Below are 115,343 nucleotides of genomic sequence, written 5' to 3'. Positions count from 1 at the left end.
ATTTTCTAAAAAGACTCATATTCTTTTAATCTACTTTATTTATTATTTGAAAACGTCCAAAGATAAAAAAATCTTAATTCAAAAGAGGTTTTTGAATTAAGATTTTAAAAATAATTAAATAATATGTGTTTTTTATGAGACTACTTCATCAAGATTTTTGTCAAAAGTTCTTTTTCCAAAAATAGCTTCTAAATCATCTTTAAATATAACTTCTTTTTCAATTAGAATATCTGCAAGCTGATTCAGTTTATCTTTATTTTCTTCTAGTATTTCTATTGCTCTTTGGTATTGGCTTTCAATTAGTAATGAAATTTCTTCATCAATAACTCTAGCCGTTTCCTCAGAATACGGTTTTGAAAAACTATATTCACTTTGTCCAGTTGAATCATAATAGGTAACATTACCAATTTTTTCATTCAAACCATAAATAGTGACCATGGCACGAGCTTGTTTAGTTACTTTTTCTAAATCGCTTAATGCACCAGTAGAAATTCTGTTAAAAGTTACTTTTTCAGCTGCTCTACCACCCATAGTTGCGCACATTTCGTCTAGCATTTGATCTGGACGAACAATTAATCGCTCTTCTGGTAAGTACCATGCTGCACCTAAACTTTGTCCTCTAGGTACAATAGTTACTTTAATTAACGGTGCTGCGTGTTCAAGCATCCAACTTACTGTAGCGTGACCTGCTTCATGGATAGCAATTGCTTTCTTTTCTTCTGGAGTCACAATCTTATTTTTCTTCTCAAGACCACCTACAATTCTATCAACGGCATCTAGGAAATCTTGCTTGTCAACTGCAGTTTTGTTATTTCTTGCAGCAATTAATGCAGCTTCATTACAAACATTAGCAATATCTGCACCTGAAAAACCAGGAGTTTGTTTGGCTAAAAAGTCAGTATCTAATCCTTCTATTTTTTTCAAAGGAGCTAAGTGTACTTTGAAAATCTCGGCACGCTCACGAATATCTGGTAAGTCTACAAAAATTTGTCTGTCAAAACGACCTGCACGCATCAACGCTTTGTCAAGGACATCAGCTCTATTTGTCGCAGCCAATACAATTACATTTGAATTGGTTCCAAAACCATCCATTTCAGTTAGTAATTGATTCAATGTATTTTCGCGTTCGTCATTACCACCAGACATATTGCTTTTTCCTCTGGCTCTACCTACTGCATCAATTTCGTCAATAAAAATGATTGCTGGAGATTTTTCTTTGGCTTGTTTGAACAAATCACGTACTCTTGAAGCACCTACACCAACAAACATTTCCACAAAATCAGAACCTGACAAAGAGAAAAAAGGAACTTGAGCTTCACCAGCAACGGCTTTTGCTAACAATGTTTTTCCTGTTCCGGGAGGTCCTACTAGTAAAGCTCCTTTAGGGATCTTACCCCCAAGATTGGTGTATTTTTCTGGATTTTTCAAGAATTCTACAATTTCTTGTATTTCTTCTTTTGCACCTTCAAGGCCAGCCACATCTTTAAATGTAGTTTTTATATCTGTTTTTTCATCAAAAAGCTTGGCTTTAGATTTTCCAATATTGAAAATTTGTCCGCCACCGCCACCTCCGCCGCCTGACATTTTTCTCATGATAAAAATCCAAACCCCAATAATGATGATGATTGGCAATAAGCTGATTAAGATATCAGACCAATTGTTTTTTGGCAAGAAATTAAAATCTTTTAATTTTCCTTCAACAACCGCTTTTTCAAGTTTAGTTTGAAATATTTGATCATTACCAATGTCAAATGAATAATGAGGACCTTTGTTAGGCCTGTCAAAAACATCTTTGGCAACTTTTTTGTTTGCAGGATCTTTTAAAGCTGCTGCGTTAAGGTATACTTCAGCTTCAGTTTTATTGTAAACGATAACCTTTTCAATTTGACCTTTTTCTAAATAATTATTAAATTTAGAAGAAGTTAATTGTGCGGGTTCATTTAGACTAGAACCTCCAGTTATAAAGCTAATAAACAAGAAAATTAAAAGGATTGCTGTATAAATTAACCAAGGACTTATTTTAAATTTATTCGAATTTGGATTATTATCTTTAGCCATTAGAAGTGTGTTTCTTTAGTATTTGTTTTCAATTGTAGTGATTTTTGCATCACCCCAAAGACTCTCAATGTTGTAATATTCTCGTATGTGTTTTTGGAAAACATGAACCACAATATTTACATAATCCATAAGAACCCATTCTGCATTATCAGTCCCTTCAACATGCCAAGGCTTGTCTTTTAATTCTTTCGAAACTGTTTTTTGGATGGAGTTTACTATGGCGTTAACTTGTGTGTTTGAGTTTCCATTACAGATAATGAAATAGTCGCAAACTGCAGTGTCTATTTCTCTTAAATCAAGAATATCGATATCATTTCCTTTTACTTCTTCTATTCCTTTAATGATGTTCGCTAATAGCACGTCATTATTTATAGTCTTTTTCGCCATGAATTATTTTTATATATAAGTTTGTAAAGTTACCATTTTTTGTGATTATTTTTGAACCTTAACATAATATTAAATTCTGTTTCACAAAAAAACGTATATGAAAGTAATCAAACTCGATGCCATAGATTCAACAAACGAATTCCTTAAAGGGTTATCGAATAAACAGGAACTAGAAAACTTTACTGTTGTTACTGCTGAAAGCCAAACTAAAGGGAAGGGACAAATGGGTGCCGTTTGGGCTTCTGAAACTAGTAAAAACTTAATAATGAGTGTTTTAATTAAGGATTTTTTGTCAGATATTTGTGAGATTTATAATCTAAATATTACAGTTTCTTTAGCTGTTATTGAAGTTTTAGAATCCTATAATATTCCAGATCTAAGCATAAAATGGCCAAACGACATAATGTCATACAATAAAAAAATAGGTGGCATTTTGATAGAAAACAGCATCAAAAGTGACGGAAGTATTGTTTCTATTGTTGGTTTAGGGCTAAATGTAAATCAAACTAATTTTGAAAATTTGCCCAAAGCATCTTCCTTAGCGGTTGTTTGCAACAAACAATTTGATAAAGAGGAGTTACTTTTTTCTATTATGGATAAAATTGAATCCAATATAAAATTATGGAGACAAAACGCTGAAATGTTATGGTCTGATTATACCAATAAATTATTTAAAAAAAGTGTACCGATGCCTTTTTCAGACCAGAATAATCAAAATTTTATGGGAATTATCCAAGGTGTTTCTCCGGTTGGAAAACTTCAGGTTCTTCTGGAAGATGATAGCATTTCTGAATTTGATATCAAGGAAATTCAAATGCTGTATTAATTTTTGAAGTATAAAAGAATAGCCTTCAAAGTATTAAACAAAAGAACCTTTCAGTTTGCACTAAAAGGTTCTTGATTTATTTAAAAAAAAATAGTTTTTTATAATTTTGTCATGTTAGTGGCCAATGTTTCGATAAATTTTCCAATAGGGCCTTTTATCATCATGGCCATCATAGGATTAAAATCCCCTTCAAAATCAAGTTGTACATCACTTGAATTGTCAGCAACTGAATCAATATTTGCGATTAAAGTAAATGGAAGTTTATCACTTGCAGCACCCAAAACAATTTTGTTTGGTGCTACTTTTTCTTTCATTTTCAATTTTATTTCCGGCATCCCTTTCAATCCAAATAGGAATGCATCATCACCGATAACTTCAAATTTAGCAATAGTTTCCGGCATTAATTTTTCGAAATTTTTCACATCACTCAATAGATCAAATAATTCTTGAGCTGATTTAGGAACAGTAACTTTTGGACTTTGTAAGTTCATAGTTTAGCGGATTGTGTTTTTAAATTTTTTAAACTTCAATATTCCAAGTTGACGGACTCACGTTCCACTCTCTCAAGGTTTGCTCTTCTTCCTCGGTAATGTATTTTTTGGCTACAGCCAAATTCAATAAATTCGTATAATTACTAAGGGTAAACAAATCAATATTTGCATCTTTGAAATTCTGGTCAGCAACATCAAAACCATAGGTAAATATGGCTGCCATTCCTTTTATGTTAGCTCCTGCTGCACGCAAAGCTTCAACGGCAAGTAAACTACTGTTTCCAGTACTGATCAAGTCTTCTACAACGACTACATTTTGTCCTTTTTGTAAAAAACCTTCCACTTGGTTTAATCTTCCGTGTTTTTTTGCTTCTGGGCGAACATACACAAATGGTAGCCCTAAACTCTCTGCAACGAGCATTCCAATTCCTATTGCTCCTGTGGCAACTCCGGCAATAACATCAGGTTTGCCAAATTGTTTTTCAATATTTTTGGCAAACTCATCCCGAACATAATTTCTTATGGCTGGAAATGAGAGTATTAATCGGTTATCACAGTAAATAGGAGATTTCCATCCGGAAGCCCATGTAAAAGGATTTCCTGGATTCAATTTAATTGCATTTATTTGCAAAAGCAATTCGGCTGTTTTTTCGGCTGTATCTTTATTAAAAATCATAGTACAAATGTATAAAGTTTTTGTTAACGACAAACCACTTTTTTTGACAAATCACATCTCTAAGGAGACTGATTTTCAACTTTTTTTATTAGAAAGTATTGACATAGAGCAACTTATAGTAAAAATATTTCAAAATAAAATTCAAAAAGCCTACTTATATCACCCTGATGAAAAGGAGATTATGAAGACTTTGAAAGCAAAAATCCCTGTAAACAAAGCGGGAGGAGGCTTAGTATACAATAAAAAAGGGGAAGTTTTATTCATTTTCAGAAACGGAAAATGGGATTTACCTAAAGGCGGAATCGAAAAAGGAGAAGAAATTGAAGCCACAGCCATGCGAGAAGTAGAGGAGGAGACTGGCGTAAATGGTCTAACAATATCTCACAAACTTCAAAAAACCTACCACGTTTTTAAAAGAAATGGAAAATATAAACTGAAAATCACACATTGGTTCGAAATGCAATCTGATTTTGAAGGTACTCCTCAAGGACAATTAGAAGAAGGAATCGAAAAAGTGGCTTGGATGAATCCGGAACAAATTAAGGAAGCATTAAAAAATTCCTACGAGAACATTAAGTTATTGTTTGAAGAAGAAAAAAGTCTTCATTCATAAATTAATGTTATTTTGGGCGTGCCACCAGTAAAAAAAGGGGCTAATCATATAATGTTGATTAGCCCCTTTTTTTACTGCTGTCAGGCTATCCGCAGCACTTGGTGCTTAGCTGCTATCCTTCACGCGAGAGCAGTGTTCAGATGACAGTTTACAGTCCCGACGCTTCGGAATCATTTTGTAGCTGTAATCTACAAAGTACTTTATGTTATAAATTATGTTTTTTCGTTTTACTTCTTTATCAAATTACTATCATAAAACCGCTTCTGAAACTCTGGAAGTCACTTTTACCAAACTGTTCACTGACAACTGAATACTAAAAACTGAATATTTTTCACTTTAGTACGGACAGTTCGCGAACTGTCCCTTCATTTTTTAATTACCTTTGCAAAATGAATAAGAAACACCATTCCAACAATATACTTTTGAATTTAGGCATCGAAAGCCTGAATGAAATGCAGGAAGTAGCACAAGATGCTATCCTGAATGATAATAATGTTTTATTGCTTTCTCCAACAGGTTCTGGGAAAACCCTAGCTTTTTTGTTGCCTGTTTTAGAAATGTTACAACCCGAAATTCAATCCGTTCAATGTTTAATTCTGGTTCCATCTCGTGAATTAGGGTTGCAAATTGAACAAGTTTGGAAAAAAATGGGAACTGATTATAAAGTAAATGTATGCTACGGCGGACATTCCATTGATACTGAAATTAAGAATTTAAGTAATCCACCAGCAGTTTTAATAGGAACTCCCGGAAGAATTGCAGATCATATCGACAGAGGAACTTTTCGATTGGATAAAATCCAAACGTTGATTTTGGATGAATTTGATAAATCGTTACAATTGGGTTTCCATGAGCAAATGTCATTTATTATTGGAAAATTAACTAAACTGAACAAACGTGTTTTAGTTTCGGCAACTTCCGATATTGAGATTCCAAGATATACAAGAGTGGTAAACCCAACAATTTTGGATTTCATTCCAGAAAACGTAGAAGAAACGAATCTTTCCATGAAAATGGTCATTTCTAAAGAGAAAGACAAAATAGGAAGTTTGTTTAATCTGATTTGTTCGTTGAAATCGCAATCAGCAATTGTTTTTTGTAACCATCGTGATGCTGCAGAACGCCTTAGCGACACGTTGAACGAAAAAGGAATTTATGCCACGTATTATCATGGCGGAATGGATCAGGATGAAAGAGAGCGCGCTTTAATCCAGTTTAGAAACGGAAGTGTGAGTTATCTTATCACAACTGATTTGGCCGCTCGTGGACTTGATATTCCCGAAATGAATCACGTAATTCATTATCATTTGCCTTCAAAAGAAGACGAATTCACCCACAGAAACGGTCGTACAGCACGTATGTTGGCTTCTGGAACAGCGTATATCATTGCTCACGAAAGTGAGAAAAAAATGGATTATATCGATTATGGTATGAAAGTTTTGAAGGTTGAAAATTCGACTTCATTGCCAAAACCACCAGAATTTCAGACCATATACATCAGCGGTGGGAAGAAAAATAAATTGAATAAAATTGATATCGTAGGTTTCTTTTCTCAAAAAGGAAAATTAGAAAAAGGGGATTTAGGATTAATCGAAGTTAAAGATTTTATCTCTTTTGCGGCAGTGAAATTCAATAAAGTAAAAGATTTATTGCACGCCATTAAAGACGAAAAAATGAAAGGCAAGAAATTTAAAATTGAAGTAGCCCGAAAAGTGATTAAGAAAGAAGAGGAGTAGTTTCAGATTTCAGATTTCAGATTAAGAGTGTTAAGCATCTCTCACTCTAAATGTATAAAAAAACGTCTTGATTATCAAGACGTTTTTTTATGCAAACTTCAAACTAATGACTATATTTTCTTCACGTACTGTGTAATAATTACAATCTGTTGACCATCAACTTTTCCTTCTATATATTCCGCATTTTCATGGTCCAGTCTAATGTTACGAACTGCAGTTCCTTGTTTAGCCACCATGCTTGAACCTTTTACTTTTAAATCTTTGATTAAAACAACTGAATCGCCATGTTCCAAGATTACTCCGTTGCTATCACGGTGAATCACTTTATTTTCATCATCTTCACCTTCTCCTGTTGCTTGAGCCCAAACTAAAGTATCCTCGTCTAAATACATTTGGTCCAATAATTCTTGAGGCCAACCTGCCGAACGAAGACGACTTAACATTCTCCATGCTACAACTTGTACTGGAGTATGCTCACTCCACATGCTATCATTTAAACATCTCCAATGGTTTAAATCTACATTATCTGGATTTTCAATTTGATCAATACAGGTGTTACACGCTAAAATACTTTCATCAACTCCACCTTTTTTGGTAGGCAACACTTGATATACTTTTAAGTTTTCAGTTGCACCACAAAGTTCACATTTAGATCCGCTGCGTTTATTTAATTCTCTTTCTATACTCATGTCTAATGGCTTTTATTTTTGGCGAAAATAAGGCTAAATAGCGCTTTTTACAAATTTATATTTTTTACTTCAGTACCTAGCTATTTAACTCGAACTGCATCAGGAACAAGCATTTCATATTGACCTCCATTGCGGATTACATCTCTCACAATACTGGAACTGATGTACGAAGTACGAGCAGCAGTCAATAAAAATACGGTTTCTATTTTAGACAAGCGTCTGTTCGTGTGTGCGATGGCTTTTTCAAATTCGAAATCAGCGGGATTGCGCAAACCACGAAGGATAAAATCGGCTTTTATTTTATGGCACAAATCAATCGTTAAACCTTCATAGGTAATCACCGAAACTTTAGGTTCGTTCTTGAATGTTTCTTCGATAAATCGTTTTCTTTCTTCGAGTGTAAACATGTATTTTTTTTCAGCATTGACACCAATGGCAATTACGATTTCATCAAATAACGAAATACTTCTTTTGATGATGTCTTCATGACCTAATGTGATGGGATCGAATGAACCTGGGAATATAGCTTTTCTCATTTTTTTATTTTTAAACTAAAGCCAATTCTATTGCATTGGTAAACAAATCTTCCAATGAAATTCCGGCTGCTTTGGCTTGTTGCGGAATCAAACTTTCGGTGGTTAGACCTGGAATCGTGTTCATTTCCAGCATATGTGGCTCTCCGTTTACAATAATAAATTCGCTTCGCGAGAAGCCTTTCATTTTTAGGACTTCGTAAGCACGCTTTGCTATTTCGTTTACTTTTTGAGTCATTTCATCTGAGATTCTTGCCGGCGTAATTTCTTGGGATTTACCCAAATATTTGGCTTCATAATCGAAGAAATCGTTGTCAGAAACGATTTCAGTTATTGGTAAAACAATTACTTTTCCTTTGTAATTGATGACTCCTACAGAAACTTCGGTTCCGTCAAGGAAACTTTCTATAATGATTTCGTTATCTTCTTTGTATGCCATTTCGATTGCGATTGGCAATTCGGCGGTAGTTTTTACTTTGGAAATTCCAAAACTGGATCCGGCTTTATTGGGTTTTACAAAACAAGGCAATCCTACTTTAGTTACAATTTCTTCGGTATTGATAATATCCCCTTTGTTTAAGTAATAGGAAATGGCCGTTTTTATTCCGTATGGTTTTAAAACCGACAATAAATCACGTTTGTTGAACGTTAATGCTGCTTGGTAATAATCACAAGATGTTTGTGGAATTTGCAATAATTCGAAATAGGCTTGCATTAATCCATCTTCGCCCGGAGTTCCGTGGATGGCATTGAAAACACAATCGAAAGTGATTTTAGTTCCGTTTACAGTTACTGAAAAATCATTTTTATCGATAGGGAATTCGGCATCATTGGCATCAACATAAACCCATTTTTCTTTGAAAATATGGATTCGGAATCCGTTGTATTTAGTTTTATCAAGAAATTGATATACGACGTTTCCGCTGATAAGTGAGATTTTATACTCGCTGGAATATCCGCCCATGATGATGGCAATGTTTTTCATTTTATCCTATTTTTGGTCTTAGTTGTTCAAATTAATAAAGTTGTTTTTAGTACTAATCTCTAGCCCCGATAGCAGTGGAAATCCTTTTTATTTTTTATTTAAAAATAAAAAGATTGCAACGTATAGCGGGAAATAGCTCCTGAAATTCATCAGGATTAATCCTAAAAACGATTAAACAAAATTATCATTTTTTTTGAAACGAAATAGCTTTATCTTTGCGACATATAAAAATAAATTTATGAGTTTACGTAAGTATCTTACTAGCCGTGTCTTTTTTCTACAAGTAGTATCTGCTCTTGCCATTATTGCCGTTTTGGGCTATTTATTTATGCATTGGTTGACCTTTACAACAGACCATGGTCATGAAATTTCAGTACCGGACTTGCGCAAGCTGACAGAGGAACAGGTGGAAGATAAACTGGATGAGTTGGATTTAGATTATGTGCTTTTGGACAGTGTGGATTTTAGAGGGGATTACCCAAAATTTAGTGTGGTGGAGCAAGATCCATTGCCTGGTACGAAAGTAAAAGTAGGCAGAAAAGTATATATTAAAATTAATGCTTCGGGGTTTTCATCCGTAAAAATTCCTGATTTAATTGAAAAAACATATCGTGAAGCGGTGCCTACATTGAAAGCTTTAGGACTTGAGGAAGGAACTGTTACTTATATTCCTAATCTTGGAAAAGATATGGTTCTGGAAATGCGTTACAAAGGAAGAAACCTGAAAGTAGGGGACAGAGTATTGAAATCATCCAAAATTGATTTGGTTCTGGGAGACGGAAAAGCCAGTTATGTAGATGAGAGCACAGTAGTAGATAGTTTAGCGACACCAGAAGCAGCAACACCAGCAAATGAACAATAATATAGATACAATAGATTTAGAAGAAGAGTTATTTGAACATTTCAGATTTGAAGTTCCTAAAGGGCAAGCGCCTTTGCGAATTGATAAATATCTGATGGGGTTAATTCAAAATGCAACTCGGAATAAAATACAAACCGCTGCAACCGAAGGGAATATTTTTGTAAACGACGCCACAGTGAAGTCGAATTACAAAGTGAAAGCCAATGATGTGGTTCGCGTTATGCTTACGCATCCGCCTTATGAAAACCATATTATTGCGGAGAATATTCCGCTTGATATTGTTTATGAAGATGATGCGTTGTTATTGATAAACAAATTGCCAGGAATGGTGGTGCATCCCGGTCATGGGAATTACACGGGAACTTTGGTGCATGCTTTGGCGTATCATTTTGATAATTTGCCAATGAACAGCAGCGAACGTCCAGGATTAGTGCATAGAATTGACAAAGACACTTCAGGTTTATTGGTTATTGCCAAAACCGAAGCGGCTATGACACATCTTGCCAAACAATTTGAAGCCAAAACTTCTGAAAGAGAATATATAGCTTTAGTTTGGGGAAATGTGGTTGAAGAGCAAGGGACAATTGAAGGAAACTTAGCGCGTCACCTGAAAGATCGCATGCAAATGGCGGTTTTTGCTGATCCAGAAATAGGGAAACCTGCTGTGACACATTATAAAGTGTTGGAGCGTTTTGGTTACGTAACGTTGATTTCGTGCCAACTGGAAACAGGAAGAACACACCAAATTAGAGCGCATTTAAAACACATAGGACATCCACTTTTTAATGACGAGCGTTATGGCGGTCATTTGATTCTAAAAGGAACTACGTTCACCAAATACAAGCAATTTATAGAAAACTGTTTCAAAGCGTTACCAAGACAGGCTTTACATGCCAAAACTTTGGGCTTTGTTCATCCTACCACTGGAGAGATGATGCGTTTTGATACGGAACTCCCGCAGGATTTTCAGGATTGTATTGAAAAATGGAGAGGCTATTCAAAATCCCATAGCACGGAAGAAGAAGAAAACTAAAAATACGAAAAGCCCCAGATTTGGGGCTTTTTTTGTGGGTTGACTCTATTGTTGCACTATTAGTACTGTTTTCCAGTTTAGAAATTTGTACTTTTTTTACGCCAACAAGTCCTCCCAATTGTTCTTGAGTCTGATTTTAATATTTATTGCGTCTGGTTTATTAGATTCCGATTTGCGTTTTCAATCAATATTTCATGCAAATCGCTCCCTGTCTCAAAAAAACGTTTTGAAGCCTGATTATATTCAATATCTTCCCTGCTTTGATTTAAGTGACCTTCGGGATAATAATTTTTCAGAATGTCAGCCTGTTTCAGTTTTTCATAACCAAGAGAATGAGCCATTTCAGAAAGTAATTCAGTACGAAGTAAACTCCAAGTTTCATCCTGGTTGGATAGATTTTTTTGGTGTAGTGAGTCATAATACTTTCCCCATGCTATTAAAACTTTTGGCTGATCTTGAAATACAATGTCAATCTGATTTAAAGCGTTTACAAAAGTGTGTGCCACTGGGCTACCTCGTAAAGAAAAAAGAGTCAAGAATAAATCGCTTTTTACTTTCTGTTGGTTTTGTTCATCGTTTAGTTTCCTTCCTATTTCCACGGCTTTTAAAGGAGCAAAATAAACCGCTAAAGCCGTTACGCATAATATCAATAAACTAACAATCCAAAATACAATCTCAAAATAATCTTTTGCTGTCATCACTGCTTCTACTGCTTTTGTCATATAAATTTCTGTTTTTAAGTTTCGTTTTGGTTAAGGTTGCGCACAACTTGTATATATGTATGATAGCATCTGACTTATTCACACTAAATTGGGCTGCTATGTCTGACAAACATCAGTATTCATTTCTCAAATATAGCCAAATTTATGTTTTGGAAATCTATTTATATTTTGGAAACTCAAAAACATAACTTTTCCCAATTAGGAACAGTAATCCATGAATAAAGGACTCCGGAAGAAATTTTAATGTGTCTAAACAAGAGTCATACGTTTTGTTGCAATAATTGGTGATTACAAAAGGCGAAGAATTTGAAGTTAAATATAAGGCAGTTATTCTTTTACTGTCCATCGTATTTTTTTCGTTAAAACTCGAAAAATAGATTTCCTTGTTTTCCTTTTTTGATTGGATCAAATCAAAAACTGACAATGGAACTGTTGGATTTATAGGATGAAAAAGTATTGATTTAGCGACATCTATTAAGATCCATTTTTGAAATTCTTTGGAATAAATTTCATTAAAAGCATGTCCACCTTTGATGCAGGGATCATTTGACTGTATTTTCAATCCCCATTCTTTAACTTTTAAATCATTTATGACACAAAAATTATTGAATACTTGCGAAAAATCACTGCAAACACCTCCTTCGCCGCCAATCATTTTTTTTAATACCAATGTGGATGATTTTCCCAATCCCGGCCCGCCTTTGCAATTATTTCTGAGCCAAATAGCTATTTGTTTTGCCTTGTCAAGATCACTTAATGCGACTTTAGTTTTTTCAAAAATGAATGGGTTTAACTCAAAATAGATTTGAGGAATATCGGCAGTTTTATTGATGTGATTGTAACAAAAACTTTCAATCCGATTCTTAGATGCGTTTTTAGATAGCAATCTAAATCGGATTTTATATAGTAGAGGGTGTCTCCTTAAATACCAAATTAAAGATTTATTCATGTGCAATAATTTATCCTGTTAATAAACAATTTAAATCAAGAAATGCTAATGTATAAATGATTTTTAAGGGCGTAACGATTTAATAATTAAGTAGGTAGTGTCAAATATATTAAAATTAAAAATTAGAAGTTTTATTATTTTTGAAAAACCGTTTAACTGCAATAAAAAAGCCCCAAATGGGACTTTTATATTAATTTATTTTAAAAAATATTTTCAACGTGTTCGAATGGTTATTTTTTTAGAGGATAATTTGCTTCGAAAGTTTTGAATCGAGAGTCGAGATTTTTAAGCAATTGTTTTTTTACGGAAATATCTTTTATAAAACTATAATTGATGCTATTGTAAACAAACTGTTTAATGTCAGCGTAAGTTATATCTTTGTATCTTTTGGCTAATAGTACATATTGCTCAGTCATATTGGTTCTTAATATTCCAGCATCATCTGTACTGATGACAATAGGAACGCCAAATTCTTTGTACAATGTCAACGGATGGCGGTTTTCTTTTACTTTTAAAATGAACTCATTACTGACTAAATTTATTTCGATTGGAATTGTTTTTTTAGCCATATAGCGTAATAAATCATATGAATTTTGCTCATATGCCATGTCCACACCATGACCAATACGATTTGCTCCAGCAATATTTACTGCAGCATTAATATGCCAAGTCAAGTCTTCCGGTTGCACTAATCCCAGCGTAAGTTCACCGGCATGGAGCGTGTATTTTACATTTGGATAACGGGAATGGCAATATTTGAACATGACCATGTGCAACCAATAATCTTTCATGGATGTTTCGCCATCTTCAGGAGAAACAATGTTTACGCCCGCCATAAGTGGACTGCTATCAGCCGAAATAAATGCAATTACCAGATTTTTAAATAAATCTACAGGTTCCATGAAACGCAATACAAAATTTTGATAGCGCATCGTGAAACGGGCATCATCAATTTTAAGGTCATTGTGAAGTTTGGCTATAAAATTTGTATTGAAATCAGTGGCGTAAGATGTAGCATCCTTTTGTAATAATGCATTGTAAACAGAATCCAGTGATTTTATAATTGCTTTTTCATCTTTTACTTTTGCCAATTGTCGCAATCGAGTATTGAATTGTGTCAAATTATCCGTGTTCATAGCACAAGGAATCGTAGATAATTGTGTTTCAATATAACTGACATTCTCAGTAATGGCTCTGTTTTTTAGTTCCAATATTCCTTGTCCAAAATTACCTCTGATTGCTGGTTCAAACTTCATAAACGATTCAAAAAACAACTTGTCCGAAGGATAATCCACATGATTGTAATCTTTTACAGACCATTTTTGCATAATTTTTTGCTTGAATACATCTAATTCTCCACGGTTTTTTAACGTTGAAAATTGTTCCCAGTTTCCAGTAGACGGTTTTTCTTTCTGTACTTGCATGGTTTCAGTATTCAGATAAAAATCTTCGGAAATAGCATGTTCCAATAAAGGTTCCGCATAAATCGATCCGGAGTAGTGGTGGTGTAAATCGCCTCCTTTTGGCATTTGAGAAAAGAAAGCGGTTAATTCAGCTTCATTATTTCTAATTTTTTCTAAATATTCATTGGTTGATTGTGCGTAACCAACATTCAATAGTATTGAAAAAAGAAAAGTAAAAAATAATTTCATAGTGTAATTTTTTATCGAAATAAAAACAGGTTTTAGGTGTTTTTTTGCCAAATTTAAGCAATTCCATTTTCTGTTTTGTGCAACGCCTAAAAAGTTTTACTTTTACTGCTCTTATTAAAAAGGGAATTATTGCCTCTTTTTCTATTATTTTTAAATCTTAATTTTTCCAATTGCGTATTGTTTTATTGACTTCTTTTCGAATTTTCTACTCTTTCGAAGCGTTGTTGTTTTTCAAATAGCTACATAAAAAAGATGAAACAGTATTTTAATTTTTTCGATTTCACGCAAAAAGTCAATTATAAAACAGAAATTTTAGCAGGATTAACAGTCGCTATGACCATGATTCCTGAGTCACTTTCTTTTGCTATACTGGCAGGTTTTCCGCCTTTGACCGGTTTATATGCCGCTTTTATTATGGGTTTGATTACTGCGATATTTGGTGGAAGACCTGGAATGGTTTCCGGAGGAGCAGGTGCAACGGTGATTGTTTTAATTGCTCTGATGAAATCAAATGGCTTAGAATATGTTTTTGCAGCAGTTGCCTTGGCTGGGATTTTGCAAATTTTTGTTGGTATTTTTAAACTCGGTAAATTTATCCGTTTGGTACCACAACCAGTAATGTTTGGTTTTGTCAATGGATTGGCGATAGTCATTTTTATGTCACAAATGGAACAATTTAAAACTATTGTCAATGGGCAAAGTGAGTGGCTTTCTGGTAGTCCCATGTTTATTATGCTGGGTTTGGTTGCTTTGACAATTGCAATTGTACTGTTTTTCCCTAAAGTTACTAAAGCTGTTCCTGCTTCATTAGTAGCGATTATAGTTGTTTTTTCTTTGGTTTTTTTCTTTGCTATCGAAACCAAAACAGTCAAAGATATTGCTTCAGTAAGCGGTGGTTTTCCACCCTTTCACATTCCGAAAATCCCAGTGAATTTAGCAACTTTGCAAATTATATTTCCGTATGCTTTAATTATGGCTTCCGTTGGATTAACCGAAGGTTTATTGACTTTGAATTTAGTCGATGAAATCACGGAAACAAAAGGGAACGGAAATAGAGAATGCATTGCACAAGGAAGTGCCAATATTTTAAATGGTTTTTTCTTCGGAATGGGTGGTTGTCCTATGATTGCACAAACGTTGGTGAACCTTTCGGCAGGCTCCAGAGCCCGTTTATCAGGTATCATTGCTGCGTTGACAATACTGATGATTATTTTATTTGGAGCTCCAATAATTGAGCAATTACCTATAGCAGCTTTGGTTGGCGTTATGATTATGGTAGCTATTGGAACGTTTGAATGGGCTAGTTTCCGCATCATCAATAAAATGCCCAAACACGATATTTTTGTTGGCGTGGTAGTCGCATTAATTACCATTTTGCTGCACAATTTGGCTTTGGCCGTTTTAATCGGAGTCATTATTTCTGCCTTGGTTTTTGCTTGGGAAAGTGCCAAAAGAATTCGTGCCAAAAAATATATTGACGAAAAAGGGGTGAAGCATTATGAAATATATGGGCCTTTATTTTTTGGATCAACAACGGCATTTGCTGAAAAATTTGATGTTTCAAATGATCCAAAAGAAATAATCATTGATTTTAGAGAAAGCAAAATTACGGATATGAGTGCAATTGATGCCGTAAATAAAATCACTGAACGGTATGCTAAACTCAATAAAACAGTTCATTTGCAACATTTAAGCGCTGATTGTAGAACATTGCTAAAAAATGCAGATAAGATTATAGACGTCAATATTCTGGAAGATCCAACCTATAAAATAGCGATTGACTAAGGTTTTTTGGATTTGCTTAAATTGTCATTCATTCTTGCTTCAATAATTTTTTTTAAAAGTGCATCAGGAATTGGTTTTTCTGGTGTAAAACGTATGGTTCCTTTTGATACACTAAAATCTTTTAATTCTTCTTTGAATTGTTCAACTGTTTTTGAGTTCCAAGGAAAAAAACTGCAATGATTTTTAAAAGCTGCAAAACCCACTAACATTCCGTGGTATTTATAAGCAGGCATTTGGTAACTAATTACTTCTTGGGCTTCGGGAACAATTTCTTTTATGGTTTGTCTTAGTTTTTTAAGTACAATTCTCTGCTCATTCGGAAGTGATTCCAAGTATTTGTCAATAGCAATGCTGTTAGTATCAGTAGATTTACTCATACGATTTTATCATTAAATTAAAGAAAAATCAATTAGTGTGAAAATTAGTATTTGCTGTTTTAATTTGGTTCCGAATGAAATTTTATTTTACCAATAGATCCTGTTGCCGTTGGGATTAATTCAAAAACAGAAGTAGGGGCGAGCATCGGTTCTATTCGATGGGAAACATATATGATAGTCATTTTAGTTTCTTGCATTAATACATTGATGAGTTGTATTACCAAGGCTACATTTTCATCATCTAAACCCTCCACAGGTTCGTCTAGAATGACTAATGGCGGGTGTTTGAGAACTGCACGAACAATCATTGCTACTCTTTGTTGACCAATAGAAAGTTGATGGAACGTTTTCTTTTTTAGATGGCCCATCTGTATTACTTCAAGCCATTGGGCTACAATTTGTTTTTGTAATGTAGTTGGTTCAGTATATAATCCGATAGAATCAAAAAATCCAGATAGAATCATTTGCTCTAAACTATGATTCTTTTTGAATAGATTCGTCATTGCCGTGGAGAAAATACCAATTTGTTTCTTAATTTCCCATATACTTTCGCCACTTCCTTTTTTTCTTCCAAAAAGGTATAATTCTTGTCCGTATCCTTTTGGATTATCTCCTGTAATCATGGATAAGAGCGTACTTTTTCCAGAACCGTTTGGACCAATAAGTTGCCAAAATTCGCCTTGTTTGATGGTCCATGAAATAGTGTCTACAATTTTTCTTTCGTCATAGCTTACGGAAACCCCATTCATTTTTATCAGGATACTTTCTTTGTAATCAAAAGATTCTAAAGGTTTTGGAATTAAAGTAGGTGTGTCTTTTTTTAGATAGGCTTCAGTGGTGTTAATGTTGTTTAAAACAAAAGAATTATCAATTATCTGGGCTTTGTTTCGAATAAAAGGAAGTAAATCAGCAGTACGATTGACCAGTTGAATGATGCGAACCGAAGCTGATAATTTTTCGAGTGAATCGAGTAAAGTCACTCGTGAGGATTGGTCTAAATGATCAAAGGGATTGTCAAAAATGATATAATCCGGATTTTGATTGATGCAATAGCGTAAAAACTCCTTTTTTTGTTCGCCAGATGAAAAAGTGCGTAATTTTCGGTTTGATTCTGGAGCCGCTTCAACAGTATCGTATTGGTATTCTTTTTCGATGAATTTTTCAATAGCAATATCAGAAAAAAGCATTCCCTTCAGTTCATTAAAAACAGTTAATTCTCCCTTGGCTTCTCCTGAAATCAAGGTTTCAATAAAGTCTTTTTTGTTTACCTGATTGGATAACAGAATATCCCAATGTGTGTTTTTAAGCATTTTAAAATATGTAATTTGATGTGCTAAGCTGCATTAGCAAAAATAAACGTATACTTTTTTAAACACAAGTTTTACAGCTTTTATATACTGCCACTTTCAGTATAATTCAAATCAGTTTGATTTTTTTTAAATTTTAGAAGAACTAAAATTGAAGTTACGGCTCATTACTATTCTTTATTTATTACAAATTGCATCAATAAGTCGGTTTGTTGTTCATTTCCTAATGTGAAAACATGTTTGTCAAATTCAACAAACCCATTTTTAGTATAGAATCTAAGCGCTCTGTGATTTTCTTCCCAGACACCAAGCCAAATGTAATCTACACCAGTTTGTAATGCCATTTTTTTTACTTCATCAATCAATAATTGGCCTACATTTTTTCCGTGAAAAGCTTGTGAAACATAAATTCGATGCACTTCCAAAGCATTTTTATTTATCATTTCAGTTTGGGCATCGCCAAAATTTATTTTCAAATAACCAAGGATTTCGTTGTCAGAAGTAGCCAGATAAAACTGGGAATTCACATTGTTTAATTCAGCAGTTAATTGTTGTGAATTAAAACTATCTTTTACATAATTAGCAATATTTTCAGGAGTGTTTACAGCGGCAAAAGTTTCTATAAAAGTTTGGGTGCTTATCTTTTGTATTGCTTCAAGATCAGATAGTGTGGCTTTTCTAATTTCTATTGGATTCATAATAGTAAATGGTCTTTTAGGTTCTTTTAAAACTCAAAAATAACAAATAATTTTGGTAACAATTTTCATTTTCTATTATACTATTCAAGAAATCAATTCATAGATTCTAACTTTGTTGTTTTCAATTTGTACTTTTGAAACAATTAATAAAAGAACTTGAAAGAGTATAGTATATGAAAATTGTTATATCGCCTGCAAAATCCTTAAATTTTGAAAAAGAGTTACCTACTCCGCTTCACACGGAACCCCATTTTTTAAAAGAATCGAGACAAGTTCATAAAGTTTTAAAAGAAAAAAAACCTGCCCAGTTGTCCGATTTAATGAGTATTTCGGATAAACTCGCTGATTTAAACTGGAAACGCAACCAAGAATGGAAAACACCTTTTACAACTGGAAATGCACGTCCTGCAGTTTTTACTTTTGACGGAGATGTATATACCGGATTAGATGCCTATTCGATTCCAATAGAAAAATTAGAAACGTTGCAAGATAGTTTGAGAATATTATCTGGTTTGTATGGCTTATTGAAACCATTGGATTTAATGCAAGCCTATCGATTGGAAATGGGAACAAAATTACCCATTGGCGAAAGCAAAAATTTATATGAATTTTGGAAAGCAACGGTTACAAAAGCATTGAATAAAGAGCTTAAAAAAGGTGAATTGTTTATCAATTTAGCCAGTACCGAATACTTTTCAGTGATTGATGTCAAAGCGTTAAAAGTTCCTGTAATCACACCAGAATTCAAAGATTATAAAAATGGAAAACTTAAAATTATCAGTTTCTTTGCCAAGAAAGCGAGAGGAATGATGGTGCGTTATATCATTGATACCAATGCAAAAACAATTGATGATTTAAAAGGATTCAATTATGAAGGCTATCAATTTGATGCTAATTTATCAAAAGGAAATCATTTGGTTTTCACTCGATAAAATGATTTCAGATTGTTGATTAACGATTTTTGATTGCAGAAGTTTTAAACCTCTTAAAGTAGATATCTCGTATTTATCAACACGAAATCTAAAATCTAAAATCGTTAATCTGCAATCAAAAATCTAATGCATCGCATCTGCAGGATTAATTTTGTTTTTTCCTTTTTTAATTAAAAAGATTATAGGAATACAACATAAAAACATGATTCCGAGGTAAAGAAAAATATCCATATAAGATAAAACGGTACTTTGTTTCATGACTGAATAATCAATCACTTGGTATGCTTTTTTCAGAGATTCATTACTGGTAAATCCCTTTGACATAAAACCCTTCTGCAACATCATTACGCGTTGTTGTACTTCTAATCTGCTTCCGTCTAAATGCGAAACTAAATTTACTCTATGTTCTTGACTGAATCTAGTGATGAAAGTAGTAATAATGGCAATTCCAAAAGAACCTCCCAATTGTCGCATCATTCCGGTAAAGGCAGCTCCTTCACCAATATTTTTCCCTTTCAAGGTTGAAAGCGATAAAGTTGTTATAGGTACAAAAAGCAATCCCAATCCGATTCCTCTTAAAATCAAGCCCCAATAAAGATGTTCCACTCCAGTATTTGGTGTCATGCTATTGTGCATCATCAGCGTAAAGAAAAAGAAAATCAAAAATCCTATACCCACCATATAACCTTGGGGAACACCTCTTTGAATTAATTTACCAATAATTGGCATCATAATAGCGGTGGTGATGGAACCAGGAATAAGTAATAAACCAGCATCAGTAGCAGTCCATCCTAAAATGGATTGTGTGTAAATTGGGATGATTAGAGTTGAACCATAAAGTCCAAACCCTAAAATGAAACACATTAAGGTTCCAATTCGTAGATTTCCGTCTTTTAAAACGCTCAAGTTTACAATAGGATGTTTATAGGTTAACTCTCTCCATATAAACAAAATCAAGCCAAAAACGGATACAACACTCAAAAATATAATTACTTTATCATTGAACCAGTCATCTTGTTGCCCATGTTCTAAAACAAATTGTAATGAACCAATGAAAGCGGTCAAAAGGAAAATTCCCAACCAATCGACCTGTTTTGCTTTTAGTTTTTCACCAAATTTAGGGCTTCTTACAAAGCTCAATGCTAGAATAGTAGCAATAATACCAAGTGGAATATTGATGTAAAATATATAAGGCCAAGAAAAATTATCAACTAGATAACCTCCTAATGGCGGGCCCAAAGTAGGTCCTACAATTACGCCCATTCCATAAATAGCCTGAGCCATTCCACGTTTTGCAACAGGATAACTCTCGGTTATAATAGTTTGTGCTGTAACTAATAATGCACCACCACCAAGTCCTTGAATAAACCGAAAAATGATAAGTTCCCATATATTATTAGCATTACCACACAAAAAGGAGGAAACTGTAAAAATAATAATAGAAACCACAAAGTAATTTCGTCTTCCAAATTGTTGGGAAAGCCAGCTCGTCATTGGTATTACAATAACATTTGCGATAGCATAAGCAGTAATAACCCAAGCGACATCATTTAATGTTGCTCCAAGACTACCTCTCATGTTCGTTAATGCTACATTGACAATTGTAGTGTCTACAATTTCAAGCAGTGCACATAGTACTGCTGTAATCGTAATCAGAACGCGCCTGTAACCATATTCTACTAAATCATCTTCTACTCTTGCTTGTGCCATTTTAGTTTACATGTACGTCAACATCAACATTCATTCCTGGTCGTAATAATTTTATTTTTTCAACATCATTAGAGGTGTTCAAACTGATTTTAACAGGTAATCTTTGAATGGTTTTTACAAAGTTACCAGTAGCATTATCCGGAGGTAGTATAGAAAAACGAGAGCCGGTTGCAGGAGAAAATGAAGTTAATGTACCTTCAAAATCATAATCGGGATAAGCATCTACTTTGATAGTTACTTTTTGTCCAATAATCATTTTGTTCAATTGTGTTTCTTTGAAATTAGCAATTACCCAAGCATTAGAATTATTGATAATATAAAACAAGGATTGTCCCGGTTGAACCAATTGTCCCGGTTGAATATCAATTTTTGAAACCTGACCATCTATAGCTGCAGTTATTACAGTGTACGATAAATTCAGATTTGCAGCATCCAGCATCGCTTTTGCTCTTTTGATATTGGCAGCAGCCACTTCAGTTTGTTTATCGGAAACTTTTGACTTAGCTACAATAACTGATTTTTGATACGAACTTGCTTTTTCTTGTTGTTGCAAAATACGAATTTGACTTTCCGCTTCTTGTTTTGCTGCTAAAGCTTGCTCATATTGTTGTTTAGTAATCGAATGATTTTTATATAAATTTTCATAACGATTGTAATCACTGGTGATTCTGCCTAATCTAATTTTTGCAGTTTCGATATTTCCTCCTGCTGATTGTACATTAGCATCAGAAACAGAAATGTTTGCCAAAGCACTTCCAATATCTGCTTTTGAAACTTCAAAATTTCCTTCTGCAGCCAGTAACGCAGCACTTGCTTCATCAATTTTTAATTGGTAATCTCTCTTGTCGATTGTAAAAAGTGTATCGCCTTTTTTTACAAAATCATTGTCTTTAATGTATACTTTATCTACATATCCAGAAACTTTAGGGATAATTGGATTCATATTTTTCTCGATTTGAGCATCATCAGTCTGCTCATGTGATAACGAGTGCATGTATTTATAAGTTCCATAAGTTCCGCCTAATACGATCAAAGCCACTAGGATAATAATAAATTTTTTATTTGTTTTTTTCTTTTCCATGTGATTGCTGATTATATTTTTGAAAGATTGAAAGATTGTGATAATTGTCCGGTAACAGAAAGTAATTCGTAGTATTTCTGTATAATATTTGCTTTAGCTAATGCTTTATTAATTTTTGATCCCAATTGTTCTACATCGGCTTCAAGTAAATCATTAGTATCCGAAAGTCCGTTGTCGTACTTGTCTTTTATGATTCTGTAATTTTCTGTAGATTGTTCTACAGCTTGAACATAAACTTCATTTTGTTTTAATGCTAATTCGTAGTCTTCTATTGCTTTTTGAACTTGCATTTTGATATAATCAGTAAGTACGGCTTGCGAATTTTGTACTTCTAATGATCTGCTCTCGGCTAGTTTTACCATAGTCCCGTTTTTAAGGATAGAGCTGATGTCATAAGAAATTCCAACACCAAAATTCATTGCGTTTTGAACTGTCACTACATTTTTTAAGTCTAATGCCGTATAACCGCCAATAAGGGAAATAGCCGGATAATAGGCGCTTTTTGCCATTTTGATATTAGCCTTGCTTGCTTTTTCCTGAAATCGAATCGCTTCTAAATCTTTACGATTTTGTAATGCGGGCTCATCATTAGTTGGGATGTTGTCCATTTGAAAATTAGCAAAATCACTTTCTCTAATTTCTAATTTAGTTTCAACCGGTAATTTTAAAAGTGTAACCAAATAAAAATTTACAATATTCAAATTGTTATTTTCTTCGTCTATTGACAATTGAATTTTTGAAACTTGTAATTGTGATTTTAGTAAATCATTTCTAGGAATTACGCCATTTTTCTCCAAATCGCTAAAATCAACGACACGTTGTTGTGCACTTTTTTGATTTTCTTTGAGCAGTTCAATAGTTTTCTGCGATTTGTATAAATTAGCATAGCTATTGATTACTTTCATTGCAATTTCTTCCTTTGTTTGCGAAGCTGTTGCATTTTCAGCCTGATACAAATTCTCAGAAACTTTTATACTGTTTTGAATTTTAAAACCTGCAAAAACCGGTACGTTTGCATTTACCTGACCAATCATCAATTGATCTACAACTGGCATCGGCTCAGAGCTGCTACTTTTATTTACTTTTAGGTTTATAGAAGCTTTTGCCAATCTTTGATATTGTCCTGAAACTTTTAAATCAGGATATTGACTGTTCTTTACCGATTGTAATTCGTATTTTTTAGTAGCCACTTTGGTATTGGCTAAACTAATTTCATTACTTTTTAACCAAGCCATATGAATGGCTTCATCGAGAGTAAGACTCGTTTTTTCTTGAGCTTCTACTGAAGAAATTCCTATAAAGAAAATCCCAAAGAGCATTAATTGACTAACTTTCATATATTAGAAGGGCTTTTATAGTTTGTTGAATGTGCTTTGTCAAATTGGTTTTTATGTAATTATTATATAAGTCTTCGGTTTTCAAATTTAGTAAATTTTCAAAGAACGGTTTGTTCATGTGAAAATGAAAAAAAGTACCAAGAATTGTTGGAGTTATCAGCGGAATGATAATGTCTTTTCTAAAAACGCCCTTTGATTGACCTTCTTCGATTATAGCTTCAAGGGATTTTAGATTTCCTTTTTTTAATTCAGTAAAGGATTGAAAATTCAAATCTCGTTTGTTTGTGGCAAATTCAAAATGTAATATTCTATAAATTCCTTTATTACAATTGATTCTATTAATATACAGCTCGATTAACTTATTAATTTTCTCAATAGGTTCGAGCTTTTCTTGCATTAATGTATCTAATTGGGTTTTTAAATCGGAAGTTCTGTATAAAATTAATGATTCCAATAAACGCTCTTTGGATCCAAAATAATAGGAAACCATTGCGATATTTATTTTTGCTTCTTTTGAGATGTTTCTGATTGAGGTACCATCAAAACCTTTTTCAGCAAACAGCGTTTCGGCCACCTGAAGAATTTTGATTTGTTTCTCGTTAAAATCAGTATTTGATCCCATACATTTTAAATATTGAACAAAATTAAACAAGTGTTTAATTTAAACAGTTGTTTAATTTTATTTTAACATAATTTTAACATAATAAAATTGATTGTATTATGTTAAAAATGCGTCGAAAAAGAAATTTTAATGAAATGAGAACTTAATAAAAAAATCAATATTGCACTCCTTTCAAAATTGTGAATATCTATTTTAGGAATGATGATTTTTTTTACCTCTAAAATCTATCTTTGACATCCTTAAAAAAAAGAGATGAGCACAATTTGGTATGAATGCAAAGTAAAATATAGAAAAACAGATGAAACTGGCGGACAAAAGATTACGACAGAACCGTACTTGGTAGACGCGTTATCCTACACAGAAGCAGAAAGCAGAATTAATGAAGAGATGTCGGCGTATATCAGTGAAGAATTCAAAATCACGAATATAAAAGTAGCCAATTATGCTGAGATTCATCCTTTTGAAAATGCAGATCGTTGGTTTAGATCTAAAGTTTCCTTATTGGCGTATGACGAAGAAAGCGGTAAGGAACGCAAAACCAATATGTATTTATTGGTGCAAGCCAATGATGTAAAAGAGGCGTATGATAACACCACCAGCGTAATGAAAGGCACTATGGGCGACTATACCATACCAGCAATTTCGGAATCTCCTATTATGGATGTTTTTCCTTATTTCAGTGGGGAAGAAGGAGAACTGGAACAATTAGAACGATTCAATGCGCTGAAAGGTTCTAAACCGGAAGCGGCAGTGGAAATAGTGGATCATATGGAATTTGAAACAGCTCCAGAAGAAGAAGCTGCAGTTTAAAATAAGTTATTTTAAAAAAATTCACCGCAAATTCGCAAAGTATCGAAACAGTTGCTAGCTGTTTTTATTTGCGAATTTGCGGTTTTTTAATTTTAACCCAAGTTTTTTATAATCTCAATTAGTCCTGTTTAGCTAAGACTTTTTCATATGCTTTTCTGGAACTTCCTCTAAAATATACTTCGCCACAGTACGTATAACCCGAACTTTCAAAAATTTTCATCATGGCGATGTTGTCAAAATTGGTGTCTGCTTTTATGCTGTAGATGTTATTGCTTAGCGCAAAATCTTCTATGTATTTGAGAATCATTTTGGCCAAGCCTTTACCCAAATACTTTTCAGAAATGGCTACTCGGTGCAATACTACAAAATCACCATTCGTTAGCCACTTTCCTTCAATTTTCTCATAGGCAGGTTCGTCATTGATTAGTACCGCACTATAACCGATGATAGTTTCTCCATCAACCAAAACAAATCCTTCCCCTTTTTCAATATCTTTTTGTACGACTTCTGGATTTGGATAACCGTCTTGCCATTGATTGCTCCCGTCTTCTTTTCTTCGTAGGATAGCTTGTTGTAAAATTTCCCATATTGGAGCTATTTCAGATAGTTCCGCTTTTCTAAAGTGATAATTCATTCTTGTAATTTAAATTTTTTCGATTAACGAATAGGCTTTAAAAGTACAAAACATACTTTAAATTTTGAACAATCCGTATTGTGGAATGTATTTATTTTTTAGAAGAATATGTTGCTGAGTAGAAGTGTTTGTTGTTTATGCTGTTATTGCTAGCGCGAGTGTCCCGCTCGTGAACACTAACAAAAATAACTATAAATTTGTAATAGGCACGAGCGGAACGCTAGCGCTAGCAGGGGGGGAGTGTTTTTTAGAGACTTATATATTCATTATTAATTTGATATGTTATGAATATGCAATATATTATTAATGAAACCAAATAACTATTAAGGTCTTTAATTTTTTTTTCTTTTTTTAATTTGTAAATTTTATATAAATTAAAAATTATAGGCGGTAGAATAAAGATAATGGTTGCTATTTTTTCTGATGTAATTGCAATTTGACTTTCAGAACCAGCTCCAGAACCAAAATATAGAAAGAAATGGAGAATCAAAGCAAAACGCATTACATAAAAGTAAAGAATTTCTAGAGTTAAAATAATTGCTAAAAGTTTAAAGTTTATTTTCACGTTTGTTTTTTGACAATTATTTTTCAATGGATTTTAGCATTTGATTTATTCTTCTTTCTGCTTCTTCCTTTGTAATTCCATTATGATAATCTTTTACGAATTGATGTTCAAAATCATTATTTGGAATTATTTCAGCTCTGGAATTTCCTTTTCTCGTATAAATTGTTGTGGGAATATTTGTTGTGTTTTCATAATCTGGCGGATAGTTACTTAACCAACCAAAATATTTTGTTTCATGATTCTCATTATTAAAGTTTTCTGAATAATCTTCAAAACTTTTGTCACTTAATGAAACCCAAAGTCCATATTCCAAATTTTCACAATGGTCAATTACTTTTTGTGTTAAAGTACAACGAATAAATTTGTCAGTTTGGTCAGCATAATTTATTACACAAAAGTCAGAAGTTAATTCTGCAATTGTTTGTTTTTCTTCTTCTGTTAAATTATTATAGTGAGTAGGTGAGGAATACGCCAAAGAAGGCCATTCTTCGTGTTCTTCTCCACAACATTCACATATGTATTTAATATTTTTGGACATATTTAGTTCTTATTTTCTCCAATTTAGTGTAACATTATCACCAATTTTTATATATGTCTGACAAAATCAGACCTATCACCCCAAATTTTGGTGCTTTGTATGACAAATGTCATTTTTTTCTTTTGCTAATATATGAATAATTACTTACAAATAATTTAGTGTTTTATAAAATATGAGCATAAAAAAACGGCGTTTAAATCAATTTTAAACGCCGTTTGATATTATATAAAATAAGTTGTTTATCGAATCGCTTTTACAAATTCTGAAATTTTTCCTGTTCCGTTTTCGGTTAAATGCGTAATGAAAGCACTTCCTATAATTGCTCCTTTGGCAAATTGCGTAGCTTGATTAAAGGTTTCTGCATTGTTGATTCCAAAGCCAATTACTTGAGGATTTTTTAGATTCATTCCTGCAATGCGTTTGAAATACTCTTCTTGAACGCTTCCAAAACCAGATTGCGAACCCGTAACACTTGCCGAACTTACCATATAAATAAATCCATCAGAAACGCTGTCAATAAAACGAATGCGCTCGTCAGAAGTTTGTGGCGTAATCAAGAATATATTCTTCAATCCGTATTTTTCGAAAGTAGCTTTGTATTCATCGGCATAGACATCAACCGGAAGATCAGGAATAATTAATCCGTCGATGCCAATCTCCGCACATTTCTTGCAGAAGTTCTCCACACCGTATTGCAACATTGGGTTGAAATAGCCCATAATCACTAAAGGAATAGAAACTGATTTACGAATGTCTTTTAGTTGGTCAAACAAAACTTGAGTTGTCATTCCGTTATGCAACGCTTGAGTGGAACTAGCTTGAATCGTAGGACCATCGGCCAATGGATCGCTAAACGGCAATCCGATTTCAATCATATCGATACCGCTTTTTTCTAAATCCTGAATGATTTGTACGGTATCATTTAAGTTAGGATATCCCGCAGAGAAATAAATGGAAAGTATCTTTTTGTCTTCTTGTAATTTTTGATTTATTCTGTTCATTGTTTTATTTTTTGTCCTAATAGGTTTTCAAAACCTTGTAGGTGCATGTTTTTATATTTACAATTATTAATTTTGCAGATAAATCCATGCAACTATTCCGGATTTCAATGTTATTTGAACTCTTTTATACGCATTAGATTCGAATTGATCTGCTTTAGTCAGATCTTCACTGGAAACAGTAAAAACAATACCATTTATTTCATCCGAAGGATTTTCGCTTGGTATTGCTACAAAATAATCTGCCATTCCAAATTCTTCTTCTATTTTTAGATCTTTTAGTTTATAGCCTTTGAGTTGGTCTAGTGTTCCAGTCAATAGCTTGTTAAAAACCTGTATTTGAATTTCTTTAGACTGTAATGTTCCGTAAGAGAATATATGTTCCATAATACTATTTTTTCTCGTTATTTATTTGCGTTAGGGATAGGAACGGCATCCTTTTTTGTGGTTTTTTCTACCACAAAAAAGATATAGTGTACAGCCCGACCCGACTTTTTTTGGGAGGGTAACGCCCAAATTATTCTTCTGTTATAATTTAAAATAATCGATATACGTATTCAAATCTTTGTCACCGCGACCGGAAAGATTGATGACTACGATGTCCTCTGGCTTGAATTTCATTTCGTCCAGAACGGCAAAGGCATGCGCACTTTCGATAGCAGGAATAAGTCCTTCCATTTTAGATAGTTTTAATCCCCATTGCATGGCTTGGTCATCCGTAATGGAGATGAATTGTGCTCTGCCAGTAGCGAATAAATTAGCGTGCATAGGACCTACACCCGGATAATCCAGTCCTGCCGAAATGGAATACGGCTCGGTGATTTGACCATCAGGAGTTTGCATCAACAGGGTTTTACTGCCGTGAATAACGCCTACTTTCCCTAATGCCGATGTAGCGGCACTTTCGCCTGAATCGACTCCTAAACCCGCTGCTTCGACCGCAATAATATTCACGTCTTCATTATCCAGAAAATGATAATAGGCTCCGGCAGCATTGCTACCGCCGCCTACACAGGCAATCACATAATCAGGATTTTCACGGCCTTCTTTTTCTAATAATTGTTCTTTGATTTCCTTAGAAATAACACTTTGGAAACGTGCCACCATATCCGGATAAGGATGTGGACCCACGACAGATCCAATGATATAATATGTGTCTACAGGATTGTTAATCCAGTCGCGAATTGCTTCGTTAGTGGCATCTTTTAACGTTCTTGAACCCGAAAGCGCCGGACGCACTTCGGCACCCAACATTTTCATACGAGCTACATTTGGCGCCTGACGTTTGATGTCGATTTCTCCCATATAAACGATGCATTCCAGTCCCATTAACGCACAAACAGTTGCTGTTGCAACGCCATGCTGACCCGCGCCCGTTTCTGCAATGATTCGTTTTTTACCCAAACGTTTGGCTAATAAAATTTGTCCAATCGTATTGTTCACTTTGTGCGCACCAGTGTGACATAAATCTTCTCTTTTTAAGTAGATTTTAGTGTTGTATTGTTCGGATAGTCGTTTTGCAAAATAAAGAGGCGTAGGGCGACCTACATAATCTTTAAGCAAGGCATCAAATTCAGCCTGAAATTCTGGTTCGGCTGTTATTTTTAAATAATTTTGACGTAATTCTTCCACATTTGGATATAACATTTCAGGAATGAAGGCACCTCCAAATTCTCCGTAATAGCCTTTTTCGTTGACGTTGTATGACATAATTTTATTTTTTTTTATTTTTTGGGTAGAGACGTTGCATTGCAACGTCTCTACATAATTGTATGTTTTTTAATCCGGGTTCTATTTCAAATTTACTGTTTACATCAATGGCGTAAATGGGTAAATTGGTTTTTAAAATTTCATTTACGGCGTCCATTTCATTAATTCCGATTCCTCCACTCAAGAAAAATGGTTTGCTTGAAGGATATTTTTCTAATACTTTCCAATCGAATGTGGTTCCGTTTCCGCCGGGTAATTTTCCTTTGGTATCAAAAAGGAAATAATCACAAACGGCCTCAAAGGGTTTCAGCACATCAAAATCAAAAGAATCATCAACAGAGAATACTTTTATGATTTCAATTGAATTATCCATTTTATTTTTCAAATCTAAACAAAATTCTACCGATTCCTGTCCGTGCAATTGAACGGCTTGCAAATCGTATTTTACTATTTTTTCAAGAATTTCATTTTGTGTGGCATTTACAAAAACGCCCACTTTTTTAATCGATTTTGGTAAATCCGGAATACTATCCTCAAAATACCGAGCTGATTTCTCCCAGAATATAAAGCCCATATAATCGGGCAGGAGCGAACCTACTTCGAGTATATTATCGGGATATTTCATGCCACAGATTTTGATCCCCACCCCAGCCCTCCCCGAAGGGAAGGGAGTCGAAGTATCTTGATTGTCAGTGTCTTTTTTCATCCAGTTTTTTGCCACGAATTTTACAAATTTTCACCAATTGAATTCGTGTTAATTTGTGAAATTCGTGGCTAGTTTTAAATTTTTAATTTTGAAATAAATTCCGTTGCTGCTTTACCTGCATTATCTGTTTTCATAAAGTTTTCTCCAATTAAAAATCCTTTATATCCGTATGGCTTTAATTCATTAATCGCTTCAACGGATGAAATGCCGCTTTCAGAAACTTTTACAAAGTCATCTGGGATTTGAGCTGCTAATTGTTTGCTGAAATCCAGACTTACCTCGAATGTTTTTAAGTTTCTATTGTTCACACCAATCATATCTAATGTTGGCATAATCGATTTTTCCAGTTCTTCCTGATTGTGAACTTCCAATAAAACTTCCAATCCTAAATTTTTAGCAAATTCAGATAATGATTTGATTTCGTCTCTCGTTAAAACCGCAGCAATTAACAAAATTAAATCAGCTCCATATGCTTTGGCTTCTAAGATTTGATATTCATCAACAATGAATTCTTTTCTCAATAATGGAATCTTGACTGTGGCTCTTGCCAAAAGTAAATCATCTAACGAACCACCAAAATATTTTCCATCCGTCAATACTGAAATTCCACAAGCACCAGCATTTTCATATCCTTTGGTTACTTCTTCCACCGTAAAGCTATAATTTATTTCTGCTTTGGAAGGCGAACGACGTTTATGTTCAGCAATAATTCCTGATGTGCTGTTTCTTAAATTATCGCTCAAAGAAATAGTCTTTTTTTCAAAGAAAACGGAAGCTTCCAATTGCGAAACGGGAATGATGGATTTTTTGAGAATGACTTCTCTTTTTTTGTCAACTATAATTTTATCGAGTATGTTCATTTATTTTAATTTAAAGATTGAAAAATTTAAAGATTGAAAAATTCCAATCTGAATAAAATTAGTCTTTGATTTTAGTACTTAAGTATTTAATAAAATTGGATAAGTTTTGAGATATCTCTATACTTATTTTATAGCTTTCTTCAATTTCTGTTTGAGAACAAAAGCCAAGTTCCCGAGATAATATTAACATACTTCTAACTTCTGCGCAACTTCCCTTTGAGATTTTCAAATATCTAATGAGTTGTTTGTTGTTGTTATATTCCGAACCTTCGGCAATATTATTGGTTATTGAAATAACTGCTCTTTTTATTTGATCTTTAAAACCAAATTCTTTTTCAAAGATTTTAGTATTTAATAATTCAAAAATTAATTTTGCTAATACAACCCCTTTTTTATAAACATCAAACTCTTCAAACGATTTTGTCATAATCTTTAAATCTTTAAATGCTTAAATTTTTCAATTTCTTCAAAGCTACAAGTCCTTTACCAGAAAATAAACTTTCTTTTGCTATTTGAAATCCTTCTAAAGGAGAACATTTTGTAACGGTTGCAATTGCCATTGCAGCATTGGCGCAAACCACATTATTCTGAGCTTCGGTTCCTTTTCCAGAAATGATATCAGTAAATATTTGAGCGGATTCTTCGATAGTTTTTCCACCTTCGATTTCGTTTTGCAATAAAAGACGAACACCAAAATCTTCTGGATTTAACATTCCTTCCATTGAACTGGTAATCGTTTTTGTAGGTCCTGTCAATGAAACTTCGTCATAACCGTCAAGCGAATGTAAGATGGTGAAATTCACATCCGTATTTTGATACAAATAGGCATACATTCTGGCCATTTCTAAATTGAAAACACCGACCAATTGATTTTTTGGAAAGGATGGATTAACCATTGGTCCCAACATATTGAAAAAAGTTTTCACAGCTAATTCTTTTCGAATTGGTCCTACATTTTTCATAGCGGGGTGAAATAACGGTGCGTGTAAAACACAAATTCCTGCTTTATCGATGCATTTCTCCAGAAAATCAGTGTCATTACTGAACTTGATTCCCATTTTTTCCATTACATTACTAGAGCCGGAAATAGAAGAAACCCCATAATTCCCGTGTTTTGCCACTTTTATTCCTGCTCCCGCAGCCACAAATGAAGCCAAGGTTGAAATATTGAAGGTGTCTTTTCCATCACCACCCGTTCCGCACAAATCGATGGTATTATAGGCTGATAAATCCACACGGATACACAGTTCCAACAACGCTTCCCGAAAACCGGCAAGCTCTTCTATACTGATGCTTCGCATCATATAAACGGTCAGAAAAGAAGCAATCTGACTGGTGTTATAACTTCCGTTGGAAATATTTACCAATACGTTTTTTGCTTCTTCTTGCGAAAGCATTTCGTGATTGATCAGTCTGTTTAATATATTTTTCATTTTTTTAAGTTGTTTTTGCCACAAAGGCTCAAAGACAATATTTTTTATTTTACTATAACTGATAATGAAGCCCTAAAATTAATGCTCACTTCCTTTATAAATCCACATCGGTTCTGTTTGTCCTGCACGTTCAAAACCATTTTTTTTATAGAAATCGATCGCTTTTCCATCTGCTGTTAGCATTTGCATGTGAAAGCTACTATATTTCTCTTGCATTTTATCAAAAATCATTTTGCCAATTCCTTTTCCTTGATAGTCTGGATGAACTAACAGATGTGGGTAATAAACCACTAAATATCCATCAGAAATAGCATTTCCCAGTCCAACTAATTTTTTATTTTCCCAAGCAGTAATTAAAGTATCCGAATTCAAAAGACCATTAAACAATTGTTCTGGTTTGTCGGCTGAACTCCATTCATTTGCTTTATAAAGCGCTAGTATATCTTCAATTTTTAAATCTTTTGTCTCGGAAATTATAATTGTCATTTTGTTTTTTTTATTGAAAAATACAATTGTGTACAGGCATTGCACTATGTTCAGACGTTGCACTGCAACGTCTCTACGATTTTATCCAATTTTCTAATATCTTTTTCCCGTTTGGAGTCAACACACTTTCCGGATGAAATTGTACACCGCGCACATCGTACGTTTTGTGTCGCAACGACATCACCTGCCCATTTTCATCAAATGAAGTCGCTTCCAGAACATCTGGCAAATTGGCGTCAACCACCCAAGAATGATAACGTCCTACTTCAAATTCATTTCCTAATCCTTCGAATAAAAGCTCATCATCCACGACCGTTTTTACCATCGTTGCTACACCATGATATACTTTATCTAAATTTGAAAGCGTTCCTCCATAAACTTCGCCTATTGCTTGTTGTCCTAAGCATACACCAAAGATACTTTTTGTTGGTCCGTATTTTTGAATGACTTCTTTCAATAATCCCGCTTCATCTGGAATCCCGGGTCCGGGAGAAAGTAGAATTTTATCAAAAACTGCAATTTCATCAATATCAAATTCATCGTTTCTATAAACGGTTACTTCGCAATCTAAATCTTCAAGATAATGCACCAAATTATAAGTGAAACTATCGTAATTGTCTATGACTAGTATTTTTTTCATTTTCCTCCCCCAACCCCTCCGAAGGAGGGGAGTACCTATTGGGGTAAATAGGGTTTTTAATTATTATTTTTATTTGCAACTTTATAAGTTGCTAATTTTTTTAGATTTGGCTCCCTTCCCTTTGGGAAGGGTCGGGGAGGGGATTTAAATTGTTTCCGCTAAATCCAGAGCGGCATTTAATGCTCTTAATTTATTATATACTTCCTGCATTTCGCTTTCTTCATCAGAGCTGGCTATAATTCCCGCTCCGGCCTGGCAATGCAATTGGTGATTTTTACTAAGGAAAGTACGAATCATAATGGCATGATTAAAATTACCTTCAAAATCCATAAAACCGATAGCACCACCATAAAAAGTCCTATTCGTTTTTTCGTAATCTTCGATGAGTTGCATCGCTCGGTGTTTTGGAGCACCGCTTAATGTTCCTGCAGGAAAAGTATCGGCTACGACTTGCATCGTTGTTGCGCTTGGGTGCAAATGTCCTGTCACTTTTGAAACTAAGTGAATAACATGCGAGAAAAACTGTACTTCTCTATATTTTTCAACATTGACATTATGGCCATTTCTGCTTAAATCATTTCTGGCTAAATCCACCAACATGACATGCTCGCTGTTTTCTTTTTTGTCTATTGATAATTCTTTAGCAAGGATGGCATCTTTTTCATCATCACCAGTTCTTTTGAAAGTTCCTGCGATAGGATGAATTTCGGCTTTACGATTTTTTACAATAATTTGGGCTTCTGGTGAAGAACCAAATATTTTAAAATCCCCGTAATCAAAAAAGAATAAATAAGGGGAAGGATTGATGCTTCGCAATGCTCTGTACACATTGAATTCATCGCCTTTAAAGCCTTGGGTAAATCTTCTGGATAAAACTAATTGGAACACATCTCCACGGAAACAATGCTTTTTGGCCAAAGCCACATTATGCTTGAATTCGTCGTCTGTTAAATTTGAAAAACCATCTCCTTCTTTAGAGAATTTATAAGATGCAATATTTCGGGATTGTAATAATTGTTCGATTTCTGAAATGTTATTTTTTCCGTCTAAACTGTGACAGAAAATATAAGCTTCATTTTTAAAATGATTAATAGCAATAATATTTTGGTAGACTGCATAATAAACATCAGGAATAGAAATGCTATTGTCTTTTTTAGCAATCGTTACTTTTTCGAAATAACGAACAGCATCGTATGAAATGTACCCAAACAAACCATTATTGATGAATTTGAAATCATTTTTCTCTGATTTGAACTGACCTGAAAATTCTTGAATTACCTGTGGAATGTCGGTTGTTTTGTCAATGTTAATTTTCTCAAAACTGCCATCAGGAAAGGTCTTGTATATAATTTCATTTTCTATTTTTATAGAAGCAATCGGATTGCAACAGATATAAGAAAAGCTGTTGTCATTTCCATGATAATCACTACTTTCCAGTAGCAAACTATTTGGGAATTTATCACGAATTTTGAGATACACACTTACTGGAGTAATAGTATCTGCAAGGATTTGCTTGTAATTTGTATTTAGTATAAAAGGTTTCAATTTGTATAATTTTTAGAGTTGTGTGATAGTGATAAAATGGGCACAAAAAAAAGGCCTGTCGTGATGACAAGCCTTTCATATTTATAGTTTAATAATACTATAGGAAGCTTAGTTCACGACGATTGACGTAAATTGTTCCACCACCAAGTATTGTTTATTGTTGTTTTCATCATTTTTTTGTTGTGACAAATATATAAATGAATTTCGATTATTCAAAAATAAAAAACCAAAAAAAATATTAAATTTCATTCTTTTTTGTTAAATAAATTTTGCCTAAAACACTAAATCAACATTTAATTCAAATTCATCGTAAATTGTTTTGTCTCCCAAATCATCAAAATAACTGCCAGAACCGTATTTTATGTCATATTTAGTTCGGTCTATTTTCAAAGCGGCAGTTGCTGTATTTCCTTTTACAATTAAATCAAATTTTACAGGATTAGTAACTCCTTTTATAGTTAAATCAGCAGTGACAGCATAAACGTTATTGCCTTTATCGCCAATGGTTTTGAAAACTAAATTTGAAGTGTTATAATTGTCTATTCCAAAAAAATCATCTGATTTTAAATGACCTTCCAGTTTTATTTTTGATTTTCCAGTTTGATCCGTATTTGATAATGATTTCATATCTGCATTAAAATCGCCTCCAACCACTTTATTATTTTTGAAAATAATATACCCATCTTTTAGTCTTATTGTTCCTTCATGCTGACCCGTTATTTTCTTTCCTACCCAATTAATGATACTTTTAGAAACATCAATTTTATTCGTTTGTCCATTTGCCTTTATTACGGTAAAAAGGACTAGTAAAATGAGGCCAATTTTTTTTAGATTTTTCATAATGATTTATTTAAGTTAAAACCCAATGTAGAGTAAATAAATTATTTTAAAATTTAGTTACTTTCAAAGTTACAAAAATCATTTTCAATTTTAGAGTGTTGATGGGCAATATATTAGTTGCGTCTACTGTTAATTTTAGCGTTGAAAATTATTAATAAATGAATTCACACATTCCAATATTTTTTGAAGTTTTACTGTTGATTATCATGAAAAATTCATTTGATTGCAAAAAAAAAACCCAACAATTACTTGTTGGGGTCTGTCATATTATTTTGAAAAAATATTAGAATTTCAAAGCAACAGTTAATTCAAATTCGTCAGAAATAGCTTTGTCTCCTAAATTGTCAAAGAAACTACCTGAACCATATTTAATATCATATTTTGTTCTGTCAATTTTCAATGCAGTTGTAGCTGAATTAGCTGTTGTTGCAAGATCAAAAGTAATAGAATTTGTTTTTCCTTTGATAGTTAAATCACCTGTTACAGTATATACATTTGCAGATTTAGCAACTACTTTTTTGAAAACTAAAGTTGAAGTTGGGAATTTTTCAGTTCCAAAGAAATCTTCTGATTTCAAGTGACCGTTTAATTTTCCAAGGTATTCCCCAGTAAGATCAGTTGAAGTTAATGATGTCATATCAACATTAAAAAGACCACCAGCTAATTTTTTTCCTTTGAAGATTAATTTACCATCTTTAAGGTTTACTGTTCCTTCATGTTGTCCAGTTACTTTTTTACCAACCCAGTGGATTGTACTTTTTGTAGCATCAACTTTTTTAGTTTGTGCTGAAATTGATACTGTAGATAAAACTACTACTAATGCTAATGCAATTGATTTTAAATTTTTCATTTTTTTTAATTTGATTTTGGATTAATATTTAATTTTGAATTAGTAATTATAATGTGATAAATAAGTCTTCTTGTGATTTTCTAACTTTTTTGTAATGCTGTGTAGCGTCTTCCTCGTGTCTATAACCAAGTGTTGCAATCAATGTAGCATTCAGGCCTAATTTATCTAAACCTAATATTTCGTTTACTTGAGCTGGAACAAAACCTTCCATAGGAGTAGCATCAATTTTTAGTTCAGCTGCTGCATTCAATAAATTTCCTAAGGCTAAATAGGTTTGTTTTGCAGTCCAAATGTTTTTAAGTTCAGTTTCTAATGTAGAAATTTTAGATTTCATAAAATCGCCATAACCAGACAAAGCTTCAATTGGAGTGCTTCTTGTCTCACTAATATTTTTCAAATAACTATCAATAGTTGTGTCGTCAACGTTAGTATCATTTGCAAAAATTATTAAGTGAGAAGCTTCAACAATTTGAGATTGTCCCCAAGCAGCTGGTTGAATTTTAGCTCTTAATTCTGGATTTTCAACAATTATTACTTTATAAGGTTGTAATCCATAAGAAGATGAACTCAAACGAATGGCTTCTTTTAAAGTATTTAAATCTTCTGTTGTTATTTTTTTGGAAGCATCAAATTTCTTTGTTGCGTATCTCCAGTTTTGATTTTCTAAAAAAGTATTCATAATTTTAATGTATTTAATTTCTGTATTTTTCTAATAAATAATTTAATTTTTCTAATTCTTCGGCATTTAATTTTTTCGAAAATAATTGCTCGTGTTCTATTACCTTAGGGTCTAATTCGGTTAAAATGTCTAATCCTTTTTGAGTAATAAGAACTTCAATTTTTCTTCGGTTTTCGGGGCAAACATTTCGAGTAACAAAATCTTTTAATAATAATTTATCTACTAATCGAGTAGTATTACTCGTTCTGGCTAACATACGTTCCTGTATTAAACACATATTTGCCGGATTCCCTTTTTGGCCTCTTAATATTCGTAATACATTATATTGTTCTCCGGATATGTCATAAGGCTTCAATATCTCATTAAAATTATCTGTGATAACATTTTGAGTGTATAAAATATTCAGAGTAATTTTTTTTGAAATGTCCAATGCTACTGTACTTTTTATTTCATCTTCAATTTTCATGCCTTTATCTTTCTCATTTGTCGGTACAAATGTAACACTTTTTATATTTGTATATACAAATGTGTGTTATTTTTTTGTTAAAATAATTTTAAGCTATTGTATAAGGATATGAATCAGCTACTTTTAAAATTTACTGATTTAAGTTAAAAACCAAAAGTCATTAAAGAATTTGTAATTGAAACAGCAGTATCTGAAGCTGAAATGCTTGGTAAGAATAACGAATTTGATTGTCAGTAATCTGTTTGTATTAATTTAAAATATTGATTTAGAGGTTTTTATTGGAAGCTTTTTTCCAAATTTTTTTCTTAGAAATACTCAACGTTTCCTGACTGAATCCTAAAGTATGAAAGAAAAGAATTTCTAAGAGTAGTACGTATATTTTCTTCACAATTGTTTTATCTAATTGATGAAGTAAAGATAAATTGCAAAAATGCGCAGTCAGTAACTAATTTCACATTGGATAAAGTGATTGATTTTAATTGTTTTTTATAAAAAGATTTAATGTAAATAGTTGTTAAATAATATATTAATTTGTTAGGGTATTTTTATTACATTTAAGAGTTGTAATAGTATTGATTAATATTTGAATTTTAGGGGTATGAAAGAAGAGAAAGATACATATAACGATCTGCTCAATAAGTTGAAAGAAAAGGAGATAGAGATAGATCAATTACAAAAAAAAGCAGAATCATTAGCTAGTTTTAAGTTTTTTATTGAAGAGTCTGCTGATTTAGTATGTATTGTTGGAATTGATGCTTTTTTCAAAGAGATAAATCCCGCTTTTGTTGCAATTTTAGGATATTCAAAAGAAGAATTACTTAATAATTCGTTACTCCATCTTTTGCACCCTGATGATCTTGAAAGATCATTAAAAGAGATTGAAAAACTTTCTACAGGTATACCTTCAATAAATTATGAGAATAGATTCCTAAAAAAGAATGGTGAATTTGTTACTATTCAATGGACTGCAAATAGCATTTCTTCTGGAAATATTTATGCAATAGGAAAAGATATTTCAGAGATAAGAAATACCCAAGAAAAATTAATTAAAAGCGAAAACTTACTAAATGATGCTCAAAAAAATGCCAAAATGGGCACTTGGGAATTCAATTTTAACACTAAAGAAATACTTTGGTCTAATGAATTGTATGCTATTTTTGAAATTGAAAAAAAGAAAGATCAAGATTTATTCCAAGAATATCTAAATAATTTCTCTAAAGAAGATAAAGCGTTATTTCAAGAAAAAATAGCACAATTAAGAATCGACAAAAAACCTTTTGAAATTGAACAAAAGGCTACTTTTTTTGACAAAAAAGTAAAGTGGTTTAACCAAACTATTTTTCCGTTATTAGATGATAATGGGAATGTATTTGGAATCAGGGCTAATACTCAAGATGTTAGTTTGAAAAAATTAATTGAAGTTGAGATTAAAGCTAAAGAAAAAGCTGAAATTGATTATAAACTAAAAGTAATTGAAGAAGAAAGCAATGCTAAGTTTAAAAATTATATTGAAAGTGCGCCAGATGGAGTTTTTGTATTAGATGAAAATGGACATTATTTGGATGTAAACCCTGCAGCTACACTGTTAACTGGTTATTCTAAAGAGGAACTATTAATGATGAAGTTTGGCGATTTGTCTTCTGTAGAATCTGTAGAGGATTACTTTAAGGAATTCCGAAATCTTTTGAATAATGGAATAGCAAAAAAAGAAATTGAAGCAATTCATAAAAAGGGGGAAACTAGATGGTGGTCAGTGGAAGCTGTGAAACTTTCGGAAAATCGTTTTCTGGGATTTGTTAAAGATATTACCGAGAGTAAAAAAGTTATTGAAACCTTAAGAGTAGAAAGAGATAAGTTTATTAAAATTGCAGCTACTTCCCCGGGTCTAATTTATTCGATGCGTCAAAATAAAAATGGCTCTTTATCTTATCCTTATGCCAGTAATGCTGTTGAAGAAATTTACGGCCTTACTCATGAAGACATTGAATATGATACCAATACCGTTTTTTCATTAATTCATCCGGATGATTTAGATTTTGTAATGAAGAGTATCATTGAAACCAAGTCTAAGTTGGTTCCTCTCAAAGGTAAATACCGTTACATGCACCCCATAAAAGGATTGGTATGGCATGAAATGAACTCTTTGCCAGTAGTTGAACCAGAAGGAACTGTGATTTGTCATGGAATAATTACTGATATCACCGAAAGGGTTGTGGCTGAACAAAAACTTATTAAAGCAAATCGACTTTATTTATTTATAAGCCAGATAAATCAAATGATTGTTCGTACAACTGACGAACTAACTCTTTTTAAAGAGGCCTGTACTATAGCTGTTGACTTAGGAAAGTTTAGAATGGCATGGATTGGAATGATTAATGAAGATACTAAAAATATTACTCCTGTGATGATAGCCGGTGAAGATAGAGCGTATCTTTCGGTTATTAAAACGATTTCAATTAATAATAATATATCAGAAGGAAGAGGGCCCGGTGGTACAGCAATTAGAGAAGACAGATATGTAGTTTGCAATGATATTGAAAACGATTTAATGATGTTACCATGGAGAGAAGAAGCATTAGATAGAGAATATTTGTCTTTAATGGCATTGCCAATAAGAAAATTCGGAAAAGTAATTGGAATTTTTTCTTTTTATGCCAATGAGAAAAACTTTTTTGATGCAGAGGAAATAGCATTGTTAGAAGAGGCAACGGGTGATGTAGCTTTTGCGCTAGAGATTTTTGAAAAGGAAGCTTTACGGAAAAAAGCAGAAGAAGCGGTTATTGAAAGTGAACAACGTTATCATACACTTACTGAAGTTTCACCAGTAGGAATTTTTCGTACGGATCTAAATGGGCTCACCACCTATGTTAACCCCCGTTGGTGTCAAATTTCAGGCTTAACCTATGAGAAGGCGTTAGGGAATGGTTGGCTTGCAGCTGTCCATGATGATGATAAAAAAATATTGTTTAATGGATGGGAAAATGCAACTTATAACCAAGAAATCTCCTTGTCAGAATATCGTTTTGTTCGTCCGGACGGTTCAGTTTCTTGGGTAATGGGGCAAGCTATTCCTGAGAAAAATGTAAAAAATCAGATTGTGGGTTATATAGGCACAATTACTGATATTACAGAACGTAAAATTGCTGGAGATATAATTTTAAAAGAAAAACAACTTTCAGAAACAATAATTAATAATCTTCCGGGTGTTTTTTATCTCTATGATGAATCCGGTAAGTTTGTGAAATGGAACAAAAATTTTGAAGATGTAACGGGTTACAATAAAGAGGAGGTAGCCCAAATGACTCCACTTGATTTCTTTGATAAAAAGGAAAAAGAAAAGGTTAGAATAAGAATAAAGACTGTATTAGAAAATAAATCAAAACGAGTTGAAAATAAATTACCGGGAATTGAAATTGAATTTTACACCAAAATAAAAAATAAAATTCCTTACTATATTAATTCACTTGTCATAGAATATGAAGGTAAAAAATGCATTTTAGGAATGGGCTTAGATTTAACTGATGTCAAAAAAGCTGAGGAACAAATTAAGAGTGCCAATGAACGATTTGAGAGAATTTCGATTGCGACAAATGATGCTATAGCTGAAGTAGATTTATTGACTGGGCAAAGTTGGAATAATAAAGCATTTATTGAGCTTTTTAATTTTGGTAACAGTAGTGAATCAAGTACAATCAATAATAAAGCAATATGGAGGTCTAGACTTCACCCGGATGATAAGGAAAGAGTTATTAATAAGCTTGAAGAAGCCTATGCAGGTACCACTAATATATGGTCAGATGAATTTCGTTTTCAAAAAGGGGATGGAAGTTACGGATACTTTTATGACCGTGCTGTTATCATAAGAGATCAATCAGGAATAGCAAAACGTTTTGTTGGCTCTATGACTGAAATTACTGAATTGAGAAATATTAAAGAACAACTTGTTAATAGTGAAGAAAAATACCGCAGCCTTATAGAGCAAGCCTCAGATGCTATTTTTATTAACGATGTTTCAGGGAATTTACTCGAAGTTAATGAAAGTGCATGTATGATGCTTGGTTATACCAAAGAGGAACTTTGTACAAAAAAATTAACTGATTTATATACCGTTGATGAGCTCACCTTGAGACCCATAATGATAAAAGAATTACTTAGTGGTCAGCAAACTCTTATTGAACGCAATATGCTGCATAAGGATAAATCGTTGATTTTTGTAGAAATTACTGCTAAAATGCTTGTTGATAAACGTATTGTAGCAATAGTGCGAAATGTAAGTGAACGCAAACAAAGCGAAGACGAGTTTAAGAAAATGCACAAAAAATTGGAGGCTGTATTAGAAGCAATTCCTGATTTACTGTTTGAAGTTGATATTGAGGGTAGAATTTATAACTATCATTCCCGTAGAGATGATTTATTAGCATTGCCTGCAGAGCTTTTCCTTGGTAAAACATTTTCGGAAGTATTGCCCTCAGATGCTGCAAATTTGGGGTTGTCAGCAATACGCGAAGCTGCAGAAAAAGGGTTTTCTACTGGGAGACAATATTCTTTAGAATTACCGGATGGCTTACATTGGTTTGAACTTTCAATAGCACCTATGCAAGAAAGCGAAGAGCATGAGATACATTTTATCTGTCTTTCTCGTGATATTACCGGAGCCAAACAATCAGATTATGCACTCCTAAAAAGTGAAGAAAGATACCGTGGTTTAATGCACAATCTTGATGCAGGAATAGTGGTTCATGCTCCAGACACCTCTATTATTGTAAATAATCAAAAAGCATCAGAATTATTAGGATTAACTGATAGTCAAATGAAAGGGAAAACGGTTGTTGATTCGGCTTGGAAATTTTTGAATGAAGATAATTCTGTTATGCCAATTGAAAAATATCCGGTAAACCAAATTGTAACTAATAAACAAGCAATTAAAAATTTCCGTCTTGGTGTAAATAGACCGGAAACGAATGATGTGGTATGGCTCTTAATTAATGGCTTTCCTGAAATTGATTCTAATGGTGAAATATTTGAAATTGTAATTAGTTTCATTGACGTTACAGAACAAAAAATGATGGAAATGGAGTTAGTCAAAGCTAAAGAACAGGCCGAAGCGGCTAATAAAGCCAAGACTGATTTTCTTGCGAATATGAGTCACGAGATTAGGACTCCGTTAAACGGAATAATTGGGTTTACTCATTTGTTAATGAAGTCAGATCTAAAAAAGAATCAGGCAGAGTATATGACTACAGTTAATGAATCAGCAACTTCATTAATGGAAATTGTCAATGATGTATTAGATTTTTCTAAAATAGAATCTGGGAAATTAGAGTTGGATATAGAAGAAATTAACCTTTTCAAATTAACAAATCAGGTTATTGATTTGTTTAAATATCAAGCCAATCAAAAAAAGATAGATCTTACACTTCATATAGATGAAAAAGTCCCGCAATATATTCTTGCGGATTCCGTAAGATTGAAACAAATAATAGTAAATCTATTGAGTAATGCCATAAAGTTTACCAGTTTTGGAGAAATACGTTTGGACATAGATGAAGTTTCTCCTTCTGATAAAAATTGGTCAACTATAAAGTTTTCAGTAAAAGATACAGGGATAGGTATAAAAGGAGATAATAATGAAAAAATATTTAATTCTTTTGTACAAGAAGATAATTCTACGAATCGAAAATTTGGAGGAACGGGATTAGGTTTGGCTATTTCAAATCAACTTTTGGCATTGATGGACAGTAAATTGCAATTAATTAGTAAATATGGTGACGGAAGTGATTTTTTCTTCGTCATTAAATTTAAAAAGTCAATCCATAAAAAACATATAGATTCAGTACTTTCTAATACAATTAACAAGGATTCGATTATTCTCACAGATACTTTAAGCGATAAAAAGATTTTAATTGTTGAGGATAATAAAATTAATATGCTTTTAGCAAAAACCCTAGTGAAAAGGATAGTCTCTAATTGTATTATTTTTGAGGCTAAGGATGGGAATGAGGCTATAGAACAATATATAAAAGAACAACCGGATGTTATTTTAATGGATATTCAAATGCCTAATAAAAATGGATATGAGGCAACTGAGGAAATCAGGAAATTAAAAAATTCTGAAAACATTCCAATAATTGCCATAACCGCAGGAATAATGGTAGGCGATAAAGAAAAATGCCTGGAAGCAGGGATGAATGATTATTTACCAAAGCCAATTATTCAATCGGATTTAGAAAAAATGCTACACAAATGGTTGCATAAAAAATAATTTTATTTTTGAAATTTAAAAAAGTGGTTATTAATTTAATCACTTTTTTTGTTTGTAGGTTTAGTTTGTTTAATGATTTTGAATTTAATTTATTTGTAAAAAAAGTTTATTTTCACTAAATTTAACATTGATTGCGCCTAATTTTAGTTAAATATTTAATTAACAATAGTAAAAAATACTTTTTAGTGTAGATAAATTATTTTGATTAGTACTGGATTAATATCTGTTTTTTGAAAAAGGTTAATCAATTGTTAAATAATGTTGATTTGTTTGATTAAGGCTGCTAATATTTTAATCGTTTTGCTTTTATAAAAAGCTATAAAATCAGTAATAACATATTAATTTAGCCACACAAATATTTCTAAAATATAAGGAGATAATAGGACGAAAGAAATCCGACCCAACAAATAATAAGGTACAGAAAATTCTAATTTCGTGATGATAAACAAAAATCAAATCAGTCTAATAGGGGAAGACAAAGTTTTAGATTTGAAATCAAATTCAATCTTGCCTGAGGCAGATAGTAATGATTTTCCTATTATAGGTATTGGAGCTTCTGCTGGAGGTCTTGAGGCATTAGAATTATTTTTTGAAAAAATGCCAAATAACAGTGGTATGGCATTTGTTGTCATTCAACATCTGGATCCTACACATGTTGGGATAATGCCAGAGTTGCTTCAAAGAATGACACAAATGAAGGTTTTACAAGCAACAGATACACTTAAAGTAAAACCAAATTCAGTTTATGTAATTCCACCTAATAAAAGTTTGTCAATTCTAAAAGGGAAACTGCATTTGTTTGAACCGCTTGAGTCTAGAGGGTTACGATTACCGATTGATGTTTTTTTCCGCTCTTTGGGTTTGGACCGAAAAGAAAAAAGTATTGGAATCATTTTTTCTGGAATGGGATCCGATGGGAGTGACGGATTGAAAGTAATTAAAGAAAATAGTGGATTTGTACTTGTTCAGGAGCCAACTTCGGCAAAATTTGATAGTATGCCACGAAACGCAATTGAAGCTGTAATTCCTGATATTGTAGCTCCTGCAGAAGAATTACCGGCTAAACTGATAGCGTTATTAAAATACTTTCCAAAGATAAATACGGATTCCGAGATATATGTTAAAAGCAAAAGTAGCATCGATAAAATTATAATTTTGCTGCGTGAGCAATCTGGACATGATTTTTCGATGTATAAAAAAAATACATTGATGCGTCGTATTGAAAGAAGAAAAGCCATACATCAAATCGATAATATACAAACGTATGTCCGTTTTTTACAAGAAAATCCAAAAGAGGTTGAATTACTTTTTAAAGAATTATTAATTGGTGTAACCGGTTTTTTTAGAGATACGGCTGTTTGGGAAAAAATCAAAGAGGAAATTATTCCTAATCTGTTGAAAGAAGTACCAAATGGATATACTATTCGAACATGGGTACCAGCCTGTTCAACAGGAGAAGAAGCCTATTCTTTGGCAATAGTTTTTGAAGAAGTTATAGAAAAAATAGGGAGACATAAAAATATTAAACTCCAGATTTTTGCCACTGATTTAGATATAGTTGCTATTGATAAAGCTAGAAAAGGGTTCTTTTTATCTGATATAGAAAAAGTGGTGTCACCGGAGCGAATTAGTAAATTTTTTTATACTGAAAAATCAGGTTATCGTGTGAATACCTCCATTCGGGAAATGATTGTATTCGCCCCTCATAATGTGATAAAAGACCCTCCTTTTACTAAATTAGACCTATTGACTTGCCGAAATATGTTGATATATATGGAGCCGCAATTACAAAATAAATTAATAATGTTATTTAATTATAGTCTGAATCCAGGTGGGATTATGGTACTGGGAACAGCAGAGACAATAGGAAGCAGTATTAAAGGATTTGATGTAATTGATACCAAATTAAAAATTTTTAAACGGACTTCGAAATCGGTAATTCCTGAATTTACTAATTTCCCAAGTTCTTTTTCCCAAATTAAAAGATTAACTACCGACATTATGAAAGAAACTAAGGTTGTTGAAAATATACAAATCCTTGCAGATCAAATTTTGCTTCAGCGTTTTTCACCTGCAAGCATATTAGTTAATAATAAAGGTGATATTATTTATATTACGGGTAGAACGGGAAAATATTTAGAGCCTGTTGCTGGTAAAGCAAATTGGAATATACATGCAATGGCTCGTGAAGGATTAAGAAATGAGTTGCCAACTGCTTTCCGTAAGGCATTGCAAAGCTTCGATCCGGTAAAAATCGAAAATGTAAAAATAGTTGAAAACGGGAGTAAATATTTTGTAAATTTAACACTCCAACAAATTGAAAGTCCGGATGCTTTAAAAGGGATGATTATGTTGGTATTCAATGATGTAACTGGAATTTTTGAGTCAAATGTAAATACTTTAAAAGAAAAAAAACTAAGTGTTTCCGGTAAACAAAAAGAATTAGAAGCTGAGCTGATACGTTGTAAAGAAGATTTGAACAGTACTCGTGAAGAGATGCAAACCTCACAAGAAGAACTGAAATCGACTAATGAAGAATTACAATCGACTAATGAAGAACTACAGTCAACTAATGAAGAACTAACAACATCCAAAGAAGAATTACAAAGTTTAAATGAAGAATTGCAAACAGTTAATGCAGAACTTCAAAGTAAATTAGTTGATTTTGAACAGGCAAATAATGACATGAAAAACCTGCTCAATAGTACTGAAATAGCTACTCTTTTTTTAGATAAGGAATTAAATATACGCAGATTTACGGATCCGGTAACCAAAATATTTAAATTAAGGGCAACGGATACGGGAAGACCTTTCACAGATTTAGTTTGTGATTTGAATTACCCAGATATGGGAAGTAACGCATTAGGAGTAATTAAAACATTATCTTCTATCCAAAAGGAAGTGGCGACTAATGATGGTCGTTATTATTACGTAAGGATAATGCCCTATCGAACTTTGGATGACCGAATTGATGGACTTGTGATTACTTTCACAGATATTACAATAGCAAAACAAGCCGAAGAGTCCCTAAAAATGGAAAACCGGTACCGTCGTCTCTTTGAATCCGCAAAAGATGGAATACTGATTCTTAATTCAGAAACGGGGATGATTATGGATGTGAATCCTTATTTGGTTGAAATGTTAGGCTATACGCATGATCAATTTATTGAAAAATCTATTTGGGAAATTGGTTCTTTGAAAGATATAGTGGCCAATAAAGATAAATTTTTAGAATTGCAAAAGAAGGAATTTGTCCGGTATGAAAATTTACCGCTTGAAACAGCTAAGGGGAAAAAAATAAATGTTGAGTTTGTAAGTAATGTATCCTTAGTAAATAATATAAAAGTGATGCAATGTATTATTCGTGATATTTCTGATCGAGTGATGGTTCAAGACGCATTAGTCTCTTTAGAAAATAGGTTTAGGCATCTTTTTGAATCTGTAAAAGAAGGAATTTTATTTCTGGATTCAGAAACCGGAAGGATAACTGATATAAATCCGTATTCAACTGATTTGTTTGGTCTATCAAAAGAAAAATGTATTGGAAAAGAAATTTGGCAAATTGAATCTTTGAAAAATATTATTCCGAATATAGAGAAATTTAAAGAATTAAATAAAAAGGAATTTAGTCATTATCATGCTATGGAAATTGAAATAGCGGAAACACGAAAAATAAAAATTGATTTTACCAGTACAATTTATCAAGTAGGAAATAAAAAGGTAATTCAATGTTTTATTCACAAAATACCAAGTTTAAACTAAAAGAGAAAAATAAAAAAGTCTACGATTAATAGTTTTCCAATTCTATATAGTACAAATGGCAATATTTAACAATGTTGGAAATTATGAGAAAAACAGAAAGTAAATCAGAAGCCATGGTAATTCTACGGGAAAAAGCAGAGGAATTGCAAAAAAAGAAAGACTTAAAATTAGATTCAAATCTTTCTGAGGCCGATACGTTAAAACTCATTCATGAATTTGAAGTGCATCAGATTGAACTTGAAATGCAGAATGAAGAATTGATACTTGCTAAAGAACAGGCAGAAGTTGCTATTGAAAAATATACAGATTTATACGATTTTGCACCATCGGGCTATTTTACATTAACAAAAACAGGGAAAGTAACAACACTTAACCTAACGGGATCTCAAATGTTAGGCAAAGAAAGGTCTCGATTGATAGGGAGCCAATTTGGATTTTTTGTTTCCAATGATACAAAAACTGTTTTTAATCTTTTTTTAGAGGATGTATTTAGTAGTACAGTTAAAGAATGCTGTGAAATTAAATTATTATTAGGGAATACTTGTATTACGGATGTTTATCTGACAGGAATAGTAACCGAAGACAGGGAACTTGCGCTTATCTCTGTTGTAGATATTACACAACTTAAATTAGCTGAATCAGCACTTAAGGACAGTGAGGAGAGATATCGTGGATTATTAAATAATATTGATGTTGGTATTATTGTTCATGCTGCTGATACTTCTATTATTTTATCTAATCCTAAAGCATCTGAATTGATTGGTTTGAGTACAAATCAAATGAAAGGAAAAGTAGCAATTAATCCGGTATGGAGATTTGTAAATGAAAATTATGAAGCTTTACCAATTGAAAATTATCCTGTAAGCCAAATTATTAGCCAGAAAAAACCAATCAAAAATTTTATTATTGGAATCAAACGACCTGATAATACAAAGACTATATGGCTTTTATTAAACGGTTTTCCTGTTTTTGATAATCTTGGCGATTTAATTGAAGTAGTAACTAGCTTTATTGAAATCACTGAGCTTAAGATGTTAGAAATAGAATTGACAAAAGCAAAAGATCAAGCCGAAGCAGCAAATAAAGCAAAGTCAAATTTCCTGATGAATATGAGTCATGAAATTAGAACACCATTGAATGGAATAATAGGTTTTACTGATTTGTTGATGAAGTCAAACCTTGACGAAAATCAGTTGGAATACATGAATACGGTAAAAGAGTCGGCAACAATATTAGCCGATATAGTAAACAATATTTTAGATTTTTCGAAAATAGAATCAGGAAAATTAGAATTAAATATAGAAGAAATTGATCTCTTTGAACTGACTCATCAAGTTATAGATCTTTTTAAATATCAGGCAACTTTGAAAAATATTGATTTAGTTTTAAATATTGATGAAAATGTGCCTCACTATGTATTTACTGATTCCGTACGATTGAAACAGATATTAGTAAATTTAATTGGCAATGCAGTAAAATTCACAAAAGCAGGGCAAATTCAGTTAGATATTTATAATAAATCCAATGCTATAAAAAACAAAGCAGCCATAAATTTTTCTGTAAAAGATACAGGAATTGGCATAAAACATCAAAATCAAGAAAAAATATTCCAGTCTTTTGTGCAGGAGGATAATTCAATAACACGTCAATTTGGGGGAACGGGTCTTGGATTAACAATCTCAAATCAACTTTTAGGTCTAATGAATAGTAAATTAGAACTAATTAGTAATTATGGGCATGGAAGTGATTTTTTCTTTACGATTGAGCTTGAAAAGTCAAAACACGAAATAGAATTAAGCAATATTGAAAATAATTTAAAAGCAGAAAATGAAATTTCTTCCGGTGAAATTTTGAAAACCACTAAAATATTGATTGTTGAGGATAATAATATTAATTTACTTTTAATAAAAACCCTTCTAAAAAAAATAGTTCCTAATTGTATAATATTTGAAGCTTCTAATGGAATTGAAGGAATAAAATTATTTAAAAAAGAGCAACTGGATCTTATTTTAATGGACATACAAATGCCAATAAAAAATGGATATGAAACAACTGCTGAAATCAGAAAATTAAAAAAAGCAAAAAACATTCCGATAATTGCCCTAACTGCTGGAATGTTATTAGGAGAAAAAGAAAAATGTTTAGAATCTGGAATGAATGATTATATTTCTAAACCAATAGTTAAATCAAATTTAGAATTAATTCTGCACAAATGGTTGGATAAATAATTATTGAGCAGTGGATGAAATAGAGTAGAGAAGAGTTTTAGTGTAAATTTAATTAAGTGTTTTTTATCATTTTCTTCTTTCTCCAAACCACCATTTGGATTTATAAGGTTGTTTCTTTAAACCAAATTGTTTGATTGCATGTTTTTTTATGTGCGCTATTAATTCTTCAACAGAATCAGTCACAAATAAAAGTTTCATATCCTCAGGGCTAATACTTTCGTTTTCGGACATTACTTGGATATGATGAATCAGTTCTTCATGGTATTTTTTATCATAAATTACTATTGGAAAATTATTGATTATTTTATTTTGAATTAGCGTTAATGCTTCAAATAATTCGTCCAAAGTGCCAATTCCTCCAGGCATTACAACAAACGCATAAGAGTATTTTATTAGGATTACTTTCCTAACAAAAAAGTAGGGGATGTAAATCCATTTGTGGAGATAAGGATTGGGTTTTTGCTCTACAGAAAGAACAATATTACAACCTACAGAGTAGCCGCCGGCTTCATAAGCACCTTTATTTGCCGCTTCCATTATTCCGGGACCTCCGCCTGTCATTACTGTAAATCCTAGCTTGGCAAGCTTAGCACCAATTTTTACCGCATCTTTATAATGGTTTGTTTCCGGACCAAAACGAGCAGAGCCAAAAACGGTTACACAAGGTCCGATAAAGTGCATTTTTCGAAATGCATTAATGAAGTTATAAAGGACTTTAAATAAGAAAACTAAGTTTTTAAATCGGGATAATGGTTCTCTTACAAATAAAGATTCGGATTTTGAAAGTCTGTAATATTGAGGGAATTTCTTCATATGCTAAAGTTATATAAAGGAATCGAATTTATTTATTCTTTACAAACATATTCAATAGTAATCCACCCATTAACCCACCGTATAAAGTACTATTTAATGGCTTTGAAGTTATAGCGCATGTTCCTGAAGCGCAACCTATATGGTAATAATAGAGATAACCGGCCAGAGCTCCTGCAACTATCCCTAATCCTGTGACGAGGATTGCTTTTCTAGTCATGCATTACTTTTTTCTATAATAGTTTTAATTATTTCCTCTTTAGTCAATACACCGGATTGTCTCCATAATTGTTTTCCGTTTTGAAATAAAATCATTGTAGGAACACCTCGTACTTGGTATTGAGACGCTATTTGTTGGTTTTTGTCTACATCAATTTTAATGATTGAAACACGATCCCCTAAACTGTCTTTCACTTCTCTCAAAATGGGACTAAGCATTTTGCATGGTCCGCACCATGTTGCAAAAAAGTCTATTAAAACTGGCTTTTCTGATTGGATAATACTGCCGAAATTACTCATCTTTACTGTATTTATTGTTTGAAATAGTACAACCATTAGAACTGCAGCCTAAATTAAATAGTACTTGAATGAAGAAAAATAACCCAAAAGCGATAAACATCCATTCTTGCAATATATAGGCTTGGGCAAATAAAAATAAGGCAAACGCCAGACGAACTAAGCGCATAATATGCCAATTTGTAAATAATAATTCTTTCATTTTCTTTTTTGAAAAAAGTAAACTTGTAATTTAACTTATTTTTTTAATTTGATACTTTTCATCATAAGAAATTGCATTTTGTAATGCTGCGACTGCAATTTCATTTTTACTTACAATTAGTACTTCTGCAAAATCACTGCTCATACTTACATTCACTATTCCGTCTAGTGCAGCAAACTTTTTTGTTACAGATTCCATGCAACCGCTGCAAGTAATCCCTTCAAATTCATAAAGATTAACGTTGACTTTGTTGTTCTTTTTTAATTCGAAAAATAATTCCGAATTCGCTCTTGGTGCAATCGAATTTAGACTTAAATCCTTTTTTAAAAATTCAAAAGCAGCTGCGAAAAGTGCCTCATATTCCTCTTTGCTTCCGCCAAAAGGAGGGCTTACTTCAAATGTTCTATTAAATAATAATCCTGCCAATTTCCCTTCATCAGCCAAAAGTTGATGCATTTTCCAAACGTACTTTTGACGTAGGGTAGGAGGCAAAGCACAGAAAAAAGTCTGTTCAATAATCAAATCATATTTTCCTTGGTGTTCAAAAAAATCACCTAATATGATTTGGATATTGGAATTATTTTTGAATTTCTCTTTTAAAACAGCAACCGGTGTTGGCGCAATATCAATAACGGTAATGTTCGTAAAATCGTGTTCCAAAAGATATTCCGCTTCATAACTGTTCCCACAACCGGGAATCAAAATAGCGATGTTTTTATTTTCTATTGTATCTATATAAGTTTGTAAAGGAGGCGATACTTTACCTAAATCCCAACCAGTGGCTTTGGTTTTGTATTGGGCTTCCCAGTACGTCGCGTCAAGCGGTCTTTCACATGAAGTAACACAACATTTTAGATCTTCCATAATTTCATTTTTTTGAATATCATTACTTTTATTTCAAAACTTTACTTTGGCAAACGAAATCTGTTTTTGGCAAATTTGTTTTTGCAATAGCATTGAAACCGCCTTCAATTTCAGTGAAATTTCTAAAACCACGCGCTTCTAGTATGGAAGCTGCAATCATGCTCCGATATCCGCCGGCACAATGCAAATAAAAATGTTCTTTTGGATTAATGTCTTTGATCCAATCATTTATGGTTGCTAAGGGTTTGCTGTAAGCTTCCTCAACATGTTCAGCACAATATTCACTTTCTTTACGGATATCAATCACTTTGCTTTCGCCAATTTTCACTTCTTTGGCAAATTGTTCAGCTGTAATTCTATTTACGGTGTCAATTTCTTTTCCTGCTTTTGCCCAAGCATCAAAACCGCCATCCAGATGACCGATTAAGTTATCAAAACCCACACGACTCAAGCGCGTAACGGTTTCTTCTTCTTGCCCTTCTTCGGAAACGATTAGAATTGGTTGTTTCACATTGGCAACTAAAGCACCCACCCAAGGAGCAAAATCGCCGTCAATCCCAATATTTATAGATTGAGGAATAAATCCTTTGGCAAAAGCAGTATTTTTCCGAGTGTCTAAAATTAAAGCTCCGGTTTCTTCGGCAGCGGCTTCAAATTCAGTTACAGATAAAGCACGCATTCCCAAGTGTAATACATTCTCAAAACTTTCATATCCTTTTTTATTCATGGCTACGTTCATCCCAAAATAGGCTGGAGGCGGCAACAAACCTTCGGTTACTTCCTGTATAAATTCGGCTTCAGTCATATCCGCTCTCAAAGCATAATTAGTTGCTTTTTGGTTGCCAATGGTTGATACCGTTTCTTTACTCATATTTTTACCGCAGGCACTTCCTGCACCGTGAGCCGGATATACAATAACATCGTCAGGCAAAGTCATCACTTTATCTCTTAATGAATGAAATAAAATAGCAGCTAATTGTTCCTGAGTCATGTGTGCCGCTTTTTGGGCTAAATCCGGTCTTCCTACATCACCAATAAATAAGGTGTCTCCAGAGAAAATAGCATACTCTTTACCGTTTTCATCAATCAATAAAAAGGTCGTACTTTCCATGGTATGTCCGGGCGTGTGTAATGCTTTTATTTTGATGTTTCCAATGGTGAATTCCTGACCATCTGTAGCAGAAACGCATTCAAATTCACATTTTGCATTTGGGCCATAAACAATTGGAGCGCCGGTTTCCCTGCTTAAATCAACATGCCCGGAGACAAAATCAGCATGAAAATGGGTTTCAAAAATGTATTTCAGTTTTACCTGATCGCGTTCTAGTCGGTCTAAGTAAGGTTGAATTTCACGAAGCGGGTCAATTATAGCTGCTTCACCATTTGAAGTAATGTAGTAAGCGCCTTGTGCTAAACAACCCGTATATATTTGTTCAATTTGCATGATTACAATTTTTTTATTTACTGTACAAATGTACTTCTGTTTTTAAGAAAAATTGGTGACTAAAGTTACACAACTTTTTTTAATTTTAAGAAAAAAGACGCCAATAGTATTCGCTGTATTTCTATATTAAAATCTAATAAATTGAGGAGAATAAAGTTGGTTTCTGTAAAAGAAATGTTACTTATAATGGGTAAATTTGCAAAACCTCTGATAAAATATATTTGAATGGAAGAAATGCTTTTTTACGACCGAATGCAATTTGCATTTACAATTACCTTTCACTACTTGTTTCCTCAATTGACAATGGGACTTTCCTTAATTATTATTTATTTCAAATGGAAGTTTTTACGTACCCAAAACGAACAGTACAATCAGGCTACCCATTTTTGGATGAAAATCTTCGCGCTTAATTTTGCGATGGGAGTGGTAACAGGAATTCCGATGGAGTTTCAGTTTGGAACCAATTGGGCCAAGTTTTCTGAATTAACCGGAGGAATCATTGGACAAACTTTGGCCATGGAAGGCATGTTTTCTTTCTTTTTGGAATCGTCTTTTTTAGGTTTGTTTTTATTTGGAGAAAAATTACTCGGGCATAAATGGCATTTTGTCACCGGATTACTCATTTTTATAGGTTCGTGGGCCAGTGGATTTTTGATTATTGCAACGCATTCCTGGATGCAATATCCAGTAGGGTATGAAATTTTAGCCAATGGTAAATTTGTCCTGAATAACTTTGCAGCGCTATTTACAAACCCTTGGTTGTGGCCTTCCTATTTTCACAATCAGGCGGCTTCAATGGTAACCAGTTCTTTTGTTGTTGCAGGGATTGGCGCTTTTTATATTTTGAGTAAAAAGAATGTCTCTTTTGGGAAATTATTCTTGAAAACGGGAGTGATTTTTGGATTGGCTTCAAGCCTTATCGTTGCAGTTCCCACCGGAGATTTATTAGCCAAGAATGTCGTAAAATACCAACCCGTTACTTTTGCTGCGATGGAAGGGATTTTTCACAGTGAAAAAGAGGGTTCCGAAATTGTTTTGATTGGTCAACCTGACGTAAAAGATAAAAAACTGGACAACAAGATTGCCGTACCAAATATTTTGAGTTTTTTGACTTACGGGAACTGGCATAGCGAAATTAAAGGGTTAGATCAATTTAAAGAAGAAAATCATCCTACCAATATTTCCGGATTATATTACGCGTATCATATTATGGTTGGACTCGGAACGGTTTTCATCGGATTGATGGCTTTTGCGGTTTTTCAGCTCATTCGAAAAAAGTTATTCGAAACCAAATGGATTTTGTGGTCGTTGCTTTTTATGCTTCCATTTCCATACATCGCGAATACAACAGGATGGTACACTGCTGAATTAGGAAGACAACCTTGGTTAGTATATAATTTATTGCGCACTGCCGAAGGTGCTTCTCCGACAGTTTCCTCCGGAAATACATTGTTTACCTTGCTTGGATTTATAGGATTGTATCTCTTATTAGGCATGTTGTTTTTACTCTTGGTTGGTAAAATTATAAATAAAGGACCTCAAACAGAAAATAAATAAATTATGGAATTCTTTTGGTATGTAGTTTTAATGGGAATTTTGGCCGTTTATATTGTACTGGATGGCTATGATTTTGGTGCGGGAATTATTCATTTGTTTTTTGCTAAAACAGAGAAAGATAAAAAAGCAATAACCAGTGCTATTGGTCCTTTTTGGGATGCCAATGAAGTATGGTTAATTGCAGCCGGCGGGGTTTTGTTTTTTGCTTTTCCTACATTGTATGCTTCTTCATTCAGTGGTTTTTATTTGCCTTTAATGATGATTTTATGGTTGCTCATTTTTAGAGCCGTAGGTTTAGAATTGCGTGGTCAGATTCATCATCCTATGTGGGAAGTCATTTGGGATAAAGCCTTTGGGATTGCGAGTTTATTATTAGCGATATTTTTTGGTGTGGCTTTGGGAAATATTGTTCGAGGTGTAAATCTGGGAATGGTAGAAAATGGTGTTTCAACACAGGAAGCCCATTTTTTCTTTTTGCCTTTGTGGAATCCAACTTTTAGTCCAAAAGCAGATCAACTGGGAATTATAGATTGGTTTACCTTATTTTTAGGAGTGGTTAGTGCTGTTACGCTGACGATTCATGGTGCCAATTGGATTATTTATAAAACGAATTCTTCTTTGAATCAAAAATTAAAAGAGGTGGTTTTTAAACTCAATTTTGTGTTATTGGGATTGGTCATTATTTCATTATTAATTTGGCACAGAATCGAGCCCAAACCGTTTCACAACTTTATTGAAAATCCATTTCTTTGGATATTTCCATTGATTGCATTTATAGGTATTTTTGGGATGTTTAAAGTCAAATCATTTAAAAAAGACGGACATGGATTCGTGTTTTCAAGTATGTTTCTCGTAGGCGGATTTGCAGCAACAACAGCTTCTATTTTTCCGAATGTCCTGCCTTCGACCAATGCAGTAAATCCGTCATTAACCATTTATAATACTGCTGCTGGAGAATATGGATTATCAGTAGGCGTGTATTGGTTTGTTATCGCTTTAGCATTAGTTATTGCGTACTTCATAATTCAGTACAAAGTTTTTAGCGGTAAAATGGACGATATTGGGTATGGCGAACATTAGCATTATATTCAAATTAAAAAATAAAAAGTATTCCAATTTGGGGTACTTTTTTTGTTTTTAAAAGAAAATCTCTTTAGTAATGATGTAAATTCCCATGACTAATACAAACCAGCCAAAGATTGGTTTTAGTTTAGCGCCATCAATTTTTTTCGAAAGTTTGATTCCTACAATCATTCCTAAAAACGCTACGCCAGTAATCCCTAGTAAAAAAGGATAATTTATAGGTGTGCCAATATATAAATCGCCACCAAAACCAATAGAGGAGTTGATGAAAATGATGAGCAAAGAGGTACCAACGGCTTGTTTCATTGGCAAATTTGCAAAAAACAATAAGGCTGGTATGATTAAAAATCCACCACCAGCACCTAGAAAACCAGTTACAATTCCAACTATAAATCCAATTATTCCCAGTTGTGTGTAGTTTGTTTTTGGAGTGCCTGTTACCGGTTTTGTTTTGCGTATCATGGATATAGCAGCTGCCATCATCAATACTGAAAAAACAATCATAATCAGAAAACTTTTTGACACCTGATAAGAAGCAATGGAGAACAGGGTTGCCGCTATTTTTGGAAAAATAACTTCCCGGATTATCAGTATTGAAAAAACCGACGGAATGGCGAAGTATAGTGCCGATTTAATTTTAAGATTCCCCATTTTATAATGACTAATGCATCCAAATAAAGCGGTAACTCCCACTATAAATAACGAATAACTGGTAGCTAATTCAGGATTTATCTTAAATAAGTAAACTAAAATGGGAATGGTTAGAATTGATCCACCGCCACCTATTAAACCCAATGAAAGTCCTATGATAATTGATGCGAAATAACCTAAATATTCCATTTTAAAATTTTTTATTGCAAAGGTTGTCCGTAAATTTTAGACAAACAGTAACATTTATCACATTCAGAATATTTTTATTTTAAAAGTTCAATATTATTGCGCTGTAAATTGACCAATCCTCGTTGTTCCATTTTTTTTAGTAAACGGGAAATGACTTCTCTTGATGTATTCAATTCGGATGCGATTTCTTGATGGGATAGCTTCAAATGGTTACAACCACAAGCATCGGCATGGCGTTTTAGATAAAATTCCAAGCGTTCATCCATTGCTCTAAAAGCGATACTGTCAATCACTTCCAGCACTTCTTCAAATCGGCTGCGATAGGTGTCAATTACAAATTCGTACCAACTACGGTGTTGCATCATCCATTTATCCATTAAGGGCAAAGGAATCATCATCAATTCAACATCCTCAACAACTTTGGCCATGATTTGGCTTTTTGCATTCTTGGTAGCGCAAATCATGGAAATAGCACACGCTTGACCGGGTTGTAAATAATACATAAAAAATTCACCACCATTTTCATCTTCGCGGTAAATCTTAATCTTGCCACTGATAACCAAAACGGTATTTTTTATGTATTGTCCAGTTCGCATAATAACATCGCCCGCTTTGAAGGATTGAACAGTAGCATTGGCATCAACATCTTTGACTAATTCAGTGGAGAATGAAGGAAATAGTTTCTTTATAGGATTAAGCATTTTGCTGTTATTTTAATTTTTTTTGTATAAGCTATACTGTAAAAGTAGTCTAAAAAGGGAAAAGATTATTGCAATTATAGTATTCAAAAAATAGATTAGGGCAGGAATTCTTAAATGTTTTGCCTTATACATTTCCGATGGATTTAATAGACTATTTTTCGCAAAAATAAACGCTGAATTTATAGTTTATTGATAGTTAATGTTTTGCGAAAACGTTTTCTTATGAATATTATCGAATTAACAAATGGAGGGTTTATTGTTCGGTAAAATCTTTGTATTTTTACAAAAAAAGATACTATGAATTTAACACAAGAAGATTGGGTTGCTCAATTCGAAGCTGATGAAAATGCAGTAATACTTGACGTGAGAACCGAAGACGAAACGAATGATGGAATTATAGCTAATGCCATACTTATTGATATTCACAAGGGACAAGGTTTTATAGATGAAATAGAGGCTTTGGATAAAAGCAAAAACTATTATGTGTATTGCCGTTCCGGAATGAGAAGCGCTAAAGCTTGCGAAATCATGAATGAGTTGGGTTTTGAAAATACCTACAACTTACTGGGAGGGATTATAGAATGGAATGGCGATATCGTTTAGCCATAAAACTATAAATACGACGCCCTCTTTTATTAAATTTTAAATATAACCAACCTATAATGAGTTTTATACCAGAAGAATTTCAAATTAATACGTTACTAAATCAAGATACTTATTTAATTAATGGTGAGCTAAAAAAATGGACTGGTCAAACAACTCCCGTTTTTTCTACGATTTCATCTACTGAAAAATATGAACCTACTATATTGGGTTCAATTCCGTGTATGGGAGAAGTGGAGGCTTTAGAAGCTGTTGAAGCGGCATCTGCGGCTTACAATAACGGACAAGGTTTATGGCCTACAATGAAAGTTGTGGATCGTATCAAATGCATGGAAAATTTTGTTGCTCAAATGAAAACGACTCGAACAGAGGTTGTTAAGCTTTTGATGTGGGAAATTGGAAAATCATTGGGTGATTCTGAAAAAGAATTTGACAGAACCGTAGAGTATATCTATGATACAATTGACAGCTTAAAAGAATTAAACAGTCGCAGTGCTCATTTTTCTAAAGTTCAAGGTATAAACGCCATGGTTCGTAGAGGACCGCTAGGTGTTGTATTGTGTCTAGGACCTTACAACTATCCGTTGAATGAAACTTTTTCGTTGCTTATTCCGGCATTAATTATGGGGAATCCTGTAATTTTTAAACCGGCTAAACATGGCGTTTTATTACTTTCTCCATTGTTAGAAGCGTTCAAAAGCAGTTTTCCAAAAGGAGCTATCAATATTGTGTATGGTAGAGGGCGTGAAGTGGCTTCACCTATCATGAAATCTGGAAAAGTTGATATTTTGGCTTTGATAGGAAACAGTAAATCAGCGATTGCTTTGCAAGATCAACATCCAAACAAAAACAGATTGCGTTTGGTATTAGGTTTAGAAGCAAAAAATCCTGCGATAATCCTTCCGGATGCCGATTTAGATTTGACTATCCAAGAATGTATAGCGGGATCTTTATCTTTCAACGGACAACGTTGCACCGCTTTGAAAGTATTATATGTGCATGAATCTATTGCTGACGAATTCAATAAACGATTTGCAGCCAAAGTTGATGCATTAGCTTTTGGAAACCCATGGGACAAATCAGTATTTCTTACTCCTTTACCAGAAAAAGAAAAACCTGCTTATATTCAGGAATTAATAGATGACGCTACAGCTAAAGGAGCAAAAGTTATTAATGTAAAAGGAGGAGAGCAAACCGATAATTTTATATTTCCGGCAGTTTTGTTTCCAATAAACAAGGAAATGCGTGTGTATCATGAAGAGCAGTTTGGTCCGGTTGTGCCTATTATTTCTTTCAAAGACATTCAAGAACCATTGAATGATATGGCTGAGTCTAATTACGGACAACAAGTAAGTTTGTTTGGAAAAGACATCAAAACCATTGCACCGCTTATCGATACTTTGGTGAATCTTGTTTGTAGAGTAAACTTGAATAGTTCTTGCCAAAGAGGACCGGATGTTTTCCCTTTTACAGGAAGAAAAGATTCAGCAGTGGGTACTTTGAGTATTCACGATGCGTTGCGTTCTTTCTCTATCAGAACTTTTGTAGCTTCTAAAGACAATGACTATAACAATGCAATTTTGCAAGAGTTATTAAATAGCAAGGAATCAAATTTCATTAATACGGACTATATTTTGTAAGTATTAAATAGTTATAAAAAAAGCCGTCTCGCAAAAAACGAGACGGCTTTTTTTATGGAATTCTGTTTTTTTTCATCCAATTTAAACAATATGTTATGTTTTTTAAATTAACAACAAAAATATCAAGGGTTTACGGGAAACCGTAAAGGAATAGAAAAGCATTACGTTACATTTGGCAATAAGTAATTTTTCCTGTATGGAAATTAACTCTAACCTTGGTTAATTTGAACCACAATTATGAAACACCTTTATAAGATTATTTTTCTTTTTATCTTAATAATTTCATTTAATAATTTAAATGCAAAAAGTAATTACCCACATTTTGGTGTAGATAAAATAATCGTAGAGAGGAATGTTAATAATTTAGTATTGCCAACTGCAACAATAACCACGAATGCAACTTCAGTTTGTACTAATGGTACCCAACCTGTAATAACTTTTACTGGAAGTGGAGGAGTTGCTCCTTATACTTTCACCTATAAAATAAATGGTGGACCTGATATAATTACGTCTCAATCGACAGGAGATATTTTAACATTGAATGTGCCAACATCTACTACAGGGAATTTTGTATATACATTAGTAAGTGTCAAGGACTCAACTAATGCAACCCAAATGCAATCTGCTACTGTAACAGAGACAGTAAATCCGCAACCAGATGCAACACTCAATGGAACTGGTTCAGGAACCTTTTTTAATGGTGTACCTGTATTTAGAGTATGTAGTAATACAGTTTCTTTGTTCACATTTACTAACAGTTCAAGTACAACTTCGACAAATTTAAATTACACAATAAATTGGGGTGATGGTTCTCCTAATTTTGTGTCAAATGCATGGACATCAACTACGCATACTTATCAAATTGGATTATGGAACATGGTTTATACAATTGTAGGTCAGAATGGATGTTCAATTTCAAAATCCTATATTGTATTTGTAGGATCTAACCCTGCTGTTTCTTTAGGTAATCCGGGGAATACAGATATCTGTAATACAAGTTCACTTACTTTTCCAATCACAGGAACATCAAATAATCCACCAGGAACAAAATATACCGTTTCTTTTAACGATGGTTCAGTTCCTCAAGTTTTTAATCATCCACCACCTGCTGATGTTACCCATATTTTTTTAAAATCTTCTTGTGGAACTACTAGTTCAGATGGGTCGAGTTCCTATCAAAACTCTTTTTCGGCTAATATTGTTGCTTCAAATCCCTGTGGGAATTCGGCAGTAGGAGTTGTACCAATTTATGTATCAACACCTCCAAAAGCAGACTTTATAGTATCTTCAAATCCTGTTTGTACGAATACGCAAGTTTGTTTTACAAACAACTCTTCTGGAGCTAATGAAAATAATGGTAGTAATAGTTCATGTACCACTAGTCCAAAAATAATTTGGTCAATTGTACCAGCAACGGGTTTTAATTTAACCAGCGGAAGTTTGGGAAATGATTTTGGTTCGACTGATCCAAGTCTTTGGTCAACTGGCTCTAATACAATCTGTCCTGTTTTTTTAAACGCAGGAACATATACCATTACGATGAAAGTAGGTAACCGTTGCGGAAATGACCTAATCATAAAAACTATTTGTGTTGAGGCCCCACTTGCCCCCCAATTTAACGTTAACATAAATTCAGGTTGCGCGCCATTAGCGGTAACTACAACCAATACAACCAATATTACAAATTCTTGTACCACTCCAACCTATTTATGGAATGTTACTTATGCAAATCTAAATTGTGATGTTATTGCAATCAATCCAGTATATACTAATGGCACCAATTTAAATTCTGCGAATCCATCTTTTAATTTTACTGCCCCAGGTACTTATACTTTAAAATTAACAGTAACAAATTCTTGCGGGAGTATGAATACTACTCAAATAGTAACTGTAAAAAAGCCACCAACAGCCATCATAAATACTATTCCAAATGCTTGTGGTACAGCAACTATTTCGCCAACGGCTGTAGTACAAGGATGCGTACCTGCTTCCAGTGTCTTAACGTATGCTTGGAGTTTTCCTGGCGGTACTCCAGCAACTGCAACCACAGCTATTCCGGGAACCATTACTTATGCTACAGCAGGAAATTATACGGTTTCATTAACAGTAAGCAATGAATGTGGTGTTTCTTCAATTGCCACCAAAATATTTTCTGTAAGTACTACACCTACTGTAACGAATACAGCCTTAGCCCAAACCATTTGTTCCGGTTCACAAACGACTTTAGTAAACTTAACAGCAGATACTGTTGGTACCACTTTTTCTTGGACGGCAACAGCAACTTCAGGAGTCACCGGTTTTACGGCTTCTGGAACAACGAATACAATTCTCGCCCAAACTATTTCAACAACAAATACTGCAGTTGGAACGGTCACTTATGCCATTACTCCCATATTAAACGGATGTTCAGGAGCAGTTGTAAATTATGTTGTTACAGTAAACCCCGCACCAAATATTACAACTCAGCCCGCTTCAAATACGGTTTGCCAAAATGGAACACTTAATTTATTAGCTGTTGTTTTAAATACTTCAACGGGAACACCAACATACCAATGGTATTCAAATACCAGTAATACAACTACTGGAACGCCACTATCTGGAGAAATAAATGCTAGTTATGCGCCGCCAAGTACAACAATTGGAACAATTTATTATTATTGTATTATTACATTGGGTGGTTCTGGAGGCTGTTCCAGCATAACTTCTGCTATTGCAAATATTACAATTACTGCCGGTGCAACAATTATTTTGCAGCCAACAGCATCGCAAAATCTCTGTGTTGGAAGCACTATAGGCTCACCATTAACAGTAAGTTATTCTGGTGGAACAGGAATTCCGAGTTACCAATGGTTTTCAAACACAACCAATACAAACAGTGGTGGAATACTAATTTCTGGAGCTACTAATTCAAGTTACACACCAGCAGCTTTCCCATTAATAGGAGTAAATTATTTCCATGCAGTTATAACATTATCAGGAAGCGGATGCGGTCCAATAGCAAGTAATTCAGCAGAAGTTAAAGTTGTTGCCGACCCAATTGTTACTGCACAACCTTTGCCAACCCAAACTTTATGTCAAAATGTGGCTCCAACAGATTTATCTGTGACTGCCTCTGGAGATGTTAGTGTTGGAGCATTATCTTACCGATGGTTTTCGAATGCTACAAATTCAAATTCTGGTGGAAATTCGATACTTGGAGCAACAAATGCTACTTTTACGCCGCCTACAACAGCAATAGGAACAATTTATTATTACTGTGAAATTTCACAAAGTGGGTTGGGCTGTAATGCCAAAAGTAATGTAGCTGCCGTAATTATAAATCTTGCGTCCACAATTACTTTGCAACCCTCCTCAAGTACGTTATGTTTAGGAGGAACACCAACACTTTTAAAAGTAGCTTACAGTAATGGAGTTGGTACACCACAATACCAATGGTATTCTAATGCAACTAATTCTACAATAGGAAGTACTTCAATTTCAGGAGCGACAAATGATAGTTTTAATCCGCCTGCTATAACAGTTGGAATAACGTACTATTATTGTATTATTACGTTGTCTTCTGGAGGATGTTCTATTTTAACATCCGCTATTGCAGCGGTTAAAATCAATCAAAATCCTGTAATTGCAAGTAAAAATGCAGTAGTATGCAGCGGCACAGCTTTTACGGTAGCACCTGATAATTTAAGTGGTGATATCGTGCCAGCCGGAACGACCTACACTTGGGCAACTCCTGTAATTAATCCTTCGAATACTGTTAATGGCGCTTTTTCGGTAACGATTCCTCAAAATAATATCAGCCAAACGTTGATTAATACAACAACTAGTCCGGCAACGGTTACTTATACTGTTACTCCAACTTCGGGAAGTTGCGTTGGAACTAATTTTACAATTGTTGTAACTGTCAATCCATCGATAAGCCCCAATAGTATCGTCAAAAATAGTACTTGTTTCGGCATTAATAATGGTTCAATACAAACTAATTTAACGGGAGGAATTCCTTTTACTACTGGGGTACCATACGTAGTTTCATGGGTGGGACCAAACGGATTTACATCTAGTGCAACAAGTATTTCTAACCTGTTGTCAGGAGATTATGCACTTTCGGTTTTAGATAATGGCGGTTGTCCTTTTTCAAAAATTTATAAAATTACAGAACCTAATGTCCTTGTTATTATTACCGATTTAGAAAAGGATATTACCTGTTTTAATGATGCCAACGGAGCGATAGCAATTACAATAACTGGTGGTGCTTTAAATTATAGGTATACTTGGACTAAAGATAATTTACCCTTTGCAAATACCGAAGACTTATCGAATCTAAGCCCGGGAGTATATGCTGTATCGGTTTCAGACAGTAATAATTGTGGGCCTGTAACAGCTACTTTCACAATTACTGAACCGCCTATTTTAGTTTTAAATTTAATTAGTCAGACCAATATTTTATGTTTTGGAACTGCAACTGGAGCTATCGATATTGATGTAGTAGGAGGAACGCCAATCCAGATTTCTCCTGGCGTTTTTGATTATAATTATGCTTGGACTGGACCAAATGGATTTACAAGTTCCAACAAAAATTTAAGTGCGATTTTCGCAGGGACTTATAATTTAACCGTAACAGATAATTCGGGTTGTACCAAAAAGCTATCGGTTCTTGTAACACAATCTTCAGAAATTATAATAAAGGCAGTAACAACTCCAATTATTTGTTATGGAGGAAATGATGCCTCGATAACCCTTTCTATAACTGGTGGAATTGCACCTTATAAACTTGTATGGAGTACTTTAGCAAGCGGATTATTTCAAGACAACCTTTCGGCTGGAGATTATCTAATTACCGTTACCGATGCTTTGAATTGTGTTAATACACTAAATGTCAACATACCCGAAGCGCCAATTTTTACTATTAATCCAGTAGTGAAACAAATTTCTTGTTTTGGAATGAATGATGGTAGTATAAATCTAAATTTAGTAGGAGGAATTACTCCAGTAACTCTCGTATGGAGCGATGGAAGTACGGCCGGTTTGACTAGAAATAATCTAGGTCCAGGTTCTTATACGGTTACTATTGTTGATAGTAAGCCTTGTACGATTATAAGAACATTTATAATACAAGAGCCTCAAAAACTAATAATTTCAGCAAATGTCACCCATGCATTCGACTGTGATGATGCAAATAGTGGCGCTATCAATTTGCTGGTTGCCGGAGGATCAACCCCATTTACTTATGCTTGGTCAAATGGAGCAACAAGCGAAGATTTAAACAACATTCCAGCAGGAAATTATTTGGTAACGGTTACCGATAGTAGGGGCTGTTCAAAAACTGCTCAATACGTTATCAACAGACAACCACCAATAGTAATTGGAGTGGAAACAAAAACCGATTTTAACTGTGAAACTAAATATGTGAAACAAACTTTTGTAGCGCAAGTTTCAGGTGGAGTTCCTCCTTATCAATTGACGTGGTCGAGCGGAACGGTAAGCGGAGTCAACAATGAAATGATGAACACCAATCAAAACGGAACTGTCGTTCTAGGCGTTACAGATAATTTGGGTTGTACAGCAAATTATACTTTCAATGTGGCTATTCCAAAATTAGGAGCGCCTTCCTTCACAACAAGTTCATATGCTTACTCAACATTTGGGACTTTTTCAATTAGTGACCCCATACAATTCACGAATACCGCTACGGCGGATTATATCAGTACCGCTTGGGATTTTGGTGACGGAAGTGTTTCTACTGAAGAAAACCCACTTCATTCCTATGTCAAAGAAGGAAGTTATGTAGTGACGCAAACGGTTACTTATGCTTTTGGCTGTATTTATATTCATACGATGACTTTATTGGTTGATAAAGGATATAAATTAATGGTTCCAAATGGTTTTACCCCCAATGGAGATGGAATTAATGAAACTTTCAAACCAGTTTTTGTGGGATTGAAATCACTTCAACTGGATGTGTATGATACTTGGGGAGAATTGATATTTACTGAAACTGGCGAGACGTTGCACGGATGGGGTGGAAGAGTAAAAGAGAAGGAATCGGAAAATGGGAATTATTATTACAAAGTAAAGGCGACCACTTTTTATGGAAAAATAATAAATGAAAACGGCCCTTTTACATTAATCAAATAAGAATAGCAAAATGAAAATAAAAATAGCAGCATTAATAATTTTGTTCAGTTTTTCTTTAACGGTTAAGGCGCAAGATCCCATTTTTACACAGTATTTCATGGTTCCTGAAACGTTGAATCCCGGATTTACAGGGTTTCTGGAAACAACTAACGCCGGAATATTACACAGAACGCAATGGCCCGATTTGAATTTTAGGGTTGATTCAGATTTTGGGTTTATCAATACATGGTTAGAAAATGCCAACAGCGGAATAGGAGTAAGCGTTTTGAATCACAGAGAAAAATTCACGAATTATAATTTTACTCAAGTTAATTTTAATTATGCGTATCGGGTTCAATTAAATGACGATTGGTTTTTTAGACCTGCAATCGAAATGGGTTTTGGAAACAAATCCTATGGTTTTCAGAATATTGTTTTAGAAGACCAAATCAATATTGGACAAGGAACCATTAATACATCAAGTGTGGATCCTCTTTTGTTAAATGATAAAGTAACCTTCTTTGATTTTTCAGCAGGAATGTTACTTAATAATGAAAATGCTTGGTTCGGACTTTCTCTAAAACACATCAATAAACCCAATATTTCTTTTGCTGCCAATGGCAATGTCCCACTATCAATGTTTTTCTCTGCCAATGCGGGCTATGAATTCCTACTGGGCGATTATATTGACATTACCTATTTTCCTTATGAAACCAAAATGCTTTTAACCTCTAATTATATGCATCAAGGGGAATACAGCCGATTTGATTTAGGAACCGGACTTGTTTTCAAAAAGTTTTTCTTCGGGGTTAGTGCAGCTACAAATCCTGGTAAGAAAGCCGATAATAGTCATTTCCTGACTTCGGTAAATGCTTTTGGGGGATTGCAATACGAACATTTTAAATTTGGATACTCTCATGATTTTAGTACCTCAAGAATAGGTCAGACAGGCGGAATATATGAACTTTCCGTTACCTATCAATTTGATTTGAAAGTGAAATGTTTCGGTTGTCCCAATTATTATTGATAAATCATTAATTTTTTTATTTCTAAAAGGTTTTGTTACAAAAAGGAATCTATTGCTACTAATATTTAATTAGTATTTATATTATTTCTAAAAACGCCTTCATGAAAAAAAAATCACTTTTACTAGTATTGTTTGTCGTCGCATTTTTTGCGCAGCATAGTTTCGCACAGGAACTTTATACACCCCGAAATATAAAAGAAGCCTACTTAAAAGGCAGTCGTTCCAAAGACGGAAAGCCAGGTAAAAATTATTGGCAAAACCACGGAAAATATGCCATGGAAATTACCGTAAATCCAGATACAAAAATGGTAAGCGGAACCGAAAGTATCGTTTACGAAAACAACAGCAAGGACACCTTGAAAACAATCGTTATTCGTTTTGTAAATAACCTCCATAAACCAACTTCTCCAAGAGGTGGTGAGGTAAGTGCTGATTTTTTATCAGAAGGATTGACTCTAACTTCTTTAAAAATTAATGGAGAAGTGTACAATGAAAATGCTAAAAATTGGGGAACAGTTGGTACCATTAAATTGAAAAACCCATTACCACCGAATACCAAAGCTACTTTAGACATGGACTGGAATTATCCTTTGTCTAAAGAAAGTGGTCGTGAAGGTCAAATTGATAATACTACTTTTTTTGTAGCTTATAGTTATCCGAGAGTTTCTGTTTATGATGATTATAATGGCTGGGACAAATTGCCTCATACGGACCGTCAGGAATTCTATAATGATTTTAACGATTATACTTTTTCGATAAAAGCGCCTAAAAATTATGTGGTTTATGCCACGGGAGATTTACTAAATCCGGATGACGTTTTACAAGCGGAATTTTCGGCTCGATTAAAAAAATCGTACACTTCAGATGCGGTGATGCATATTGCGAATGAGCAGGAAATGAAAGAAGAGAAAGTCACTTTACAGAACGATTGGAATACTTGGAAATTTGAAGCAAATTCAATTTCGGATGTGTGCTTTGGTTTAAGCAATCATTATGTATGGGATGCCGGAAGTGTCGTTGTAGACAATAAAACCAATCGTCGGGTGAGTACACAGGCGGCTTATGATGTAAAAGGCACTGATTTTATCAACTCGGTAAAAAACAATAATTATGCTTTGGCTTGGTTTTCTAATAATTGGCCGGGAGTTCCGTATCCTTTTTCTAAAATGACCGCTTTTCAAGGTTTTGCTGATATGGAATTTCCTATGATGGTGAACGATTCCCAAACGGGTGACGACGTTTTTGCACAATTGGTACAAGACCATGAAATCGCGCATACGTATTTTCCTTTTTACATGGGAATCAATGAAACCCGTTATGCTTTTATGGATGAAGGTTGGGCTACAACACTCGAATATTTAATAGGAATTGCAGAACATGGTAAAGAAGCCGCCGATAAGTTTTACAAACAATTTAGAGTAAAAAAATATATTTACGATAATTCGACAGAAGAAGACCAGCCTATAATTTCCATGTCATCCCAATTGTCAGGCGCGGGTTACGGTAACAATTCATACGGAAAAGCATCCCTTTCTTATTTGGCTTTAAAAGATTTACTTGGGGATGATTTGTTCAAAAAAGCACTGCACACGTATATGGAGAATTGGAATGGCAAACATCCAATTCCTTGGGATTATTTTAATTCGGTAAACAGCAGTACCGGTAAAAACCTGAATTGGTTTTTCAATAACTGGTTTTTTAGCAATAATTACATTGATCTTGCTGTTGCAAAAGTAAATTCGATAGAGTCTAAAAATTCTATTTCCATTAAGAATGAAGGCGGTTTTGCGATACCTTTTGATGTGAATGTTGTTTATGCTGACGGAACTAAAGAAACGGTGCATAAAACACCTGCCGTTTGGGCAACCAATCAAAAAATGACAACGGTTACTTTGAAAGGGGCCAAAAGAATAAAATCAGTAACACTCGATGGCGGGCTTTTTATGGACGCCACACCATCAGATAATAGCTGGACCAACAAATAACGATAATATTTTATGAAATTAAAGCCGTTTCGTTTTCTATAAACGAAGCGGTTTTTTTTTGAATTCAATTTTTGGATAGTACAGTTTTTTGAATGAACTCACATATAAGGAATATAAGTTCATCTAAGCTTTAAAATGTATTTCGGTGCATTCGATTTGATTAGGATGCAGTTCTTTTTTAGTATTTTGAATAATAAAAACAGAGTGTTAAAATAGTTTTGTATCGCCTCATTTTTTTTGACAAATAAAAACGTAATAACCTCATTATCAGTATTTATTGTTATATTTACGTTGTAAAAATAACTTAAAAAAATAATAGTATGAAAAACATTAAAAATTTTTTGACACCAGTTTTGATATTAGTTTTTACCGTTGCATTTTTATCTTGTAAAAACAATAAAACTGAGAAAGCCGAACCAGAAAAAGCAATGCCAAAAGACACAACTACCAAAGTTGCTGTATTTGAACCTTTTAAAGTAATTGTGATTAAGCACAAAGTGGCTGATTATGATAAGTGGAGAAAGGGTTATGATGCACATGATTCCATGCGAAAAGCTTATGGTATTACACATTATATGGTAGGAAGAGGAATTGATAGTCCAAACATGATTGTGATAATAAATAAATTTAGCGATGTGCAAAAAGCAAAAGATTTCAGTATGCTTCCTAATCTTAAAGAGGTAATGAAAAAAGCAGGGGTAACCAGTAAACCTGAATTTTCCTATTATGATGTGATACGAAATGACTCTACTAAAATTGACCTCAAAGATAGATTAATGGTAACGCACCGTGTAAAAGATTTTGATGCCTGGCTCAAAGTATATGATGCCGAAGGAACTGCCAAAAGAATGGAAGAAGGATTCATTGACAGGGGTTTGGCTCGAAGCATAGACGATCCAAATATGGTTGCTATCGTATTTGCTATTACCGATATGAAAAAAGCCAAAGAAAACATAAACTCCGAAGTAAAGAAAAAACTAATGAAGGATGCCGGCGTGGTAGGCGCTCCAGAAATGTTTTTTTATAAAATAGTCGAGTAGCCTATACATTTAAAACATATAAAGAAACCGTCTTGTTCATGGGAATAAGACGGTTTTTTTAATGGGATTTTAAAAAAAATAGTTGGTTTACGGGAAACCGTAAAGTAATGAATATGTTAAGGTTTAGATTTGTAGGAATAAGATGGTTTGTGGTTAATTATGTATGAATTAGCAAAAGAAGCTATTTTATGACTGTTATTAATAAGTTATCAGATATATTCAAATGTTATTTTCCCAAAAAGCAAATAACATTAAACGGCGAATTAAATCCCAAAGTCAAAACACAAAAAGTGTTAGGGAATAAATTAAAATTATGAGAAAAATTATTTTCGGCTTTATAGCCACAGTTTCAATTTCATTTTTGTCATTTGGACAAGCTACATTAGAGCACACTTATAATTCAAATTGGACATCAGGTCAAAATGATTGGGGTGCACTTAATTCAACTGGAGGTGTTTTAAATGCTTTTAATTTAGACAGTGGAATATATTACTATACATTGGAAATTCCTTGGGACAATGAAAATATTAATATAATGAAAATATATAACGAACAGCATGCATTAATTAAAACAGTAAATTTTCCAACAAGACCAAGAAGAATTCATTTTATTACTGATAAATTATTTAATCAAGATAATTTGATTGAAATTTTATATGATGATAGCAGTAATTTAATACTTATAAATGAAAATAATGATATAGTACAAACAATTCAAAATAGATTGTTTGCAAGAATAATAAAAACAATTAATAATAATTACAAATTGTTAGTTAGTGTAAATACATCAAATAATACTCTTTTATACGATGTGTATTCACTTTCAGGCACATTATCAGTAATCCAACAAGATGTATATTTAAAAAATTCGTTCATAGGATATCCAAATCCTACAGATAGTATAATAAGCATTACTAACAAATTATCTTATGGAGAAAATGGAATTTTAGAAGTTTTTGATACAAACGGAAAGAAAGTAATGCAAAAGAATGTTACTGGACAAAACAGTGAAATAAATTTAGACGTAACCGAATTAAGTAATGGAGTTTATATTTATAAACTAAATGGGCAAACTAATAGATTTATAAAAAAATAATATAGTTGTTTTGAAATTAATTTTGAATATATATACAAAAATTTGGGTCTTAATGACAAGTGAAATTTCTCACTAAATAAAAAATATTAAAATGAAAAACTTAATCAAAATATTGTTAGTTGCTTTGACATTAGCATCTTGTGTAAACTCTAAAAAAGAAATTATAATTGATGTTTCTAGTATTATTGGAAAAAACAAAACTGAAATTGAAAAAATATTAGGTAAACCTGATAATGTTGAAATGATAAGACCAAGCAACACGCCTTGTGTAAATGTACCTTGTGAAAAAGTGAATTACCAATCTGATAAATTTGAAATTGTATTTATAAATGATAAATCTGATTGGATAACTATAAATAAAGTTTCAGAATTTGAAATTAATAATGAAAATATTGAATTATTAGGATTAGAATTAAGCGAGCCAAGCATTTATAATCATGGAAATGTAACTAGATGGAATAATATTGAAAATATTAAAGAGATAAGTATTTTCGATAATGGTTCTGGAAAAATGGATTATATTTACATTAAAAGCATAACAGAATAGAATACATTTCATCCGAAAACTAGAATTAAAAAAACAATTTAAACCTAAAACATAGAATTCAGAATTAAATATGGAAAACTAAGTGGGATTGATGAAAAATTAGGGTATTTTAATATTATAATTTTAGTATTAACGATTTATGTTTTAGGAGCCTTATTAGTAGAAACCATTTTTGTATTACCAACTGAAACAGCAAAACTTCTCGATTTTATTGACAAAGCAATTTGTCTGATATTCTTCATAGATTTTACAGTTAGATTTTTCAAAGCCAAAAATAAATTGAAATTTATGCGTTGGGGCTGGATTGACTTAATTTCAAGTATTCCAGTTGTAAATTATTTTAGAGCGGGAAGATTATTACGTTTAATTAGACTTTTGAGAATAATTAGAGCATTCCGTTCTTCAAAACAATTATTAAATCACGTTTTCAAAAATAAAGCAAAAGGTGCATTTACATCAGTTTCAATATTCGCAATTTTATTAATCATATTTTCTGCAATTGCAATTTTGCAAGTAGAAAACACAAAAGAAGGAAATATTAAAAGTGCAGAAGATGCAATTTGGTGGGCTTATGTCACAATTACAACAGTTGGTTATGGTGATAAATATCCTGTAACTACTGAAGGAAGGTTAATTGCTGTGATTTTAATGACAGCTGGAGTTGGACTTTTTGGAACATTTACAGCTTACGCTTCCTCTTGGTTTGTTGAAGACAAAGTAAATAAGGAATAAATTCGTAAACAATAAACTCGTTATAATTCTAAAATTTAGTACTGATAAAATCGGTTTTACTCGATTTGAGTATTAGTTTTTAATTTAAAATTGTTCTTCTAATTACAGTTTCACTACCCATCAAATGATAATTTATTCCCAAAGCAGAGCAATGTGTTATAAGGTTCGCAGTAACTTTAGCAAAAAAATAAATATGAGTTTATCTGATAAAGTTGAAGAAAAAAATAACACTGCCCTAAATCCCGTAACCTCAGAACTGGAAGCTTGGGTTGGAATTTTGTATAGTTGTATTTCTGCGGACAATCAAATTAAGGATTCTGAAACAGCATCATTATCCAAATTGTTATATTCCAAAGAGAAATTTGAAGGAGTCGATATTGCACCTCTTTATGCAAAATCATATCATTTAAAAATGGAACTTGGACAATTAAAATATATTGCTGCTTGTTGTGAACTAATTAAAGAAGAAGATAAAGAAACAGTATTTGCAATTGCTTTGGAAATATTACTTTCGGATGGTTTACTTGGGGAAGAAGAAAAAAACGTAATTGAAGTGCTATCCAAAGAACTTAAAATAGATTCTGGGATGACTAGTAAAATTATAGAAGTTATCTTCTTGAAAAATAAAGGAAATAGTAAAGAATTATAAATAACTGCTAACAAGATTAAGTCTTTGCTTAAAAATAGATGAAATCCAAAATCACTATTTTTTTAAATCAATCACAACCAAAAAGAGGATTTCCGCGAGGTCATTCTCTTTTTTAATTTATAAGATCTTTATATTAAATTAATTGCTTAATTTAGAGTATTCTAAGTAGGAATCAACGAGCAATTCTAGCGGTTTAATCTATTGTTATCTTTAAAATCACTGTATTATCAAAAAGAAAATCAAAATAGTAAAGAATCATGTTCATGAAAGACTCCATCGGGAACCTTATTTTACGCATCCCAGATTGAAGTTTATTCCTAATATTGTTGTAAACCTGGTTAGTTTTATTTTATCCTTAGCCATAGTGGCCACTTTGCTTTATTTTGTTCTGAATTATTTGGTTAAAAAGTTTTACCATTTAGACTGATAAAGTTTCTCTATTTTCTAAATGCCTTTAAATTATTAATTATAAGAAGTTTCCTATGGATTGCAACGTCAAAGAGTGTATTCGTTTCCGTTTTATACAAAATAGACAGCTGATAATTTTATTGGTCTCAAATATAGTTTAAAACTATGCACTTTTAGTGCATTTCGCTTTCGCTTCTAAAAATTTTCACCGCGGATTCGCAAATTATTTATTCAGCTTTGATGTGCTTAATTTGCGAATTTGCGGTTTAATTTTTTTGTTCTCATTTTAACCGTGGAGACTTTCAGTCCATAGTGGTTTAGTTTGCGAACTTTTATATATATTTGGGCACATTATAATTACATCGATTTCGTTTTATTTCTTTTTCTGTATCAAAGACAAGCACTTCTAAATGATTAGAAGTATCTTAAAAAAACGAAAACAATCGATTCAATAGTATCAGCACGATAGTATTGATTTCAGTATATCCAAAAACTCCAAAAAACATTTATTCAATTGAAAATTAAAATTTTATTTATTGGTTTTATTTTTATGGTACTTGGTGCTTGTAACAATAAAGAAAAAGCAACGGCTTTAGATACACTGGAAACGCGAATTTTTCAAGCAACTCCGAAAGGTAGTGCCCATACGGATAATGATAAACCACTTTTAGATTCATCAAAAGCTGTTGATTTAAAATATTCATTGGAGCAATTAGACAATACGAAAGGATTATCTAATAGTTCCGTAAATACTATTTTTCAGGATTCCGAAAATTTGCTGTGGATAGGTACTTGGGATGGTCTAAATCGATACGACGGAAATAATTTTAAAATTTTCCGACCTGAATTAGACAATGAAAACAGCCTGAGCAATCAGGTAATTCTTAAAATAGACGAGGATAATACAGGACGAATTTGGATATTGACCATACATGGAATTAATCGGTATGATAAGAAAACCGGTATATTTCAGCAGTATTATTTTTCCAGAAAGAACAAACCGCCATTATCAGAATCAGAGTTTAATATGGCGCTTGATGCTTCAAAAAAAGTATTTTGTGCGGTTAAAGATTGGGGAATTGGTTACTTTGATGGAACTGAATTTCAAGTGTTGAAAACTAAAAATCTTTCGGCAAAAGCAGTCAAAAAAATGGAATTCTCTCCAACCGGAGAATTATTGGTCTTGTTTGAGAACAATGATCTTTATGCTTTATCTCTTAAAACTACGAATAACGGCAAAAAAATAATTTCAAAAGTTGCCTTGATTTCGAATAATATTCGAACATTTGGAATCGTATCAAATCAGAAAGTATGTATGATTTCGACAACTGGAAATGCTACTTTATATTCTTTGGCGGATAAAAAAAATCAACTGCTTGCTTCGGATAAAATTAATAATATCATCGGGCACACTCCTGAAGGGCTTGTTATTTCAGGGAAATCAGGCTATTTCATTATAGATAATGACGGAAATAGTATCACTAAACCTTGGTTGAAATACCTGAATAACCAAAAAATAACAACATTAATACAAGGAAGTGAAAACGTGCTCTGGACAGGTACTGATGGTGATGGATTGTTTAAAATGTACCCACTAAAAAGATCGTTTAATTTAATTTCTAAAGCACAAATTCCAGAACTTGATGGTGGTATCGTTAGGGCATTTTTGGAAGTGGAAGGGAATTCGTTTTGGGTTGGTACAAAAGGAAAAGGATTATTCCGTTTTCCTTCTAATTTTTATCTAAATCCAGAAAAGCTGCCGCAATACACAACTTTTAACGAAAGTAACAGCCTTATCAATAACGCCGTATTTGCTTTAAGCAAAGGACAGGATGATTTGGTTTTTATAGGAACTGATGGAGATGGCATTACTGTTTTTGATTTAAAAAAATCAAAATTAATTAATTGGTCAGGAATTGAAGGAAATGAAAAATGTGATTATTTTAAGTCAACATACACGATTTATCAGGATAAAAAAGGATTTATTTGGCTTGGAACGAATGGCTATGGAATGATTCGTTGCAAAATAACCCGTTCCGGAGAAAAATTAAAAGTAACCGAATTCAAGAAATACTTGGCTGCCGATAACGAAAAGAATGCGTTAAGCAGTAATATTATTTTTTCAATACTTCCAAAGAATGAAAATCAGCTTTGGATTGGAACCCGTTTGGGAGGTCTGAGTTTATTTGACAAAGAATCGGGGCAATTTCGTACCTATAAAAATATAAAGAATGACCCTGAAAGTCTATCCAATAATGATATATTGTGTTTACAGACGGATGACCGTAATCGGCTTTGGATAGGGACAAGTTTTGGTTTGAATTTATTGGAAAACATAAAAAATGACGGAAGCGCCGTGTTTAAAAGTTTTACAGTCAAAGACGGACTTCCTAATAATACCATCCATGGAATTGTTTCTGATAAAAAATCTAATTTATGGATCAGTACGAATTTTGGATTGTCAAATTTCAATCTTAATAAATCCAAGTTTATTAATTACACCAAAAATGAAGGTCTTCAAAATAATGAATTTGCAGATGGCGCTTTTTACCAAGATTTGAAATCGGATTTTATTTTTATGGGAGGAATAAAAGGATTTAATTATTTTTTGCCTCAAAAAATAAAAGAATCATCCGTTGTTCCAGACATTCTTATTGATAAAATTAGCGGACAAAATCAAGCGATTCCATATTATCAAGGATTAGTAATAGCGCCAAATGCGACTACGCAACCTTCTATAGTTTTAAATTACAATCAAAACTTTTTTGATATTGAATTAGCGGCTTTGACCTACGTTAATAGTGAAAAATGTAAATATGCATATCAATTGATGAATTTTGATAAAAATTGGAATTTCATTAGCAATCGAAGAACCATTTCCTTTACTAACGTACCCAAAGGGAATTACTCCTTGTGGATAAAATGGTCCAATAGTGATGGCGTTTGGAGTAAACCGGTTCATGCTATTGACATCCGGATTAAACCTGTATTTTGGCAGTCTAATCTTGCCATTATAATCTATTCCGTACTGTTTCTACTTTTTGTATTGTTTGTGCTCAGTTATTACAAAAAGCGTCAATCGTTAAGCCAAAATATACTTTTTAGAAAAAGAGAAGAAGAACTTCATGAAAACCGACTTACCTTTTTTACGAATGTTGCCCACGAATTTCAGACTCCTTTGACGTTGATTGTTGGACCTATTCAAAAACTTTCGGAAACAACTAATCTTAGTGAAAGAAACCAAAAGTTCATACACATGATTCAACGTAATTCGTCAAGGCTATTATTTCTAACACAGCAATTACTCGAATTCAGAAAAGCAGAATATGATTATTTAGAAGTAACGGTAAGGAAATTTGATTTGGTTAACTTGGTGGAACAAATAGCCGAATTATTTGACGAATGGGCATTAGATAAAAATATAGATTATAATCTTGACATTCCATCAACATTATCAGGATGGTTTGACAAGGATAAAATCGAGAAAATAGTATTCAACCTGATGTCTAATGCTTTTAAATATACTCCTGTAAATGGGAAAATTGAGCTTAAATTTCAGATTCAGGATTCAAAAACACTTAATATAACCATTGTAAATACAGGAAAAGGAATTCCAAAAGAGAAATTAGATTCCTTGTTTGATCGCTTTTTTCTTTCGGATACCAATGCAATAACGGAAAACGATATGTTTAGAACGGGTATCGGACTGGCTTACATAAAAAAACTGGTTACTGTATTAAGAGGTGAAATATTGGTTTCCAGTATTGCTGATGAAGAAACAACTTTTACCATTCTGTTGCCTTGCAGTAAAGAAGGATTTAGCGAAAAGGAATTGGATATAGAAATGAGTCCGATTTTGATTTCGCATCATCTTAAAAATATTTTGGAAGAAATTCCGAGCAAGTCTGATGAGACTCCAAATAAAATTTCATCACTTGAAGTGCTGGAAGACCATCGCAAAACGGTATTAATAGTCGAAGATGAGAAAGAAATTCACCTGTTTCTAAATGATTTATTAGGCGAGAAATATAAAATCATAGCTACTTATAATGGTGTAGAAGCTTTAGAAGTTCTTGAAAATGTAATTCCGGATATTATTATCAGCGATGTCATGATGCCTTTGATGGATGGAGTGGAACTTTGTAAAAAAATCAAGACGGATATTAAAACGTGTCATATTCCGTTTATTATGCTTACCGCAAAAGATTCGGTTATCCATAGAATCGAAGGTTTGGAAAGTGGTGCGAATTCTTATATTCCAAAACCTTTTTATCCCGATCACTTATTAGTGAGGATTCAAAAATTGCTGGAAGAAAAAGAGTTGATATTAAAACACTTTACACAAGATACACTGGTCGAAAATCTATCAGCGCTTCCCATAAATAATGAGGAAAAAGATTTTGTAAAAAGAGTGATAGAACTGATTCGTAAAAATATTGATGATGAAAATCTTCAAAGCTTATTTATTGAGAAAGAATTAGGCATCAGTAATTCGCAATTGTATCGAAAAGTCAAACAAATTTTTGGCTTTACTCCGGGTGATTTAATTCGAACGATACGATTGAAATTTGCTGCTGAACTTTTACGTAAGAATGTATTGACGGTTTCTGAGGTGTGTTACCAATCAGGGTTTAATAACCGTTCTTATTTCTACCGAGAGTTTAAAAAAATGTATAATACCACTCCAAAAAACTATCAGCTTAAATACAAATCTAAGGGGTAATTATTTTTTAAATAACTACTAATCAGCATCTTTAATAGAGGTGTACACTTTTGAAGAAATAGTGTACACCTTTTTTTGTGCGCTCCAATTACTTTTATCAAATGATTTTTAAATCAGCTAAAAAAAACCATTAATGCATTTAATTAACCTAATTTTTATGAACATGAAAAAATTAACTCGAATTATTAATCAATTTAACACATCCCTATGATGAGAAAAAATATCATTTATAATATAGTTCTATTATGGACAATATTGTCTGGGAGCGCACTTTGTGCTCAAACCGTTAAAGGTGTTGTTTCAGATAACAGTGGTCCTTTGCCACAAGTAAATATTACAGTAAAAGGAACAGCGATAAATACTGTTTCTGATTTTGATGGAAATTTTACCATTAATAAAGTAGATTCGAATGCCGTTTTAATTTTTAGTTATATAGGATATTTAACCAAAGAAATTCCGGTAAAAGGAAACAGCATTATCAATGCGATATTAACCAGTGATTCACAAAAATTAGATGAGGTAGTTGTTGTAGGGTACACCAGTCAAAAGAAAGCTTCTATAACAGCTGCAGTAAGCTCGGTTAATATGGATGATTTATCAAAAACCAGAGTTGCGGATGTTGGTCAAGCTTTGCAAGGACAAGTAGCAGGTGTTTTTGTTTCAGCCAATACAGGAGCTCCTGGCGATGGAATCAAAATTCGTATTCGTGGAGAAGGTACACTTGGAAATAATGACGTATTGTATGTGGTTGATGGAGTTCCTACTCGTGATATCTCTTTCCTTAATCAATCTGATGTGAAATCAATGTCAGTATTAAAGGATGCGGCAGCAGGAGCTATTTATGGTTCAAGAGCAGCTGGTGGTGTCGTTTTAATTACAACCAAAGGTGGTGTATCTGGGAAATCAAGTTTTGATGTTGATTATTACTCCGGAATTCACTTTGCCACTAATCTTCCTAAAATGTTGAATACAGATCAATATTTAACGGTAAAAGATCAAGCTTGGCATAATACAGCTGGAAATGCAGCATCAGCAATTAGTCCTTATGCAGCTGACAGAAACAGAACTGATTTGGCAAATACTAATTGGCAAGATGAATTATTCACTACAGGAATATCTAAAAACTTCCAAGCTTCGGCAAGTGGCGGTTCAGACAAAATGCAATATTTAATTTCGGGAGGTTATTTTGGACAAGATGGTATTGTTGTGGAGAATAATGATAAATACCAACGCTTTAACTTTAGAACTAATGTAAACGCAAATCTTTCTGATCGTTTCAAAGTGGGGACTAATTTGCAACTTAGCTATGCTAAACAAGATAAATTATCGTCTAGTGGTGATGCGCCGGGTATCATTCGTCATGCATTAATTCGTCCTCCGGTTTTGGCAGTTTACAAAGATGTAAATGACCCAACTTATTCTGCAAGTAATCCTTATACTGATTTGCCTTTTTATACAGGACCTAATGATGGTTGGAGTAAAAATTACGAGTATAGTTCGAACCCAATTGCAATTGTTCATTTTACGGATGACAAAAGAAATACATTTCAAACTTTTGGGAATTTATATGGCGAGTATGCATTCTTGAGTGATAAATCTTTAAAATTCAGAAGTAATCTAGGTGTTGATATTCAATTTTCGCATAACAAGAATTTTGGAGAAAATTTTGGAGATGCTAATATTAGCGATACTTCAAATCCATATTACGGTATGGGAAGAAATAATAGACCCAACAGTCTGAACGAAAATAGAGGAGATGCTATGACGTTCACTTTCAGTAATACGTTGAATTACTTGAAAACGATTAACGAAAAACACACTATTAATTTATTGTTAGGAACAGAGAATATTACCAGTAAATCTTCAGCAATAGGAGGTAGCAGACAAAGTTTTGATAATACTACTGATCCTTTTAGATATCTTGATTACGGAAGTACAACGAACATTTATAGTTCAGGATCTGCAAGCAACTGGAGTTTATTATCCTTCTTTGCTTCGGGTACTTATGGTTATGCCAATAAATATTTTGTTACCAGTACCATGAGAGCTGATGCTTCTTCCAGATTTGGATCAAATAATAAATGGGGTTATTTTCCATCTGTTTCCGGAGGTTGGGTAGTTTCTAAAGAAAGCTTTATGGAAAAAGTGGATTGGATTTCCAATTTAAAATTGAGAGCAAGTTGGGGACAAAATGGAAATCAAGAAATCCCTAATAATGCATATCAAACAATTGTAGATGTAACTTCTGACCCGCCGGGTGTAAAAAGATACGGAAATGAAGATATAAAATGGGAAACGACCACGCAAACTAACTTTGGAGTTGATTTAGGAATTTTGAAAAATAAATTGTCTTTTAGTGCCGATTATTTTACCAAAAAAACTTCGGATATATTATTGACTGTAGGTTTACCGGCAGTAGCAGTAGGAGTTATAGACAGAACTTTTGTAAATGCTGGAGAAGTAAGCAACAAAGGATTTGAATTTGGATTGAATCTTCAAAACAATGACCATGCATTTAAATACAATGTAAATGCAAACATCGCCACTTTGACCAATAGAGTAAATAAACTTCAAACATTTGTAAAAAACATTACTGATGATGCCACACATACTAAAACTGAAGTAGGGCAGCCAATAAGTTCTTATTATGGTTTCCAATTTGATGGGATTTATCAAAATGCTGCGGAAGTAAGCAGTACTTTATTTGCAAATGCTAATGGAACGCAACCTGGAGATATCAAGTTTAAAGATTTAAATGGCGATGGTCAGATTAATGCTGATGACAGAACTTTTATTGGTAACCCAATTCCAAAAGTAACCTATGGTTTTGCTTTTTCAAGTTCGTATAAAAACTTTGATTTCTCCTTTTTATTACAAGGAGTAGAAGGAGTGGATCGCTATAATGATTTGAAACAAATCTTGAACTATGATAGCCGTCCTTTCAATTCAACAACAGCGGTATTGAATAGCTGGCATGGAGAAGGAACAAGCAACACAACTCCTAGACTTACTTTTAACAATAATGGAGGCGGAAATGTATCAAGTGTTTTTGTTGAAGATGCTTCTTACCTGAGATTAAAAAATCTTGAAATTGGATACACTTTTAATACTGAAATTGCTGGAATTAAATACTTGCGTTTGTACGCATCAGGTCAAAATTTATTTACAGTAACTAAATACACAGGCTTAGATCCAGAATCTACTTCATTGATTGACAAAGGAACTTACCCTCAGTCTAAATCATTTATTTTAGGAATAAAAGTTAAACTTTAAATAAAAAATTAAAAAATATAAATTATGAAAAATTTATTTAAAACGGGTATTCTATTGGGCTTGTTGTCATTGGCGAGTTGTCAAGACGAACTTACGCAAGACCCAATTGGATTAACAACGTTGGAGCAGGCAAATACGACTCCAACATTGAATACATTGGAAAAATCAGTGAGTTCATCGTACCAATTGCTTTCCAACAGATTGAATATCCTAGCTCAATGGGATTGGGGTGGAGGTCTTGTTTTTCAAAATGATTACATCATGCAAGACATCGCATCTGATGATATGGAGAAAAAATGGTCTTCTGATGGAGATCAACCTTGGATAGACGAAATCAATAATTTCACATTTACTTCGACTAACGGAGGACCAAACGGTTTGTGGAAATATGATTACGAAGGAATTAAAAGAATTAATGCCGCAATAGAATTATTGACAAAAGCGGATATTGAAACAGTTACCGGAATCACTGCTGCAAGAAAAAACCAATTGTTGGGTGAAGCTTATTTTTTAAGATCATACTACTATTTTTCTTTGGTAACTAATTTTGGTGATGTGCCTTTAATTTTGGCACCGGTAAAAACATATCAGGAAGCTTTTGATGTAGCAGTTAGAGCTAATAAAGGATTGGTTTGGGACAAAATAAAATCAGATTTAGTTTTAGCAAAAGCATTGTTGCCAAACTCTAAATATTCTTCTCCAACAGAAAAATGGAGAGTTTCTAAAGGTGCTGTGATTGCACTTCAGGCAAAAGCGGCTTTATATACGGAAAAATGGACTGAGGTTCCTGCTTTAGTTGATGAATTAGCTGGACTTGGTTTCAGTTTGAACGCCAATTATTTCGACAATTTCAGTACCTCTAAAGAATATACTGATAATGAAGTTATTTTTTCTTACGATCATCAATCCAATACAACGCCTAGAAAAGGTAATGGAATTTGTGCTCCTTTAGGATGGGGATTCTTTGCTCCAAGTACTAATTTCTTAAATTCATTTGAACCAAATGATCCAAGAAAATTATACACAGTAGATGCTGCCAATCAAAATGTGAATAAAATGTTGGGTAGTTTAGATGGTGCCAATAAAGGAAATGATGATGCGCCTACAAATAAAGTATATATGCGTTATGCTGATGCGTTACTTTGGAAAGCAGAAGCGCTTAATGAAACAGGAAATTATTCAGGAGCGATTGCTATTATCAATCAAATTAGAGCCAGAGCAAGAACTACAGTAACGGCATTAGGAACGATTCCTCCAGTAGGAACTTTGCCGGACAGAGTAGCTTCTACAGATAAAGCGACTGTAAAAGGGTGGCTAATTTCAGAAAGAAGAGCGGAACTTGGTTTCGAAAATCAAAGAATGCTGGACTTAAAAAGATGGGGAATTGCTAAAGCAGTGATGACGGCTCATGGAAAAAGTTTCCAAGACAAACACATGTTGTATCCAATCCCTCAATCAGAAATTGATGCTTCAGCAGGTACTTTGACACAAAATCCAGGGTATTGATGTTTTAATTAAAGTGGTTTGGTTTAATTAATATCCCCTGAGAAGTAGCAGTTGAATTTAAAAAAATTGCTACTTCTCTATTTTTATATTTTGAATTGATTTCTGATAATTAAAAGTAAAATCTAAACTCACAACGCATACACACGAATTCCATAAATCTGTATCAATTTTTTAAGTCTAATGGAAATTGATTTTCATTATATATATCTGTAAATAAATAGAATAGTTGTAAATTTCATGAATAAATTTACTGTTAAACTACTCGTTTCCGTATGTAGAAATAGATTTGTACTTAAAAAAAACTAAAAAACTAAAAATAGAATAGCATGAAAGATATTGCAAAACGTTTTATACAAAATCCATTATTATCTCCTGCAGATTTGCCTGCCAGTAGAGAAGGTTTACAAATTACCTGTCTTCTCAATCCGGGTGTATTTCAATTTGAAGGAAAAACATGGCTGATTGTTCGCGTAGCCGAAAGACCGGAACAAAAAGAGAATATCATTTCTTTTCCTATTTTGACAGAAACCGGAGCTATTAAAATTATCGAAATTTCTACGGATGACCCAGAATTAGATGCAAGTGATGCCAGAGTAATTAATTATAAAGGAGTTGATTATTTAACTACTTTATCTCACCTGAGATTATTATGTAGCGATGATGGGCACCATTTTTATGAACCGGAGAATTATCCGTCTTTAGTTGGTGAAGGAATGTTGGAAACATTTGGAGTGGAAGATTGCAGGGTAACTTTGCTCGAAAATAAATATTACCTTACCTATACAGCAGTTTCTGATAATGGAGTAGGAGTAGGTTTACGCACTACTACCGATTGGAAAAATTTTGAATCACACGGAATGATGTTGCCACCTCACAATAAGGATTGTGCCATTTTTGACGAAAAAATTAACGGTTTGTATTACGCTTTACACCGTCCAAGTAGTGTTGATATTGGAGGGAATTATATTTGGATCACTTCCTCTCCGGATGGACTTCACTGGGGAAATCACCATTGTATCATTAAAACCAGAGCCGGTCTATGGGATAGCAAAAGAGTGGGTGCCGGCGCTGCTCCCATAAAAACAGAAAAAGGCTGGTTGTCTATTTATCATGGAGCCAATGCCGCACATCAATATTGTTTAGGGGCTTTTTTAATGGATTTAGAAGACCCGACAAAAGTAATTGCACGAACTGAAGAACCTATTATGGTACCTACCGCAACCTATGAGTTGACTGGATTTTTTGGGAACGTAGTATTTACTAACGGGCATGTGGTACATCCTGATGGTGATACCGTTACTATTTATTATGGTGCTTCGGACGAGTTTGTTTGTGGTGCGGAGTTTTCTATCAAAGACATTTATTCACTTTTAAAATTTAGCTAATGTTCAAGAAACTAAAAACAGAAATTGGTCATTTTAAAAGTCAGACCCACAATTTTCAAATACTGGTACTTACTAATTTGGTCTATGCCATTGTTTTGCCTGTGATAGATATTTTTGTGGCTGCTTATGTGATGAGAAGTTCCAATGATCCCGTAAAAGTGGTGATTTATCAACTTACTATTTACACCGGAATTCCGCTTACTTTTTTATTAAATGGCTATTTGTTGAAGCATTTTAACATTAGAAAATTATATTCGGCGGGAATGATGCTCAGCGGCGTTTCCATGATGATTATGATGTCATTGAAAACACTCGATTTAGTAGGGATTGGATTTGCTGGAATTACTATGGGACTGTCTTTTGGCTTTTATTGGTCTAACCGAGATTATTTGGCATTAGCCATTACCAATGATACGAATCGAAATTATTATTATGGTTTAGAAACTTTTTTCTATACCATTATAGCCGTTATCATTCCTATTACTATTGGTTGGTTTATTGAATCAAGTGGAGACGAAGCACAGATACATACAGCCTATTTAATTATTACCGGAATCGTTTTTTTAGTGACTGTTGCGGCATCTATAGTTTGTTTTAGAGGGACATTTAAAAACCCAGAACAGAAACAATATGTGTTTTTTAAATTTCATCAGTTATGGTATAAACTGCTGTCCTTGTCTTTGTTGAAAGGATTGGTACAAGGTTTTCTGGTAACAGCGCCCGCAATGCTTATCATGTTATTATTAGGCAAAGAAGGAGCATTAGGAACGGCACAATCTATAGGAGCAATAATTGCTGCGGTAATTATGTATGTTTTAGGAAGGCTTTCTAAACCATCAGACCGTATAAAAATATTTACCGCAGGATTGTCTTTATTTGCTTTAGGGGCTGTAATCAATGCTTTTTTATTCAATCAAACAGGCGTAATTTTATTTATCTTATTGTTGCTGATTGCAAAACCACTAATGGATTTGGCGTATTTTCCAATCCAGTTTAAAGTAATCGATATTGTTTCAAAAATAGAAAAGAGAGGTGAGTTTGCTTATATTCTAAATCATGAAGCGGGTTTGTTTGTGGGTCGATTTTTGGGTGCCGGAACATTTCTGGTTTTAGCTTATGCCATCTCTACTGAAATTGCGTTGCGATACGCTATTGTAATTGTTGCTGTATTGCAATTAAGTTCTATTTATGTAGCCAAAAAAATTATTGCGGACGGAAAATTGCTTTCACCGGATGAAACAGAAATTGATGTCAAAGTGCTGAATGAAGTAGCAGAAAAATTGGTGTAATAAAACGGTTATTATTTAAAATATAGTGACAACTAAATAAAAATAAGGAATGAATACTATTTTCAAAATCACTTTCGTAGGCCTGTTTTTTATCCTTTTCGGAATTAATGGAACGGCCCAAGTTAAACAACAAAGGATAGCTCGTGTGGATCAAATGCCCAACTTGCCAAAACCATTGCAAATCATCGATTATAAAAAACTGGCGCTCCGTTTTGATAGTACCGTATTTGATTTTAATGCCAAAGGGAAATTTTGGCCTATGGTATGGATGGACAGCAGTAAAAAGAATTTCTCTCAAGATGTTGTAGGAATGTATACTGCAGTTGGTGATGTAAGACAAGGAAAAAATAATAAAGGGATGTTTCATGAAGCTTTGGCAACTATGGGAGCTACATTAGGAGCTAGTTTGGTGGGAATAGACAAAAGCAAGCAAAAAAATCTGGACTATGTTGGAATGCTTAAAAACTATTATAATAAAGACGCAGGTTGGGATATTATGATGAATAATACGTGTCCGGAAGTGGCTCTATTAGGTGGTGGTTATGGACGTGACTGGTGGTACGATGTATATCCGAATCTCTTGTTTTATGCAGTTTATGACAAATATCCCAAAGAACCGGGTTTTAAAGAAATCGCTAAAAGTATCGCAGAAAAATTTTTCAAGGCGGATTCTATATTGAATGGAAATTATGATTATTCCTATTTTGATTATGGCAAAATGAAACCCATGAAAAATAATATCTGTGCGCAACCTGACGCAGCAGCCGGTCATGCTTGGGTTTTGTATGCAGCGTATAAAAAGTTTGGTGATCCAAGATATTTAAAAGGAGCGATGAGTGCTTTATCTGCTTTAGAATCACAACCCATAAATCCAACATACGAATTATTAATGCCTTTTGGAGCTTATTTATCGGCAAGAATAAACGCGGAACAAGGTAAAAAATATAACACCAATAAAATGTTGGGTTGGAGCTTTGACGGAACTGCAGTATGTCGTGAAGGATGGGGGGTATTAGTGGGTAACTGGAATGGAATTGATATTTCAGGAATTGTGGGCAGTACGGTAGATCATGGTGGTTACGGATTTTTAATGAATACTTATGATGCGGCATGGCCATTGGTCCCTATGGTTCGATATGATCAATCGTATGCCACGGCAATTGGTAAATGGATGTTGAATGCAGCAAATGCCTCTCGCTTTTTTTACCCTCAATACATGCCGGATGAGCATGAAACGAATCCTGAACTGGCTGAAGTTTCAAAAGGAGTAATCGGTTACGAAGGCATGATTCGTCAATCCAGTTATAAAGAGCATGAACATTTAAAAGGCCCCGTGGCACAAGGTGACGGACCACTTTGGGTGCCTGGAGAAAATCCAAAGGAATCTCAATTCAGTGTCTATGGCAGCGGCCATGCAGGGATTTTTGGAAGTATTATCTGCGCAACGGATGTTATCGGAATATTACAATTGAATTTATTGGCGACTGATTTTTATCATGATAAAGCCTACCCGTCTTTTTTATACTATAATCCTTACACCACTGATAAAACAGTTTCTATGACTGTCGAAAAAGGAAAAAAAGTGGATTTGTATAATGCGGTATCGGGACGTTTTGTAGCCCGTAATGTTGCTTCTTCAGCTAAAATAAAGATTGCACGAGAAAATGCAGCTGTAATTGTTTGTGTTCCATCAGGCGGTAAAATCACGTATCAAGGTGCTAAAATGTTGGTGAATGGTATTGTGGTGGATTATAAGTTTCAACAGAAAAAATAAAAGGATTTGCTTATGAAATCGAATCTGTTAATCGTTGCACTACTTTATTTTTTTGTATTGAATAGTAGTTCAATGGCCGCGCAAAATACCCAGAACTCACAAAAATGGTGGAAAGAATCGGTCTTTTATCAAATATATATGCCCAGTTATGCGGATAGCAATGGGGATGGATATGGCGATTTTAAAGGAATGACTGATAAGTTGGATTATTTGAAATCATTGGGAATAAAAGGAGTCTGGCTTACGCCATTTCTGACTTCTCCAAAAGTGGACAATGGCTATGACATTGCTAATTATTACGAGGTAGATCCCACTTACGGCAGTAAAGCGGATTTTGATAATTTTTTGACCGAAGCCCATAAGAGAGGAATCAAAGTAATTATGGATATGGTGCTGAATCATACTTCTACGGAATGCAAGTGGTTTCAGGAATCCCGGAAATCAATTGACAATCCGTATCGGGATTATTACATCTGGAAAGATAAACCCAACAATTGGGAATCTTTCTTTGGCGGAACAGCCTGGCAAAAAGACACAGTAACTAATCAATACTATTATCATAAGTTTGACAAAAAAATGGCTGATCTAAACTGGTCTAATCCTAAAGTGGTTGCCGAGGTTCAAAAAGTGCTTCGATTTTGGTTGGATACAGGTGTGGATGGATTCCGATTGGATGTGATTAATTTTTTAAACACCAACGGAATTACAGCTGATAATCCTGTCAAAGACGGACTGCAAGTACATAGCAACGACATTGAGCAAGAAGGTGTGAAAAATGCCATGCGAATTATAAAATCGACCGTGAGCGAGTATGATAATCGTTTCATTGTTGGCGAGATAGGAAGCGATAAAATTGAAGTCTTGAAGCAATACCAATCGCAAGATTTGTTAGATGTTGTTTTTAATTTTAACTTTGGAAGTATCAAAACATTTTCCTCACAACATATTTTTGACGAGTTGCAAAGCATGGAAAAAAACATGAGCAATTATCCAACGTTGTTTTTTGGAAGCCACGATATGCCCAGAATGATGGACCGATTAGCCGATGGGAACCCAGATAAAGCGTTAGCATTAGCAGCCTTGATACTTACGGCAAAAGGAGTTCCATTTGTTTATTACGGAGAAGAAATTGGGATGCATAATAGTATTGCCAAGAACTTGGATGAAATGGTCGATATTCAAGGAAGAACTCATTATGAATTGGCTTTAGCCAAAGGTAAAAATCCTGATGAAGCACTTATTGAAGGAAATGAACACAACCGAGACAAATCGCGAAGTCCTATGCAATGGAATGGAAATGCTTTCGCAGGATTTTCAACCAAGAAAACGTGGATTAAAATTAATCCGGATTACAAAGAATTCAATGTCAAATATTTGGAAAACAAAGAAAATTCTATTCTAAACAATTACAAAAAACTGATTACGTTACGGAATAATGAAAAGGTCTTGCAATATGGGAAATACGACAGATTGGAACATAAAAACAATCAAATTTTATTTACCCGGTCTTTTGAAGGAGACAAAATCACCGTAATCATTAACTTTGGCTTAGCAAAAGAAATTAAGCTTCCAAAAGGAGCAAAAATCCTGATGGGAAATCCAAAATTGAAATCAAATGATTTTATTATATATAGAAACCTGACAGTAGCATCAATTAGATCAACCGAATAATTACTTTTTAAAACAATAAAAATGAATCTTAATATACCTAATGCTTTAGAAAAAAGTGCTGTTTTTGAACAAATTGCAGCAGCTTTAAAACAAGAAAATTTCACCGTTATAAAACAAGATGAAACGCGTCCTTGGGGAGGTTTTTTTGTAATTGACGAAAGTCAGGCGAGTGCTTTTGCCGCTAAATTTTTCCCACATCTTGGAATGGATGCTATTCGAATTACGAATAAGTTAAGTCCGAAAATTTTGGTAGTTGCCCCAAATAAACGGTTGTCATGGCAATTTCACCACCGCAGAGCAGAAATATGGAAAATACTCTCCGGAATTGTTGGGGTAAAAACTAGTTTGACAGATGAAGAAGGCGAACTTCAAAAACTGGCTCCGGGTACTTTTATCCAAATGGACAAAGGAGAACGTCATCGCTTGATAGGTCTGGATTCATGGGGAATAGTAGCCGAAATTTGGCAACATACAGACCCTGAAAATCCTTCTGATGAAGAGGATATTGTTCGTTTGCAAGATGACTTCGGTAGATAAAAAAAATATTGTTTTGAAAGATAGAGCCAAATTCTTATCTACCTTTTCACAATTCATTTACAACATTAAATTTCAATTAAATAACTCAAATTTTAGGAACATTAGAAAACTTCATGTAGAACAAATTCTACATGAAGTTTTCTAATGTTCTACAGGATGTTATTTTTAAGCTAGTTATTTTTGTAGTCAATTATTTTGTATGAAGGAAAAAATAAATACAAATTTTAGAGTAAAATGAATGGTATTGTAATATATTTTTTGTGTTTTTATTAATTAAAAATATTATATTTATGTAATCAATATCTTAAAAAAGACTAAATGTAATTTCTGAGTTGGGATTTTATCTTAACTCATTTTTTTTATTTAAATAAACAATAAATCTTGATCAGAAAATACTTTATATCGAATACCTTTTTATCGAAAAGACTAAAATTTGAACATAGAAAATTTGCTCATTACAGCTTGTTGGTATGCGTCATTTTTTTGCAGGTTATAGTCGTTATAATTTGGTATAATGAAACAGCAAATGAAACTAAAGTTTCAAAAGCTTTTGATGATATATCGTCTTCAAATAAAATAGCAAAATTTACAAATAAGGTAAATAATTCTCTTCTTAACTCTCAAGAACATTTCAATAATTACATTAATTATAAAGATGAGGTTTCGTTAAAAAAATATTTGGTTTCACTGCATGAAATGAGTTCCTTAATTGACAGCCTTAATATGGTTGCCAAAGATAATAAGGCCTTTAAAAATATATTGATTAAAAAAAATAATGCTGAGACAGATATTTTTGTTTTAAAAATGTCAATTGATTCAATTATTGATAAACAAATTAGCCCAAATCACGACGATGTTTCCAAGCTTTTTAAATTTAATAAGTTCGGATTCAAAAAAATATTGGATAGTATTAAAACGGACACTTACATGAAAGTGGATAGTGTTTCTCGAAAAGGATTGATTTCAAGATTAGGAGATGCGTTTACGGGAAGGTATAGGGTGCAAAAAGAGCAGTTAAATACGGTTGTCACTATGCAATATAAGGATAAAGTTTTATCTGGTAGTATTGAAGAGCAAATAGCAAATGCATTTTTGACAACCAATAAATATTACGAAAATGAATTTAATAACTTGAAAAAGTCATTTTTAAGTCTAAGAAATAAAGACTTAAATTTAATTGCACTTAATAATGAATTATTAAATTTAGGTCAAAATGTATTGCCAAATTACAGTAATTCTGCAAATTTACTTCAAACTGAAGGCCAAAAGGATTTATTAAATCAATATCAATCAAATAAAACAGTTAGAAATTATACTATAATAATACTGATAGTATTAATGTTTATTATCTCAATTATACTTTTGAGTTTTACACGCTTGGCGTTTGAGTATGAAAAAAGATTAACCATTGCCCAAAATCAAATTCGTCAAAGTTTGAATTTTAAAAATAGGATTATGGGTATGATAAGCCATGAAATTAGGTCACCATTAAATATAATATCTATTTATAGCAAAAAAGTAAGTGCTTCAGTTAAAGATATTGAGATAAAAGATACTTTTAAATCAATTCAGTTTACTACAAATTCATTACTTCTTTTGGCGAATCAAATCTTAGAATATTCCAAAGATGAAAATCATAAACTGAAATTAAAAAATAAAAATTTTCATTTAAAAACGGAAATTGATCAAATAATTTCCTCTATGACTTCATTAGTGAAGACTAAAGAAAATAAAATAAAAGTAAATTCTAATTTAAATTCAGATTCTGAAGTATATTCAGATGCGACAAAAATTCATCAGCTCTTTTACAATATAATAGGGAATGCTAATAAGTTTACTACAAAGGGATTAATAGCGATTACTATTGATTTAGAACATGTTTCGGATTATGAAATGAATTTAAAAGTTGAAGTTCAGGATAATGGAATTGGTATTGCAGAAAATGATTTGAAAAATATATTCGAATCCTATTATCAAGGAACAGTCTCTGAGAAAGTGAATGATTTGGGTGTTGGTTTAGGGTTAAATCTTTGCAAAGAAATAATTGAATTATTTGATGGGGATATTAGTGTTAAAAGCCAAGAAGGCAAAGGTACTAAGGTCACATTTAATTTAATATTAAGTCAAATTTAAAATAGAAATACGAAAAATTTATTTTTTATTTTAAGTAGTAATGGTAAACTATTTGATAATTTATTACCGCACTTATGCATAACGATTTTAATTTATTTAATAAAAAATGAAATTATCAAATAACTATTCTTTTTTAATTGCGGATGACCATAGCGTTGTTAGGCAAGGTGTTGCATTGCTAATTAAAGAGTTGTTTTTAAATGCTAAAATTTGTCAGTCCGGGACTTTTAAAGATACTTTTAAAGTGTTACAAGAAATTAAGATTGATTTATTGGTTTTAGACATCAATTTTCCGGACGGTAATAGTTTGAATATTATTACAGAGGTTAAAAATATTCAACCGGATATTAAAATTTTAATATTTTCGGCCTATGATGAAGACATTTACGCCATGCGATACCTGAATGCAGGTGCTTCGGGATATTTAAATAAAGGCAGCTCAGAAGAAGAGATGAAGCAAGCATTAACCAGCATGATTTTATCAGGAAAATATATAACGCAAAATATTAAAGATAGAATTCTAGACTCTTATATTTCAAAAACACCCATTAATCCATTAGAACAATTGTCTAATAGAGAAGTTGAGGTGGCCAGATTATTGATTAAAGGATATGGAAATTTAGAAATATCAGAGCTATTAAAAATTAAAAAGACTACCGTTAGTACGTTTAAAAACAGAGTTTTTGAAAAGCTAGAAATTGATAATTTACCTGCTTTAATAGAACTTTTTCATTTATACTTTGAGGATAGTAAATAGTTTATAGTTGCTGTTTTTCAAGATCTACTTTTTTTATTACCATAATTCAATAACTACTTATTTTGTCCAATAGTAGTTATTGAATTTTTTATTTACTGCATAAAATTATTCTTACTACCAGGTATTTTTTTTGTAGAAATAATTCTACATGGCATTGTTAGATATTCTACGAACTATTGATTTTGTTGGGGTTACATTTGCAATATCAGAAGTGGTAGTTGCAGCAACCTCTGATTTTATTGAGGTGTTTTGAAATAATAATTTGCAAGTTTATTAGCAGATCTTAATTCATACAATTACAGAAAGCATGAAGTGGTAGTAATTTATAAAGTCTAAAAAAATACAAAAAAATGAATGAAAAAACTATTGGAAGTTATATTCTACTAATCCGTTGGTTAGTGTCTTTTGTTTTAGATAATTATAATCTACGTTATTTAATTCAAAATAATAAATGTATCAAAAAGTAGTTTTTGGATTGTTTTTTTGCTTAGTTGGAATACTTTGTATTGATTTTGTTTCTGATTTATTTGTAATGGGTTTTACGTGTTATTTACTATCTCTATTTTTTTTGGGATTAGGAATTGTAGTTTATCCTTTGGATTTTAAATTTAGGTTTAAAACCGATTTTATGTTTCTTCCGCTGATAGGGTTAGCTATTACCAACTTTATAAATTTGTTCTTTTTTGCTGATTTTTCATTGAAAATAAATTGCGTTAATATACTGGCAGGGATAGGTGGAGTTTTATTGTGTGTGTTTCGGAAAAAGATTAAGTAGAGGAGAAAATTTTTCCATTTAATCGGAGCTATTAAAATATTTCATTTTAAAAAGATTGATTATAATTTTTTTGTGGTGATTGAAACTTTTTAAAACTAAAAAATATGAAATCTGATTTTTATACTACAAATGATTCTATGCATACAAGTGATTTTTATAAAAAATTATTTAAGGAATTATCTGAAAAAATTTTCGTGTTTACGGTTTCTTCAGATAATCATTTTCATAGTCCATTAGTAAGTGAATCCATATGTGAGATGTTCGAATTGTCAAATAATATTATTTCAGACACTATTATGTCTTTTTTTTATAATAGTATCTATAAGGATGATAAAATTAAAGTACTGCGTTTTCTTATCGGTTCCAGAAAGATTGAAAAAAAAGGAGATTTAGAATTTAGAAGTGTATTACCTAAAAGGGGATTGTGTTGGTTTAAGGTGTTTTTTAAAACTGAATTGAATTCCGATGGGAGTATTGTTTTTTTGGGTAATGTTTCCGACATAACAGATTTTAAAGTGCAACAGTTGCAACTTGAAATCTCCGATAGACGTTTTCGTTTTGCAATGGAAGCTTCAATATCAGGTGTTTGGGATTGGGACTTACAAACAAATAGCGTTTTTTATTCCTCACAATCTTTAAAAATATTAGAACAAGAATCTACAGATATTTTTGATAATCCGGAACGATGGGATCAGATTGTACATCCGGATGATTTAAAAAAATATTATGCTACGATTCAAAATCATTTTGAAAATAAAACTCCATTTTATGAAAATTTGCATCGTGTTTTAACGTCAAGCGGAAAATACAAATGGATTCTTGACAGAGGAAAAGTCATAGAAAGAAGTCCTGATGGGAAACCCTTGAGAGTAATAGGGACCCATACAGATATTTCTTCACAGAAAGAAAAAGAATTAGAATTAATCAGCGCAATGGAATTATACAGTGAACACAATAGTCGGTTATTGAATTTTTCCCATACCGTTTCCCATAATTTAAATTCACATGCTGGAAATATTAAATTGCTGCTGGACATGATTGATTCAGAAGAAAATTCTCTTGAGAATACAGAAACTTTAGGGTATTTAAGAACTGTTTCTGATGATTTGAATGAAACAATAGCTAATTTATCTCAAATAGTAAATATTCAGAATAATTTGAATGTCATAAAAGAGCCTTTGGATTTAAATCTGTATTTGAAAAAAAACAGCAATATAATTAGTGGCTATAACCATGAAAATAAAGCGAGAATTATTAATAATGTTGCTGAAGGAGCTATTGTTACTTTTAATCCTGCTTATCTGGAAAGTGTTTTGTTGAATTTTAGTACAAATGCAATAAAATATGCGCATCCCGATAGATTTCCGATAATTGAGTTTAATTTTTTTGTAGAAAATGAAAAGAAAGTATTAACCATAACGGATAACGGTTTAGGGATTGATTTAGAAAAATATGGGGATTTATTATTTGGGATGTACAAAACATTTCATACCCATGAAAAGGCCCATGGAATAGGTTTATATATTACAAAAAACCAAATTGAATCTATGAATGGGAAAGTTAGTGTAGAGAGTAAAGTAGGAGTAGGAACTACTTTTAAAATTATTTTTAGTGACTGAATAATAATAGTTTAAATCAGAAATAAATAACATAAAAACGATTAATGTTAAAATGGAAAAATTTGTAATTAGCAAAAAAGCAACTGGCGAGTTTCAATTTGATTTTATAGATAAGAAAGGAAATATACTTCTTAGGAGTGGAAGTTACACAAGAAAAACGATGTGTATAAACGGTATCGAATCCGTAAAACGCAACTCACAGGATAACTCAAAGTTTAATCGCAAGAGATCTCCAAATGACGAACCTTATTTTAACCTGAAATCCTTCAACGGAAAAATTCTAGGTATAAGTCAAATCTTTGAAGATAAATCTTCGCGAGATAACAGTATTGAATCCCTAAAAAGTAAAGCGCTAGATGCACCCATTGAAGATCAATCAAAGTGATCATCATCCAATGAAATTTATTATAATGAAACGCAGTGTAAAATGATTTTAATCAAATTATTCGGGGATAATTGTAAAAAGAGGTTAAGGTAGAATTTATACCAAATTAAATAAATTCGATCATGATAAATAGGACGTTAGAGCAAATTTTGGTTTATGATAAACAACATTATTTTGCCAGATTTTTAAAATATGAATTTAATAAAAAATTTAATTTTCAAAAGTTTAAAAAGGATGAGAACTTAGAAGACATAGAAAAGAAGTTTTCAATCGTTGTTTTTGTTGTGTATTCAGAGGCAGATTTATTTGATTTTGTTGAAGTGTATAAAATGGGAGTTCAAATCTTAGTATGTACTTATAATAAAGAAATATTGAACAAAATGAAAAATGTAAGTAATATAATTTTGTTTGATATCTCTACAACAAAATTAGAAATGGTAAAGGAATTGCGTCATTTTTTTTACCGAACCACATCTCCACATAAACAAATTCAAAATAGTAAAAACATAAATAACTTAAAACAATCAATTTAAAAATGGGAAAATTTGTAATTACCAAAAGAACAAACGGGGAGTTTCAATTCAATTTAACAGCCAATAATGGTCAAACAATTCTTAGCAGCGAAGGCTACACGACGAAACCTAATTGTGAAAAAGGAATTGAATCTGTGAAACGTAATTCACAGGATGATTCAAAGTTTGATTGCAAAATAGCTTCAAATGGTAAGCCTTATTTTAATCTGAAAGCTACCAATGGTCAAATAATCGGTACAAGTCAGCTATATGAGAGTGAAGCTTCACGTGATAATGGAATCGCATCCGTAAAAACAAATGCTCCTGAAGCAATTATTGATGACAGAACAAACTAATCAAATAATGAAAATGCACATTTCAATTCTTGATTTGTGTGCAAATACATCTATTTTCGATAAAGCAATACTATGTTTTGTTGGATTTTAATTTATTAAATTTTAAATGCATGAAAAAAATCATTTTATTATGCGCTGTCTCTTTTTTGATAGTTGCATGTAAGTCAACCTCAGTTACAAATGCAAAATTAGACAGACCTTCTCAAGTTGCAATGAAAGGGAATTGGGAAATCACAAATGTTACTTACCCTGGCTCAGACTATATTAAAGTTAATTCGTTTGATCTTGCTGATTCAAAATGTTTGATAAGAAGCCAATGGAAATTTATTTCGAATAATAACAAAGGTAATATGACATTGAATAGCCCTAATTGTACCGCTTATAGTTCAGCTATAACTTGGTTTATAAATAAAGAAGGACAGTTTGTTATGAAGATTTTAGATGAAGGTTTAAAATCAAAAAAAGTGAGAACTGGATTTGTTTTAGGTATTGCTAATCAGTCTGAAAACTCTTTTCAGTTAATTGATAAAATAGCTGTTGGAGGAAAAATCACTGATGTTGTTTATCAATTTCAAAAAATTAACTAATAAAAAAACATACATATTATGAAAAAAATAGCTATTCTAAATTTAAGTGTCTTGTTTGTTGTAAGCAGTCTTTTTATAAGTTGCGATGCGGTTAAAAATGCCAATAATACTCAAAAAGGTACTGGAATTGGTGTTGCAGCAGGGGCATTAATCGGTGGAATTCTAGGTAATAATTTAGGAAAAGGCGGTAATGCTGCTTTGGGAGCGGCTATTGGTGCTGCAGTTGGTGGAGGAACAGGCGCTCTTATTGGAAATAAAATGGATAAGCAAGCCAGAGAAATTAATCAAGCTTTACCAGGCGCGGATGTAGAAAGAGTAGGTGAAGGAATTCACTTGACTTTGAAAGAGGATGCTGTTCGCTTTGATACTAATAAAACGACTTTGACCGTTCAAGCTAAAGCTAATTTAGATAAGTTGATTCCTGTATTTAATAGTTATGCAGATACAAATATTGAGATTTTTGGTTATACAGATAATACAGGTAAACCAGAATACAATTTGACACTTTCTCAAAAAAGAGCAGTATCAGTTAAGGATTATTTGGTTTTAAAAGGTTTAAAAACAAGCAGATTCAAAACATCTGGTTTTGGAATTCTAGATCCAATTGCTACGAATGATACACCGGAAGGCAGAAGTCAAAACCGCCGTGTAGAATTTGCAATTACCGCAAATGATAAAATGGTTCAGGATTCTAAAAAAGAAACGGGCAATTAAAACGATAATGATTTTAAAAATTAGAAAAGCCTGTAAATTCTAAGATTTACAGGCTTTTTTTTAAATGGAGTCAGTATTAATTTTCTTGTCTTCTGGAAGTAATTGTTGATCCAGCAGAAGCTATTACCACAAAAAGCACGGCCAAAACTTCATTAAAAGTAAGGTATTCTTGTAAAAATATAAGCCCACAAATTGATGCTGCAGCAGGTTCTAAACTCATTAAAATACTGAATGTACGGGCAGGAAGCTGACCGAGCGCTTTCATTTCCAATGTAAAAGGAATCGCACTTGACAAAAGAGCGAGTGCTATACCTAAGGAGAAAAGTTTTGGAGTGAGGCTGTTTAACCCATTTCCTAGAATTCCAAAGGGCACAATTAGTATTGCAGCAAAAAGCATTCCTGTTGCTACTGCCTCTCCGCCTTTCATTATTTTTGAAATTTTCCCTCCCAATACAATATAAGCCGCCCAAAGGCCACCCGCTAAAAGGGCAAACAATACTCCTAAGAGGTCTATTCCATTACTTGACCATGGAGCAATCAAAACAATTCCTGCGGCTGCCAGCAATACCCAGAAAAAATCAATCATCCGTTTTGAACCTAAAACGGCTACCAATAACGGACCTATGAATTCTAGTGTAACAGCAAGTCCAATAGGAATCCTCTCTATTGCAAGGTAAAAAACCAAATTCATCGCACCCAAAGACAAACCGTAAGGAATTACTAATTTCCATTGGTTAGCAGTAATCTTTTTTAGGTTTGGCCTGTAAACTGCCAGTAATATCAATGCTGAGATACCAATTCTCAAAGAAGCTGTTCCAGCAGCACCTATAACAGGAAAAAGACCTTTAGCAATAGCCGCTCCTGATTGCACACTTATTATTGCGAAGAGTACTGCAGGTATAGGAGGAATGTTGATTAATTTATTTTTCATGTAAAGATTCAAATATAGGGAGTAAAACTACAAAATTTATAATTTAAATAGATGTAGAGTAATAATAGAAAAAACTCAGTTTGGAACCCATTTATCATGGTTCTCAAACTGAGTTTTGTTATTTTAATTTACGTTTTTTTTTAATAATCAAAACGTTTAAAAGCTTCAATAGCTTCATATTCAGCAAGACCTAAATCATCATATAGTTTCGCGGTATTTTTGTTGCGATCTTCGGCTCTAACCCAAAATTCTCTGGAGTCGTTTCCTTGAAACATTACCCTGTCTTTTTGGGATTGGTGGTACAAAATAGCATGTCTTTTTAACAAAACTTCATCAGGACTTAAAGGAACAGCCATATCTATTTCATGGATATCCCATTCGTGCCAAGCACCTCTGTACAACCATAACCAACAATCATTCATGTAAGGTTTTGATTTAAGTTGTTTCATTGCTGCAAATATGGCATTCAAACAAACTTCATGAGTACCATGCGGATCTGCCAAATCTCCTGCGGCAAAAACCTGATGTGGTTTTATTTTTGCAATTATGGCTGCAACTATGGCTATATCTTCAGGACCCAATGGGTTTTTCTTTACTCGGCCTGTTTCATAAAAAGGAAGGTCTAAAAAGTGCGTGTTTTCATCTTTTAATCCAATGTATCTTGTTGCGGCATACGATTCGCGACGTCTGATTAAGCCTTTTAGTTTTCGAACTTCAAGAGAATCGATTTGATTTTCGGTTTTGTTGTTAATGAAATGGATTACCGCAGGAAAATCAATATTACAATCGGTTTCTCCAATGAAATCATTACAAACTTCAGCAAATTTCAATGCTTCATCGTCTGTAACAGCAATATTTCCAGAAGTTTGATACACTACATGAACATCATGACCTTGTTTTATCAATTTAGAAAAAGTTCCTCCCATAGAAATCACATCATCATCCGGGTGCGGACTAAAAAGAATGATTCTTTTTTTTGCAGGATTAGCTCTTTCGGGTCTGTGAGAATCATCCGTATTGGGTTTTCCTCCCGGCCATCCTGTTATCGTATGCTGCAATACATTGAACATATTAATATTCAAATCATAAGCAGAACCTTCTTGCGCCAAAAGATCCGACATTCCGTTGTTGTTGTAATCCCTGTCGGTCAGTTTTAATATCGATTGTTTTGTTTCTTGGCATAGCCAAACAATCGCTTTGTTTTTTAATTCTGGTGTCCAAATGCATTCTCCTACCAACCACGGTGTTTCAAATCGAGTTAATTCGGAAGCAGCAGATTGGTCTAAAACAAAAGTAGCGTTGGTATGATTTTGCAAAAATGTAGCAGGAACCTCAGAGCTTATTTCTCCTTGAATGGTTCTCTTTATGATGGAAGCTTTATTTTGGCCCCAAGCCATTAATACAATTCTTTTGGATCTCAAAATAGTGGAAACTCCCATCGTAATCGCTCTTTTAGGAACGTTATCAATACCATTAAAATCAGAAGATGCATCTATTCTTGTAATATGATCCAAAGTAATGATTCGGGTACCTGAATTGATGTGGGAACCCGGTTCATTGAAACCTACGTGTCCCGTACGGCCAATTCCCAATAATTGGAAATCAAGTCCTCCTGCATTTTTAATATTCATTTCATAATTAATGCAGTATTGATTCAGCTCTTCAATCGCGACTGTTCCGTCAGGAACATTTATATTTTCCGGTTTAATATCGATATGATTAAAAAGATGCTGATGCATGAAATAATGATAGCTTTGATTATTTTCTTTTGTCATTGGATAATATTCATCCAGATTGAAAGTGACTACATTACTAAAGCTTAGTCCTTCTTCTTTATACATTCGTACCAATTCTTCATAAACCTTTATAGGAGATGAACCAGTAGCCAAACCAAGTACACAAGATTTATTTTCGGCTTGTTTGAATCTAATTAATGTGGCTATTTCTTGGGCAACAATTTTTGAAGCTTCAACCGAATTTTTAAAAATGACATTGTGAATTTTTTCAAATCTCGTTTCTTCAAATTTGCCGGCACTTTTATAGCTTATGTCAGGTTTAATTTCTAAAACACTTTTCATTTTATTTTTTTATTTGAGTTAGTTGTGTAGTTAATTTTCTAATGTTGATTGTTTAAATCGGATTATAATTTACCGTTTCTATTCTTGACAGATTATCATTGAATGTGACAAAACTTGCCGGGAATCCCGGTTTTATTTTCCCCAATTGATGTTCCATATTAATAGCGCTTGCTACTCGGCAAGTAGCCATTTTAATCGCTTCATCAGCCGACACGTTCAAATGATTGAAAGCATTCTGAACCGCTTCTTTCATTGAAATACTGGCACCGGCTAGATTGCCTTCTTCATTTCTGTAAAAGCCATTATCGAGATGGGCATCAAAATTTTCCCATTTGAAACTGGCAACTTTGCGTCCTAAAAAAGCAGCGTCACTAATTAAAAAGAATTTGTCTTTCTTTAATTTATATGCTAATCTAGCAGCGGCATAATCACAATGCGCACCATCTAAAATAACAGGAGCATAAACATTTTCATTTTCTAAAGTGGCTCCGACCAAACCAGGTTCCCGATGCCCAAATTGAGTCATCGCATTAAACAAATGGGTAACCAGTTTTATCCCTTTAGAAAAATAATATTGTGCTTCTTTGTAGGTCATGGTCGAATGTCCCGCTGAGATAACAATACCACTTTCTAGTAGCATATCCAACTGCTCGTCTGTAAAACATTCCGGTGCAATAGTGATTACTTTTATCACCTCTTTACCATGACAGATAATTTCTTCCAATTCAGAATTGGTAGGTTTACGAACCTGATTAATACTATGTGCACCGCGTTTTAAAGGATTCAAAAAAGGACCTTCCAGATGCATTCCTAGTACTCCGTTATTGTATTTTGCTTTATAATTGCGAATGGCTTCAATTCCTTGAAGAATCGTTTCTTTGGATGACGATATCAGGCATGGAAGTACATGAGTGGTACCATATTTCAAACTGGTTTCATAAATATCCTGAATGGTTTCTTCTGTTGGAGTTTGGCTAAAATAAAGTTGCTCCCCACCATTTATTTGAATGTCTATAAAACCAGCAGCAATATGTTCTCCTTTCAAATCAATTTGTTCAATGTCAGTTGGTATTTCTTTTTGAACAGAAATAATTTTTCCATTTTCTATAATAATGACGTCATTATTTATTTCTTCGCCAGTATGTACAATTCCGTTAACAATGGCTTGTTTCATTTTTTATAATTTAAATGGGTTACATCTTGTTTAGTACTAACAACATTCTTTTTGTCTTCTAAATACTCATTGAGTAGTTGCAAACAATACCATTCCTGTCTTGGCAAATGAAAAGGGCCTTTGAACATATTTCCTTTAGCTGTTTGGGCAATGGTTCCATCTTTATGTAAATACCCAAACCATTCTCCGTTTTCTTTGTCATGAAATTTACTGTACGCATAATCATGTACCATTTTGTGCCAAGTTGCATATTTTTCATCACCTGTCATGGTGTATGCCAGCAGTGTTGCGATAATCACTTCGTTATGAGGCCACCAAAACTTCATATCCTGCCAGTATTCCTGAACGGGTTTGTCATATACATCACGGTAATATAGAATACCGCCGTGCTCCTTATCCCATCCGCGTTCCCACATATAATCCAGCATTTTGCAACCTAATGCAATCAAGTGTGGATCATTGTTGCGATATTTGGCTTCATGGAAAATAAACCAAGCGCCTTCAATAGCATGACCGGGATTCAATGTACGCCCATCAATGTGATCGATAATAGAACCATCTGGTGCTACTTGTTCCATCACACATTTAATATCGTCTTTTACAAAATCGGTTTCGATTTCAGTAATCCATGTATCAATCCATTCATCACAACGTGGGTCTCCAATATTTTCTCGCAACTGTTGCGCGGTGTTTATCATAATCATAGGAGTTCCAATTCCTTTTGACGGTCGGATAGCAGTGAATTTAGGTTCTAATAAATGAGATGAAGTTGAATATTCGATACATTTTCCGAATAAAAAACGCGCTTTTTCGGCAGCTGTTTCATCTCCGCTTGCTTTGGCGTAAGCTGACATTGCGATAACTGCAAAGGTTTCCGAAAAATAGTAACGGCGTTTGCGTATGGGTTGTCCGTCGCGTGTTACGTGAAAAAACATTCGCCCATCAGTATCAAAGCAGTGGTTGTTTAAAAAATCGATACCTGTTTTAGAACCTTCTAACCATTCTTGTTTTGGTGCGACTGTATTGTAAAGTGTAGCCAATAACCAAGCGGAACGCCCTTGTATCCAAACGGCTTTGTCATCATCAATCAAACTCCCATCTTGATCACGCATTAATAAATAACCTCCAAACTCGGTATCAATAGAACGTGGAAACCAAAATGGTACGGTATCATTTAATAATTGATTCTGATAAAAATCTTTTAAGCTGAGAAGATCTGTTTTTGAATAGCTCATTTTTAATATATGTTTTGTAACTAGTATTTTTTATGTTGTACTAGATGTTAATTTAGATGTCATTTAGCCAAAGACATTTGACTATTTATTTGCGTTTGTCTTCCTTACGGAATCTTTTTTTAATTTTCAGTACTTGCATGGAGTTCTTGTTTAAAAGTCGAACAGGGTAAGCCTGCTTCATTCACCAAGTTGGCTGTAGTGAATGGTTTCCATGCATATAAAACTGTTTTTATTTTTTCTCCTTTTGGGACAACAATTACTACTTGATTTTTTATGATAGCAGCTTTGCTTTGAATGTGAATTCCCTTGTTGTTTACCAATTCAAAACCAATCAATTCTTTTTTGTCCGAAGTAGTTAATTGTTTTGCAAATGCAAATGAAACTAGAATGTTGTCACCTTTTTGTATGGCTTTCAAAGGGGAAGGACCATTCGCAATTACAGATTTTCCATAAGTGTAGCGCAAGGCCAAAAGCGCCAACCTATAAGCCACTTCTTTTTTCTTAATGGGATGCACATTTAGAACATCACCATAATCCATACTGATAGCCATGCCGCTATTCGGTATTTTATTTTGCAATCTATTTTGGACATCTCTGAACGCAGGCCAAGTTGGTCGATCAATACTTGATAATTGAACATAATAAAAGGGTAGATTAGAACCCCAGGCTTTGCGCCAACTTTCTACTAATGTAGGCATGAGATGTTCATATAATTCAACATTATGTGCATTGCTTTCGCCTTGATACCAAATCACACCCTTTATCGGGAATTTTGTAAAGGCTTCCACTCCGGCTTCATAATTATAACAGGGATCATACGGATGACGTTGTTTTGCATTTGTAGCATTTTTCAAATTTACATTGGCACGTTCTCTGACCCAAGGCATAATAAAATCCGATTTACGCCAGTTGGTTAATACATCAACTACTTTATCGTCGTGTTCCAATGTGTATCTGTCAATCCAGGATTCTATCGGTGATCCGCCAACGGCAACTTGAATTAAACCCACAGGTACATTTTCTTCACGGGCGATGTTTTTACCAAAGTAATAGGCAATGGCAGAGAAATCTTTGGCACTTATCGAATCACAAACCGACCAACTTCCAGAAAAGAATTGCAGCTGATTGGTTTTAACCAAAGTGAGAGAATCCCAAGCCATTTCATCAGTCTCCCGTATCGCTTTGGCATTGAATAACCGAATAGTGGAATTTGCGATTGCTTTTTTTACTTCTGCCGAACCATTTTCTGAATTTTGAAGTTGAAATGCCATATTCGACTGTCCGGAACAAAACCAAACATCGCCAACCAAAATATTCTTTAAAACAAGGTTTGTTCCTTTAGATTGAATAGTCATTTCGTAAGGTCCGCCTTGTGTCATAGCAGGAAACGTAATTTTCCATTTTCCGTATTGATTAGCTATAACGGTCTTTTTTTGTTGTTTAAAAGTCACTTCAATTGCATCACCTCCATTAGCCGTTCCATAAACTGGAATGGGTTGATTGCGTTGTAAAACCATATTGTCTGTGAAAACAGCCGCTAATTTTAATCCACCAAAATCTTGGGTTATGTTTTCATAAACGGTTTTGGCCAGAATAGTTGCTCCTTCTTTCGTTGGATGTAAAGCATCAGGAAAAAGATCGGGACGATGGTATAACTTTTCATGTAAATCAATTAAACCCACTTGATTTGCTTTTGCAATGTTGGGTATATGAGATTGAATTTGCCAAAACCAATCTCTGGTTCCCGATTTAAAACGAGGGTGTTCATTAAATATGGGAGTTAATCGACAGATGTAAATTTTTACAACCGGATTTTGTTTTTTTAAAGTGTCTATTAACCAAGCGTAATCGGCATCAAATTCGGCATTGTAATTCGGCCAATTTCTAGGATCTGTATCATTTAAACCCAAATGAATAATAGCTATATCAGGTCTGTATGCAATGGCATCGGCACATTCTTTAGTTTTAAAGTAGGGTGTACTTCCTTTTTTCAAAAGTGTTGCTCCGCTATGTCCGAAATTCTTTACCTCATATTGTCCACCCATCAAGATTTGAAGCTGTGAAGGATAGGATTCATTTGCAGCGTCAGATAAGAGATAACCCGCTGTAACGGAATCTCCAATACAGGCCACTTTGAGGATTGCTTTTTGCGCAACTGATTCAAAATGAAAAGTTATTGAAATGAAAAAGACCACTAAAAATAGATTCCTTTTTATCGTATTCATGTTTTTATTTTTTCAGAAATTATTACAAATAGGCGTAAATTATCCCCAAGGCGGAACACAAGGCTCCGCCTTAAAAGATAAAAAACAAACCCAACTTAAAACAATTATTTGAACTTAGTAAACGATACTAATGGATTTTAAGCATCGACAAAATCATTCACTTTTGGACGCAGAAAACTGATTTGGACTACTAATGCAATTATCACAACCCCCGCCATCAAAGCAAATCCGGAGCCTAAAGTTCCGCTATCCGATGATTTCCCTAAAAGGGAAGTTACTAATGCACCACAACCAACTCCAGTCATATTTAGGACACCATAGGCCGTCGCCCGGTGTTTTGAAGAAACAAACTGACATATAATAGGCATGTTATTGGCATCAAACATTCCGTAACCGATACCGAAACAAAGTGCCGCACCCACAACATTGAATAATGAATGTCCAAAACCGATTAACAATAAAGCAGGAATGGTTAAACTCAGACCAATCGCGCTGGTATAAACCCTGCCTTTAATATTTTTTTGTACCCATTTATCAGATAGAATACCGCCAAAAATCACTCCCAACAAGGATGAAAACGAGATGGCAATGGTGGCTAAAGGACCTGCTTCTTCCATAGGAATTCCTAAGTTTTCTGAAAACAGGGTAGGCAACCAGTTTTTTGTAGCCCAGCCCGGTAAACTTATTATGGCAAAATAAAATAAGATAACCCAGAAAGAGATGTTCGTGAATAACAAAGCCATGCCTTTGAAGAGTGAACTTTTTTCCTTTATTGGCATCAAATCGGAATCAATAGTTTTTATTTCGGCAACTTTTTTCTCTCTTAAAAAGAAAACTAAAACGAAAGCATAAAAAACTCCAACTATCCCAAAATAATGAAAAGTAGTATGCCAAGAATAGGCGGCGGCAATAGTAGCTCCAAAACCTCCTAATGCGGAACCCACATAAAGTCCCGTCATATGAATTCCGATAGCAAGTGATCTTGTTTTTTGCTGATGGTAATCGGCTATTAGTGATAGACCGGCAGGAATATATAAAGCTTCACTTACTCCCATCAGGGCTCTTAACCAATACACCTGATTGTAAGTTGATGCATATCCCATAGCATACGTTACGGCTGACCAAACAAATAAACTCCCTACAATCAGCCATTTTCTGTTTAATTTGTCCGCTATAATTCCGGATATAGGACTCATTAAAGCATAAATCCAAAGAAAAATAGCCATCAAACGTCCAAAGTTCTCACCAGATACTAATTCAGGAATATCGGTTTCCATTGAAGGACGCATCGTTGCCAGCATTTGTCTGTCCATATAGTTTAGCAAGGCTACAAGCCATAACAAGCCTACTACTACCCAAGGATAATACTTTGTATTTTTCATATTTTGATATGCTTTAAAATTTCATTTGTGATTTTACCTTCATTTTCCGACATGAAAAAATGGGGGTTAAAACCTATTTTGAGTGTAATTACTTTATAGTTCCTAACATGACATCGGGGGTACGAATACCTGGTTTTATTTCTCCATTAGACAAAACAATTTTATCATTCCATAGCGTAGCAGTTGTGGTCACATGAGCAAGAAAGGGCAGTTCGCCAATAGTAGACCAGGAATTAGTACGGGTGTCGTATAATAAGATTCCTTTATAGAAACCGTCATGATGGGTATTTAATACATTTTTTTCTGCAATTAGTCTGGTCTTTTCTTCAGGAGAATCTGTTTGTGCAATTTGTGATAAATAAGTCTCTATTTTATGAAAAATTGTACCATTATCACCACCAACAATTACGATGGAATGATTCCCCACAGCCACACCTGCACCCGCTGAAAAGTTGGTTGTGTTTTCTCCATCGGATATATTGGCACGACTTTCCCAGATTTGTTTTTTTATGTTAAAAGCATAAGTGGTATTGTGCAAATCACTTATTCCTGAAGGGGTTTTGGTTCTTCCACCAATCACATAAATATTTGTTCCATCTTTGTCTTTCTGAGCCACCGCAACTGAATTAGCCAAAGCGATGGGTAATTTTGGTAATGTTTTCCACTCTGGATTACTACTGTTTAAATCAAGACTTAAAAATAAATCAGAAGATTTAGTGGTCTCATCACCGCCAATTGCATAAACTACATTTTCAATATGTGTAAGAGCTATATTGGTAATGTTTACTGGAAAATCAGGTAGGGAAGTGGCTTCAACCTCAGTTGTAGCAGCATTCCATTTTAGAATAAAAGCCTTATTGGAAAGTCCATTTTCATTTTCGCCCCCTACATATACCACTCCTAAATCAGTTGAAGTAGAACCACAGTAGGCAATAGGTTCGGGTAGTGTGCTGCGTACATTTTTATTCCAACTATAGGTATCGTTACACTTCTGCAATACATGAATTTCATTTGAATACTGTTTTTTTCCACCTTCCCAAGGCATTTTATCTTGGAAATTAGCTCCCCCAGTAACTATTAAAACATCGTTACTGATACCATTAATAGCACCTGCAAAACCTAATGATATACTTCCATCCGTATTTTGTAGTTGCGCTGCCATTTTCCATTGAATATGGTTTACAGCTTTTTTTTGAGAAAGGGCGTCAGTTGTCGGCATAATAAGTAAGGAAAGAATTAGAGGAAAAATATATTTATTCATAGTGCTTGTTTTGAAATAAAACGAACGAAGCTATTTTGATTTGAAATCTTCAAAATTTAGACTTTCTACATCTTTTTTAAATAATTCAAATTGGTCAGCACTCATATTTTTAACAGGCAATCTAAATTCACCTAAATCCAATCCTACGACTTTCATATAGGCTTTTCCTACTGAAATTCCACCGTATTTACCCAATAAACGAATCATGTTGATTGATTTTTGCTGTAAAGCACGCGCTGTAACTAAATCATTGGCATTAAAAGCCGCAATCAAATCATAGTATAACGGAGCAGCATAATTGAATGTACTTCCTACAGCACCTTTGGCTCCTAATACTAATGCTGACAACATATTCTCGTCACGTCCCCAAAGCATATCAAATTTCCCATTTTCATAACTCATACAACTTTGGAAATCCATGAAATCTTCATGTGTATATTTCACTCCTGCAAAATTCGGAAGCTTTCCGTCTAAGGCTTGTACTAAATCAAACATGGGTAAGTTAACGCCTGTCAATACAGGAATGTGGTAGTAATAGAAAGGCATATTAGGAACACTTTTACCAACTTCGATACAGGCTTGAGCCAACATATCAACATTTGCAGGTTTGAAATAAAATGGAGCAGTCATAGAAACAGCATACAATCCTATTTCATAAGCATGTTTTGCTAAGTCAATGCAATCAGTAAGACAAGTTCCACCTAAGAATACCATTACTTTAAAATCAGCATCGTGATTGGAACAATTTGCCCAAGCTTGAGCAACCGCTTTTTTTTCTTCTAATGTTATAGAAACACCTTCTCCAGTAGAGCCGTTAATAAAAGCACCAGTTATTCCGTTTTGTTTTAGAAAAGTATAGTAAGCCGGAATTAGGCTAACATCTAATTTTCCATTGCTATTAAAGGGTGTAAAAGGAGCTGAGATTAGCCCTTGTAAATGTTCAATTTTCATGAGGTATTTTTTTAAATTGTCTTTTATTTATGTTGTTTAAATAGACCGGGAACTTAAATATTCCCGGCTTATTATTTAAACTATACTTCTTAAATCCAGTTTTTTACTATGGATTCTGAGTGATTTTAGGATTAAAGTTAATGGTATTTTGAGATATTGGGAACAATATTTTTTTACCGGTCATAGAAGGCACAAGATTCGTTTTGTTGAAACGTACTAAATCCCACCATGCTTTCCCTTCAAAAGCTAATTCTTTCAAACGTTCATTCAAAATAACATCATTATTAGCTGCTTGAGAGCTATTTGTAAATGAGGAAGAAGCATCAGCTCTTTGCATTACCAGATTCATTTCTGAAGATGGATCTTGGCCTAAAGCATTTTTAATTTCTGCTTTCATTAACAAGATGTCAGCCCAACGGTAAATAATGATATCGCTTACAAATCTTCTGGTAGCACCATCAACTGTTCCATTGTATTTTACTAAACCTGTTACTACCGGAGTCGCTCCATTGTATAAAGTTAAATAAGTAGCTGTTTTTCTGGTATCTGTACTGCTAAAGTTGAAATGTGTAATATCTGGTTGTACTCTTGAAATACCTGCATTTCCTGTACCAACTCCCAAGGTTCCAAAAGTTGCTGTTGCTGTCGCTGCTGTTAGGGGTGCAAAGTCACTTGGTCCAACAAACATGAAAGAATTCCAATTGTCAGATAGCGCAGACGGTACATCCGCCAAAGAATATCTAACCGCAAAAAGCACTTCAGTATTTCCTTTATTGGTGTAACCAAATACGTCTTTAAAATTGGGTAATAAAGTCGGTGCTGTAGGAATAGCATTAATTGCAGCCAAAGCCGTGTTTAAATCAGTACTTCCACCACCTAATTGTTTCGCTGTCCATAAATTCACATCTGCTTTTAAAGCATAAGTTGATGACAAGGATAGTTGCGTTTTATTATTTGTCGCATCTGGATAATTAGCAATAGCTGATTCAATATCAGACTTAATGAATGCAAAAGTTTCTTCAATCGTATTACGCGGAACAATATATTCAGATTGATTGGTGTTTTCTGTTGGTGTAGTTACTATTGGTACACCACCCCAAGAACGAGCCATGATGAAATAAGCCAAAGCACGCATAGAATACGCTTGCGCAATATATCTCTTTTGCTCATTTACAGTTGTTGGACTAAATTGAATAGTCGGAACATATTTTAAAACCAAATTCGCTTGATGAATTACGGTATACAAACCAGCCCAATCCACATCAATATTCTGTGCAGTCAGGTTGTTATTATAATAATTAGCCAAGCTTAGCGGAGATTGAACTCCATTTGTAATTTCTGCACTTCTAGCTCCTCCCAATAAATAGTAATTTTGTTGGGTTTGAGTTCTAAAATTGAAGTACATACCGTTTACACCTGCTTTTGCATCGTCTTCTGTTTTCCAAAAACTGGCAGAAGTAATTACGCTTTCAGATTTAAGGTTTAAGTCATCCTGACACGAGTTCAATAATGAAAAACCGGTAAAAAGTATAGAATATAAAAGAATTTTCTTTTTCATGATATTTAATATTAAAATTTACAAACCAATGTTTAAACCAAGGATAAAGTTTTTTGGAACAGGATAAGTACCTGTCGATCCAGCTGAATTTAATCCTAAACTGGAACCACCATCAATCCCTTGAACTTCTGGGCTTAAACCACTGTATTTAGTGAAATAGTATAAGTTACTTCCTGTTACATACACACGCACCGAAGCTAATCTAGCTTTCTCAACTATCGATTTTGGAACGGTATAACTTAATGTAACTTCTCTTATACATAAGTAATCTCCACTTTCGTAGTAGCGACTATTTCCTTGGAACATATTGGTATTATAAGCTGCACCACTTGCTTCAGAACGGAATAAGTTATTTTGGTTCGTTTGATCTGCCCAACGGTAACGTGGTACATCAGTAATGTCACCTTCTTTTTGCCAAGACTGTAAACTTTCGGCTAATAATCCGTAATTTCCTTGAAATTGACCCACAAAACGCGCTCTGGCTTCATTGTAAATAGTAGCCCCTAAAGAGTAATCTGTTCTTACGGTTAAAGAGAATCCTTTATAGTCCGCATTAAAATTAAAACCACCCACAAATTTAGGGAACATATTACCCATGTAAGTTCTGTCACGGCTATCAATTGTACCATTGTTGTCTGCATCTAAAAATACTGCATCTCCAGCAAATTTCTTACCAGTTGGATTACCACCTGCTGCAGCTGTTTTAGTTACATAAGTATCATGTGTTGTTGCGTTATAAGCATCTGCTTGTGCTTGTGTAGAAAGGATATACAATTGTTTGTGAGCATAAAAATCACCAATTTTTTGACCTTCCTGCAAACCACCTACGTATTTATAAGAACTGCTTGCTGCATCCCAAATTTCAGTTCCACCAATTCTATTGTTTGCATTTCCATTGAAAGGAAGTTTCTCAATTACGTTAGTATTGTGTGAAACATTAGCACCCACATTAATTTTCCAATCATTTTGATTGTACACATTGGCATTCAATTCTAATTCAAAACCTTTGCTTCTTAATCCTCCTAAGTTTGTCAGAACAGTAGAGAAACCACTATTAGAAGGAAGCGTTAGATTCGTTAATAAATCAGAAGTTAATTTATTATAAAAGTCTCCAATTACTCTAACTTTATCATGATTAAAACCTAAATCAAAACCTCCATTTATAGTTTGTGATTGCTCCCATTTCAAACCTGGATTTGCAATTTGTGAATTTACAATTGCAGATTGACCGTTGTAGCTATTGGCAAATCCGTTTGTTGTACCTGAATATAATCCACCTGATTGAAAATCTCCCAAAGTACCTAAGTTACCGTTTACTCCATAACTTCCACGTAGTTTGAAAGAAGAAACAACCTCTGGCATTACTTTCCAAAACTTCTCTTCATGTGCATTCCAACCTACGGATAATCCTGGGAAAAATCCATATTTATTATCCGGACCTAAACTGGAAGAACCATCATAACGGAAAGAGGCTGTTGCAAAATACCTGCTTTTATAATCATAATTAACACGACCAAAAACACTGTTCAACACTAATCTTGTATTGTTGCTGTATACAGAAACCGGTATTGGTGATGAATCCAGTGTTTGTGCAAGATCAGAAGGACTTCCTTTCCCGGAAGCATTAAATGCTTTTATAGTTCTGTCGAATTTAGAAGCCCCTAATTTTGCTTGAAAATCACCTACATTATCCAAAGATTTAGCATAAGTAAAAACCCCTTCGTATTGTAATTGTGCGATTTGATTGCTTAATCTGGTAGCTGTACGCGTATTATCAACTAAACCATTGCTACCACTTAAAAATGCCTGTTGAAAAGTATTATCATTTTCACTTTCGTTATAAAGTGATAATGAAGGTGTAAAAGTTAAATCTTTAGTAAGTTTTAAATCACCATCAACCCCCATTTGCAATTTATTGTTTTCATTAATTCCTTTTACTTTACCCATTTGGTACAATGGATTTCCATTGATATTATTTTGGCCTGGAGCCAAAGTACCATCTTCCAAATATAATTTTGTAGTAGGGGAGTTTCCTAAATATCTGTTGAAAACAACGCTATTAGCTACTACTTGATTGTTACTTGATTTTGAGTATAATACTCTACCATTTATAGTAAAGTTATTCGTTAATTTCAAAGATGCATTTAACTTACTGGTAAAACGTTGGTATCCAGTAAATATCGTTACACCATCTCCTTTTAGATACCCTAAGCTTAAATCAAAAACACCATTATCTCCACCGCCACTGAAACCTAAAGTATGATTTTGTGTGATGGCATTTTGGAATAAAACGTCATTCCAGTTCGTGCTTTTGTACATAATAGTGTTGTTGGCATTTAATGGATCTGCCATTTCTTGCCAACCTTTAGCTTGTAAACCCTGGATAGTGGGCGCGTCTAAATTTGATTTCAATAATGTAGCAAAAGGCGTGTTATTCAACAAATTATTTCCAGTACCGGCAGGAGTAGCCCCTGTTAATTGCCCTAATCTTGCAATACCGGTTGTTGTTGAAAGTCCGGCTATTTCGGCAGCATTATATAAACCTAAACGTTGCAGTCTAATGTAGTCTCCTCCGTCTAAGAAATCATATTTTTTGCCTACTCGGCTATTTTGAGTAGAAACATTATAAGTGATTTTAGTTTTACCTGCTTTACCTGTAGAAGTTGTAATAATAATTACACCATTAGAAGCACGAGCTCCATATATTGATGTTGCAGCGGCATCTTTTAATACTTGTAATGAAGCAATATCAGCAGAGTTAATATCATCAATTTGGGTACGAATAACTCCGTCAACAATATACATAGGAGTTGCACCTGCCGGATTATCAATAGATGTACCTCCACGTACTAAAATATTAGATGCTTTACCAGGTTGCCCTGATGCGGTACGTACCACTAAACCAGTTACATTTCCTTGTAATGCTTGTGTCACGTTTGAGTAAGGAACATTTTCTAACACTTTTTTGTCTAATTTAGAGACTGAAGTACTTAAGGTCCTTCTATTTTGCGAACCATAACCTACTACAATAACTTCATTCATTTGTTGTCCCACCTCTTTTAAAACTATAGTAAGTGGCGCATTTCCAATCGTAACCTCTTGCTCTTGAAGGCCTATGTAAGAAACAACTAATGTTGTAATATTATCTGGTACTTCAAATGTAAAGTTTCCGTCAAAATCGGTCTGTGTTGAAATAGTAGTGCCTTTGGCAATAATATTTACTCCGGGTAAAGATTCTCCTTTTTCATTGGTTACCTTTCCTGAAATTTTCTTTTGGATTAAGCCTAATTTGATAGTTTCCTTTTCCAAAGGAACATTTTTTTCTAAAAAAAGAACCGTCGGTGTTGATACCGCAGCTGATGCTTGTACGGTAAAAGCTACTAGAAATAAGGATGTTAATTTCATAGCTTTCCCGAAGTTAGGGGTAAGCCAATAATTTTTCGGCTTGCTTTTTGGTAATAAATACATACTTTTGTAATGGTTAGGTTAATAATAATTCTTCCTTCTTGGTTTATTTATTTGTTTTCCAACCACAGTTCTTTGATGAAGAACTAGCCAGCAATGTTTACAGCATGTGCTGGCTTTTTTTATGGATAACAAATGAATATTTTATAAAAAAGGGCATTCCCAATTTTGTTATTTTTTATATCAGCAATCTTAAAATCTTTCGTTGCATTTTAAGAATATGAATTCTTGCTTTAGTTTTTAGGGGCAATCTTAACCATTAGAAAAAATCATTTCAACAGAAAACATCACAGTCAAAATACGTACAGCGATATTCATCTTAAAAGATAAAATATCTTTTTTGTGATAGTAATTTTGTGCGGAGTTTTTTTTTGGTCTAAAGTTTTTTCTTGATTCTTTGTAAAAGAAAAGGATAGAAAAAAACAATTTTAAAATAGAATTATTTCCGCGTTATTTATTATCACGGTGTAAATATATAAATAAATTTAATAAATACAATGTAGTTATTAAATTATTTTAATAATTAAAATTTAGAAGTAATTTTAATTATTTATTAATGGGGATAACATCTTTTCTTTTATGACACAACAAGCCCCAATAACGCCAGCGCGACGACCTAAAGTCGATTTTTTAAGTTTCATATCTCGGTTCACTAAACCTAAAGAGTATTTTTTTAATGAAGATTGAATAGGTAATAGCGTGTAATCCCCCAGTTGGGCAAAATCACCACCAATCACCAGTAAATCAGGATTAAAGATATTAAGTAGAATTGACAAATAGCGTCCCATTTTCTCGCTTTGTTTTGTAACTAAATCGACACACAAACTATCTTCTAATTTAAAAGCTCCAGCTATAATGGTATGGTGTTGCAAAGCAGGAGAACTTTCATCAAGAACTACTTTTGATTGTTTTCCTTCTTTTAAAGCTGCCTTGAATTGGTTTACTAAGGACCAACCTGAAATTTCAGTCTCCAGACATCCCAGTTTACCACACTGACACATAATTCCGTTATCAAAGATAGTACTGTGACCAAATTCCCCTGAATAACCAGATTTTCCATAATACAGTTTACCGTCAGTGATCATTCCTATAGCAACACCCCAACTGTAATTAAGAAATATTATATTCTGTTCATCATCAACAACACCTTCACAATATT

At 33.5% G+C, this 115,343-nt stretch carries 92 protein-coding genes (2 of these 92 running past the window's edge); 39 read left to right on the top strand and 53 right to left on the bottom strand.

The genetic code is table 11. From position 1 onward, the window contains the following. From ACM55H_RS03930 to rsfS, 3 genes are all read right to left on the bottom strand, one after another. Nucleotides 1-19, bottom strand: partial view of a lactate utilization protein B/C gene (locus tag ACM55H_RS03930; protein ID WP_039109643.1) — the start only. The gene continues 584 nt to the left of window position 1, outside the view; 19 of the gene's 603 nt are visible here — the first part of the coding sequence; it begins with the start codon at nucleotides 17-19; its stop codon lies off the left edge, out of view. Between the two features lie 113 nt (nucleotides 20-132). Next, nucleotides 133-2,058 (bottom strand): ATP-dependent zinc metalloprotease FtsH, encoded by a 1,926-nt coding sequence (gene ftsH / locus ACM55H_RS03925; protein ID WP_039109644.1) that lies wholly within the window; start codon nucleotides 2,056-2,058, stop codon nucleotides 133-135. A gap of 15 nt (nucleotides 2,059-2,073) precedes the next feature. Further along, nucleotides 2,074-2,445, bottom strand: coding sequence for a ribosome silencing factor (gene rsfS, locus ACM55H_RS03920; RefSeq protein WP_039109645.1), 372 nt, complete (start codon nucleotides 2,443-2,445; stop codon nucleotides 2,074-2,076). Nucleotides 2,446-2,542: 97 nt separating this feature from the next. Between rsfS and ACM55H_RS03915 the strand changes: the two genes are divergently transcribed. After that, complete coding sequence (locus tag ACM55H_RS03915; protein ID WP_416835261.1) at nucleotides 2,543-3,271, top strand: biotin--[acetyl-CoA-carboxylase] ligase; 729 nt, start codon at nucleotides 2,543-2,545, stop codon at nucleotides 3,269-3,271. Between the two features lie 98 nt (nucleotides 3,272-3,369). On the opposite strand, the gene ACM55H_RS03910 is transcribed toward ACM55H_RS03915, so the two are convergent. Both ACM55H_RS03910 and pyrE read right to left on the bottom strand, forming a co-directional pair. Then, the gene (locus ACM55H_RS03910; RefSeq protein ID WP_416835260.1) at nucleotides 3,370-3,762 is read right to left on the bottom strand and encodes an SRPBCC family protein; all 393 of its coding nucleotides are present in this window, start codon (nucleotides 3,760-3,762) and stop codon (nucleotides 3,370-3,372) included. A 28-nt stretch (nucleotides 3,763-3,790) separates the two neighbouring features. After that, nucleotides 3,791-4,438 carry an orotate phosphoribosyltransferase gene (pyrE, locus tag ACM55H_RS03905; protein ID WP_039109648.1) on the bottom strand — a complete coding sequence of 216 codons (648 nt, stop codon included), beginning with the start codon at nucleotides 4,436-4,438 and terminating at the stop codon, nucleotides 3,791-3,793. Nucleotides 4,439-4,445: 7 nt separating this feature from the next. On the opposite strand from pyrE, the gene ACM55H_RS03900 reads away from it, so the two are divergent. Next, nucleotides 4,446-5,051 (top strand): NUDIX hydrolase, encoded by a 606-nt coding sequence (locus ACM55H_RS03900; protein WP_039109649.1) that lies wholly within the window; start codon nucleotides 4,446-4,448, stop codon nucleotides 5,049-5,051. Nucleotides 5,052-5,440: 389 nt separating this feature from the next. Continuing rightward, nucleotides 5,441-6,787 carry a DEAD/DEAH box helicase gene (locus ACM55H_RS03895; protein ID WP_416835259.1) on the top strand — a complete coding sequence of 449 codons (1,347 nt, stop codon included), beginning with the start codon at nucleotides 5,441-5,443 and terminating at the stop codon, nucleotides 6,785-6,787. A 110-nt stretch (nucleotides 6,788-6,897) separates the two neighbouring features. Here the strand turns inward: ACM55H_RS03895 and ACM55H_RS03890 are convergent, their stop codons facing one another. From ACM55H_RS03890 to ACM55H_RS03880, 3 genes are all read right to left on the bottom strand, one after another. Next, entirely contained in the window at nucleotides 6,898-7,476 is a 579-nt protein-coding gene (locus tag ACM55H_RS03890) for a PhnA domain-containing protein (RefSeq protein WP_416835258.1), read from the bottom strand. Between the two features lie 80 nt (nucleotides 7,477-7,556). Then, a complete protein-coding gene (gene coaD, locus ACM55H_RS03885) occupies nucleotides 7,557-8,012 on the bottom strand; it encodes a pantetheine-phosphate adenylyltransferase (RefSeq protein WP_035673314.1) in 456 nt (151 codons plus the stop codon). Nucleotides 8,013-8,022: 10 nt separating this feature from the next. Then, nucleotides 8,023-8,994, bottom strand: a complete 972-nt coding sequence (locus ACM55H_RS03880; RefSeq protein ID WP_416835257.1) for a D-alanine--D-alanine ligase — start codon at nucleotides 8,992-8,994, stop codon at nucleotides 8,023-8,025. 238 nt (nucleotides 8,995-9,232) lie between these two features. Here ACM55H_RS03880 and ACM55H_RS03875 point away from each other — a divergent pair, with 238 nt between their 5' ends. Both ACM55H_RS03875 and ACM55H_RS03870 read left to right on the top strand, forming a co-directional pair. After that, a complete protein-coding gene (locus tag ACM55H_RS03875; protein ID WP_035673308.1) occupies nucleotides 9,233-9,856 on the top strand; it encodes a PASTA domain-containing protein in 624 nt (207 codons plus the stop codon). Then, on the top strand, nucleotides 9,846-10,889 hold the full coding sequence (locus ACM55H_RS03870) for an RluA family pseudouridine synthase (protein ID WP_416835256.1): 1,044 nt from the start codon (nucleotides 9,846-9,848) through the stop codon (nucleotides 10,887-10,889). Before ACM55H_RS03875 ends, ACM55H_RS03870 begins: the two co-directional genes overlap by 11 nt. A gap of 143 nt (nucleotides 10,890-11,032) precedes the next feature. Here ACM55H_RS03870 and ACM55H_RS03860 read toward each other — a convergent pair whose 3' ends face one another. The 3 genes from ACM55H_RS03860 to ACM55H_RS03850 form a co-directional block, all read right to left on the bottom strand. Then, nucleotides 11,033-11,611: a DUF6680 family protein gene (locus tag ACM55H_RS03860; RefSeq protein ID WP_416835255.1), complete on the bottom strand. Its 579-nt coding sequence runs from the start codon at nucleotides 11,609-11,611 to the stop codon at nucleotides 11,033-11,035. 157 nt (nucleotides 11,612-11,768) lie between these two features. Beyond that, nucleotides 11,769-12,497, bottom strand: a complete 729-nt coding sequence (locus tag ACM55H_RS03855) for a transglutaminase-like domain-containing protein (RefSeq protein WP_416835254.1) — start codon at nucleotides 12,495-12,497, stop codon at nucleotides 11,769-11,771. Nucleotides 12,498-12,790: 293 nt separating this feature from the next. Then, a complete protein-coding gene (locus ACM55H_RS03850) occupies nucleotides 12,791-14,212 on the bottom strand; it encodes an adenosine deaminase (protein ID WP_416835253.1) in 1,422 nt (473 codons plus the stop codon). 252 nt (nucleotides 14,213-14,464) lie between these two features. Between ACM55H_RS03850 and ACM55H_RS03845 the strand changes: the two genes are divergently transcribed. After that, nucleotides 14,465-15,997 (top strand): SulP family inorganic anion transporter, encoded by a 1,533-nt coding sequence (locus ACM55H_RS03845; RefSeq protein ID WP_416835252.1) that lies wholly within the window; start codon nucleotides 14,465-14,467, stop codon nucleotides 15,995-15,997. On the opposite strand, the gene ACM55H_RS03840 is transcribed toward ACM55H_RS03845, so the two are convergent. The 3 genes from ACM55H_RS03840 to ACM55H_RS03830 all read right to left on the bottom strand — a co-directional run bounded on the left by ACM55H_RS03840 (nucleotide 15,994) and on the right by ACM55H_RS03830 (nucleotide 18,379). Continuing rightward, nucleotides 15,994-16,374, bottom strand: a complete 381-nt coding sequence (locus ACM55H_RS03840) for an iron chaperone (RefSeq protein WP_416835251.1) — start codon at nucleotides 16,372-16,374, stop codon at nucleotides 15,994-15,996. The genes ACM55H_RS03845 and ACM55H_RS03840 overlap by 4 nt on opposite strands. Nucleotides 16,375-16,433: 59 nt before the next feature. Continuing rightward, nucleotides 16,434-17,684 (bottom strand): ATP-binding cassette domain-containing protein, encoded by a 1,251-nt coding sequence (locus tag ACM55H_RS03835; RefSeq protein WP_416835250.1) that lies wholly within the window; start codon nucleotides 17,682-17,684, stop codon nucleotides 16,434-16,436. A gap of 167 nt (nucleotides 17,685-17,851) precedes the next feature. After that, nucleotides 17,852-18,379, bottom strand: a complete 528-nt coding sequence (locus ACM55H_RS03830; RefSeq protein ID WP_416835249.1) for a GNAT family N-acetyltransferase — start codon at nucleotides 18,377-18,379, stop codon at nucleotides 17,852-17,854. A 173-nt stretch (nucleotides 18,380-18,552) separates the two neighbouring features. Here ACM55H_RS03830 and yaaA point away from each other — a divergent pair, with 173 nt between their 5' ends. Continuing rightward, nucleotides 18,553-19,311, top strand: a complete 759-nt coding sequence (gene yaaA / locus ACM55H_RS03825) for a peroxide stress protein YaaA (protein ID WP_416835248.1) — start codon at nucleotides 18,553-18,555, stop codon at nucleotides 19,309-19,311. A gap of 123 nt (nucleotides 19,312-19,434) precedes the next feature. Here the strand turns inward: yaaA and ACM55H_RS03820 are convergent, their stop codons facing one another. Genes ACM55H_RS03820 through ACM55H_RS03805 form a run of 4 tightly spaced genes read right to left on the bottom strand, consistent with a single transcriptional unit; the run spans nucleotide 19,435 to nucleotide 24,061 of the window. Then, on the bottom strand, nucleotides 19,435-21,021 hold the full coding sequence (locus ACM55H_RS03820) for a DHA2 family efflux MFS transporter permease subunit (protein ID WP_416835247.1): 1,587 nt from the start codon (nucleotides 21,019-21,021) through the stop codon (nucleotides 19,435-19,437). A gap of 1 nt (nucleotide 21,022) precedes the next feature. Further along, nucleotides 21,023-22,102, bottom strand: a complete 1,080-nt coding sequence (locus tag ACM55H_RS03815; RefSeq protein ID WP_039109666.1) for an HlyD family secretion protein — start codon at nucleotides 22,100-22,102, stop codon at nucleotides 21,023-21,025. 11 nt (nucleotides 22,103-22,113) lie between these two features. Beyond that, nucleotides 22,114-23,439: a TolC family protein gene (locus tag ACM55H_RS03810; RefSeq protein WP_416835246.1), complete on the bottom strand. Its 1,326-nt coding sequence runs from the start codon at nucleotides 23,437-23,439 to the stop codon at nucleotides 22,114-22,116. After that, nucleotides 23,429-24,061, bottom strand: coding sequence for a TetR/AcrR family transcriptional regulator (locus tag ACM55H_RS03805; RefSeq protein ID WP_416835245.1), 633 nt, complete (start codon nucleotides 24,059-24,061; stop codon nucleotides 23,429-23,431). Before ACM55H_RS03805 ends, ACM55H_RS03810 begins: the two co-directional genes overlap by 11 nt. Nucleotides 24,062-24,313: 252 nt before the next feature. On the opposite strand from ACM55H_RS03805, the gene ACM55H_RS03800 reads away from it, so the two are divergent. Beyond that, on the top strand, nucleotides 24,314-24,871 hold the full coding sequence (locus ACM55H_RS03800) for a DUF4494 domain-containing protein (RefSeq protein ID WP_315177322.1): 558 nt from the start codon (nucleotides 24,314-24,316) through the stop codon (nucleotides 24,869-24,871). A 118-nt stretch (nucleotides 24,872-24,989) separates the two neighbouring features. Here the strand turns inward: ACM55H_RS03800 and ACM55H_RS03795 are convergent, their stop codons facing one another. The 16 genes from ACM55H_RS03795 to ACM55H_RS03720 all read right to left on the bottom strand — a co-directional run bounded on the left by ACM55H_RS03795 (nucleotide 24,990) and on the right by ACM55H_RS03720 (nucleotide 37,821). Continuing rightward, nucleotides 24,990-25,505, bottom strand: coding sequence for a GNAT family N-acetyltransferase (locus ACM55H_RS03795; protein WP_416835244.1), 516 nt, complete (start codon nucleotides 25,503-25,505; stop codon nucleotides 24,990-24,992). Nucleotides 25,506-26,086: 581 nt separating this feature from the next. Then, the gene (locus tag ACM55H_RS03790; RefSeq protein ID WP_416835243.1) at nucleotides 26,087-26,608 is read right to left on the bottom strand and encodes a DUF2199 domain-containing protein; all 522 of its coding nucleotides are present in this window, start codon (nucleotides 26,606-26,608) and stop codon (nucleotides 26,087-26,089) included. Between the two features lie 239 nt (nucleotides 26,609-26,847). Beyond that, complete coding sequence (gene trpA / locus ACM55H_RS03785) at nucleotides 26,848-27,609, bottom strand: tryptophan synthase subunit alpha (RefSeq protein WP_416835242.1); 762 nt, start codon at nucleotides 27,607-27,609, stop codon at nucleotides 26,848-26,850. A 66-nt stretch (nucleotides 27,610-27,675) separates the two neighbouring features. Next, nucleotides 27,676-27,993, bottom strand: a complete 318-nt coding sequence (locus ACM55H_RS03780; protein WP_416835241.1) for a gamma-glutamylcyclotransferase family protein — start codon at nucleotides 27,991-27,993, stop codon at nucleotides 27,676-27,678. Between the two features lie 141 nt (nucleotides 27,994-28,134). Further along, a complete protein-coding gene (gene trpB / locus ACM55H_RS03775; protein WP_039109925.1) occupies nucleotides 28,135-29,316 on the bottom strand; it encodes a tryptophan synthase subunit beta in 1,182 nt (393 codons plus the stop codon). 4 nt (nucleotides 29,317-29,320) lie between these two features. Then, complete coding sequence (locus tag ACM55H_RS03770) at nucleotides 29,321-29,962, bottom strand: phosphoribosylanthranilate isomerase (protein WP_465245463.1); 642 nt, start codon at nucleotides 29,960-29,962, stop codon at nucleotides 29,321-29,323. 134 nt (nucleotides 29,963-30,096) lie between these two features. Then, the gene (gene trpC, locus ACM55H_RS03765; protein ID WP_416835239.1) at nucleotides 30,097-30,882 is read right to left on the bottom strand and encodes an indole-3-glycerol phosphate synthase TrpC; all 786 of its coding nucleotides are present in this window, start codon (nucleotides 30,880-30,882) and stop codon (nucleotides 30,097-30,099) included. A gap of 58 nt (nucleotides 30,883-30,940) precedes the next feature. Beyond that, nucleotides 30,941-31,309, bottom strand: coding sequence for a four helix bundle protein (locus ACM55H_RS03760; RefSeq protein WP_416835238.1), 369 nt, complete (start codon nucleotides 31,307-31,309; stop codon nucleotides 30,941-30,943). A 13-nt stretch (nucleotides 31,310-31,322) separates the two neighbouring features. Further along, nucleotides 31,323-32,315 carry an anthranilate phosphoribosyltransferase gene (gene trpD, locus ACM55H_RS03755; protein ID WP_416835237.1) on the bottom strand — a complete coding sequence of 331 codons (993 nt, stop codon included), beginning with the start codon at nucleotides 32,313-32,315 and terminating at the stop codon, nucleotides 31,323-31,325. Nucleotides 32,316-32,393: 78 nt separating this feature from the next. Beyond that, a complete protein-coding gene (locus ACM55H_RS03750; protein ID WP_416835236.1) occupies nucleotides 32,394-32,801 on the bottom strand; it encodes a GNAT family N-acetyltransferase in 408 nt (135 codons plus the stop codon). Between the two features lie 73 nt (nucleotides 32,802-32,874). Next, entirely contained in the window at nucleotides 32,875-33,441 is a 567-nt protein-coding gene (locus tag ACM55H_RS03745; RefSeq protein ID WP_416835235.1) for an anthranilate synthase component II, read from the bottom strand. Nucleotides 33,442-33,585: 144 nt separating this feature from the next. Next, nucleotides 33,586-34,986, bottom strand: coding sequence for an anthranilate synthase component I family protein (locus ACM55H_RS03740; protein WP_416835234.1), 1,401 nt, complete (start codon nucleotides 34,984-34,986; stop codon nucleotides 33,586-33,588). A 273-nt stretch (nucleotides 34,987-35,259) separates the two neighbouring features. After that, on the bottom strand, nucleotides 35,260-35,826 hold the full coding sequence (locus ACM55H_RS03735) for a YceI family protein (protein WP_416835233.1): 567 nt from the start codon (nucleotides 35,824-35,826) through the stop codon (nucleotides 35,260-35,262). 283 nt (nucleotides 35,827-36,109) lie between these two features. After that, a complete protein-coding gene (locus tag ACM55H_RS03730) occupies nucleotides 36,110-36,676 on the bottom strand; it encodes a YceI family protein (RefSeq protein ID WP_039109683.1) in 567 nt (188 codons plus the stop codon). Nucleotides 36,677-36,722: 46 nt separating this feature from the next. Further along, nucleotides 36,723-37,355, bottom strand: a complete 633-nt coding sequence (locus ACM55H_RS03725) for an NAD(P)H-dependent oxidoreductase (RefSeq protein WP_039109685.1) — start codon at nucleotides 37,353-37,355, stop codon at nucleotides 36,723-36,725. A 13-nt stretch (nucleotides 37,356-37,368) separates the two neighbouring features. Further along, nucleotides 37,369-37,821: a MarR family winged helix-turn-helix transcriptional regulator gene (locus tag ACM55H_RS03720; RefSeq protein WP_416835232.1), complete on the bottom strand. Its 453-nt coding sequence runs from the start codon at nucleotides 37,819-37,821 to the stop codon at nucleotides 37,369-37,371. A gap of 598 nt (nucleotides 37,822-38,419) precedes the next feature. On the opposite strand from ACM55H_RS03720, the gene ACM55H_RS03715 reads away from it, so the two are divergent. The 3 genes from ACM55H_RS03715 to ACM55H_RS03705 all read left to right on the top strand — a co-directional run bounded on the left by ACM55H_RS03715 (nucleotide 38,420) and on the right by ACM55H_RS03705 (nucleotide 50,073). Beyond that, on the top strand, nucleotides 38,420-44,083 hold the full coding sequence (locus ACM55H_RS03715; protein ID WP_416835231.1) for a PAS domain S-box protein: 5,664 nt from the start codon (nucleotides 38,420-38,422) through the stop codon (nucleotides 44,081-44,083). Between the two features lie 438 nt (nucleotides 44,084-44,521). After that, nucleotides 44,522-47,845, top strand: coding sequence for a chemotaxis protein CheB (locus tag ACM55H_RS03710; protein ID WP_416835230.1), 3,324 nt, complete (start codon nucleotides 44,522-44,524; stop codon nucleotides 47,843-47,845). 83 nt (nucleotides 47,846-47,928) lie between these two features. After that, a complete protein-coding gene (locus ACM55H_RS03705) occupies nucleotides 47,929-50,073 on the top strand; it encodes a PAS domain-containing hybrid sensor histidine kinase/response regulator (protein ID WP_416835229.1) in 2,145 nt (714 codons plus the stop codon). A gap of 66 nt (nucleotides 50,074-50,139) precedes the next feature. Here the strand turns inward: ACM55H_RS03705 and ACM55H_RS03700 are convergent, their stop codons facing one another. The 6 genes from ACM55H_RS03700 to ACM55H_RS03675 are packed head-to-tail and all read right to left on the bottom strand — an operon-like array spanning nucleotide 50,140 to nucleotide 53,909. Continuing rightward, nucleotides 50,140-50,886, bottom strand: a complete 747-nt coding sequence (locus ACM55H_RS03700; RefSeq protein ID WP_416835228.1) for an LOG family protein — start codon at nucleotides 50,884-50,886, stop codon at nucleotides 50,140-50,142. 28 nt (nucleotides 50,887-50,914) lie between these two features. After that, nucleotides 50,915-51,103: a DUF6132 family protein gene (locus tag ACM55H_RS03695; RefSeq protein WP_416835227.1), complete on the bottom strand. Its 189-nt coding sequence runs from the start codon at nucleotides 51,101-51,103 to the stop codon at nucleotides 50,915-50,917. Next, a complete protein-coding gene (gene trxA, locus ACM55H_RS03690; protein ID WP_416835226.1) occupies nucleotides 51,100-51,402 on the bottom strand; it encodes a thioredoxin in 303 nt (100 codons plus the stop codon). The genes ACM55H_RS03695 and trxA overlap by 4 nt, the downstream gene beginning before the upstream one ends. Next, on the bottom strand, nucleotides 51,395-51,601 hold the full coding sequence (locus ACM55H_RS03685; RefSeq protein ID WP_416835225.1) for a hypothetical protein: 207 nt from the start codon (nucleotides 51,599-51,601) through the stop codon (nucleotides 51,395-51,397). Before ACM55H_RS03685 ends, trxA begins: the two co-directional genes overlap by 8 nt. Nucleotides 51,602-51,631: 30 nt before the next feature. Continuing rightward, the gene (locus ACM55H_RS03680; protein ID WP_416835224.1) at nucleotides 51,632-52,465 is read right to left on the bottom strand and encodes a methyltransferase; all 834 of its coding nucleotides are present in this window, start codon (nucleotides 52,463-52,465) and stop codon (nucleotides 51,632-51,634) included. 28 nt (nucleotides 52,466-52,493) lie between these two features. After that, nucleotides 52,494-53,909 carry an MBL fold metallo-hydrolase gene (locus ACM55H_RS03675; protein ID WP_416835223.1) on the bottom strand — a complete coding sequence of 472 codons (1,416 nt, stop codon included), beginning with the start codon at nucleotides 53,907-53,909 and terminating at the stop codon, nucleotides 52,494-52,496. Between the two features lie 225 nt (nucleotides 53,910-54,134). On the opposite strand from ACM55H_RS03675, the gene ACM55H_RS03670 reads away from it, so the two are divergent. Together ACM55H_RS03670 and cydB are read left to right on the top strand one after the other, a co-directional pair. After that, a complete protein-coding gene (locus ACM55H_RS03670) occupies nucleotides 54,135-55,466 on the top strand; it encodes a cytochrome ubiquinol oxidase subunit I (protein ID WP_416835222.1) in 1,332 nt (443 codons plus the stop codon). 3 nt (nucleotides 55,467-55,469) lie between these two features. Further along, entirely contained in the window at nucleotides 55,470-56,546 is a 1,077-nt protein-coding gene (gene cydB / locus ACM55H_RS03665) for a cytochrome d ubiquinol oxidase subunit II (RefSeq protein WP_416835221.1), read from the top strand. Between the two features lie 57 nt (nucleotides 56,547-56,603). Here cydB and ACM55H_RS03660 read toward each other — a convergent pair whose 3' ends face one another. Together ACM55H_RS03660 and ACM55H_RS03655 are read right to left on the bottom strand one after the other, a co-directional pair. Further along, nucleotides 56,604-57,389, bottom strand: coding sequence for a sulfite exporter TauE/SafE family protein (locus ACM55H_RS03660; protein ID WP_416835220.1), 786 nt, complete (start codon nucleotides 57,387-57,389; stop codon nucleotides 56,604-56,606). 74 nt (nucleotides 57,390-57,463) lie between these two features. After that, nucleotides 57,464-58,090: a Crp/Fnr family transcriptional regulator gene (locus ACM55H_RS03655; protein WP_416835219.1), complete on the bottom strand. Its 627-nt coding sequence runs from the start codon at nucleotides 58,088-58,090 to the stop codon at nucleotides 57,464-57,466. A gap of 297 nt (nucleotides 58,091-58,387) precedes the next feature. On the opposite strand from ACM55H_RS03655, the gene ACM55H_RS03650 reads away from it, so the two are divergent. The 26 genes from ACM55H_RS03650 to ACM55H_RS03525 all read left to right on the top strand — a co-directional run bounded on the left by ACM55H_RS03650 (nucleotide 58,388) and on the right by ACM55H_RS03525 (nucleotide 97,924). Beyond that, nucleotides 58,388-58,693, top strand: coding sequence for a rhodanese-like domain-containing protein (locus tag ACM55H_RS03650; protein WP_039109696.1), 306 nt, complete (start codon nucleotides 58,388-58,390; stop codon nucleotides 58,691-58,693). 59 nt (nucleotides 58,694-58,752) lie between these two features. Beyond that, nucleotides 58,753-60,333 (top strand): NADP-dependent glyceraldehyde-3-phosphate dehydrogenase, encoded by a 1,581-nt coding sequence (locus tag ACM55H_RS03645; protein WP_416835218.1) that lies wholly within the window; start codon nucleotides 58,753-58,755, stop codon nucleotides 60,331-60,333. 237 nt (nucleotides 60,334-60,570) lie between these two features. Next, complete coding sequence (locus ACM55H_RS03640) at nucleotides 60,571-66,465, top strand: PKD domain-containing protein (RefSeq protein ID WP_416835217.1); 5,895 nt, start codon at nucleotides 60,571-60,573, stop codon at nucleotides 66,463-66,465. Between the two features lie 10 nt (nucleotides 66,466-66,475). After that, nucleotides 66,476-67,471, top strand: coding sequence for a PorP/SprF family type IX secretion system membrane protein (locus ACM55H_RS03635; protein ID WP_416835216.1), 996 nt, complete (start codon nucleotides 66,476-66,478; stop codon nucleotides 67,469-67,471). Nucleotides 67,472-67,572: 101 nt separating this feature from the next. Next, nucleotides 67,573-69,456, top strand: a complete 1,884-nt coding sequence (locus ACM55H_RS03630; protein ID WP_416835215.1) for a M1 family metallopeptidase — start codon at nucleotides 67,573-67,575, stop codon at nucleotides 69,454-69,456. Between the two features lie 320 nt (nucleotides 69,457-69,776). After that, nucleotides 69,777-70,496, top strand: a complete 720-nt coding sequence (locus ACM55H_RS03625; RefSeq protein WP_416835214.1) for a hypothetical protein — start codon at nucleotides 69,777-69,779, stop codon at nucleotides 70,494-70,496. Nucleotides 70,497-70,809: 313 nt separating this feature from the next. Further along, a complete protein-coding gene (locus tag ACM55H_RS03620; RefSeq protein ID WP_416835213.1) occupies nucleotides 70,810-71,592 on the top strand; it encodes a T9SS type A sorting domain-containing protein in 783 nt (260 codons plus the stop codon). 91 nt (nucleotides 71,593-71,683) lie between these two features. Then, nucleotides 71,684-72,139: a hypothetical protein gene (locus ACM55H_RS03615; RefSeq protein ID WP_416835212.1), complete on the top strand. Its 456-nt coding sequence runs from the start codon at nucleotides 71,684-71,686 to the stop codon at nucleotides 72,137-72,139. Between the two features lie 51 nt (nucleotides 72,140-72,190). Further along, a complete protein-coding gene (locus ACM55H_RS03610) occupies nucleotides 72,191-72,871 on the top strand; it encodes a potassium channel family protein (RefSeq protein WP_416835465.1) in 681 nt (226 codons plus the stop codon). A 193-nt stretch (nucleotides 72,872-73,064) separates the two neighbouring features. Next, nucleotides 73,065-73,520, top strand: a complete 456-nt coding sequence (locus tag ACM55H_RS03605) for a TerB family tellurite resistance protein (RefSeq protein WP_416835211.1) — start codon at nucleotides 73,065-73,067, stop codon at nucleotides 73,518-73,520. A 922-nt stretch (nucleotides 73,521-74,442) separates the two neighbouring features. Next, nucleotides 74,443-78,651 carry a two-component regulator propeller domain-containing protein gene (locus ACM55H_RS03600; RefSeq protein WP_416835209.1) on the top strand — a complete coding sequence of 1,403 codons (4,209 nt, stop codon included), beginning with the start codon at nucleotides 74,443-74,445 and terminating at the stop codon, nucleotides 78,649-78,651. Nucleotides 78,652-78,858: 207 nt separating this feature from the next. Further along, a complete protein-coding gene (locus tag ACM55H_RS03595; protein ID WP_416835208.1) occupies nucleotides 78,859-81,924 on the top strand; it encodes a SusC/RagA family TonB-linked outer membrane protein in 3,066 nt (1,021 codons plus the stop codon). A 24-nt stretch (nucleotides 81,925-81,948) separates the two neighbouring features. After that, nucleotides 81,949-83,430, top strand: coding sequence for a RagB/SusD family nutrient uptake outer membrane protein (locus ACM55H_RS03590; protein WP_416835207.1), 1,482 nt, complete (start codon nucleotides 81,949-81,951; stop codon nucleotides 83,428-83,430). A 326-nt stretch (nucleotides 83,431-83,756) separates the two neighbouring features. Beyond that, nucleotides 83,757-84,815: a glycoside hydrolase family 130 protein gene (locus tag ACM55H_RS03585; protein WP_416835206.1), complete on the top strand. Its 1,059-nt coding sequence runs from the start codon at nucleotides 83,757-83,759 to the stop codon at nucleotides 84,813-84,815. Then, complete coding sequence (locus tag ACM55H_RS03580; RefSeq protein ID WP_416835205.1) at nucleotides 84,815-86,104, top strand: MFS transporter; 1,290 nt, start codon at nucleotides 84,815-84,817, stop codon at nucleotides 86,102-86,104. Before ACM55H_RS03585 ends, ACM55H_RS03580 begins: the two co-directional genes overlap by 1 nt. Before the next feature lie 49 nt (nucleotides 86,105-86,153). Beyond that, on the top strand, nucleotides 86,154-87,878 hold the full coding sequence (locus tag ACM55H_RS03575) for a glycoside hydrolase family protein (protein ID WP_416835204.1): 1,725 nt from the start codon (nucleotides 86,154-86,156) through the stop codon (nucleotides 87,876-87,878). Nucleotides 87,879-87,890: 12 nt separating this feature from the next. Then, nucleotides 87,891-89,549, top strand: a complete 1,659-nt coding sequence (locus tag ACM55H_RS03570; RefSeq protein WP_416835203.1) for an alpha-amylase family glycosyl hydrolase — start codon at nucleotides 87,891-87,893, stop codon at nucleotides 89,547-89,549. A 21-nt stretch (nucleotides 89,550-89,570) separates the two neighbouring features. After that, the gene (locus ACM55H_RS03565; RefSeq protein WP_416835202.1) at nucleotides 89,571-90,086 is read left to right on the top strand and encodes a cupin domain-containing protein; all 516 of its coding nucleotides are present in this window, start codon (nucleotides 89,571-89,573) and stop codon (nucleotides 90,084-90,086) included. Between the two features lie 381 nt (nucleotides 90,087-90,467). Then, on the top strand, nucleotides 90,468-92,219 hold the full coding sequence (locus tag ACM55H_RS03560) for a sensor histidine kinase (RefSeq protein ID WP_416835201.1): 1,752 nt from the start codon (nucleotides 90,468-90,470) through the stop codon (nucleotides 92,217-92,219). A 106-nt stretch (nucleotides 92,220-92,325) separates the two neighbouring features. After that, nucleotides 92,326-92,976, top strand: coding sequence for a response regulator (locus tag ACM55H_RS03555; RefSeq protein ID WP_416835200.1), 651 nt, complete (start codon nucleotides 92,326-92,328; stop codon nucleotides 92,974-92,976). Between the two features lie 879 nt (nucleotides 92,977-93,855). Further along, nucleotides 93,856-95,370, top strand: coding sequence for a sensor histidine kinase (locus ACM55H_RS03550; protein WP_416835199.1), 1,515 nt, complete (start codon nucleotides 93,856-93,858; stop codon nucleotides 95,368-95,370). Nucleotides 95,371-95,422: 52 nt separating this feature from the next. Beyond that, the gene (locus ACM55H_RS03545) at nucleotides 95,423-95,755 is read left to right on the top strand and encodes a YegP family protein (protein ID WP_039109710.1); all 333 of its coding nucleotides are present in this window, start codon (nucleotides 95,423-95,425) and stop codon (nucleotides 95,753-95,755) included. Nucleotides 95,756-95,904: 149 nt separating this feature from the next. Further along, the gene (locus tag ACM55H_RS03540; RefSeq protein ID WP_416835198.1) at nucleotides 95,905-96,288 is read left to right on the top strand and encodes a hypothetical protein; all 384 of its coding nucleotides are present in this window, start codon (nucleotides 95,905-95,907) and stop codon (nucleotides 96,286-96,288) included. 2 nt (nucleotides 96,289-96,290) lie between these two features. Then, nucleotides 96,291-96,623, top strand: a complete 333-nt coding sequence (locus ACM55H_RS03535; protein WP_039109712.1) for a YegP family protein — start codon at nucleotides 96,291-96,293, stop codon at nucleotides 96,621-96,623. Between the two features lie 110 nt (nucleotides 96,624-96,733). Then, nucleotides 96,734-97,210: a hypothetical protein gene (locus ACM55H_RS03530; protein ID WP_416835197.1), complete on the top strand. Its 477-nt coding sequence runs from the start codon at nucleotides 96,734-96,736 to the stop codon at nucleotides 97,208-97,210. 18 nt (nucleotides 97,211-97,228) lie between these two features. Further along, nucleotides 97,229-97,924: a YiaD family glycine zipper/OmpA-like lipoprotein gene (locus ACM55H_RS03525; RefSeq protein WP_416835196.1), complete on the top strand. Its 696-nt coding sequence runs from the start codon at nucleotides 97,229-97,231 to the stop codon at nucleotides 97,922-97,924. Nucleotides 97,925-98,000: 76 nt separating this feature from the next. Here ACM55H_RS03525 and ACM55H_RS03520 read toward each other — a convergent pair whose 3' ends face one another. From ACM55H_RS03520 to ACM55H_RS03470, 11 genes are all read right to left on the bottom strand, one after another. Next, complete coding sequence (locus ACM55H_RS03520; protein ID WP_416835195.1) at nucleotides 98,001-98,855, bottom strand: EamA family transporter; 855 nt, start codon at nucleotides 98,853-98,855, stop codon at nucleotides 98,001-98,003. 140 nt (nucleotides 98,856-98,995) lie between these two features. After that, nucleotides 98,996-100,933, bottom strand: a complete 1,938-nt coding sequence (nagB, locus tag ACM55H_RS03515; protein WP_416835194.1) for a glucosamine-6-phosphate deaminase — start codon at nucleotides 100,931-100,933, stop codon at nucleotides 98,996-98,998. A gap of 52 nt (nucleotides 100,934-100,985) precedes the next feature. Further along, nucleotides 100,986-102,107: an N-acetylglucosamine-6-phosphate deacetylase gene (gene nagA, locus ACM55H_RS03510; RefSeq protein WP_416835193.1), complete on the bottom strand. Its 1,122-nt coding sequence runs from the start codon at nucleotides 102,105-102,107 to the stop codon at nucleotides 100,986-100,988. After that, nucleotides 102,104-103,342: an AGE family epimerase/isomerase gene (locus ACM55H_RS03505; protein ID WP_416835192.1), complete on the bottom strand. Its 1,239-nt coding sequence runs from the start codon at nucleotides 103,340-103,342 to the stop codon at nucleotides 102,104-102,106. The genes nagA and ACM55H_RS03505 overlap by 4 nt, the downstream gene beginning before the upstream one ends. Nucleotides 103,343-103,461: 119 nt before the next feature. Further along, complete coding sequence (locus ACM55H_RS03500; protein ID WP_416835191.1) at nucleotides 103,462-105,567, bottom strand: GDSL-type esterase/lipase family protein; 2,106 nt, start codon at nucleotides 105,565-105,567, stop codon at nucleotides 103,462-103,464. A gap of 137 nt (nucleotides 105,568-105,704) precedes the next feature. Beyond that, a complete protein-coding gene (locus ACM55H_RS03495; protein WP_416835190.1) occupies nucleotides 105,705-106,949 on the bottom strand; it encodes an MFS transporter in 1,245 nt (414 codons plus the stop codon). Between the two features lie 88 nt (nucleotides 106,950-107,037). Then, nucleotides 107,038-108,210, bottom strand: coding sequence for a galactose oxidase (locus tag ACM55H_RS03490; protein ID WP_416835189.1), 1,173 nt, complete (start codon nucleotides 108,208-108,210; stop codon nucleotides 107,038-107,040). Between the two features lie 30 nt (nucleotides 108,211-108,240). Continuing rightward, the gene (locus ACM55H_RS03485) at nucleotides 108,241-109,161 is read right to left on the bottom strand and encodes a dihydrodipicolinate synthase family protein (RefSeq protein ID WP_416835188.1); all 921 of its coding nucleotides are present in this window, start codon (nucleotides 109,159-109,161) and stop codon (nucleotides 108,241-108,243) included. A gap of 106 nt (nucleotides 109,162-109,267) precedes the next feature. After that, nucleotides 109,268-110,719 carry a RagB/SusD family nutrient uptake outer membrane protein gene (locus tag ACM55H_RS03480; protein WP_416835187.1) on the bottom strand — a complete coding sequence of 484 codons (1,452 nt, stop codon included), beginning with the start codon at nucleotides 110,717-110,719 and terminating at the stop codon, nucleotides 109,268-109,270. 18 nt (nucleotides 110,720-110,737) lie between these two features. Further along, entirely contained in the window at nucleotides 110,738-114,124 is a 3,387-nt protein-coding gene (locus tag ACM55H_RS03475; protein WP_416835186.1) for a SusC/RagA family TonB-linked outer membrane protein, read from the bottom strand. 602 nt (nucleotides 114,125-114,726) lie between these two features. Further along, a protein-coding gene (locus tag ACM55H_RS03470) for an ROK family transcriptional regulator (RefSeq protein ID WP_416835185.1) crosses the window boundary here: on the bottom strand, nucleotides 114,727-115,343 show its 3' portion. The gene runs 616 nt beyond the window's last position; the window shows 617 of its 1,233 coding nt (coding positions 617-1,233); its start codon lies beyond the right edge, outside the window; it ends in the stop codon at nucleotides 114,727-114,729.

Source organism: Flavobacterium cryoconiti (genome assembly GCF_048158645.1).
Taxonomy (GTDB): Bacteria; Bacteroidota; Bacteroidia; order Flavobacteriales; family Flavobacteriaceae; genus Flavobacterium; species Flavobacterium cryoconiti.
The sequence above is the reverse complement of the archived record's forward strand: the minus strand, read 5'-3'. Positions and strand labels throughout refer to the sequence as shown.

Bases quoted from the DNA above. Each gene is read 5' to 3' on its own strand.
- ACM55H_RS03655 (WP_416835219.1), bottom strand. From the start codon at position 58,090: ATGCTTAATCCTATAAAGAAACTATTTCCTTCATTCTCCACTGAATTA.
- ACM55H_RS03805 (WP_416835245.1), bottom strand. From the start codon at position 24,061: ATGGGATCAAATACTGATTTTAACGAGAAACAAATCAAAATTCTTCAG.
- ACM55H_RS03715 (WP_416835231.1), top strand. From the start codon at position 38,420: ATGAAAGAAGAGAAAGATACATATAACGATCTGCTCAATAAGTTGAAA.
- ACM55H_RS03830 (WP_416835249.1), bottom strand. From the start codon at position 18,379: ATGAATCCAATAGAAATTAGAAAAGCCACACTATCTGATCTTGAAGCA.
- ACM55H_RS03580 (WP_416835205.1), top strand. From the start codon at position 84,815: ATGTTCAAGAAACTAAAAACAGAAATTGGTCATTTTAAAAGTCAGACC.
- ACM55H_RS03710 (WP_416835230.1), top strand. From the start codon at position 44,522: ATGATAAACAAAAATCAAATCAGTCTAATAGGGGAAGACAAAGTTTTA.
- ACM55H_RS03915 (WP_416835261.1), top strand. From the start codon at position 2,543: ATGAAAGTAATCAAACTCGATGCCATAGATTCAACAAACGAATTCCTT.
- ACM55H_RS03850 (WP_416835253.1), bottom strand. From the start codon at position 14,212: ATGAAATTATTTTTTACTTTTCTTTTTTCAATACTATTGAATGTTGGT.
- ACM55H_RS03640 (WP_416835217.1), top strand. From the start codon at position 60,571: ATGAAACACCTTTATAAGATTATTTTTCTTTTTATCTTAATAATTTCA.
- trpD (WP_416835237.1), bottom strand. From the start codon at position 32,315: ATGAAAAATATATTAAACAGACTGATCAATCACGAAATGCTTTCGCAA.
- trpC (WP_416835239.1), bottom strand. From the start codon at position 30,882: ATGAACATACTCGATAAAATTATAGTTGACAAAAAAAGAGAAGTCATT.
- ACM55H_RS03815 (WP_039109666.1), bottom strand. From the start codon at position 22,102: ATGGAAAAGAAAAAAACAAATAAAAAATTTATTATTATCCTAGTGGCT.
- ACM55H_RS03745 (WP_416835235.1), bottom strand. From the start codon at position 33,441: ATGAAAAAAATACTAGTCATAGACAATTACGATAGTTTCACTTATAAT.
- ACM55H_RS03835 (WP_416835250.1), bottom strand. From the start codon at position 17,684: ATGCTTAAAAACACACATTGGGATATTCTGTTATCCAATCAGGTAAAC.
- cydB (WP_416835221.1), top strand. From the start codon at position 55,470: ATGGAATTCTTTTGGTATGTAGTTTTAATGGGAATTTTGGCCGTTTAT.
- ACM55H_RS03595 (WP_416835208.1), top strand. From the start codon at position 78,859: ATGATGAGAAAAAATATCATTTATAATATAGTTCTATTATGGACAATA.
- pyrE (WP_039109648.1), bottom strand. From the start codon at position 4,438: ATGATTTTTAATAAAGATACAGCCGAAAAAACAGCCGAATTGCTTTTG.
- ACM55H_RS03790 (WP_416835243.1), bottom strand. From the start codon at position 26,608: ATGTCCAAAAATATTAAATACATATGTGAATGTTGTGGAGAAGAACAC.
- ACM55H_RS03475 (WP_416835186.1), bottom strand. From the start codon at position 114,124: ATGAAATTAACATCCTTATTTCTAGTAGCTTTTACCGTACAAGCATCA.
- ACM55H_RS03810 (WP_416835246.1), bottom strand. From the start codon at position 23,439: ATGAAAGTTAGTCAATTAATGCTCTTTGGGATTTTCTTTATAGGAATT.
- ACM55H_RS03700 (WP_416835228.1), bottom strand. From the start codon at position 50,886: ATGAAGAAATTCCCTCAATATTACAGACTTTCAAAATCCGAATCTTTA.
- ACM55H_RS03485 (WP_416835188.1), bottom strand. From the start codon at position 109,161: ATGAAAATTGAACATTTACAAGGGCTAATCTCAGCTCCTTTTACACCC.
- ACM55H_RS03910 (WP_416835260.1), bottom strand. From the start codon at position 3,762: ATGAACTTACAAAGTCCAAAAGTTACTGTTCCTAAATCAGCTCAAGAA.
- ACM55H_RS03615 (WP_416835212.1), top strand. From the start codon at position 71,684: ATGAAAAACTTAATCAAAATATTGTTAGTTGCTTTGACATTAGCATCT.
- ACM55H_RS03545 (WP_039109710.1), top strand. From the start codon at position 95,423: ATGGAAAAATTTGTAATTAGCAAAAAAGCAACTGGCGAGTTTCAATTT.
- ACM55H_RS03735 (WP_416835233.1), bottom strand. From the start codon at position 35,826: ATGAAAAATCTAAAAAAAATTGGCCTCATTTTACTAGTCCTTTTTACC.
- nagA (WP_416835193.1), bottom strand. From the start codon at position 102,107: ATGAAACAAGCCATTGTTAACGGAATTGTACATACTGGCGAAGAAATA.
- ACM55H_RS03890 (WP_416835258.1), bottom strand. From the start codon at position 7,476: ATGAGTATAGAAAGAGAATTAAATAAACGCAGCGGATCTAAATGTGAA.
- ACM55H_RS03490 (WP_416835189.1), bottom strand. From the start codon at position 108,210: ATGAATAAATATATTTTTCCTCTAATTCTTTCCTTACTTATTATGCCG.
- ACM55H_RS03480 (WP_416835187.1), bottom strand. From the start codon at position 110,719: ATGAAAAAGAAAATTCTTTTATATTCTATACTTTTTACCGGTTTTTCA.
- ACM55H_RS03845 (WP_416835252.1), top strand. From the start codon at position 14,465: ATGAAACAGTATTTTAATTTTTTCGATTTCACGCAAAAAGTCAATTAT.
- ACM55H_RS03750 (WP_416835236.1), bottom strand. From the start codon at position 32,801: ATGACAATTATAATTTCCGAGACAAAAGATTTAAAAATTGAAGATATA.
- ACM55H_RS03500 (WP_416835191.1), bottom strand. From the start codon at position 105,567: ATGAATACGATAAAAAGGAATCTATTTTTAGTGGTCTTTTTCATTTCA.
- ACM55H_RS03695 (WP_416835227.1), bottom strand. From the start codon at position 51,103: ATGACTAGAAAAGCAATCCTCGTCACAGGATTAGGGATAGTTGCAGGA.
- ACM55H_RS03730 (WP_039109683.1), bottom strand. From the start codon at position 36,676: ATGAAAAATTTAAAATCAATTGCATTAGCATTAGTAGTAGTTTTATCT.
- ACM55H_RS03760 (WP_416835238.1), bottom strand. From the start codon at position 31,309: ATGACAAAATCGTTTGAAGAGTTTGATGTTTATAAAAAAGGGGTTGTA.
- trxA (WP_416835226.1), bottom strand. From the start codon at position 51,402: ATGAGTAATTTCGGCAGTATTATCCAATCAGAAAAGCCAGTTTTAATA.
- ACM55H_RS03555 (WP_416835200.1), top strand. From the start codon at position 92,326: ATGAAATTATCAAATAACTATTCTTTTTTAATTGCGGATGACCATAGC.
- ACM55H_RS03625 (WP_416835214.1), top strand. From the start codon at position 69,777: ATGAAAAACATTAAAAATTTTTTGACACCAGTTTTGATATTAGTTTTT.
- ACM55H_RS03575 (WP_416835204.1), top strand. From the start codon at position 86,154: ATGAATACTATTTTCAAAATCACTTTCGTAGGCCTGTTTTTTATCCTT.
- rsfS (WP_039109645.1), bottom strand. From the start codon at position 2,445: ATGGCGAAAAAGACTATAAATAATGACGTGCTATTAGCGAACATCATT.
- ACM55H_RS03780 (WP_416835241.1), bottom strand. From the start codon at position 27,993: ATGGAACATATATTCTCTTACGGAACATTACAGTCTAAAGAAATTCAA.
- ACM55H_RS03495 (WP_416835190.1), bottom strand. From the start codon at position 106,949: ATGAAAAATACAAAGTATTATCCTTGGGTAGTAGTAGGCTTGTTATGG.
- ACM55H_RS03520 (WP_416835195.1), bottom strand. From the start codon at position 98,855: ATGAAAAATAAATTAATCAACATTCCTCCTATACCTGCAGTACTCTTC.
- ACM55H_RS03725 (WP_039109685.1), bottom strand. From the start codon at position 37,355: ATGAATACTTTTTTAGAAAATCAAAACTGGAGATACGCAACAAAGAAA.
- ACM55H_RS03645 (WP_416835218.1), top strand. From the start codon at position 58,753: ATGAGTTTTATACCAGAAGAATTTCAAATTAATACGTTACTAAATCAA.
- ACM55H_RS03565 (WP_416835202.1), top strand. From the start codon at position 89,571: ATGAATCTTAATATACCTAATGCTTTAGAAAAAAGTGCTGTTTTTGAA.
- ACM55H_RS03525 (WP_416835196.1), top strand. From the start codon at position 97,229: ATGAAAAAAATAGCTATTCTAAATTTAAGTGTCTTGTTTGTTGTAAGC.
- ACM55H_RS03875 (WP_035673308.1), top strand. From the start codon at position 9,233: ATGAGTTTACGTAAGTATCTTACTAGCCGTGTCTTTTTTCTACAAGTA.
- ACM55H_RS03900 (WP_039109649.1), top strand. From the start codon at position 4,446: ATGTATAAAGTTTTTGTTAACGACAAACCACTTTTTTTGACAAATCAC.
- ACM55H_RS03570 (WP_416835203.1), top strand. From the start codon at position 87,891: ATGAAATCGAATCTGTTAATCGTTGCACTACTTTATTTTTTTGTATTG.
- ACM55H_RS03660 (WP_416835220.1), bottom strand. From the start codon at position 57,389: ATGGAATATTTAGGTTATTTCGCATCAATTATCATAGGACTTTCATTG.
- ACM55H_RS03550 (WP_416835199.1), top strand. From the start codon at position 93,856: ATGAAATCTGATTTTTATACTACAAATGATTCTATGCATACAAGTGAT.
- ACM55H_RS03535 (WP_039109712.1), top strand. From the start codon at position 96,291: ATGGGAAAATTTGTAATTACCAAAAGAACAAACGGGGAGTTTCAATTC.
- ftsH (WP_039109644.1), bottom strand. From the start codon at position 2,058: ATGGCTAAAGATAATAATCCAAATTCGAATAAATTTAAAATAAGTCCT.
- ACM55H_RS03585 (WP_416835206.1), top strand. From the start codon at position 83,757: ATGAAAGATATTGCAAAACGTTTTATACAAAATCCATTATTATCTCCT.
- ACM55H_RS03670 (WP_416835222.1), top strand. From the start codon at position 54,135: ATGGAAGAAATGCTTTTTTACGACCGAATGCAATTTGCATTTACAATT.
- ACM55H_RS03630 (WP_416835215.1), top strand. From the start codon at position 67,573: ATGAAAAAAAAATCACTTTTACTAGTATTGTTTGTCGTCGCATTTTTT.
- ACM55H_RS03840 (WP_416835251.1), bottom strand. From the start codon at position 16,374: ATGAGTAAATCTACTGATACTAACAGCATTGCTATTGACAAATACTTG.
- yaaA (WP_416835248.1), top strand. From the start codon at position 18,553: ATGAAAATTGTTATATCGCCTGCAAAATCCTTAAATTTTGAAAAAGAG.
- ACM55H_RS03680 (WP_416835224.1), bottom strand. From the start codon at position 52,465: ATGGAAGATCTAAAATGTTGTGTTACTTCATGTGAAAGACCGCTTGAC.
- ACM55H_RS03635 (WP_416835216.1), top strand. From the start codon at position 66,476: ATGAAAATAAAAATAGCAGCATTAATAATTTTGTTCAGTTTTTCTTTA.
- ACM55H_RS03895 (WP_416835259.1), top strand. From the start codon at position 5,441: ATGAATAAGAAACACCATTCCAACAATATACTTTTGAATTTAGGCATC.
- ACM55H_RS03820 (WP_416835247.1), bottom strand. From the start codon at position 21,021: ATGGCACAAGCAAGAGTAGAAGATGATTTAGTAGAATATGGTTACAGG.
- ACM55H_RS03800 (WP_315177322.1), top strand. From the start codon at position 24,314: ATGAGCACAATTTGGTATGAATGCAAAGTAAAATATAGAAAAACAGAT.
- ACM55H_RS03650 (WP_039109696.1), top strand. From the start codon at position 58,388: ATGAATTTAACACAAGAAGATTGGGTTGCTCAATTCGAAGCTGATGAA.
- ACM55H_RS03795 (WP_416835244.1), bottom strand. From the start codon at position 25,505: ATGAATTATCACTTTAGAAAAGCGGAACTATCTGAAATAGCTCCAATA.
- ACM55H_RS03880 (WP_416835257.1), bottom strand. From the start codon at position 8,994: ATGAAAAACATTGCCATCATCATGGGCGGATATTCCAGCGAGTATAAA.
- ACM55H_RS03590 (WP_416835207.1), top strand. From the start codon at position 81,949: ATGAAAAATTTATTTAAAACGGGTATTCTATTGGGCTTGTTGTCATTG.
- nagB (WP_416835194.1), bottom strand. From the start codon at position 100,933: ATGAAAAGTGTTTTAGAAATTAAACCTGACATAAGCTATAAAAGTGCC.
- ACM55H_RS03505 (WP_416835192.1), bottom strand. From the start codon at position 103,342: ATGAGCTATTCAAAAACAGATCTTCTCAGCTTAAAAGATTTTTATCAG.
- trpB (WP_039109925.1), bottom strand. From the start codon at position 29,316: ATGTCATACAACGTCAACGAAAAAGGCTATTACGGAGAATTTGGAGGT.
- ACM55H_RS03860 (WP_416835255.1), bottom strand. From the start codon at position 11,611: ATGACAAAAGCAGTAGAAGCAGTGATGACAGCAAAAGATTATTTTGAG.
- ACM55H_RS03605 (WP_416835211.1), top strand. From the start codon at position 73,065: ATGAGTTTATCTGATAAAGTTGAAGAAAAAAATAACACTGCCCTAAAT.
- coaD (WP_035673314.1), bottom strand. From the start codon at position 8,012: ATGAGAAAAGCTATATTCCCAGGTTCATTCGATCCCATCACATTAGGT.
- ACM55H_RS03620 (WP_416835213.1), top strand. From the start codon at position 70,810: ATGAGAAAAATTATTTTCGGCTTTATAGCCACAGTTTCAATTTCATTT.
- ACM55H_RS03870 (WP_416835256.1), top strand. From the start codon at position 9,846: ATGAACAATAATATAGATACAATAGATTTAGAAGAAGAGTTATTTGAA.
- ACM55H_RS03530 (WP_416835197.1), top strand. From the start codon at position 96,734: ATGAAAAAAATCATTTTATTATGCGCTGTCTCTTTTTTGATAGTTGCA.
- ACM55H_RS03685 (WP_416835225.1), bottom strand. From the start codon at position 51,601: ATGAAAGAATTATTATTTACAAATTGGCATATTATGCGCTTAGTTCGT.
- ACM55H_RS03675 (WP_416835223.1), bottom strand. From the start codon at position 53,909: ATGCAAATTGAACAAATATATACGGGTTGTTTAGCACAAGGCGCTTAC.
- trpA (WP_416835242.1), bottom strand. From the start codon at position 27,609: ATGAACAGAATAAATCAAAAATTACAAGAAGACAAAAAGATACTTTCC.
- ACM55H_RS03705 (WP_416835229.1), top strand. From the start codon at position 47,929: ATGAGAAAAACAGAAAGTAAATCAGAAGCCATGGTAATTCTACGGGAA.
- ACM55H_RS03720 (WP_416835232.1), bottom strand. From the start codon at position 37,821: ATGAAAATTGAAGATGAAATAAAAAGTACAGTAGCATTGGACATTTCA.